Raw genomic sequence first — 112,116 nt, forward strand, 5'->3', positions numbered from 1 at the left:
CCAGCCGCCCGTGCCGGCTGTTCTCCTCGCCCTGCTCGCCGAGCTGCTTGCCGATGATGGTGGTCGAGGACTGCGCGAACACCGCGCCGAGGATGAAGGCGTCGGTCGGCGGCAGCCCGCCCAGCCAGGCCAGCATCCCCACCAGCAGCGTGGTGAAGGCCACCTGGCCCGTGCCCAGGCCGAGCACCTGATGACGCAGGGCATGCAGCTGCGGCAGGGAGAAATTCAGGCCGATCGTGAACAGCAGGAAGACGATGCCGAATTCCGCGATCGACTTGATCTGCGGCAGATCCACCACCGGACCGACGGTGTGCGGCCCCAGGATGATGCCCACCAGCAGATAGCCGAGGCTGGAGGGGATGTGCAGCCGCTGGAAGGCCACCACCACCGTGACCGTGGTGCCCAGCAGCAGGAGAACCTGAGCGAAATTGTCCATGCCGATAACAGCTTGTATCTGGAGATGCGTGGCTGCCCGGTGCCTGGCCGGACCCGCGCCGGCGACGATCGCCACCCGCTTGCCGGCTTGTCCCGGTGCTCCGGCCGCCGTCCGCACTGTAGCACGACCGCTTCGCTGGCCGCCGGGACGGAATCCCGCGCACGGCCCGCTGTCCGAGCGGCATGGCCGGTTTTTCCGCGGTCGGCCGGCGGCTTGTGTAACAATCTTGCCGAACTCACGCGCTATCCTGTCTTCGCCCCGGTCCGGCGGAGGTCGCACGGCTGCATTCATCCATGCAAAGGAGTCCCGATGAACATCCTCACCACCCTGGCTTACGAAATCCTCTCGGAACACGGTTATCCGGTCATCCAGAACGAGGAGCGCGACGGATCGGTGCAGAGCCTGATCAACCTCGACAGCGGCACCTTCCGCTTCGAGCTGATCACCGGCGGCAAGGAGCATGACTTCATGCTGTTCCTGCGCATGCCCGAGGACATCCCCGAACTCCACCGCTATGCCGTCATGGAGCTCATCACCCGCATCAATTACCGGCTGGCGGTCGGCCACTTCGAGATGGACCTCGACGATGGCGAGGTGCGGTTCGTGCACCGGCAGCTGCTGGAAGGCAATCCGCCCGGCGCGGAATTGCTGCTGACCCTGATGCGCGTCAGCCTGGACGTGGTTGATACCTGGTACCCGGCCATGCGCCGCATCGTCGACGACGGCCTGCACCCCCAGGCCGCCATCGCCGAAATCGACGAGCTCAGCGGTTACCAGGGCCGCTATGCCGGCCGCTATCCCAGCCATCGCCTGAATTGAGGCCCGGCCCCGCCGGGGACCGGGTGGGGGCTTGCCGCTCCCCCGCGCCCCGCGTCAGGCCGGCGCGGAGCTGCCCACGGCGAAAACCCGCTCCAGCGTCGCGGGCAGCAGTGCCTCGACCACGGCAGGCGGGAAATCGCGATGGTAGTACAGCAGGTAGTCGGCGGCGGGTCTTGCTTCCCCCGTGGCGCAGGCCGCGCTTTTCCGCAGGCGCCTTTGAACGCCCTTGTTTGAGATGATGGGGCCATGAGCATCTTTCCATCCGCTAGCCGCGAACCCGGCACGGTGGCCTCCCCGGCGAATCCCAGTCCATGCAGCCCGGCTTCAACCTGATTTTCTCCAACCGCCTGGAGGTGCTGAGCGCCTGGCTGCTGGCGGATCTCGGCGACGGATCCGGCGATCCCCTGGCGGCGGAGACGGTGATCGTGCCGGGCACGGCGATCCGGCGGCGGCTGGAGATGGACTGGGCCCGGTGCCATGGCGTCTGCGCGAATGTTGCCTTCGGCTTTCTGGCCCAGTGGGTGTGGGAACTGCTGCGGCAGGCGACGCCGGTCGCCAGCCAGTCGCCCTTCGCTCCGGATCTCCTGGCCTGGCGGCTCTACGGGCTGTTCGAGGACGGTGCCCTGGCGGCCGCGCATCCGCGCCTGGCCCGCTATCTGGCCCGGGCCGATCACGATCCCCTCATGCGCTATGAGCTGGCGCAGCGGGTGGCGCGGCTGTTCGACCAGTACATCACCTACCGGCAGGACTGGGTGCGGGCCTGGGCGGACGGCCAGACGCTGCCGCCGATGGCGCAGCCCATGGTGTTGACCGAGGGCCAGGCCGAGGATCTGGCCTGGCAGGCGGACGTCTGGCGCCGTCTGCTGGCCGGCATGGGGGTGGCGGCGGAGCATCCCGCCGAGGCGTTCTTCCGCCAGCTGCAGGCCGCGGGCCGCGACGGCCTGCCGGTTTCCCTGCCGCCACGCGTGTCGCTGTTCGCGCTGGCCGACGTGCCGCCGCTCTACCTGGACATCCTGGCCCGGCTGTCGGCGTGGATGACGGTCAATCTCTACGTGGTGAACCCCTGCCGGGAATATTGGGATCTGCTCGCCACGCCCCGGCAAATGGCGCAGCTCAGGGTCAGCGGGCAGCTCGATTACCATGAGGTCGGCAATCGCCTGCTGGCCGGCTGGGGCCGCCAGACGCAGGCGTTCCTGGCACTGCTGAACGACAGGCAGGCCATGCGCCGGGACGATCGGGAGCTGTTCGTGCCGGCGGCCGGCGACAGTCTCCTGGCCCGGCTCCAGAACGACATCCTGCGCGCCGAAGAGGGGCCGGCCGCCACGTCCGCCAGCGGCTGGACGACCGGCGATCGCAGCCTCGAGATTCATGTCTGCCATTCGCTGGCCCGCGAGCTGGAGGTGCTGCACGACCAGCTGCTGGATGCCTTCACCCGCCAGCCGGACCTGACGCCTGCCGATGTACTGGTGGTGCTGCCGAACCTGGACGAGGCGGCGCCCCTGATCGAGGCCGTGTTCGGCAGCGTGCCGCGCGCGCGGTCCATTCCTTACACGGTCACCGGGCTGCCGCGCCGGCTGGCCAATCCGGTGGCGGTCGGCTTCGGGGCGCTGCTGGAGCTGCTGCCCTCGCGCTGCCGGGCTAGCGAGGTGTTTGCCTTCCTGCGCCGGCCGGAGGTTCGCGCCCGTTTCGGCCTGGACGAGGCCGAGCTCGCCGCCGTGCATGACTGGATGCGCCAGGCTGGCATGCACTGGGGGCTGGATGGCGCACACCGCGCCCGGCTCGGATTGCCGGACGCGCCCGAGTTCACCCTCGGCGAAGGGCTGGACCGGCTGTTTCTCGGCTACGCCGTGCCAGGGCTCGACGAGCCCTTGCAGGGCCGCCTGCCGGCGGGCGGCATCGAGGGCTCGATCGCGCAGGCGCTGGGCGCCCTCGACCGCTTCGTCGAGGTGCTGGCAGCGGCCGCCGCCAGCGCCGGCCAGCCGGCCCCGGGCGAGGTCTGGCACCGGCGCCTGCTCGGCTGGCTGGACGATTTCTTCGTCGACGACCGCGACCGCCTGGATGCACGCGCCGAGGTCCGGCGCGCGATCCTGGGCCTGGGCGACCGGCTGGCGGAAACCGGCGTCACCGGCGACCTGCCGCTGCCGGTGGTGCAGGCAGCGCTGCGGGAGAACCTGGAAGCCGCCGCGCCCGGCGCGGTGCCGAGCGGGTCGGTGAGCTTCGCCGGGCTGGGGCCGATGCGCCATCTGCCCTACCGTTTCGTCGCCGCGCTGGGGCTGGGCGATGGCGTGTTCCCCGCCAGCCGGGCACCCGACGAGTTCGATCTGATCGCCGCCGCTCCCCGGCTGGGCGACCGGCAGCGGCGGCTGGACGACCGCAATGTCTTCCTCGACCTGCTGCTGGCGGCGCGCGAGCGGCTGCACCTCAGCTACACCGGTTGCAGCATCCGCGACAACAGCGCGCTGACGCCGTCGATCCTGCTGGCCGAGCTGGGCGACTATCTCGAGCGCCTGACCGGGGCGACGGATAGGCCCTGGGAGATCCGGCACCCGCTGCAAGCCTTTTCCCGCCGCTACTTCACGGCCGACGCGGTCCCGGGCGCGCTGTTCAGCCATGCCGTGGAGCTGGCCGAGGCGCTCAATCAGCCGCCGCCGGTGGCCGTCCCCGTGCCGGCACCGTCGCCAGCGGATGCGCCTGCGGATGAGGATGCCGATACGGGCGAGGAGGCTGGCCACGCGGCCACGGACCCGCCCGCCGGGCGGTTTTTCCCCGCCCCGCTGGGCTGGCGCGACGACGATCCGCGCGAACTGGCCCTGGCCGACGTGCAGCGTTTCTTCGGCAATCCCTGCCGCTACCTGCTGGAGCGGCGCCTGCGGCTGGTCCTGCCGCAGGCGGACGAGGAACTGGCCGACGATGAACCTTTCCTGCCGGACCGCGCCAGCCGCATCCTCCTGGCCGAACGCCTGCTGCCACAGGCATCGGCGGCATCGCCGGACGCGCTGATGGCGCTGGCCCGCGCCGCGCTGGACTATCCCCCCGGCGTTTTCGGCGCATTGCTGCTGGAGGAGGAGGTGACCACCATCGCCGGCTTCGCCGGCCGGCTGCGCGACAGCCTGACCGGGCCGACCCTGCCGCCGGTGACCGACACGCTGACGCTGACGGTGGACGGCGAAACCTGGCGGCTGAGCGGGGCGCTCAACGCCCTGTGTCCGGCCGGGCTGGTCCGCGCCCGCTACGACGACCTGCGACCGGGCGATCGTCTGGCCGGCTGGATCGAGCACCTGTTCCTGAATGCCCTCCGGCCGTCCGGCGTGCGGCCGGAGACCCGCTGGATCGCGCGCGATGGCGGTTACCGGCTGCCGCCCTGCGAGGATGCACGCGAGTGGCTGACGGTGCTGCTGCGGCTCTATCGCGACGGCTGGACCCGGCCGCTGCATTTCTATCCCCGCGCGGCCTGGGCCTATGTCGACCGGCATGCCAGCGATCCCGACCAGGCCCTGGCGGCAGCCCGGAGGGTCTGGGAGGTCAATGCCCAGGGTTATGGCGAAAGCCTGCAACCGGCCTACCGGCTGGCGCTGCGCGGCGTGGAACAGCCGCTGGATCGCGACTTCGAGGACACCGCCCTGGCGGTGCTGCGGCCGTTCCGGGCGCTGGCGCTGCCGGAGGCTGCGGATGACTGAGTTCCGCGAGCTGGAGGTCTTCGACTGCCCGCTGTCGGGCGTGAACCTGATCGAGGCGTCGGCCGGCACCGGCAAGACCTGGAACATCTGCTGGCTCTACCTGCGGCTGTTGCTGGAGCAGGGCCTGCAGGTCCGCGAGATCCTGGTGGTCACCTTCACCACGGCGGCGACCGCGGAACTGCGCGACCGCATCCGCGGCCGCATCGGCGATACCCTCGGCGGGCTGGCGCGCCGGGAGGCCGGCATGCCGCTCGACGATGACGACCCTGTGCAGGGCCTCCTGGCGCGCCTGATCGTCCGGGGCCGCACGCCCGCCGAGCTGCGCGACCGGCTGGCGCTGGCCCTGGCATGCTTCGACGAGGCCGCCATCTACACCATTCACGGATTCTGCCAGCGCGCCCTGGCGGATGCGCCATTCTCCGCCGCGCAGCCGTTCGAGCTCGACGCGGTGCAGGACGACCAGGAACGCCTGCAGCAGGCGGTTTACGACTTCTGGCGCCGGCGCGTCGCCCATGCGCCGCCGGGCAGCCTGTCGCCCCTGCTGGCGCGCTACCTGCGCGATGTCGGGGATACGCCGGAAAAGCTGGCGGCCCTGCTGCGGCCGGTGGTGGCCAAGCCCCTGGCGCGTCTGCACTGGCCACCGGATCTGGACGCCGTCGCCGCGCCGGACGAGGCGCCCGTGCAGCAGGCCTTCGCGGCGGCGCAACGCCACTGGGGCAGTGACGGCGCTGCGCCCAGCGCCTGTCTGCTGGCGGCGCTGGCGGAAGGGCGGCTCAAGGCCAACAGTTACAAGCCCGACAGCGTGGCGGCCGGGCGTCTGGCCTGGACCGGCTGGTTCGCCTCGGGTGTGCCCGCCGGCGGACAGCACCGCGCCGACGGCAAGCGGCTGGGGCTGTTCGCCGCCGAGCGCCTGGCGGCGGGGAAGGGTACGAAAAAGGGGTGCCAGCCACCGCAGCACCCCTTCTTCGCCGCCGCCGAAACCCTGCTGGCGGCCTGCGACACGCTAGATCAGGCGCTCCGGTATGCCCGCCTGCGCTGGCTGCGGGAGCTGGTCGAGACGGTCCCGGCCGCGCTGCGGCAGGGCAAGCGGCAGCAGCGCGTGGTCAGCTTCGACGACATGCTGCGCAACCTCCACGAGGCCCTGTCCAGCGATGGGGGCGACACGCTGGCGATGGCCCTGCGCCGACGCTTCCCGGCGGCGCTGATCGACGAATTCCAGGATACCGACCCCCTGCAGCTCGGTATCTTCGACCGCCTGTACGGACAGGACGCCGGTCCCCTGTTCATGGTCGGTGATCCCAAGCAGGCTATCTACCGCTTCCGCAACGCCGACCTGCATACCTATCTGGCCGCGCAGCAGCGGGCCGGCCAGCGCTATTCGCTGCCGCGCAACCAGCGTTCGGTCGCCGGCCTGATCGCGGGCGGCAACGCGCTGTTCGGCGTCCATGAGCGCGCCTTCCTGCAGGAAGGCATCGCCTATCGTCCGGTTTCCCTGGGTGACAAGCAGCGCCAGCCGGGTTTTCCGGCACTCGTCGATCATGGGGCGGCCGCGCGCGCGCCGTTGCAGGTCTGGTTGCTGCCCCGCGCGCCGGATGGCCAGCGGCGGCTGCGGGCCGAAGCCTTCCCGCTCGCCGCCGCGACCGTGGCGGCGGAAATCGCGCGGCTGCTGGGCGAGGCCCGGGCGGGGCGTGTCACCCTGGGCCAACGGCCACTGCGGGCGCGCGATATCGCCGTGCTGGTGCGCAGCCACGCGCAGGGCCGGCGGATGCGCGACGCGCTGGCCGTGCGCGGCATCGCCAGCGTCGAGCTATCGCAGGCCAGTGTCTTCACCACCGTCGAGGCCGAGGAGCTGGCCTGCATCCTCCTGGCCGTGGCCGAGAAGCGCGACGCGTCGATCCGCGCCGCCCTCGCCACCGGCCTGCTCGGCCATGATGCCGTCACCCTCGACGGCTATGTGCGGGACGAGGCTGCCTTCTTCCGGCATGTGCAGGCGTTCGCCGGCTACCGCGAGCAATGGGAGCAGCGTGGGTTCGCCGTCATGTTCCGGTATCTGCTGCGCGAGCAGGGGATCGAGGCGCGTCTTCTGCGCGAGCCGCACGGCGAGCGCCGGCTGACCAACCTGCTGCACCTGGGCGAGCTGCTGGCCCAGGCTGCCCGCGAGCACGCCGGTATCGACGCGCAGCTGCGCTGGTTGCAGGCCCAGCGCCTGGATGTCACCGTCGGCGACAGCGCCCAGCTGCGCCTGGAATCCGACAGCGAGCGCGTCCAGATCGTCACCATCCACAAGTCCAAGGGCCTCGAGTACGCCGTGGTGTTCTGTCCCTTCCTCTGGGATGGCTACCGCAACAGCCGCAGCGATGCGCCCGATCTGCGGCAATATCACCGGGCCGGCACGACCGTGCTCGATTTCGATCCCGCCGCGCGGGACGATCTGTCGCTCAAGGCGGCCATCCGCGACGAGGATGCCGCCGAGACGCTGCGCCTCATCTATGTCGCCCTGACCCGCGCGGTGCACCGCGTCTACCTCATCGCCGGCTGCTACGAGCGCTGCTACCAGGGCAGTCGCAATGCTGGCGAAAGCACCCGCAGCCTGTTGAACTGGCTGATCGCGGGCGGCGGCATGACGACCGACGACTGGTTCGACAACCGGAAGGTGCGGGCGCCCGACGCCATCGAGGACGCCTGGCGCGCGCTGGCCGAGCGGGTGCCAGGCGGTCTGGCGGTGGCGGAACTGCCGGCGCTGGAGACGGCAACGGCGGCCGCGCCCGAGACGTCGCCACCCTGCCGGGCGCGGCCCTTCCGGCGGGTGCTGGTCGAAGGCTGGAACCGGGGCAGCTTCACCGGCATGACCCGCCAGCGCGCCGAGGGCGAGTCCGCGGCCGACCATGATGCCGACGCGCCACCAATGCCCGGCGAGCGGAGCGTGGCGCCGGCCGACCTGGCGGCCGACGACATCCTGCGCTTTCCCGCCGGCCCCGGGGCCGGCAGCTGTATCCATCGGCTCTTCGAACTGGCCGACCTGGCCCGGCCGGCTGCGGCGGAGCAGGCCATCCGGCAGGCGCTGGGCGAATATCCGCAACAGCCGGTGGATGGGCTGGGGCAGCCGCTGGCGCCGGAACCGATGCTTGGCCGGCTCCTGCGGGACGTGCTGGCCACGCCCCTGCCGGCCGGCGCCGGCAGCCAGCTGTGGCTGTCCCGGCTGAAGCCTGGCGATGTTTTGCGGGAAATGGCCTTTACCCTGGCGGCGGACACGCTCACGCCGGAGCGGCTCAATGCCTTTCTCCGCCAGCAGGGCTACGCGCTGGCGCCGCTGTCGTTCCGGACGCTCAGGGGTTACCTCACCGGCGCCATCGATCTGGTGTTCCGTAGCGGTGGCCGCTATTACCTGCTCGACTGGAAATCCAACCACCTGGGCTATGCGCCCGCCGACTATGATCCCGTCCGGCTGCACCAGGCCATGCGGGAACACGCCTATCCTCTCCAGTACCTGCTATACACGCTCGCCCTGCACCGGCAGCTGGCCCGGCGCCTGCCGGGCTACGACTACGACAGGCATTTCGGCGGCGTTCTTTATCTGTTCGTGCGTGCCGTGCGTCCGGACTGGGGCGATGCCGGCATCTTCTTCGACCGGCCGTCGGCCGGCACCGTCGCGGCGCTGGACACCCTGATCGGCCGCGCCGGGGCGGCATCGCCGTGACCCCCATCCGGGCCGAAACCGCCATGTCGCGCGCCCAGTGGCTGGCCGAGGGCTTCGCCCGCCACCTGGTCCGCTGGGCGCGGGCGTGCGATCCCGAGCGTACCGATGCCGACCTGCTGGCGGCGGCGGCCCGGCTCGCCAGCCTGGCCACCGCCGAGGGGCATGTCTGTGCCGATCTGGGCGACTGGCCGGAGGCCGATCGCCGGCGCCTGCTGGCCTCCGGGCTGGTCGGCGCGCCCGCGGCGCCGCAGCGCCTGCCGCTGCTGCTGGACGACGCCGGCCGTCTCTATCTGCGTCGCTACTTCGATTACGAGCGCGAGCTGGCCACCGCCCTGCAGGGCATGGCGGCCAGCATCCCCCGGCCACCGTCGGTGGTGGCGGCGGAGCGCTTGCGGGATCTGTTCGAGGGCGGGGCGGCGGCAACGCCGGACTGGCAGCAGCTGGCGGCGGCGATGGCCCTGCTGGGACGGCTGACCGTCGTCAGCGGCGGTCCGGGCACGGGCAAGACCACCACCGTGCTCAAGCTGCTGGCCTGCCTTCTGGCCGACGATCCCGACTGCCGCATTGCCCTGGCGGCGCCGACCGGCAAGGCCGCGGCCCGCATGGTCGAGGCGCTGCGCGGCCAGGCCGAACGGCTGGGCCGCGCCGGACAGTTGCCGCCCGAGACCGCTGCGCGCCTGCCGCACCAGGCCGCGACCCTGCACCGGCTGCTGGGCGTACTGCCCGACGGCGGTTTCCGTCACCATGCCGGCAATCCCCTGCCCGTCGACGTGCTGGTGGTGGACGAGGCGTCCATGCTCGACCTGGCGCTGGCCGCCAGGCTGGTCGCCGCCGTGCCGCCGGCGGCACGGCTGATCCTGCTGGGCGACAAGGACCAGCTGGCGGCGGTGGAGGCCGGGGCGGTGTTTTCCGAGATCGCCGGCGACCCGGGGCTGTCGGTGGCGCGCCGCGCGGCGCTGGCGGCGTTGACCTGTTGCCCGGCCGCGGCGATCGAGCCACCCGCGCCCCTGCGACCGACACCGCTGGCCGACGCGGTGATCTGGTTCGCGCGCAACTACCGCTTCCACGAGGCGCCGGGTATCGGCGAGCTGGCCCGCCGGGTCAACGGCGGTCAGGTGGAGGCGGCGTTGCAGCTGCTGGGCGCGAACGCGTCGCCTGACCTGGTCTGGGTGGCGGATGCCGGCGGAGGCCTGTCCCGGGCGCTGCAGGCGCAGCTGATCGAGGGGTATGACGAGTACCTGGCCGCGTTGCCCGACGGGTTGCCGGGGCCGGAACAGCTGGCCGCGGTGTTCGCCGCCTTCAACCGCTTCCGCGTTCTCTGCGCCATCCGCGACACCGCGCGCGGCGTGCAGGCGATCAACCGGCTGCTGGTCGAGGCGCTGCGCCGCCGGCTCGGTCTGCCGCCCGCCCTGGGCCAGGATGATGTCTGGTTTGCCGGCAGGCCGGTGCTGGTGCTGCGCAACGATTACACCAGCCGGCTGTTCAATGGCGATATCGGCATTGTCCTGCCGGGCCCGGCGCCGGACGAGCTGCTGGTCTATTTCCCCGAGGGCGAGAGCGGCTTCCGTCCGGTGCCGCGGTTGCGCTTGTCCGAGCACGACACGGCGTTCGCCATGACCGTGCACAAGTCGCAGGGATCGGAATTCGAGCGGGTGGCCCTGATCCTGCCGGAGGTTCCCGGCCGGGTCGTCACCCGCGAGCTGATCTACACCGGCATCACCCGCGCCCGGCGTCAGGTCCTGGTGGCCGGCAGCGCGGCGGTGCTGGCGGCGGGCATCCGCACGCCCACGCAGAGGCGTTCCGGTCTCCTCGCCCGGCTGGACGAGGCCCGCGCCGAGGGCGGCTGAGTTCGGGCCGCTGGACGGCCGCGGGGTCTCGCCGGTCCCGGCGGGTGACCTTCAGGGGTTGCAGCTGTAGGCCTTGCCCTCGGCCTCGCCGTTGAAGCTGCCCACCGGCCGATAGTGGGTGAACACGATGTGGGTGGCGCCCAGCTTGCCGGCCTTGATTTCCGCACTGGCCTTGGCCAGGGGTTTCCAGCCCATGTTCTTGCCATAGCCCGAGTTGCCCGCCACGGTGCCGAGAAAGTGGCACTTCGAAACCGTAGCCGCGCTGGCCTCATCGGGATTGGCCATGGCGGTTTCCGCTGCGAAACCGATGGCGAGGACCAGACTCACCGTTGTTCTTGCAAAAGCGCTAACCGTCATCTTCGGCTCCCGGAAATTGTTCTTCTACACCAATCTGGTGCGTAATCGCACTATGTTGGGGAGCAAAGGATAAAGCGTTTCGCGCCGACAGGGAACCGTTGCGCGTCAATATTGTCGCCCGGCCGGCATGGGGCTGCGCGTGCCCGGTGGAAAACATCAATCAATTCCGTGGCTTGCGCTGAAACGGGCGGGTGGTGCCCGGTTTTTTCGGAGTGTCCGGCAGCCATCGTCAATGCACCATTATGGTGTGCCGGCGATGGCTGGCGGGTGGCCGGTATCGTGCCCGCTGGCCGGGGTGCAGGAATGTCGCTTCGCCTGCGGGGCCGCCGCGGACGTTCAGGGCGCGCAGAGGGATTTGGCCGCGTCGCTGATGGGGGTGATGTGGGCGTCATGGTCGACCTGCCAGCGATAGCGGGCCTCCATGCTCTTGGAGATGCGGAAGGCGCGTTCGACGGTCAGGCTGTCGCCTTCGGGAAAGAAGCGCCAGCCCAGGTCGCGGCGGCTGTGGGTGCGGGACTCTTCCTCCAGTCTCGCGCCCAGCGTGCCGTTGCCGCACGGCATGGCCTCGATGTTCAGCCGCGCCTGATCCTCGTGCATGTCGGCCAGTGCGGCGAGGCTGCTCAGCGCCATCAGCATGACGCCCGCGCGCAGAGCCCTGCGCCCGCCCGCGGATGGCTGGCCGGGCGGCGGTGCGTGCGTCACAGGTGGTACCCCTTGCCGTTGTGCGAGCTCAGGTCGAGCCCCTCGGTTTCGTCGTCAGCTCCGACCCGCAGGCCGTTGAACCGGTCGACGAGCGTGAGGATCGCCAGGCTCGCCGCACCACTCCAGCCCAGCGCCACCAGTACGCCGATGCCCTGCACTCCCACCTGCTGCAGGACGTCCAGCCCGGTCGGCAGGCCCGAGCCGCCCAGCGCCTTGACCGCCAGCGGAGCGGTCAGCAGCGAGCCGATCATGCCACTGACGCCATGCACCGGGAAGACGTCCAGGGCATCGTCGATGGCCAGTTTCCGCTTGACCCAGTGAATGGCAAAGAAGCAGATGCCCCCGGCCAGGATGCCCATCGCCAGCGCGCCCAGCGGGCCGACGAAGCCCGCTGCCGGGGAAATGATGCCCAGGCCGGCGATCATGCCTGTCGCCAGTCCCAGCAGGGTTGGCCGGCCGAAGCGCGACCATTCCACCGCCATCCAGACCAGCGCCCCGGCCGTGGCGGCGATATGGGTGGTCAGCATGGCCACGCCGGCGGCGCCATTCGCCATCAGTGCGCTGCCGGCGCTGAAGCCATGCCAGCCGACCCACAGGATGCCGGCGCCCGCCGCCGTCAGGGTCAGGTTGTGCGGCGGCATCAGGGTGCCGGGGAATCCGCGTCTGGGGCCCACCCGCCAGGCCGCCGTCAGGGCGCCGATGCCGGCCGTGGTATGCACCACGATGCCGCCGGCAAAATCGACCACGCCCAGCTGGGCCAGCCACCCGCCGCCCCAGATCCAGTGGCATACCGGCACGTAGACCAGCAGGGTCCATCCCAGCGTGAACCAGAGCGTGGCGGAGAAGCGCATGCGCTCGACAAAGCTGCCGATCATCAGCGCGGGCGCGAAAACCGCGAAGGTCAGGTGATATATGCAGAAGACCGACTCCGGAAGATTGCCGGTCAGGGCGTCGGCATCCAGGCCCAGCAGGAACAGCCGGGAAAAGCCGCCCAGGACCGCCGGCCAGGGTCCGGTATCGGTCAGTGCCAGGCTGTAACCAGCGACCATCCACAGGATCGAGACCAGCGAGGTTACCGCGAAGCATTGCACCAGGACGGACAGGACATTCTTGGTCCGCACCAGCCCGCCGTAGAACAGGGCCAGTCCCGGTACGGTCATGAACAGCACGAGGCCGGTTGAGGTCAGGATCCAGGCCGTGTCGGCGGAGTTCAGTTCCTCGCATGGCGCCGGGCTGCTGGCCAGCAGCATCAGGCACGCCGCCAGGAGGCGGGGGAAGGGGGTTCGGCTCATTGGCTCCTCCGGGTGGCAACCGGCCAGGCGTGGCGGAATCGCCCCTGGCGGGTTGTGTTGCAATGCGGCGCTCGCTCGTGGTGCGCAAATGCACCATTGGCGGGCGTCACTATAGTTGCTTTGCGGCTGGATGGGCAGGGAGCGCGTCAGTCTGGGCGAAATGGGTGCCTTCCGGGTGGCCTATATAGTGCATGACGCACCGAAAAGGAACCTTCACCCGTCATACCGGCTTGTTTGCTGCCCAACACAAGGTCTTCCCCGTCTGCCTGACCGCCATCGTCCTCTCGATCCTGTCGGTCCGGGGTCTGGCCGGGGAGCCGCATCCCGATCCAGGGGCTTGGACCGGGGCGTCCGGGCTTTTCGCGATGCTGCCCGCTGGCGGCCCGAATGCCTCCCGCTGGCTGCGGGACCTGCGTCTGGCTGTTGGCGGCTGGGTGGATGTGGGCGGTACCTACAATCCGGCGATGCCGGGCGATCGCTTCAACGGCACGGTGACATTCGGTGACCGCTCGGGGACCCTGCAACTGAACCAGGCCTATCTTTACCTGGAGCGGCCGGTCGACATTCAGGGAGACAGCTGGGACCTGGGCGGGCGCGTCGACCTGATGTTCGGTACCGATGCCGCGTTTGCCCAGGCCAGCGGCGATCCCGAGTCGCATTGGGACCAGAATCTGCTGGGCAACGACCTGCGCTTTTACCAGCTGGCCATACCCCAGCTTTACCTTGAAGGTGTCATGCCGGTCGGCAATGGCCTGCTGACCAAGCTTGGCCATTTCTACACCATCGTCGGCAACGAGTCGGTGATGGCCCCGGACAACTTCTTCTACTCCCATACCTATCTGATGCAGTACGGGGAGCCGTTCACGCAGACGGGGGTGCTGAGCAGCTACGCCATCACCGAGAACCTGACCGTCAGCGCCGGCGCCGTGACCGGCAGCATCATCGGCGGATGGGATGGCGGCTTCGATCACAACCTGGAGCAATGGGGGTTTCTCGGCGGCCTCACCTGGGCGGATGGCGAAACCAGTTTCACGGGCAACGCTTCGCACGGCGTCCAGGCGCAGAATGCGGGGGACTGGAATCTGGTCAGCCTGGTTCTGCACCACGATGTGACGGCGCTCACCCACTTCACGCTCCAGCACGATTACGGCTGGGCAGAGAAGGCTGTCGCCGGGCAGACCGCCGAGTGGTACGGGCTTGCGTCCTACCTGACCTACGACCTGACATCGACCCTGTCGGCCGGACTGCGGGGCGAGTGGTTCCGCGATGACGAGGGCTTCCGGGTACGGTCGCGGCCACGGATTTCGGCCCACGCCGAGGCTGGCGGCACGGGGCGTCTGGAGGCCATCCCCTCGCGGGATGCCTCCGGCCAGCTGACCGGCAACACCTATTATGCGATCACGGCCGGGCTCAACTGGAAGCCGCTGCCATGGGTGACCTTGAGGCCGAATCTGCGCTATGACTGGGCGGACAAGGTCAGTCTGTTCGACTGCACGGGCGGCATGGCGTCCAGCCGTTGCGCGGATGGCAGCCAGTGGCTGCTGTCCGCCGATGTGATCCTCATGTTCTAGTGTGGTGCCGCCTCCTCCGGCCGGCCCGCTTCGCGACCCGCCGCCCGCCTTCCGCGGCGCCGGGGACTGCAAGCGGTGCACTTTGCCCATGGTTGGCGCGCCATCGCCGGTGTTGCGGTCTAAATGCACCGTTGCGGTGGTCAAAAAAACCTTTTTCCTTGCGCCAGCGGACGAATCTTGGTGTAATCGTTTCGAGGGGCAACCTTCTGGGCGGTTGGACACGCTGGCGTGCCCGTCGCGCTTCCGGGGTTGTCTGCGTCCGGATAGTGTCCAAGGTTGGCGACCGCCCTGCAGCACCAGCCATTTTCCTCACCAAGCACGATGCCAAGAACCTCATCCGTCGCGGCGATTTCCCGTCCCGCTGCCGAGCCGACGCCCGGTCCGGGCGAATTGGTGTGGATCCTCGATGCCGACGCATCCATCCCGGTCAACCTGGTCAAGGCGCTGCGCGGCCTGGATATCGAGACCCGGATGTTTGCCACAGGCCGTGATCTGCTGGCCCAGGAACGGCCCGCCCGTCTGTCGGCGATCGTCGCGGACATGCAGGTGCCGGACATGGAATATCACGAACTGCTCGACCGCCTGCAGGCCCGCTATCCGGACATGCCCGTGATCGTCATCACGCCCTGCCCCGATCTCGAACATGCCGTCAGGGTCTTTCGGGAAGGGGCGTTCGAATACTTGCCCGAGCCGTTCGAGCTTGCCGAGGCCATCGCCCTCATCCGGCGGGCCTGCCAGCAGGGCCGCCGGGTCCAGGCCATGGAGCCCGCTCCGGCACACACCGGCTCCGACCTGATCGGCAGCGCACCGGCCATGCATGATGTGTTCCGCACCATCGCCCGCCTCTCGCGCTCGCACGCGACCGTTCTGGTGCAGGGGGAGTCGGGCACCGGCAAGGAGCGGGTTGCCAGGGCCCTGCACCAGCATGGTCCACGCGCCGACCGGCCGTTCATCGCGCTCAACATGGCGGCAATGCCGCCCGAGCTGATGGAGGCGGAGCTGTTCGGCCACGAGGCGGGCGCCCTGCCTGCCGCCCCGGCCCGGAGGGTGGGGCGTTTCGAACAGGCCAACGGCGGTACGCTGTTTCTCGACGAGATCGGGGATCTGCCGCCGGTCATCCAGCAACGGTTGCTGAGGGTGCTGGCCGAGGGCGAGTTCTTTCCGGTCGGCGCGCTGAACCCGGTCAAGGTCGACGTCCGCATCGTCGCGGCCACGCATCAGAACCTGGAGGCCCAGACCAGTGCCGGCCGGTTCCGCGAAGACCTCTACCACCGGCTGAGTGCCGTCCGCATCCAGTTGCCCCCCTTGCGCGAGCGGCGCCAGGACATACCCTTGCTGCTGCGGCATTTTCTCAGGGAGGCGGCGCGCGAGCTCAAGCTCGAAACCCGCTGGCTCAGGCCCGAGGTCGAGGATTTCCTCTGTGGACTGGACTGGCCCGGCAATGTCCGCCAGCTGGAAAACGCCTGCCGATGGATCACGGCCACAGGGGTCGGGCGCGAGGTCTTCATGCAGGATTTGCCCCCGGAGCTGCTGCAGTCGGGCGAGCCGGAGCGTTTCTCCCCGGCGATGGCGGACCAGTGGACACACCTGCTGCGCAGCTGGGTGCTGCAACGCCTCCGCAGCGGCGAACAGCATGTCGCCAGGGAAACGGTCGACCTTGCCGAGGCCATTCTCATTCGTACCGCCCTGGAGCTGACCCATGGACGCCGCGAGGAAGCCGCCAGGCTGCTCGGCTACGGTCGCAACACGGTCAGCCGCAAAATCGCCGAACTCAACCTGGATGCGAACGCCAGCGGCGCGCTCCCGGTGACCACGTCCTCCTGAGCCACCCTGGCCCCGCCCGCGGCGGGCGGGGTATCCCGCGCGGCCAGCCGCGCAGCTCGTCGGTCTTCTTGTGCATCCGCGCGCTCCCGTCTCCCGGGATTGCCGCCCCGGCCCCGGCTAGGGTTGCCGCTCGGAGAGGCTTTGTTGCAGCGCAACCAGGCTTTCCTGGCTGATGCCGATCAGCCCGCGCCGGGTCGCGCTGAAATCCGCCAGCACGGTGATGACCGCCGCGATCAGCACGGGAACGATGGTCAGGGCGAAGGCCGTCCGCCTGCCGGTGGCGCCGGCGCCATACCCGGTGGCCCAGCAGCCGCAGCCGGCGACGCCCAGCAGCAGCACCCAGACCGTGAGCGGGATGCGGTTGCGCATGGCCGCCAGGCGGGTGGTGTCGAGATCGATGATCCTGCTCAGGGAGTTCACGAAGTTCGCGGTCAGGGGCGAGTCCGACAGTTTCCCCGCCGCAACGGCATGGTTCCAGAGCTGCTGCTGGATGGCCGTGGCCGCCTGTTCCGCGGACGCGATCCTGTCCGAATCGTAGCCGGCCCCATAGAAGCCCAGGCGCACGTCCACATAACGCCGCAGCAGCTGCTCCGACGCGCCGCGGTGCGGCTCGGGCAGGAAGGCCGCCAGGAGGTAGGTGGAGCCGATCGCATTGGCCTCCTGCACCACCAGGTCCCGCCGCACCTCGTAGCGCTGCATGGCCATGGCGAAGGTGAAGCCCAGCAGCAGGGCCAGCAGGCCAAGCACGGATCCTTGCAGGGTGCCGAGCTGGTTCAGGCAGGCCTCGTCGCTGGTCTCATGCACGCGCAGCCCCCGGCGGAAACCGAACTCGGCCACGGCCAGCAGCACGACCGTGAAGAAGAACAGCACGCGCCACTGGCTGGAGAAAACGTGGGTCAACAGGTCTTGCATGGTCGTGAATCCAGGCGGGGGACGCTCGTCGGGAAGGCTCTGCGCCGGGGCCGGGGCTATCCGCTCCGGCTGCCGGATGGGATGGTGGCGCTCATGCGGCGGGCTTGCGCAGGTTCCTGTACACCGCCAGCGTCTGCCGCACGACCGCGTCCTCGCCGAATTCCTGCTCCGCCCGCTGGCGGCCGCGCCGTCCCATGTGTCGCCGCCGTTCGGGGTCGTCCAGCAGCGTGCGCAGGGCTTCGGCCAGGGCGCCGGCATCGCGGGGCGGAACCAGAAGCCCGTTGTCGCCGTCGGCGACGGCTTCGCGACAGCCCGGCATGTCGGTGGTGACGATGGCCCGGCCTGCCGCGGCGGCCTCCAGCAGTACCTTGGGCACGCCCTCGCCGTAATAGGACGGCAGGCAGGCGAGGTGACTCTGCGCCAGCACCGCCGGCATGTCGGTCCGCTTGCCCCACCACTCGACGACGCCGGCAGCGCGCCAGGCGTCGAGTTGCGCGACCGGGATGGCGGCATGGTTTTCCGCGTCCGGTTCGCCCACCAGCACGAAGCGCGCCCGGACCCCGGCGGCCTGCAGACGCTCCGCCGCCGCCACGAATTCGCCCACGCCCTTGTCCCACAGCAGCCGTGCCGCCAGGGTGACGACGGGCACGCCGTCGACCTCGGGCGTCGGCCGGAAGCGGTCGAGGTCGACGCCGGAGCCGCGGATCAGGGTGGCCTGCTCCGGGCGGATGGCCCGGGTCTCCAGCAGCAGGCGCAGGTCGTCGGGATTCTGGACGATGACCTGGCCGTGGTCCCGCAGCAGCCAGCGGAACGCCAGCTTGACCAGCTGGCGCAGCCGGCCGGCCCGCCGCTCGTCGGCGAAGATGTGGCCGAGGCCGGCCAGCGCGTTGACGACGCCCGCCTGGCCGGTCAGCCGGGCCGCGAGGCTGCCGTACAGTACCGGCTTCAGGGCGACGTTGTGCAGGATGTCCGGCCGCTCCTGGCGCAGCACCCGGGCGATGGCCAGCACGGTGCGCCATTCGGCCAGCGGGTTCCTGCCGCCGCGGGAAAGCTCCAGCGGGATCAGGCGCAGGCCGGCGTCGCGGATCGCGTCCGCATGCCGGTTGACGCGGGTGGCGACGGCCACGTCGAAGCCGGCCGCGCGCGCTCCGATGCCCAGCGGCAGGCGGTGCGAGCAGAAATACCAGTCCTCGGTGACGAAGAACAGCAGCTTGGGTCGGGACATGGCGGGATGGCTCTCAGTCGCGGGCGGACTGCGCTTCCAGCCAGGCCTGGAACATCAGCACGTCCCACAGGTGGTAGGACCAGTTGCGCCGGCCGGACTGGTGCTGCACCCATTTTTCCTGCACCAGCACGGGATTCAGGTAGCCCTCCGCCTTGAGCCGCCGCGGCTCGATCAGGGCCTCGGCCCAGGGTTTCAGGGGGCCGCGCAGCCAGTGGTCGATGGGAACGCCGAAGCCCATCTTGGGGCGGTCGACCAGGGCGGGCGGCACATGGCGGTAGAGCACCTGGCGCAGCAGCCATTTGCTCTGTCCCTGGCGGATCTTCAGGTCCAGGGGCAGGCGCCAGGCGAATTCGACCACCCGCTGATCGAGCAGGGGGACGCGGGTTTCCAGGCTGACGCCCATGGCGGCGCGGTCCACCTTGACCAGGATGTCGTCCGGCAGGTAGCTGACCGTGTCGAGGTACATCATCCGCTGCTCGAAATCGCGCAGCTGCGGCCACTGGCCGCGGTCGTTGAGCACGGTCTGGGGCTCCCGGCCGCCGCGCACCAGCCGCGCGGGTTCCCGCCAGTGCGAGATGAGGTCGAAATAGATGTCCTCGGGTGTCCTGGAGCCGAGGATGATGGCGAGCTTGTGCAGCTTGTCGCCCAGGCCGGCGTAGCGGAGCCTGGCCGGCAGCAGAAAGCCCAGGTGCCGGAAGATCGCGTTCCAGGCATGCGGCGGCACCACGGTCAGCAGGCCCGCCAGCCCATGCCGCAGGCCGCGCGGCAGGTAGCGCAGCTTGCGCCAGAAGTTCACCGCCCAGAAGTAGCGGTTGTAACCGCCGAACAGCTCGTCGCCGCCGTCGCCCGAGAGGCTGACCGTGACCTGCTGGCGGGCGAGCTGCGAAACCAGGAACGTCGGTATCTGCGAGGCGTCGGCGAGGGGCTCGTCGTACAGCGTGGGCAGCCGCGGGATGACCGCCATGGCTTCCTCCGGCGTCACGTACAGCTCGGTGTGGTCGGTGCCCAGGTGGCGGGCCACCGCCTTGGCGTGCTCGGCCTCGTTGTACTCGGCTTCGGCGAAACCGATGGTGAAGGTCTTCACCGGCTGCGACGACTGCGCCTGCATCAGCGCCACCACCAGGCTGGAATCGAGACCGCCGGACAGGAAGGCGCCCAGCGGCACGTCGGCCACCATCTGCCCGGCGATGGCCTCGCGCAGGAGGCCCTCCAGCGCGTCGGTGGCCTCCGCTTCCGTGCCGGTGAAGGGCTGCATCTGCCCGCGCAGGACGGTATCCCGGACGCTCCAGTAGGCGACCGGCTGCGGTTCCTGGCGATGCTGGCCGAATACCAGGTAGGTGCCGGGCGGCAGCTGCCGGATGTTCTGGTAGATGGTGTAGGGCGAGGGGATGTAGTCGTGGCGCAGCAGCTGCGTGAGCGCATCGCGATCGATGTCGCCGCGAAAGTCCGGGTGCTGGCGCAACGCCTTGAGTTCCGACCCGAACACCAGGGCATCGCCCTGCCAGCCGTAGTAGACGGGTTTCTCGCCCAGCCGGTCGCGGGCCAGATACAGCAGCCGGTCGTGCCGGTCCCAGAGGGCGAAGGCGAACATGCCGATGCAGCGCGTCAAGGCCTCGCCGACGCCCCAGGCCTCGATCGCGGCCAGCAGGGTTTCGGTGTCGGAATGGCCGCGCCAGCCGGACGGCGCGGCCGGCGATGTGGCCTCGATGCGGTCGAACAGCGGATGCTCGGGCGCCGCCGGCCCGCTTTCCAGCGCCCGGCGCAGGGCCAGGTGATTGTAGATTTCCCCGTTGAAGGCGATCACGTAGCGCCCGCTGCGGGAGTGCATCGGCTGGTGGCCGGCGGCGCTGAGGTCCAGGATCGACAGGCGCCGGTGGCCGAGGGCGATCCCGGTTGCGCTGTCGGACCACAGGCCGTCGTCGTCCGGGCCGCGATGGCGCAGGGTGGCCGTCATGCGGCCGACGATGTCATGCAGCTGCTCGGCAGAGGTGCCGGCCGAGCGGTCAAAGAATCCGGTGAATCCACACATGCTTCAGGTTCCAGGGTTATCGTGAGTCGTGTCGCGGTTCATGCCCGGCCGCTTGGCGTCAAGGCAGCGCCGGGCCCAGGCGCCGGTACAGCCGCTCGTACTCGCCGGTGATGCTCGCCAGCGAGTAGCGCTCCCGCACGCGCTCCAGGGCCTCCCTCGCCAGCGTCTGTCTCAGCGGCGCATCGGCGAGCAGCCGGTCAAGGCCCCGGTACAGAGCCTCGGCATCTCCCGGCGGCACGACGATGCCGGTCCCGCCGAGGATTTCCCCGGCATCGCCCACATCCGTGGCCACGCAGGGAATGCCGCAGGCCATGGCCTCGCCCAGGACGTTCGGAAAGCCCTCGCCCCAGGCCGAGCTCAGCACGGCGACGTCCAGCGACTGGAAAAAGGCCGGCATGTCGGACACTTCGTCGAGCAGGTGCACCCGCTCCCTCAGGCCGGCGGCTTCGATGCGCTCTGCCAGCCCGGCATTGCCGGGGTTCAGGCCATGGCCGGCCAGCACGAAGCGGGCCGTCGGCTGCGCGGCCGCTATCCGGCTTGCGGCGCGGAAAAAGTTCGCATGGTCCTTCATGGGATGGAAGCGCGCCGCCATGCCGACCAGCAGGGCGTCGGCCGGCAGCCCCAGCCGTCGGCGGCGTTCGCGCGATTCCGCCAGGGTTGCCGGCGCGTAACGGCGGGTGTCGAAGCCATTGGGAATGAACACCCGCCGGTCGCGCCGGTAACCCAGCCGTTCATGCTGTTGCGCACTGGTCAGGGAGTTGTAGATGATCCCGCGTGGCTGCGCCGAGACGCGTGCCGAGAGCCGGATCAGGCCACGGGTCAGGGGCTTCTCGCGGGCCAGGTCGCCAAGGCTCTGGCGGACATTCCAGACGACCGGAACGCCGCGGGCGACGGTGCCGGCCGCCAGACTGGCCGCGAGGTTGCCGTGATACATCCAGCCCTGCAGCAGGTCGGGCCGTGCCGCCCCGACCTGCTGCAGGAGCTTCGACAGGCCGCCGAGCGTGGGCCTGCCCCTTGGCAGATCCACGGTCAGGACGGGGACGCCGAGGGCTTCGATAGCGGCACCGACCGCACCCCGGTCCATCAGCGAAACCACCGTGTTCGCGTAGCGGGAACGGTCCATCGCCGACAGTAGCTTGAGGAGCATGCGCTCCGCTCCATGAGCGTAGAGCCCGGTGATGATGTGGCAGATGCGCATCAGCCGAGGCTCGCGAAAGCGGCCAGGGTGCCCTCGGCCAGGGCCTGTTCGCCGAGACGGGTCTCGATGTGCTGCCGCACGGCGCGCCCCAGCGTGTCGCCCTGCTGCTGTGCCCGGCGCGTCAGGTCGGCGATTCCCCCGGCCAGCGCCGCCGCGTCGCCGGGCGGCACGACGATGCCGCAGTCCTCGACCAGCCAGGCGGCGTCGCCGACATCGGTGGTGACGCAGGGGATGCCGCAGGCCATGGCCTCGGCCAGCGTGTTGGACATGCCCTCGCCGTACAGCGAGGCCGATACCGCCATGTCCAGGGCGTTGTAGACAGCCGGCATGTCGGTTTGCGGCCCGGCCCAGATCAGTCTGTCGTCCAGTCCCAGATCGGTCGCCTGCCGCCGCAGCGACGCATCCAGCGCAGCCGGTCCTCCGCCGACGCAGACGAAGCGCAGGCCGGGATCGGTGGTGCGCAGGCGGGCGGCGGCCTGCAGGAAGATCGGGTGCCCCTTCATCGGATCGAGGCGGCCGATCAGGCCGACCAGCCGCTGTTCCGGCGCGATGCCCCAGGCGGCGCGGAAGGCCGCGCCGCAGCGGCGGTCGGGCAGGAAGCGGCGGGTATCGATGCCGTTGCGCACCACGCGCAGCCTGGCCGCCGGAAAGCCGGCGGCCAGGGCCGCCTGCCGGCCACGCTCCGAGTTGGCGATGACGAGATCGGCCTGGCCCGCCAGGCGGGTTTCCAGGTGGCTGGTCAAACGGCTCAGTCCGTCATAGCGGGACAGGTCCATGTTCGAGGCGCGCAGGCCGATGACGCGCCGGGTGCCCGGCAAGCAGGGGCCCAGCAGGCTGTTCAGCAGATTCGCGACGGTCAGGAAGGAGTAGACGATGTCCGGTCGCTCGCACCGGAGGGTGCGGAGCAGTCGCCAGACAAAACCCGCGTTGTCCCAGCGGCCCCGCTTGCCAAGGTCGATCAGCGGGATGCCGGCGCCGGCCAGCTCGGCTTCCAGCGCGCCGCCGCCATAGAACACCGCGACCTTGATCTCATGGCCGCGTTGCCTGAGGGCGGTGGCCAGCAGGCAGACCTGGCGTTCGGCGCCGCCGACGCTCAGCTGGCGGATCAGCAGCAGGATGCGCATCAGGTACCCCTGACCCGCGGGCGCAACAGGGCGTCCCAGCGGGACAGCACCTGGGGCAGGCCGAACCGCTGGAGGATCTCCGGCGCCCGGCGGGCCAGCCGGGCCCGCAGGTCGGCCTGGGTCATCAGCTGCTCCAGCGCGGCGGCCAGCGCGGCCGGGTCCTCCGCCGGCACCAGGCAGCCGTCCAGCCCGTCGCGGATGATTTCCCGGGGTCCGGTCGGGCAGTCGGCGGCAACGACCGCGAGGCCCAGGGCCATGGCCTCGCAGAGTGCCATCGGGAAACCCTCGAAGCGGGACGGCAGCACGAACAGGTCCGCCTGTCGCAGGAACGCCTCGGGGGCATCCACCTGCCCGGTCAGCCAGACCCGCCCTTGCAGTCCCAGGTGCTCGATCCGGGCTTCCAGATCCTGGCGCAAGGGGCCCTCGCCGAGGATGGCCAGACGCCAGCCGGGCTGGCGGCCGGCGAGTGTGGCAAAGGCGTCCAGCAGCAAGTCGAAACCCTTCTGTTCCGTCAGCCGGCCCATGGCGGCCAGCCAGGGGCCGGGTGGCAGCACCGGCGGACGGGCCGCGCCCTCTGGCGGCAGGACCACCGGATTGGGGATGACGGCGAGCTTCCCCTGCAGACGCCGGGGAAAGAAGGCCCGCACGCGCTCGGTCAGCACTACCACCCGGTCCGCCATGGGATAGACCGCCCGGCGCAGCAGTCTCCAGGCCGGCTTGATGTGGTACTGCGAGGGGTCGATGTGCTCGGACACGATGACCGGCAGGCCCAGCCCGCGGGTTGCCAGCAGGGTCAGCACATTGGTGCTGTCCAGGAAGCTGATGACGGCGTCGGGATTCGCGGCCCGGATGGCCCGCCGCAGGGCCAGCAGGCGTTTGCCATTGTTCAGCAGGGCCGCCGGCAGGTTGCGGGATTGCCGGAGCTGTCCCAGCCGCTGGTGGCGGATGCGCCCGTCCAGCGGGAAGAAGGGTGGCAGCGATCCGTCATCCAGGGTGATGAGGTCGATCTCCCGGCCCTGCGCGGCCCAGGCGTTGGCCAGGATGGACATGACCCGCTCCGCGCCCCCGGCCGTGAGCGCGTGAATGATCAGTGCCAGTTTCATGTGGGGGGCGCCACCGCGAGGCGGGGGATGTCCTTCCGCAGCAGGCAGCGCAGCAGCAGCTTTGCCTGCCAGTTCGGCGCGGCGGCGCGGCCGATGGGGGACTGGCGGAACAGCCGCCAGGTGCGCAGGCCTTCATGGGCGAAGTTGCCCAGGGCGCCGTACCAATAGCGCACCAGATGCGGATGGGCGAGGCTGGCCGGGATGCCGCAGCGGGCGCAGCCAAGATCAAGCAGCTTTTCCAGCCAGCGGCGGATGTTTTCCGGCCTGTCGTCCCCGGCCGGCGGCTGGAATTTCGCCAGCCGGTTGTGCAGACGCAGCTCCGCTTCACTGGCGCCGATGCCGAGGTTGTGCAACTGCCGGCCCCGGACCTGGTCGGCGGTGCCGCCCTGGGCGGCCTGGTGCCGGTGGCTGACGTTGTCGGGGTGGGCGCGGTAGCGCACCAGCGCCTGCGGCAGGTTCGCCGTCGCGGTCAGTTCGGCGCAGCGGCTCCAGAGTTCGTAGTCCTCCGCGTGGACGTGGGCGAGGCTGAAGTGCAGCGCATGGGCTTGCAGGAACGCGCGCCGGATCAGCATGGTGCTGTGCTGGAAGGGATTGTCGAACAGCATGAAGAACCGTATGGCACCGTGTGCCGTCGGCAGTTCGACGGTCGACACGCGGTCGTTTTCCAGTTTCTCGTACCACGTTCCGCAGATGCCGATTGCCGGGTGCTGTTCCATGAACGCGATCTGCCGGTCGAGCCGTTCGGGCAGGCTGATGTCGTCGCCGTCCATGCGGGCGATGTAGTCCCCGCGCGCCAGCTCCAGGCCCTTGTTCAGGGTGCGTATCAGCCCCAGGTTCGCGCCGTTCTCCACCCGCCGGATGCGGGGGTCGTCGAAGGCGCGGCTGATCTCCCGGCTGTCGTCGGTGGAGCCGTCGTCGATGATCAGCAGTTCGAAATCCCGGTAGGTTTGGCGCAGGATGCTGTCGATCGCCGGATGCAGATATTTCCCGGCGTTGTAGACCGGCATCAGCACGGTTGCCTTTGGTGGATGGTGGGCGCTTGCTTTAATAGCGGGTGGTCCTCGGCGGTGGGAGATTGACGGCTGTCAGGTACGGGATTGTCCGATTCCGAATCCGCAAAGCGATCGCAGGAACAGCTTTGCCCGCCATTCCAGGCCGGCATGGGTGCCCATGGGGTATGCGTTGAACAAGCGCCAGACCGTGCGGCCATTCCCGGCGGCCTGTCCACAGGCCGAATACCAGTAGCGGCCTAACACACCGTAGACCAGGGAGGACGGGAGAGTCGTCCTGTCCAGCACGGCATCAGCCAGGGACGAAAGCCATTCACCGGCACGCCGAAGCCGATCGAAATCGCCTTCGAAGCGGAAGTTCAGCAGGTCCAGGTGCAGTTGCAAGTCCGCGTCGTCAGGATGGATGCCAAAGCTTTCCAGGTGAAGCGGTCTGACCCTGTCGGCATGCCGCACCATGTCCTCGCGGAAGCGGTTGCTGGAATTCCCGGGATGGAACCGATAGGTGACATGCGCTGCCGGGAGATTCGCGAGGCGCATGTGTCTGGCGCATCTGACCCAGAACTCGTAATCCTCGGCAAAGGCAAAGTCGTTGTCATAGCGCAGGTGCTGCTGCTCGATGAAGGATCGCCGCAGCATGACAGTGTTTTGACCAAAGCAGTTGTCGAAAAGCAGCATGAAAAGGATGTCCTCGTGCCGCTGTGGAAACCTGACGGCTTCCGTCTTTGTCCCGGTCACTTTCCGGTACCAGGTTCCGCAGACGCCTACATCCTGATGCCGGTCAAGGAAGGCCACCTGGGCAGCAAGCCTGTCCGGACCGGCAATGTCGTCCGCGTCCATGAGCGCCAGGTAGTCGCCCTGTGCCAGCTCCAGCCCATGATTGCGCGTCCGCGGAATGCCCAGGTTGCCGCTGTGGCTGACCAGACGCAGGCGAGGGTCGCGGTATTCTCGTATGGCGCTCTCGGTATCATCGGTAGAGCCGTCATTGATGATGAGCAGGCTGAAGTCCCGGTAGGTCTGGTTCAGGATGCTGGAAATGGCCTCGCCGATAAAGTCCTGGCCATTGTATACGGGTATGAAAACCGTTACCCGAGGTGCAGGCGGCATGGTGTCGAGGCCTCCGTGACGGTACGGGATGAGGTCAGCCGGCGGGTGGCTGGTTACGAATGGCAACACATCCGGAAAGCCTCGGACGCCAGAAAATCATCAAAGGCCGCCTTGTAGCCCGGGAAGTCGAAGGTGACGGACCATTGCCCCTGGCGCGCAATGGCTTTCTCGATGAAGGTCTTGTCCATCTGTCCCGGGCGATGCAGGAGCGGATTGACGTCGTAGCGCCCGACGGAGCGCATGTAGTCGACAAACTTGAAGGCCCCGCCGTCAAGCTTATCGCTCATCTTGGTCCATGTGTTGGGAATGCCGAGCGCGTCGGCAACGATGAGGCCATGAAGGCTGGACGATGCTATGAAGGCGCAGTCGCACATTTGCTGGAGGATGTGCTCGCAGCTTCCGTTTTGCACGTCGATGATGCTGACCCTGAGGCCATCAAAAGATAGCTCGCCTTCGATGCGGGTTCTTTCATGGCTTTTCCGGATCCTCCGCTTCAGGGTTTTGAGCGGCGTCAGCCACGGCGCCGGCGAGAGTGCGTCCTGGTCGGCGTAGTGGGGGATCAGGCCAATATCGTACGTGGGGTTGGCCTTCGGTCTGCAGGGTGACAGGAGCGACAGGAGCAAGGCCGGATCGCCGAGGGTAACGTCCTGGTTTGGCGGCAGCAGGCCTTGATGCCGCAGCCGCTGCCTGGTCAGCGGGCCGCGAACGCAGCCAATCCCCAGGGGAGGCCTTGGCGGCAATCTGGATTCATCGATCAGGCCTGCTCCCCATATCCAGGTGTTCGGGGTTGCTGTTCTAATCATCGAGCCGATGAACATGAGGTGTGGCGCCTCATCCCAGGGTTCGGCGACGGCTTTGACGGGTATTCCGAGGAGGCACTCGAAAATATAGCGGTTTAGCTCGTCGCCGAAGTTTGGAGTACCCGTGTAATACTTGATGTTTAGCATATGGGCGTGACCGGTGGGGCGGTGGCGGCGCGGGTTGACGGAGCCATGCTTCAGCAGCCCGCGCGCTTGCTCTTGTGGGGCGCGGGACTTGGTGCTGCCCGTCCGCCCGCAGCAGCGGGTGGCCGAGCCGGTTGGCTACTCTGGCAGTTCATGGCCGTAGCCGAAGTGCTCGAAGTCAGGTCGATAGCGCTCGTAAACCCTGGCTTGCAGGGCGGGGGTGTAGACATTCCGGCAGCCCTCGCTCGTGCCGGACTTGGTGCGGCAGAGGTGAGGCAACGCCGGGATCGCCGTGTCGTCGATGCCGATGGCCTGGAACGCCTTGGTGAAATCGCTCTGGTAATGCTCGAAACGGCCAACAAAGGTGTAAGGCAGCAGGCCATGCAGTATCTGGGTGCTTTGCACGCGCCAATGCGGATCCATGTCGTGATCCGATTGTCCGGCCACGGCTGTCACGAACGCCTCAAAGTCCACCGGGTGCGACAGGTCGCTGGTATCGTGGCCCAGCAGGCGCAGTATCTTGGCCTTTTGCGGTTTGCCCTTGACGATCTTGTCGCGGTAGCAGGACAGCAATCGGCTGTAGGGGTTGCGCACGAAGGTGATGAATCGGTAACCCTGCCTCTGAAGGGCGCTGAGCGAGGTGGGGTGCCGAAAGTCGTTCAGGCAGGTCAGTGGGCACTGTGATCTGTCGTGGTATGTGCGCCAGTCGTCCTGATCCATCCCGGCCTGTCGGTGCTCCAGTTCAAGCTGCACCAGGGCCGACTTGAGCGACGTGCAGCCAGTCTTGGGGTTGTCCATGTAGACATACCGATAGCGCCGGGAGATAAAGACGGCGTACAGCAGGTCGTCACGCGGCAGGTTCTTTAGCGCTTGCTGGATGATCGGGCAGTTTCTCTGGTAGGGGTGCCAGCGCAGGGCTCTGAGACGCTCGATGAGGGCTGCCCCACAGGCGCTCTTGACGGATTTGAGGGTGTTGATCATGGGGGGTCGATGCGGGCGGCGATGGAAGGGACGTCATGCCGGATATCCGGTCAGGCGGTTGTTGCCTCGATCTCGATGGGGCAGAAGCAGCCGAAGCGGTCCTTTCCGCGGGTCAGAAAGGGGGTGAGCAAGGGATCCTCGATCTCGTCGGTTACCAGTTCGAGAGCGATCACCTGCTCCTGCGTGAAGAGGACCTCCGCGCGGTGCCGGATGGTCAGCGAGATCAGATAGGTTCCGGGGATCAGGCGGTGGTCGGCGATCTTCAACAGGAGGCCGTGGACGCCCGGGGAGAGGCTGGGCAGCACCGCGCGGGCGGTGACGATGCGGGCGCCGATGCTGTTGATGATGGGCAGGACGATCTCCGTTTCCCCGAGATGCCGATCCGTCGCGAGTTCTAGGCGCAGGCGAAGCGGCTTGTTGAAACCCACCTCCATGCGGGTTTGCTCGAAAGCCAGACTGGCAATCTGGAACCAGGGTACCCGCGCCGCCAGGTTGCGTGCCTGGGACGCCTCCTCGTTGAGGCGCAGATAGCCCCTGACCCCGGATTCGCTGTCCCCGTCCTGGATGATCCTGCCAGCCTGCAACAGCAGGATCCGGTCGGTAAATTGCAGGACCGCACTCATGTTGTGGCTGACGAACAGCACCGTCCGTCCGGTATTGCCGATCTCCTGGAGCTTGCCCAGGCATTTTTTCTGGAATCTGACGTCGCCCACGGCCAGCACCTCATCGACGATGAGGATTTCCGGCTCCAGGTGGGCGGCCACGGCGAAGCCGAGTCGCACGTACATGCCCGATGAATAATGCTTGACAGGCGTGTCCAGGAACTTTTCGACCTCGGCGAAGGCGACGATGTCGTCGAAGCGCGCGCGAATCTCGGCCTTCGTCATGCCGAGGATGGCGCCGTTGAAATAGATGTTCTCGCGTCCGGTCAGCTCGGGGTGGAAGCCGGTGCCTACCTCGAGCAGGCTCGCTACCCGTCCGCGGATGCGGATCTCGCCGCGGGTCGGCTCGATGATGCGCGAGAGGATCTTCAGCAGCGTCGACTTGCCGGCGCCGTTGCGGCCGATGATGCCGACCTTCTCGCCGCTGCGGATCGAGAAGCCGATATCCTGCAAGGCCCAGAATTCCTCGATGGCTTCGCCCGCCGCGGGTGCCGGCCGGCGCAGCAGGGCGCGCGAGGCCCGGTTGAGGCCGGTGGCCACGGCATCGCGGAAGGTGCTGTAGTTCTCGCCGCTGCCAAGGTGGCGCAGGGCGAACTTTTTCGCGAGCCCCTCGACCTGGATGACCTGCGACATCAGAGCAACTCCGCCAGGTTGCGCTCCACCCGCCGGAAATACAGGAGTCCGGTCGACAGCAGCAGCAGCCCCATGACCAGGGCCATGCCCATATGGCGCGTCAGGCCATCGGGCGCGAGTCCCAGCAGCGACCAGCGGAAGCCCTCGATCACGCCGACCATCGGATTCAGCGCGAAGAGATCGCGCCAGGCGTCCGGCACGACGCTGCTGGAAAAGCCGACCGGCGAAAGGTAGAGCCCCAGCTGCACCATGAATGGCGTCAGGTAGCGAAAATCCTTGTACTGCGCGGTCAGGGCGCAGATCCACAGGCCCGCGCCCAGGGCGACCAGGAACACCAGCGCCATGCAGCCCGGCAAGGCCAGCAGGCGCCAGTCGGGCAGCCGCTGGTACCACGCGAACAGGGCGACGAGCACCGCCAGGGCGCAGATCAGGTCGGCGAGACTCACCATGATGGCGCTGGCCGGGACGATCAGGCGGGGGAAATAGACCTTGGTGATGATGGTTTCCTTGTTGCTGAGGCTGTTGCCGGCGTCGGCAAAGGCGGAGGCGAAGAACTGCCAGGGCAGCATGGCGGCGAACACCAGCAGCGGGTAGGGCACGCCATCGGACGGCAGCCGCGCCACGCGGCTGAACACCAGCGTGAAGACCAGCATGGTCAGCAGCGGTCGCAGCACCGCCCAGGCCACGCCGATGCTCATGCGCTTGTAGCGCAGCAGGATGTCGCGCCAGGCCATGAACCAGAACAGCTCGCGATAGCGCCAGATGTCGCGCCAGTAGTTGCCGACGATGCGATTCGGCGTGATGAGGATTTCTTGGTGAGCGGACATCGTCAGCGGGGCGGGGGCTGGTGATTCACGGGCAAACGTCGGATGCGGGATTGCGGGCCTATCGTGCGCCAGGCGCGGGTTCGCTTGTCCAGGGGCCGGGAGCGACGGCGTTGGCGGACGGCGCAAGGTTCACTGGAGCAACCCGCCGGCCGGGTCATGCACGGCGAAACCCCCTGTCCATGGCGCCGCCCGCGGCAGGCTCGTCCACGGGCGGCTGGCGGACCGGGACAATCGCCGGTCCGCCCTCGGCAAGCCCCGGTGAAAGGCGAATCATGGTAAGGGGATCGCGGCAAGGCGGCAAGGGATGCCTTTTTGCACTCCACCCGGGGATTCGCTAACCTAGCCGCCCGCCGATCATTTACGCCTTGAATGGACGTTCTCTTATTGACAGGCCTGTTCATCCTCAACGGCCTGTTTGCGATGTCAGAAATCGCGATTCTCTCCGCCCGCAAAATTCGCCTCCAGCAAGCGGTCGACGAAGGGGTTACCCGGGCCCGGGCGGCCCTGGAACTGGCCAATGCACCGAGTCATTTCCTCTCCACCATCCAGGTCGGCATCACGCTGATCGGCATCATGAGCGGCGCGCTGGGCGAAGCGGCGCTGTCCGGCCGGCTCGACACCTACTTGCGGCAGTTCCCGCTGCTCGCCCCCTACAGCGAGGGGCTGGCGCTGGCCATCGTGGTGGTCGGCATTACCTATTTTTCCCTCATCATCGGCGAGCTGGTGCCGAAACGCCTGGCCCTCCTGAAACCCGAGAAGATCGCCATGATCATGGCGGGGCCGATGCGCGGACTGTCCCTGCTGGCCTATCCGCTGGTGAAGGTGCTGAGCTGGTCCACCGACGGTGTGCTGTGGCTGCTGCGCGCGCAGAAGTCGGAGGAGCCCCTGGTGTCGGAAAAGGAGATCCGGCTGATGATCGACCAGGGCATGGAGGCCGGCGTCTTTCACAAGGGCGAAAAGGAGCTGGTGTCGAATGTCATGCGCCTGGACGCCCTCAAGGTCGGCGCCATCATGACCCCGCGCATGGACATGTACTACCTGGACGTGGCCAACCCCATCGAGGAAAACCGCCGCCGGCTGATCGAGAGCCCGCATTCCATCATCCCGGTCTGCCGCAACGGTCTCGACAACGTGCTGGGCGTGATCGAGGCGAAGGACCTGCTGCGGCGCGCCCTGTCCGGCGAGGCGCTGAAGCTGACGGCGGCGGTGCGACCGGCCAACTACATCCCCAAGTCCCTGAGTTCGGTGCAGCTGCTGGAGGAATTCAAGCGCTCCAAGATCGCCCTGGCCCTGGTGGTCGACGAGTATGGCGAGGTGGCGGGCCTGGCGACGCTCAAGGACGTGATGGAGGCCATCGTCGGCGATATCCCCTCGGACGAGGCCGGGGACGATGAGCCCGAGGCGATCCGGCGCGATGACGGCAGCTGGCTGCTGGATGGCACCCTGACCATCGAGAAGTTCAAGCAGCTGTTCTCGCTGGAAGCGATGCCGGACGAGGCCGGTGGTGGTTACAACACCGTGGGCGGATTCGTCATGATGCAGCTGGGCCATGTACCGCGCGCCAGCGACCATTTCGACTGGAGCGGTCTGACCTTCGAGGTGGTCGACATGGACCGCAACCGGGTCGACAAGATTCTGGTATCGTCACGCCCCAAGGCCGAGGGTTAGACCGCCCCGGCGATCGGCGGCGGTCGGGGCCGCCGCAAACGCATGATGTGGGGAGGACCATGAATATCACGACGGAGACCCGCGACGGTCGTACCATCGTCTCGCTGCGGGAAGAGCGCCTGGATGCGCAGAACTCGGGGGAACTGCGGGATTACATCCTCGGGCTCCTGGAGGCCGGCGGCCAGCGCCTGATCGTGGATCTCTCCGGCGTCAGTTTCATCGACAGTTCCGGCCTGGGCGCCCTGCTGTCGGGTTACAAGAATGCCAATCTGCGCTCGGGTTCCTTCGCCCTGGCGGGCCTGCAGCCACGGGTCCAGTCGATGTTCGAGCTGACCCGCCTGCATCGGGTGTTCGAAATCTTTCCCACGGTCGAGGCCGCGCTGGTTTAGGCTCGGGGGGCCGGCATGAACGACAGAGATGATATCCACGTCGATATCGTGGTGCCCAACAAGAAGCGCTATCTGAGCCTCATCGGCAATATCGCCGAGGAGGTGGCCCGCGCGCTGGATCACTATGGCGGCGACCGCGAGGCGCTGGCCTACCATCTCAACCTGGTGCTGACCGAGGCCATGGTCAACGCCATCGAGCACTCCACGCCGGTGGATTCCGACCATACCGTCCGGGTCTGCATCTTCATCGAGGAAGACGACCTCTGCATCCGGGTCTACGACCACGGCCAGGGTTTCGACCTCGACCTCATCCCCTCCCCGGACCTGGACATCCTCAGCGAGCGGGGCCGCGGGATCTTCCTGATCCGGACCCTGATGGACAACGTCAGCTACAGCAAGACCGCGTCCGGCAACGTGCTGGAGATGCACAAGGCGCTGGCCTGAGCGCCCGCCTTCATGCGGCCGGGGATGCCGGCGCGAACACCGCGATCAGATTGTTGGCGGGCATGGGCACGACCTCGATGAGGACCAGCCCCGCTTCCCGGGCGGCTGCCGCCACCGTTTCCAGGTTCCGCACGCCCCATGCCGGATTCCGCGCCCGAAGGCTGTGGTCGAAAGCCGCGTTGCCGGGGGCCGTATGCTCGCCGTGGCGCCGGAAGGGACCATACAGCACCAGCCGGCCTGCCGCCGGCAGCAAGCGGCCGGCGCCGGCCAGAAGCCCCAGGCAGGCCGACCAGGGCGCGATGTGGATCAGGTTGATGCAGACGATGGCCGTGATGGCGGGCCGTGTGCCTGCCAGCCGCTGTGGCCAGCCCGGGTCGGTGGCATCCAGCGTTATCGGCGGCAGCAGGTTGTCCGCGGGGTGCCGTGCCAGCCAGGCCGCGATGCTGGCCAGCGCCGCTGGCGCGGTGTCCGAGGGCTGCCAGTGGCGGGGGTGCAGGCGGGGCGCAAAGTGGATGGCATGCTGGCCGGTACCGCTCGCGATTTCCAGGACGGTTCCGGCAGGCGGCAGCACGCGGTGCAGTACGGCCAGGATGGGGTCGCGGTTGCGTTCGGTGGCCGGGGCGTGCCGGCGGGCGGAGTCGTCGTGCATGGCGGTGGTGTCCGGTTTCCATCCGGTACCCGGCGCAGCGGGCTGGACGAACATTTTGCGTGACCTTGCGGTCGTATGATGCTGTTTTTTGACCTTCTCAAGGAATTTCGACGATGAACAATCCGTTGCTGGAAGACCATACCCTGCCGCCTTTCTCCCGGATCAAGCCGGAACACGTCATGCCCGCCATGCGCCAGCTCATCGACGATAGCCGGCGCCTGATCGAGGAACGGCTGGTGGCCGCCGGCCCGTTCACCTGGGACAACCTGGTCGAGCCGCTGGAGGACATCGACGACCGCATCAACCGGGCCTGGTCGCCGGTCGGGCACCTCAACGCGGTGGCCAACAGCGAGGCCCTGCGGGAAGCCTACAACACCTGCCTGCCGCTGCTCAGCGAGTACGCGACCGAGGTTGGCCAGAACGATCGGCTCTACGCCGCCTACCGCAGCATCGCCGACAGTCCGGCCTTCGCCGGGCTGGATCAGGCCCAGCGCAGGATCGTCGAGAACGCCCTCAGGGATTTCCGCCTGTCCGGAGTGGACCTGCCGCCGGCGCAGAAGCAGCGCTTCAAGGACATCGCCCAGGAGCTGTCGCGGCTCGGCAGCCAGTTCCAGGATCATGTGCTGGACGCCACGCAGGGCTGGTCGAAACACATCGAGGACGAATCCCTGCTGGCCGGTCTGCCGGATTCGGCGCGCGCCATGGCGGCCCAGGCCGCGGCTGCCAAGGGGCTGCCGGGCTGGCTGTTCACGCTCGAGTTTCCGTCCTACATCGCCATCATGACCTATGCCGACAACCGCGAGCTGCGCCGCGAGTGCTACACCGCCTATGCGACCCGCGCTTCCGACCAGGGGCCCGACGCCGGCCGGTGGGACAACACCGAGGTCATGGAACGCCTGTTGGCGCTGCGGCACGAGGAAGCCCAACTGCTCGGCTTCCGCAATTTCGCCGAACTGTCCCTGGCCACCAAGATGGCACCCTCCACCGATGCCGTCGTGCGCTTCCTGGAGGATCTCGCCGACCGCTCGTTGCCGCCCGCCCGCCGCGATCTGGCCGAGCTGAAGGCGTTCGCGGAGCAGGCGCTGGAGATCGATACGCCGGGCGCTTGGGACTGGACCTATGCCTCGGAGAAGCTGCGCCAGTGCAAGTACGATCTGTCCGAGGAAGAGGTCCGCGCCTATTTTCCGGCGCACCGGGCCGTGTCGGGACTGTTCGCCGTGGTGGAACGGCTCTATGGCGTCACCATCCAGGAAAGGACCGGCGTCGACACCTGGCATCCCGATGTCCGCTACTACGAGATCCGCGATCCGTCCGGCGACCTGCGCGGCGGATTCTATCTCGATCTCTATGCCCGCCCGCACAAGCGCGGTGGCGCCTGGATGGACGAGTGCGTCACCCGCCGCCGGCGCGGCGGGCATGTGCAGCATCCGGTGGCCTACCTGACCTGCAATTTCACGCCGCCGACCGGCGATGCGCCGGCCCTGCTGCGGCATGACGAGGTGCAGACCCTGTTCCACGAGTTCGGCCACGGATTGCAGCACATGCTGACGCGGGTCGATCACCTGGGGGTCTCCGGCATCCATGGCGTCGAATGGGATGCGGTCGAACTGCCCAGCCAGTTCATGGAGAACTTCTGCTGGGAGCCGGAGGCCCTGGCGCTGATCTCCGGCCATCATGAGACCGGCGAGCCCCTGCCGCAGGCGCTGCTGGACAAGATGATCGCCGCCCGCAACTTCCAGTCCGGCATGCAGATGGTCCGGCAGCTGGAATTTGCCCTGTTCGATTTCCGCATGCACCGCGATTACGATCCGGCGCGGGGCGGGCGCGTCTACCCGATCCTCGAGGAGGTGCGCCAGCGCGTTGCCGTGGTCACCCCGCCGCCGTTCAACCGCTTCCCCCACAGTTTCTCGCACATCTTCGGCGGTGGTTATGCGGCCGGCTACTACAGCTACAAATGGGCCGAGGTCCTGTCCAGCGATGCCTTCTCGCTGTTCGAGGAGCGCGGCATCTTCGACCCGGAGGTCGGCCGCGCCTTCCTGGAGAACATTCTCGAAAAGGGGGGCAGCGCGGGCGCCATGGACTTGTTCGTGGCGTTCCGCGGGCGCGAGCCCCGGGTCGATGCGCTGCTTCGCCACAGCGGTCTTGCCGAGGCCGCCTGAACACGCCCGCCGGGGTGCCCTGTGCCGCTGACCGGGCGCCCCGGGCCTGGAAAAAATCCTTAAAGCCGACATGCGCTTGTGCTAAATTACGCGGCTGTTTTTTGCAGGGGGTGCCCCGATGAAAGCGCGCGTCAAGTGGGTTGAAAATGCCATGTTCCTCGGCGAGTCCGGCAGCGGGCATGCCGTGGTCATGGATGGCCCGCCGGAGTCCGGTGGCCGGAACCTCGGCCTGCGGCCGATGGAGATGCTGCTGATCGGCATGGGCGGCTGCGCATCCTTCGATGTCGTCCACATCCTCCGCAAGGGCCGCCACGACATCCGTGCCTGCGAGGCCCTGCTCGAGGCCGAGCGCGCGGAGACCGACCCCAAGGTTTTCACCCGTATCCATCTGCATTTCGTGGTTGCCGGCAGGGGGTTGAGCGAGGCCGCCGTCGAACGCGCCGTCAAGCTGTCCGCCGAGAAGTACTGCTCCGCTTCGATCATGCTCGGCAAGACCGCGACGGTCACGCACAGTTTCGCGCTCGTCGAGGCCGATGCCTGAGTCCGCCGCGACCGGGCCAGCCTTGCGCCACCGGCTTGTTCCTGGCGTTTCATCCCTGCCCGCGCAGGGTTCACTCATGACGGGGTATCGTTAATTCGATGGACATCGACAAACTTCAGCTGCACGGTTTCAACAACCTGACCAAGTCGCTGAGCTTCAACATCTACGACATCTGCTACGCCAAGACCGAGTTGCAGCAGCGCCGCTACATCGAGTACATCGACGAGATGTACAACGCCAAGCGGCTGACCCAGATACTGACCGACGTGAACGCCATCATCGGTGCCCAGATCCTCAACGTGGCCCGGCAGGACTATGAACCGCAGGGCGCCAGCGTCACCATGCTGATCTCCGAGGGCCACGATGCGCCGTCGCTGGTCGGCAACATGGAGGAGCCGGGTCCCCTGCCTGATTCCGTGGTTGCGCACCTCAACAAGAGCCACATCACCGTCCACACCTATCCGGAAAGCCACCCCTACGGTGGCATCAGCACGTTCCGCGCGGATATCGATGTGTCCACCTGCGGCCGCATCTCGCCCCTGAAAGCGTTGAACTACCTGATCCACAGCTTCGAGTCCGATATCGTCATCATGGACTACCGGGTGCGTGGCTTCACCCGCGACATCAGCGGCCAGAAGCATTACATCGACCATGAGATCACCTCGATCCAGAACTACATCTCCGACGTGACCGCCGAGCGCTACCAGATGATCGACGTCAACGTGTATCAGGAGAACATCTTTCATACCAAGATGATCCTGAAGGATTTCGTGCTCGACAATTACCTGTTCGACACCGACAAGGATGCCCTGACCCCGGAAGAGCGGATCGGCATCCAGCGCCAGCTCAAGCAGGAGATGGCGGAAATCTTCTATGGCCGGAACTACAAGCTGCGCCGCTGAAGCCTGTCCCGACCGCCCATGAAAAACCGGCCTTGCGCCGGTTTTTTCGTCGCTGGCGGGCGTCTGCCGTCGTTTCAGAGCTGCCGCGGCGGCAGCGTCGGGTCGAGCGCCTTGTCGGCACTTTCCGCGCCGCACACCGGCAGCCCGGTCGGGTCCAGCAGGCCGAGCTGCACCAGCACCGTGGCCTGATCCCAGTAGATGCGCTCGCTGACCAGGCGATCGCCCTCGAAGCTGACGCTGGCGACCAGCGCCACCTTGACGTGCCGGCCGGTGGGCGGAACACCCGGCAGCAGCCACGGCATGGCCAGCGTGTGGGTAAACTCGAAAACCATCTCGTCGACCAGGCGATCATGGCCGACGGTACGGCCGATCAGGGTCATCCGGGTGTCCGGCGGCATCTGCGGGATGAAGCTGTCGCCATAGAACCGGCGCAGCTCCTCCCGGCCCCGTCCGCCGGTCATCACCGGAATATGATTGACATAGGCATGCGGCACCATGGTGTCCAGCGTGGACTCGGTATTCCGGGTTTCGAATTCGTAGCCGATGTGTTGCTCCCACAGGGCGATCAGGCGCTGCTGGCGGGGCGTCAGGTTGTCCGGTGTCATGTTCTTTCTCCCAGTCTCTTGCCGATGGGCAGTTTGTTGGTCTGTTGTGACGCGGCCCACAACCACCGCGAGCTATCGCGGTGGGGCAGCCTATCCCAGCTGCCGGGCCAGCAGCGTCACCGGATGCAGGACTTCGATGTCGGCCAGGCCACGTTCACGCAAACCGGCGCGCAGGTGCATGGCGCAGCCGGGGTTGGAGGTCAGCAGCAGGGCGGGCCGGGTGGCGGCGATGGCGTCGAGTATGTCCTCGCGCAGGGCGTTGGCCATGCCGGGGTGGTCGATCAGGTAACTGCCGGCGGCGCCGCAGCAGCGGGTCTGGGCGGGGAGGGGGACGACCTTCAGCTCGGGAATGCGACCGAGCAGCGTGAGGGCATGGCGGTCGGCGCGCAGCACGTGTCGCAGGCTGCATGGCGCATGCAGGCAGACGGTGTGCGGCAGCGGCTTGACGGCCAGCCCTTCCGGCCAGGCCTGCCCGGCGAGGAACTCGCTGATGTCGAGCACACGCCGGCTGAAGGCGCGGGCAGCATCCGAGGCGTCGTCCCGGTCGTATTCGCGCAGCATGGCGCCGCAGCCACTGGCGAAGCTGACGATGGGGGGGGCATCCTGGTCGGCGGCGAAGGCATGCAGGTTCTCGCGGATGCGCTCGCTCGCGGCGGCCGGTTCGCCGGCATGCTGCTCCAGTGCCCCGCAGCAGGTCTGCCCGGCGGGAATGTCGACCGCCAGCCCGAACCGGTGCAGCACGGTCATGGCCGCCTGCACGGTGGCGCGATCGGCCAGCCCGGCCGTGCAGCCCAGGAACAGCTCGACGCGGCCACGCACCGGCCCCTGCGGCGGGCGATGGAGCCCCGGCGCCGGCAGCGGCGCCGCGTCGGTGGGCGGGAGGCCGGCGGTCATTTCCCCCGCGCCGGCCAGGCGCGCCAGGGCGGTGGTCACGCCCCGGGCCGAGCCGGACAGCAGCCGGTCGCTGATCGTGGCCAGGGGGGTGCGGGTCAGCGCCGCCCGGATGACGGCCTTTTTCAGGCGCGGCGCCAGTGCCTGCCCGCGCGCCGCCGCGCCGGTCTCGCCGCGGAAGCGGTCGACGATGCGCCCGTAGGGAACGTAGGCGGGACAGGCCGATTCGCAGGCCCGGCACAGCAGGCAGTTGTCGATGTGCTCCAGCAGGGCTGGCGTGGGCGGAAGTTCGTCCCGTGCCCAGCCCTGGATCAGGGACAGGCGCCCGCGCGGCGACTCGTTCTCGTCCTGGGTCTTGAGATAGGTCGGGCAGTGCGGCAGGCACAGGCCGCACTTGACGCAGATATCGGTTTCCGCGGCGAGCTGCGGGTCGCGCATGGGGCGGGCGTCGGCCGGGCGAGGGGCGTGCCTGGCCGGCCTCAGTGCCGGAAATGGCGCATGCCGGTGAAGACCATGGCCATGCCATGCGCGTCGGCGGCGGCGATCACTTCCTCGTCACGCACCGAGCCACCGGGCTGGATGATGGCGGCCACGCCCTCGGTGGCCGCCGAGTCGACGTTGTCCCGGAACGGGAAGAAGGCGTCCGACGCCATGACCGAGCCGGCTACCGGCAGCCCGGCGTCGGCGGCCTTGATCGCGGCGATGCGGACGGAGTAGACCCGGCTCATCTGGCCGGCGCCGACGCCGACGGTCTGGCCGTCCCTGGCGTAGACGATGGCATTGGACTTGACGAATTTCGCCACCCGCCAGGCGAACAGCAGGTCGGTGATTTCCCGCTCGCTGGGCGCGCGCCGGGTCACGACCCTGAGGTCGGTGCGCAGGATGCGGCCATTGTCGCGCGCCTGCACCAGCAACCCGCCGGTGACCCGCTTGTAGTCCCAGCCCTCGGCGGCATCGGTGTCCCAGTGGCCGGTTTCCAGCACGCGGATATTGGGTTTGCCCGCCAGAACGGGCAGGGCGGCCGCGGCGATGCGCGGTGCCAGGATCACTTCGACGAATTGCCGCTCGACGATGGCGCGGGCGGTTTCGGCATCGAGTTCGGCGTTGAAGGCGATGATGCCGCCGAAAGCCGAGGTCGCGTCGGTGGCGTAGGCACGTTCGTAGGCGGCCGTCAGCGTTGCGCCCAGGGCCACGCCGCAGGGATTGGCATGCTTGACGATGACGCAGGCGGGGCCGTCGGTGAAGGACTTGACGCACTCCAGCGCGGCATCGGCGTCGGCGATGTTGTTGTAGGACAGTTCCTTGCCCTGCAGCTGGCGGGCGCTGGCCACGCAGCCGCGCGGCGGGTGCGGCTCGACATAGAAGGCGCCCTGCTGGTGGGGGTTCTCGCCATAGCGCATGCCCTGGGCATGCCGGAAGCGCAGCACCAGCGGATCGGGGAAGCGCTCGCTGCCCTCGACCCCGCCGAGGTAGGCGGCGATGGCCGCATCGTAGGCTGCCGTGTGGCGGAAGCTCTTGATGGCCAGCCGGAAACGGGTGGCGTCGGTCAGGACGCCGTCCCGGCTGCCGAGTTCGTCCAGCACGGCCGTGTAGTCGGCCGGGTCGACCACCACGGCGACGGCGGCATGGTTCTTGGCCGCGGCCCGGATCATCGCCGGGCCGCCGATGTCGATATTCTCGATCGCATCCTCCAGTGAACAGCCGGGCCGGGCCACCGTGGCTTCGAACGGGTACAGGTTGACGACCACGAGATCGATGGAGCCGATGCCGTGCTCCGCCATGACCGCCTCGTCGGTGCCTCGCCGGCCGAGGATGCCGCCATGGATTTTCGGATGCAGGGTCTTGATGCGGCCGCCCATCATCTCCGGGAAGCCGGTATAGCGCGAGACTTCGATCGCCGCGATGCCGGCCTCCGTCAGCGCCTTGTAGGTGCCGCCGGAGGAGAGGATTTCGACGCCGAGCGACGCCAGCCCCTGGGCCAGTTCGACCAGACCGGTCTTGTCGGAAACGCTGAGCAGGGCACGGGTGACGCGAGGATTCATGGCGGTCTTGCCTGGAAGTGGAAGGGAATGGCGGAGTCAGTCGATGCCGTACAGGCTCATCTTCTTGCGCAGCGTGCTGCGGCTGACGCCCAGCACCTGGGCGGCGCGGGTCTGGTTGTGGCCGCACTGCTCCAGCACCGTGCGGATCAGCGGCTGCTCGACCTCGGCGATGACCAGATCATAGAGGTTGGTGACACCGTGACCATCCATGCGCGCGAAGTAGTCGTCCAGTGCCTGGCGGACATGGTGACTGAGGATGCCATCCTGGCCGGAGTCGGCCAGGAGCCCGTCGAGCCTGCCGTCGGCGCCATTGGGCGTGCCGCTCATGCGGCCCGGGCCTCAATCAGCTGTGCGAAGGCGTTGGTCATGACGGCCAGCTGGCCGCGCGCGGTGTGTTCGGTGTTGAAACGGGCTTTGAGATTCATGGGGCAGGCAAGATGATCCAGGTACCAGCCGACATGCTTGCGGGCGATGCGCAACCCCTGGTGTTCGCCATAGAAGGCATGGAGCTCGTGTACATGTTCGAGAATCAGGTTGCAAATCTCGGTTGTGCCCGGCGGATCGGCCGGTTGTTCCCGATTCAGTGTTCTGGCCAGGGAGGTGAACAGCCAGGGTCGGCCCAGGGCCGCGCGTCCGATCATGACGGCATCGGCGCCGGTCTGTTCCAGTACGGCCAGCGCTTTGGCCGGGCTGTCGATGTCCCCGTTGGCGATCACGGGAATCCTGACGGACCGCTTGACGTGCCGGATTGTACGGTATTCGGCAGACCCGGAAAACCCGCAGGCGCGGGTGCGGCCGTGCACGGCGAGCGCCTGGATGCCGCTGTCTTCGGCAACCTTGGCGATGCGCACGGCGTTGCGGTTGGCGGGGTCCCAGCCGGTGCGGATCTTCAGGGTGACCGGGGTGTCGACCGCCTCGACCACCGCCGCCAGGATGCGTCCCACCAGTCTTTCGTCCTGCAGCAGCGCCGAACCGGCGGCCTTGTTGCAGACCTTCTTGGCCGGGCAGCCCATGTTGATGTCGATGATCTGCGCGCCCCGGTCGACGTTGATGCGTGCCGCCTCGGCCATGTCGGCCGGTTCGTTGCCGAGGATCTGCACGGCGCGCAGGCCCGTTTCGCCGCGGTGGTCGGTGCGCAGCAGGGTCTTGCGGTCGTGCCGCAGGGCCGGGTTGGCCGAGATCATCTCGCTGACCGCCAGTGCCGCGCCATAGCGCCGGCACAGGCTGCGGAACGGTCGGTCCGTGATGCCGGCCATGGGGGCCAGGATCAGTCGGTTGGCCAGGATGTGGGGGCCGATCTGCATGGGGGCTTGGGCCGGAAAAAAGCGCGCAAGTGTAGCCAGCATCCCGCCCGCATGCAAAGCGCCGCCGGCTTGGCGGCCCGGCCGCTCAGCCCGGCCGGGCCGCCAGCACCGTGTCCGCTGCCGCCAGCACCCGATCGACCGAGTGCGCGCCCATGCAGTCGAAGCGCCCGCCGCAGCTCGGCCGGCGATGGCAGGGGGAGCAATCGCGCGGCTGGTAGAGCACGCATCCATCCGCCCGCCCGGTGTCGAGATAGGGCGAGGTGGAGCCGAACAGCGCGACGGTCGGCGTCCGCATGGCGGTGCCGAGGTGGGTGAGGCCGGTATCGACCCCGATCAGCAGCCGCGCCGATCCGATCAGCGCGGCGCATTCCGCCAGGCTGGTCCGGCCGGTCAGGTTGACTAGCGGGCCGCTGGCCCGGGCCGCGATGCCGGCGGCCCGCTCGACATCCCCGCGGCCGCCCAGCATGACCGGCGTGAGGTGCGCCGGCAGCCGCCCGGCCAGCTCCGCCCAGCGCTCGTCGAACCAGTGTTTCTGCGGGCGGGTGGTGAACGGCGCCAGCACCGCGTAGTCCCCGGCAATGCCGTTGCTGGCGCGCAGTGCGGCCGCCGAATCCCAGGCCGAATCGGGCACGGCGATGTCCGGGACGAAATGATCGGGCCGCGCGCCCAAGTGGACCGCCAGGTCGCGGTACTCCTTGCCCAGGCGCGGGTCGTCATCCAGCGTCGGCAGCGGCACCACCTCGCTCATCAGCCACTGGCTGCCCTCGCGCGAGCCCAGGCCGATCCGCTGCGGTGCGCCGCTGGCCCGGGCCCAGACCCCGCTCTTCAGCAGACCTTGCAGATCCAGCGCCAGGTCATAGCGTGCGCTCCGCAGCCGGCCGGCCATGGCGGCCATTTCCCGCGCCAGTTCGCCGAGGCGACCGGCCTGGCGCAGCGTTTTCCAGCGTCCGCGGGGCAGGGCGATGACCTGGTCCAGCCGGGGATTGTGTCGCAGCAGTTCCGTTTGCGCCGTCTCGGCGAGCCAGTCGATCCGCGCCTCGGGCCAGAGGCTGCGGAGGGCCGGTATCAGGCCCGAGGCCATGATGATGTCGCCGATCGCGCTCAGGCGGATGATGAGGATGCGCTGCGGCGACATGCGGGAGCGGCCGTCAGCTGCCCAGACTGGAGGCCAGCGGCGCGTCGAAACGGTAGCCGAAGCGCTCGATGTCGGGCCGGTAATGCCGGGCGACCAGTTCCGCCGTGGTGTCGTTGTAGTAGGCGCGATAATCGTGCTGGCGGTCCTTGGCCTTGCGCGCGTGCGGCAGGGCCGGACAGGCGATGCCGATGCGCCGGCAGGCTTCCGCAAAGTCGTCGTGCAGGAATTCGTAGCGGCCGGTGAAGTCGATCAGGTTGTTGCCGTGCAGGTCGACCAGATAATCGCTTTGCAGCTCCACCGACATGTCGGCGTGGTATTGCGGCGGCCGCTCGGGATCGAATTTCCAGCGCAGGAAGGCTTCGAAGCCGTCGATGTGGGTGATGACGTCGGGTCGTTCGCGGCGGATGTGGTGATAGGAACTGACCTGGAGATCCCAGGGGTTGCGCACGAAGGCGAACTTGAACAGTTTCTCGAACACCTCGCGCGGCAGCATCTCCTTGGCGGCGATGAGCTTGGCGTGACGGGGGAACTTGGCGCCGATCCGGTGTCCCGTCAGCGCGCTGATGCGGCTGCACAGGAATTGCGGCAGCCGATAGGGGTCGTTCCACTTGTAGCGCCACAGCGAGTCACGGATGCTGGTGCCGCCGGTCTTGGCGATATGGACGAAGAGGAAGTTGTAGCGCAGGGACAGCAGCATGGCGGACGTGACGGCTCGGCGGCGTGGAAATCGGTGCAGGATAGCAGCGATCGCCGGAGGCCGAGAAACGCGGCCCGCCGGAACAGCGCTGGCCAGACCTTGATCGCGAGCGAAACATCCCAACATCGTGGCCATCGTCAACTCAACTTCATGGGATGCTGAACCACCATGCGTATGGATAAATTGACCGGCAAGTTTCAATCGGCCCTGGCCGACGCGCAGAGTCTGGCCCTCGGCAAGGACCAGCAATTCATCGAACCCGTGCACGTCATGATCGCCCTGCTGGATCAGGACGGCGGCACCGTGCGCCCGCTGCTGACCCAGTGCGGCGTCAACGCGGCGGGCCTCAGGAGCACCCTGGGCCAGATTCTCGATCGCCTGCCCCGGGTCGAGGGCACCGGCGGCGACGTGCAGATTTCCAGCGACCTGCTCCGGCTGCTCAATCTTACCGACAAGCTGGCGCAGAAGCGTGGCGACCAGTTCATCACCAGCGAAATGTTCGTGCTGGCGGCGCTGGAGGACAAGGGTGCCGTTGGCGAGGCGCTGAAAAAGGCCGGACTCAGGTCCGAGCAACTGCTGCAGGCCATCGAGAAAGTGCGCGGCGGCCAGAAAGTGGATGACCCCAACGTCGAGGAGCAGCGCGGCGCCCTGCAGAAGTACACGATCGATCTGACTGCCCGCGCCGAGCAGGGCAAGCTGGACCCGGTGATCGGTCGCGACGACGAGATCCGCCGCACCATCCAGGTGCTGCAGCGCCGCACCAAGAACAACCCGGTGCTGATCGGCGAGCCCGGCGTCGGCAAGACCGCCATCGTCGAGGGGCTGGCGCTGCGCATCATCAACGGCGAGGTGCCCGAGGGCGTCAAGTCCAAGCGGCTGCTGGCGCTGGACATGGCCGCGCTGATCGCCGGCACCAAGTTCCGCGGCGAGTTCGAGGAGCGCATGAAGGCGCTGCTCAACGACATCGCCAAGCAGGAAGGTCAGGTCATCCTCTTCATCGACGAACTGCATACCCTGGTCGGCGCCGGCAAGGCCGACGGCGCCATGGATGCCGGCAACATGCTCAAGCCGGCGCTGGCGCGTGGCGAGTTGCACTGCATCGGTGCCACTACGCTGGACGAATATCGCCAGTACATCGAGAAGGACGCCGCGCTGGAACGCCGTTTCCAGAAGGTGCTGGTCGACGAACCCAGCGTCGAGGACACCATCGCCATCCTGCGCGGGCTGAAGGAAAAGTACGAGGTGCATCACGGCATTACCATCACCGACCCGGCCATCGTCGCGGCGGCGACCCTGTCGCACCGCTACATTACCGACCGCAACCTGCCGGACAAGGCCATCGACCTGGTTGACGAGGCCAGCAGCCGCATTCGCATGGAAATCGACTCCAAGCCCGAGGAGATGGACCGGCTCGATCGCCGCCTGATCCAGTACAAGATCGAGCGCGAGGCCCTGAAGAAGGAGACCGACGAGGCGTCCCGCCGCCGTCTCAGCGAGCTACAGGAGCGCATCGACGAGATGGAACGCGAATACGCCGAACTGGAGGAAGTCTGGAAGGCCGAGAAGGCCGCCCTGCAGGGCAACACCGCCATCAAGGAGAAGTTGGAAAAGGCTAGGCTCGACCTCGAGGCTGCCCGCCGCGCCGGTGATCTGGCGCGCATGTCGCAGCTCCAGTACGGCGAGATTCCCGAGCTGCAGAAGCAGCTGGAGGCCGCCGATGCCGCCGAGGCGCAGGAGGCGACCCTGGTGCGCAACAAGGTCACCGACGAGGAAATCGCCGAGGTCGTCTCCAAGTGGACCGGCATCCCGGTGGCCAAGATGCTGGAGGGCGAGCGCGAGAAGCTGTTGCAGATGGAGGCCGAGCTGGGCCGGCGCGTGGTCGGCCAGCAGGAAGCCATCCGCGCCGTGTCCGACGCCATCCGCCGCTCGCGGGCTGGCTTGTCCGACCCGCGCCGGCCGAACGGCTCGTTCCTGTTCCTGGGTCCCACCGGCGTCGGCAAGACCGAGCTGTGCAAGGCGCTGGCCTCGTTCCTGTTCGATACCGAGGAGGCCATGATCCGCATCGACATGTCCGAGTTCATGGAGAAGCACTCCGTGGCCCGGCTGATCGGCGCGCCGCCCGGCTACGTCGGCTACGAGGAGGGCGGCTACCTGACCGAAGCGGTGCGCCGCCGGCCCTACGCCGTGATCCTGCTGGACGAGGTCGAGAAGGCCCACCCGGACGTGTTCAACATCCTGCTGCAGGTGCTGGACGACGGCCGCCTGACCGATGGCCATGGCCGTACGGTGGATTTCCGCAACGCGGTCATCATCATGACCTCCAACCTGGGTTCCGACCGCATCCAGGAACTGGCCGGCGAGGAGAACTACGCCCTGATGAAGGAGGCCGTCATGGCCGTGGTGCGACTGCACTTCCGCCCGGAATTCATCAACCGGGTGGATGAGGTGGTGGTCTTCCATCCCTTGCAGAGGGACCAGATCCGCGCCATCTGCAAGATCCAGATCGGCTATCTGGAGCAGCGGCTGGCCGAGCGCGACATCGCGCTGGTGGTTGCCGACGCTGCCCTGGACCATCTGGGCGCGGCCGGCTTCGATCCGATCTACGGCGCCCGTCCGCTCAAGCGCGCCATCCAGCAGGAGCTGGAAAATGCCCTGGCGCAGGACATCCTGGCCGGCCGCATCGGTTCCGGTGATACCGTCACCGCCGATGCCGAGGCGGGCAGGATCGTGTTCTCGGTGACGGCGGCGGCGTGATGCCGGGCTGAGGCGGAGGCTCCGGCCGGGCAAGCCGCCGTGGTCCCGCCCCGGGCGGGAGCTGCGACCGGTCGGCCGATCGGTCGCAGCCTGACGGCGCCAGCCGGGCGGGACGGCTTTGCCGGGCCACCGGTTCGTGCTTGGGCGGTCGTGTAGAATGCCGCCCGGGTGTCGACCGCGCCGGGCCCGCGACGGTGGCGGTTGACGGCGACCGGCTGGAACTGAACTGCTTCGAGGCCACTCCCCTCGCCTTCCAGAGCCCGTGCCGGCCGGCGTTCGCGCACGCCTCAACCTGCAACACGATGGCCCGATCGCGCCCCGGGCTGCAACCGGAGATGGAATCAGGCACACGCTGTCATGGATGCACGCAATTGCCTCTTGTATGACCCTCACGCGAGCAGTGGGCAAATCCTTGCCCTGATCAACGACGCCGGTTGGCGGGTAACCCGCATCGACGCCGCGCAGCCGGCCTATCTGCATGAGACCGAGGACGGCAGGGGCGTCGGCCTGGCCGTCATCGGCGCGCGCGCGCTGGCCGATGGCTTGCCCGTCCAGCGGCTGATCGCCCAGAGCCCCTGCCGGCCCTGGGTGGCGCTGCTGGAGCCGGAGGTGACCCTGACCCAGGATCTGCTGCACCTGCTCGGCACCTATTTCGAGGACTATCAGGTCCTGCCGGTGAGTCCGGAGCGACTGGGCTTCACGCTGTACCGGGCCGGTGTTCGCCATGCCCATCCGCCCGGCGCCGGACAAGCCCGGGTGCTCTGGCCCGAGCTGATCCTGCAGGGCAGCAGTCCGCCGGCCCTGCGCTTGCAGGCCGATGTCGAGCGGGCCGCCGAGTCCGATGCCCCGGTCTGGATCGAGGGCCCCCCGGGGTCGGGCAAGGCCATGACGGCGCGCGCCATCCATCGCAGATCCTGGCGCAGTCTCGCGCCTTTCGTGCCGTTCACCTGCCTTGCCGGTGCGGCAGCGGACGACATCCGGGCCGAGCTGTTCGGTGTCGGGGAAACCCGTGCCGCCGGCGGTTCGGCCATGCGCCGGGGCCGTATCGACAGCGCCCAGGTGGGCGTGCTGTTCCTCGACGGCGTCGATGTCCTGCCGCTGGCGGTGCAGCAGGATCTCCTGCAGCTCTTGCAGAAACGCGTGTTCCGGCGCCGTGGCGGCGAGGACTTCATCCCGGTCGATGTGCGGATCATGGTGGCCTCCGGCGGCGATCTCGACCGGGCCGTTGCCGACGGGGACTTTCTGCCGGCCTTGCGGGATGAATTTGCCCGGCTGCGGATCGGCGTTCCGGGCCTCAGCGCGCGGGCCGAGGACGTCGAGAGCCTGGCGCGGGCGTCCCTGCGTCAGCAGTTTCCCGGTACGGCCTTTGCCTTTGCGCCCGCAACGCTGGCCTTGCTGCCCCGGCATGACTGGCCGGGCAACCTGCGCGAACTGATCAACCGCATCGCGCGGGCGGTCCTGGTCGCCGATGGCGCCACTCTGCTGCCTGAGCACCTGGGACTGGGCGAGGCCAGCGCCGCCCCGCCGCGCCGGCCCGGTGTCATGCGTCTGGGCGCGGCCAAGGCGCAGGCCGAGCGGGCGGTGGTCGTGTCGGCACTGGTCGAGGCCGGACACAACATCTCCCAGGCTGCGCGCCTGCTGGGGGTCTCGCGCATGACGCTGTACCGGCTGATGGACAAGCACGGCATCCGCGAGGATACCCGCACGCTTGCCGAATGACGGCCGGCGGCGCTGCCGCTACAGCCAGCGCCAGTGCCCGAAGCTGGCGGCCTGGCCGCGATAAATGCCGCGGGCATCGACGAGATTCCAGACGGTTGCCGCCTCGATGACGAAACGGCGCCCGTGCCGGCCGATGCGGATACCGCGGTAACCGTCCGAGTAGCCCCGCTCGGCGACATCCCTCAGCAAGGCGGCGCGCTCCTCGCGCCGGTCCGCCTCCGCCGACAGGCGTGACGGGCAGCGGGTCATCTCGTCCCAGGTCATGGCGAAAACACCCATTGCCGTCTGGTTGGCGTAGTTGAACAGCGGATCGGGCTGCGTGTCGTGCGACAGCAGTGCCCAGGGTGCCGTGTAGAGGTAGCGCGCGGCTTCGGCATCGCTCATCCGCGCCGGGGTCAGGTCGCGTCCGGTCCAGTGCCGGAAGCTGCGGCGGATGAGGCCGACATGCTCGGCCAGGAACTGGTTGGCTTCGGAGGGCGGTGGCGGCGCGGTCATGCGTGGCGTGGTGTGGCTCTGATGAGAGGGGGATTCTAGCCCGGGCAGGCCCCGCCGGGCAGCTTGTCGTCCGCCGCCGGGCCCGATAGCATCGGTCCGATGCCAAGGGAGACAGCATGACCAAGTATGGGGGCAGGGTACTGCACAGCCGTCGCGATGACATGGGGCTCATCGAGGTGGTGGAGACCCATGGCATCCGCTCCCTGCATTTCGGGACGCCGGCCCGGCAGAGCTGTCTCTGTCTCGCCACTCCGGAGCGGCTGGAACTGCCGTACCTGCGGGCCATGCTGATCGGCCTTGCCTTCGTCGCCACGCCGCGCCGCATTCTGCTGCTGGGCCTGGGAGGTGGCTCGCTGGCCGGCTTCCTGCTGGCCCACTGCCGGGGGGCCAGCATCGAGGCGGTCGAGTTGCGACCGGCCATGATCGAGATCGCGCGGGAGTACTTCGGCCTGCCGGAATCATCGCGGCTGCGCATTCGCATCGCCGACGCGGGCGAGTACATCAATGTCCTGGCTGCGCGGGGCGAGCGCGATTTCGACCTGATCCTGGTCGATGCCTTCGATGATCAGGGCGTGGCACCCTTTGTCATGCAGCACGACTTCTTCTCCGCTGCCGCCACCTGCCTGGCGCCGGGCGGCGTGTTCAGCGTCAACCTCTGGAGCGCCCATGCCGAATCCTTCCGTGCCGTGATGCGCCTGGTAAAGCTCTATTTTCCATGCGCCGCCCATGCCTTGCCGGTCAAGGGGCGCGGCAACGTCATCGGTGTCGGTCTCCGGTCCGGCGGCGCGCCGATCCGCTTTCGCGAGGCCCTGGCGGCGGCGCAGCGCTTGCAGCCGTCGCTGGGCATCGAGTTCACCCGGCTGCTGCAACGCCTCGCGCCGCCCTGGCCGCGCTGAGGCGGCTAGTTCGCCCGGCTGAGACTGATGGGCAGGACCAGCGTGTCGACCACCACGTCCAGCGGCAGGCTCAGCATCATCAGCGGCGACAGGTAACGGGTAGAGGTCTGGTACAGCGTGTCCTGCGCCGCCTTCGGATAATAGAGGGCCAGGCAGGGATCGGCGGGTCTGGGGTCGGCGGCAAATGCCCAGTCCAGTGCCGCGACATCGAGGCGGGTCATCGCGTACACCACCGGGCAGACGCTGGCATGCTCGGCCTTGGGTTTGCCCTGTTTCTCCAGCATCATCGTGGTGCAGCCGGTCCCGCTCGCCACCAGCAGCGAAGTGGCCAGGGCGGCGAGCCGGCGGTTCATGCGGCCTCCGTGGCGGGAGAATGGCACAGCGCCAGGAAGCCGGCTTCGTCCAGGATCGGCACGCCCAGCGCCTGTGCCCTGGTCAGCTTGGCGCCCGGTTCGGCGCCGGCGACCAGATAGTCGGTCCTGGCCGAGACGCTGCCGGTCGCCTTGCCGCCCAGGGACAGCACCAGCGCCTTGGCGTCCTCGCGCGACAGGCCTGCCAGCGTACCGGTGATGACGAAGGTCTTGCCGGCCAGTGGCAGGGCGGCGGGCTTGGGCCGTTCCGGCAGCCTTTCCCACGCGACCCCGGCGGCTCTGAGGTCCTGGATGACGGCCAGATTGTGCGGCTGCCGGAAGAAGGTGTGAAGGTGGTGCGCCACCGCTGGACCGACGTCGGGAACCGCCTGAAGCTCGGCCTCGCTGGCACGCATCAGCGGATCGAGGTCGCGGAAATGCTCGGCCAGCGTGCGGGCCTTGACTTCGCCGACCTTGCGGATGCCGAGGGCATAGAGGAAGCGCGGCAGGGTGGTCCGCCGGCTGGCGGCGATGGCGGCGACCAGGTTGGCGGCGGATTTCTCGCCCAGGCGTTCGAGCCGGGCCAGCGGTTCGGTTTCCAGCCGGTAAAGATCCGCCACCGTCGCGATCAGGCCCTTCTCCAGCAATTGGTCGACCAGCCTGTCGCCGAGGCCGTCGATGTTCATGGCCTTGCGGGAGGCGAAATGCTTGACGGCCTCCTTGTGCTGGGCAGGGCAGTAGAGGCCGCCGCTGCAGCGGGCAATGGCCTCGTCCTCCACCTGCTCGATCTCCGAGCCGCACTTCGGGCAGCGGTCCGGCATCGCGAATGGCGGGGCGTCCGCCGGCCGCATGTCCACTAGGCTCCTGACGATTTCCGGGATCACGTCGCCGGCCCGCCGGACAACGACGCTATCGCCGACGCGGATGTCCTTGCGGTGCACCTCGTCGGCGTTGTGCAGGGTGGCGTTGGTGACGGTGACGCCGCCGACGAAGACCGGTTCCAGCCGGGCCACCGGGGTCAGGGCGCCGGTACGGCCGACTTGGACGTCGATGGCCGTCACGCGGGTGGTGGCCTCCTCGGCCGGGAACTTGTGGGCGATGGCCCAGCGGGGATGGTGAGCGGTCGAATCTCGAATCCGCTGCAGTTCCAGCAGGTCGATTTTGTATACCACGCCATCGATTTCATAATCCAGCGAATGCCTGCGGGAAAGGATTTCTTCGTAGTAGACAAGGCATCCCTCCGAACCCTCGACCAACCGGGCTTCGGGGTTAACCGGGAGGCCCCATGTCTTCAGCAGCGCCATGAGCTGGCTCTGGCTGTCTGGCAAAAGGTCATTCGGAAAGTAGCCAATGCCATAGCAGAAAAAAGCCAGTGGCCGGGTCGCGGTAACTTCTGGATTGAGTTGCCTTAGACTACCCGCAGCGGCGTTTCTGGGATTGATGAAGGTTTTTTCACCTCTTGTCCTGGCTATTTCGTTGAGTTGCCTGAAGCCCGCAACAGGCATGAAGACCTCGCCTCTTACCTCAAAAAGCTGGGGCCAGCCTTCACCAAGGAGTTGATCGGGAATACTGCTGATGGTGCGAGCGTTGGCGGTAATGTCTTCCCCAATGATGCCGTCGCCGCGGGTGGCGCCGGACTTGAGCCGCCCATTTTCGTAGGTCAGGTTAACGGCCAAACCGTCCAGTTTGGGCTCGACCCAGTAGAAAACCTTTTGCGGTGGGATTTTGTTGCTTTCGGATTCGCGGCCAGAGTTCGTTCCGCGCCCCTGTCGGGGACTGGCAAAGTGGTCTTGATGGAACTTTTGTACTTGTTCCGCGTTGAAGGCATTGTCGAGCGAGCGCATCGGTATCCGATGTTGCACCTCGGCGAATGCCTCGACGGGCGGGGCGCCGACCCGCTGGGTCGGGGAGTCGGCGGTCCGGAGTTCCGGGTAGGCCTGCTCCAGCCGCAGCAGTTCCTGTATCAGCTGGTCGTACTCGGCGTCGGCGATCAGCGGGTCGTCGAGCTGGTGGTAGCGGCGGTTGTGGAAATTGATGGTCTCGCGCAGTTCGGCAACCTGCCGGCGGACGGGTTCGGGAACGTTCACGCGGTCGGCGACGGGGCGATGGGTTGCTTGAGCAGGTTGCGCATGTGGGCAACCTTGCTGGCGCTCAGCGGCTGGCGGGCCTCGTCCCACTGGATGCCATGCAGGCGCTGGGCCAGCTCGCGGCTGGTGTTGACCAGGTCGTCGTAGATGCCGAGCGGATCGGACACCCGCGCGGTCTGGAAGAACAGCACGATGCCGGGGCAGTCGAAATGCTCCATGGCGTCGATGGGGAAGGTGCCGGGCTCGACCAGGCTGGCGACGCTGAACTGGGTCTGGGTCAGGTCGCGGTCGTAGCGATGGAAGATGCCCATCTCGCCGTACAGCAGGTCGGCGTCCAGCAGCGCCTGCCTGAGCTCGGCGCCGTGGAAGAAACGCCCGGGACCGGCCACCACGCTGACCTGGATCAGGAACGGGGCGCCACCCTCGCCCGCCTGGGCCGCTGCCGGCGCGCCGTTGTCGGCGCGCGTCTCCTCCTCGACGATCGACTCCAGCTCGTATTCCTCCATGTCGGCGAAGTCGAGCCCGTCGAGCTGGGGTTCCTTGCGGGTACCGGCGCCGGGCGTAATGATGCGGACGGTCTCCTCGAAATCGTCGTCCGGGGCTTCGGCCTCGTCCCCCGCGCCCTGGTCTGGCTGGTCCGCTCCGGATCCGCGCGACAGCCGGCTCAGCAAGGGCTGCCGGAAGCGGTGCCAGAGATAGATGCCCGCCAGCACGACCAGGCCAGTGGCGATCAATAACAGGCGAACGGTATCTCTATCCATCGCTGATTCTCGGTGTTCAAACAGCCGCCAGTTCGACCGCCGCGTCGATGTCGACGGCGACGATGCGGGACACGCCGGGCTCTTTCATGGTGACCCCGGCCAGATGCTGGGCGATTTCCATGGTGGCCTTGTTATGGGAAATGAACAAAAATTGTACCCTTTCGGACATTTCCTTGACCAACTCGCCGAAGCGGCCGACGTTGGCGTCGTCCAGCGGCGCGTCCACCTCGTCCAGCAGGCAGAACGGCGCCGGATTCAGCTCGAAGATCGCGAACACCAGGGCCGCCGCCGTCAGCGCCTTTTCCCCGCCCGACAGCAGGTGGATGGAGCTGTTGCGCTTGCCCGGCGGGCGGGCGATGACGGTGACGCCGGTTTCCAGCAGATCGCGGTCGGTGAGTTCCAGGCTGGCCTGGCCGCCGCCGAACAGCTTCGGGAACATACGCTGCAGGCCGGCATTGATGCGCTCGAAGGTGTCCTTGAAACGCGTGCGGCATTCCCGGTCGATTTTTTCGATGGCCTCCCGCAGGGTGGCGAGCGAGTCGCCCAGATCCCGGTGCTGCTGGTCGAGAAAGGCCAGCCGCTCCTCCTGGGCGAGGTACTCCTCCCGCGCCGTCAGGTTGACGGCGCCGAGGCGGGCGATTTCCTCGCCCAGTTCGGCGACGCGCTGCTGCCAGCGTTTCTCGTCGGCCTCTTCGGGCAGGCCGGCCATGACGGCGGCCGGTTCGGCGCCGAGTTCCTCGAACTGTTCCTGGACCGTCTGCCGGCGGACCTCGTTGGCGGACAGTTCCCGCCGGATTGTCTCCAGTCGCTCCTTGGTCTCGGCGCGCGCGCGCTCATTGCGGAGCCGGGCCTCGCTGCTGGCGCGCAGCGCCTTCTCCAGTTCATCCGCCCGTTGCCGGAGGCCCGCCAGCGCCTGTTCCGAGCGGGATTTTTCCTGCTGCAGGGCGGCCAGCTCGGTTTCGCTGTCCTCGCTCGGCGAGCCGGTTTCCTGCAGGCGGGCGCGCAGGGCATCCAGCCGCTGCGAGGCCTGGTCGTAGAGCTGCTGCGCACGCTGCAGGTGGCGACCGGTGAGCGCCTCGCTGGCGCGCAGGCCTTCGGCGCGGCTTGCGAGTCCCGCGACCTGGTCCCGCGCCAGCCGCAGGGCGGCGTCGGCCTCGCCAAGGCGGTCTTCGAGGCGATGGCGGCCGTCGGCGTATTCGGCGGCGTCCAGCTCCAGCCCGGCCAGCCGTTCCCCGGCTTCGAGGCGCTGCAGGCGGCTCTCCTCCAGCGTCTCGGTGTGTTCGGCGAGCTGCTCGGCCAGGTCGGCAAGCTCGGCCTGAACCTGCCGCAGCCGCTTCGAGGCCTGCTCGCAGCGTGCCCGCGCCGCGCTCAGCTCGGCTTTGGCGCGACCATGTTCGGCACCCAGACGGCGCTCTTCGGCCTGCCGCTGCTCGCGCTCGTGTTCGGCTGCCCGCGTGGCCGCCTCGGTGGCGTGCAGCGCCTCTTCGAGCCGGGCCACGGTCTCGCACAGCCGCGCGTGATCGGCCTTGAGGGCCTTGAGTTCGCGCTCGCGCTTGATGACGCCGGCCTGGCTGGCCGCGGGGCGCTGCAGCGACAGCCAGCCGGTGCCGAGGCGTGTGCCGTCGGGGGTAACCACCGATTCATGCGGCGCCAGGTCACCGCTCAGGGCGAGGGCACCGGGCAGATCGTCGGCGCAGTGGATCGCGCCGAGCAGGGGTTCGAGATTCCAGGGGCAGCCGACGCGCGCCAGCAGGCGTTGCGGCGCGCCATCCGGGCGAGCGGCCGGCACGCGGGTCTCGAGCAGTGTCAGCGATTCGCCGGACAGCGTCGACAGGCGCGGCGCCAGGACCTCGGCGCGCTCCGCGATGCAGAGTGCCTGGAGATGGCCGCCCAGGACCGTTTCCACCGCCGTTTCCCAGCCCGGCTGGACCTCCAGATGTTCGGCCAGGCGGGGCGTCTCGGCCAAACCCTGCTCGGCGAGCCAGCGTTGCAGCGGCGCCCGGTCCTTGCCCATGGCGTGTTCCTGCAGGGTTTCCAGCGAACTGATCTTGCCGGCCACGGCGTGCTGTTCCGCCCGCTGGCCATTCAGGTCCTGCTGGAGCTGTTTCAGCCGCTCGCGCCCGTCCTGGATACGCTCGTGCAGTCCGGCCAGCGTCGCCTGAAGTTCACCGCGCTCGGCTTCCAGTTCGGCCACGGCCTGCTCCAGTTCGTCCAGCGCTTCGGCGTTCACGGCGGCTTCAACCTCCTGGCGCTCCCGGTCCAGCCGCTCGCGGCGGCTTTCCAGCTGCCGCGCGTGCTGTTCCAGCTGGGCGATGCGGGCCTGCTGGATGTCGCGCTGGCTGCGCCAGTGGCCGATGGCGGCGCTCAGCTGCTCGAATGACTGGCGCGCCGACCGGAGCTCGCCATCGGCCGCCTCGCGCCGGTCGCTGGCCTCGATCTCCGCCATGCGGGCTTCCTCCAGCCCGCTTTCGACATCGGCCAGGCTCTCGCGCAGGGTGTCGAGCTGCAAGCGGTCCTGCTCCAGATCCTGCGCGGCCTGGTGCTGTTCCTGGCACAGCCGCGTTTCCTCCTGCACCAGGTTTTCGTGCGTCTCGCGGGCATGGCGCAGGGATTGCGCCAGCCGGCTGATGTCCGCGCCCAGTTCGTAGAACCGCGCCTGTTCCTGGTTCAGGGTCTTCTGCAGGGCGTCCTGCAAGGCCTGCTGTGTCGCCTGGGTGGCCGTCAGGCCGTGATCCTCCTCCGCGAGGACGCGGAAGCGCGACTCGCACTCGGCCAGCCGTACCTGCTGGGCCTGGAATTCGGCCTCGTACTTGCGCCAGCGCAGGCCCAGCAACTGCTCGCGATAGCGGCGCTCCTCGTCCTTCAGCGCGGTGTATTTCTCCGCCTTGCGGGCCTGGCGCTTGAGGCTTTCCAGCTGCTTCTCGACCTCCTCGCGCAGGTCCAGCAGCCGGTCCAGGTTTTCCTGGGTGTGGCCCATGCGCAGCTCGGTCTCGTGGCGGCGCTCCTTGTACCTGGAGATGCCGGCGGCTTCCTCGATGAGTTCGCGCAGCTCGGCTGGCCTGGCCTCGATCAGCCGGGAAATCGTGCCCTGTTCGATGATGGCGTAGCTGCGCGAGCCCAGGCCGGTGCCGAGGAACAGATCGGTGATGTCCTTGCGCCGGCAGCGCGTGCCATTGAGCAGGTAGGTCGAGGTGCCGTCGCGCGTCACCTGGCGCTTGATGGAAATCTCGGGGTAGCGGGCGAATTCGCCAGGCGCCTTGCCCTCGCCGTTGTCGAACACCAGCTCGACCGAGGCCATGCCGACCGGCTTGCGACTGCTGGAGCCGTTGAAGATGACGTCCGCCATGCTCTCGCCGCGCAGGTGCTTGGCGGAGCTTTCGCCCATCACCCAGCGTACGGCATCGATGATGTTGGACTTGCCGCAGCCATTCGGCCCGACGATGCCGATCAGGTTGCCGGGCGTCGGGATCGTCGTCGGATCGACGAAGGACTTGAACCCCGCAAGTTTGATTCGGTCGAGGCGCACGGTGGTGGCGGGAACGTCGGCAGGCGGGTGCTGGTTGGGCGGCAGGGAGACCGGCTATTATAGCCGACTCGACTTTTCGCCCGGGCCGCTTCTCCCGAAGCGCTGTCCCGGCCGCCTGCCGGGCCTTTGCCCCGGCTCTTCCCCAACCCGGAGCGCCACGTCCGCCATGACCACCCAGCCCAGCAAGCAACTGGAAACCTTCGACAATCCGCAGCCCGAGCGGGATTTCACCATCCGCATCGACATGCCGGAGTTCACCTGCCTGTGTCCCAAGACCGGCCAGCCGGATTTCGCCACCCTGCACCTGGAATACGTTCCCGACCGGCATTGCGTGGAGCTGAAATCGCTCAAGCTCTACATCTGGTCGTACCGCGACGAGGGCGCCTTCCACGAGGCGGTGACCAACCGCATCCTCGACGATCTGGTCGCCGCCACCCAGCCGCGCTTCATGCGCCTGACCGCCCGTTTCAATGTGCGTGGCGGCGTCTATACCCATGTGGTCGCCGAACACCGCAAGCCCGGCTGGCAGGCGCCCGCCGTTGTCCAGTTGCCCTGAATACCGTTGGGAGGACCCATGACATCACCCGTTTGTCCGGCCTGCAAGGGCGAGCATGTCTACAGCGACGGCGAGAACCACGTCTGCCCCGACTGTTTCCACGAGTGGCCGCTGTCGGCTACAGGCGATGAGGTTGGCGCCACCGATGCCGTGGTGCGCGATGCCAACGGCACGCCACTGGCCGATGGCGATTCGGTGCTGCTGATCAAGGATCTCAAGGTCAAGGGCAGCTCGACCACCCTCAAGAAGGGTGCCAAGGCCAAGAATATCCGCCTTCGCGACGGCGACCACGAGGTCGATTGCAAGATCGACGGCATCAGCTACATGCTGAAGGCGTGTTTCCTGAAGAAAGCCTGATTCCGGCGGCTGCCCGCGACCGGGGAGATGGCCCGTGACGGTCGCGGGAAACGACGGGTCGCCGGCCGCGCTGCCACCCGGCGCGGCCATCTACAGCCGGACCCTGCTGGCGGTCTATGACGCCTATGTGCTGGGGTTCTCCAATCGCTGCGCCTGGCGCTGCCCCTCGCGGCACATCCTGGCGCTTTACGACCGCCGTGTGTCCGCGTGTCACCTGGAGGTGGGTGCCGGCACGGGGTACTTTCCCGATCATTGCCGTTTTCCCGTCGCCGATCCCCGGATCGACCTGCTCGATATTCACCCTGAGACGCTGGCGAAGGCCGCACGGCGGCTGGCATGTTATCGACCCCGCAGCTATCGGGCCAATGTGCTGGAGCCGCTGGGTCTGCCCAGGCCGGGTTCGGGTTACGGCTCCATTGCCGCGAACTATTTGCTGCACTGCCTCCCGGGGCCGATCCGGGACAAGGGCCGCGTGCTGTTCGACCATCTGCTTCCGTTGCTGGACCCCGCCGGCGGATGCCTGTTCGGGAGCACGATTCTTGGCTTGGGTGTGGCGCACAACGCGCTGGGCCGACGCCTGATGGCGCTCTACAACCGCAAGGGCATCTTCGGCAATTCAGCCGACGACGAGGCGGATCTCCGCCGTCTGCTCGAAGGCTATTTTCCGTATTCCCACGTCACGGTTCGGGGATGCGTGGCGCTTTTCTCGGGATCGACGCGGCCGATGGTGGAACCGTAGGCCGGGGCAGGGGGGGGCGGAGCAACCCCGCGACGGTGTGAGGGACTTTGTCGCCTCAGGTGGTTTGGGGCTGTGCCGACATCGCTCGCCGGTCAATCCGGTTATGGTGGGCGGCTAGCCACTCGAGGTGCTGTAGCTGTCAGATCGGCATTCGGCGAATCCCGCATTGATTATGCGGCGTAAGCCCTAGGCCGGTTACCCCGTGGGCGGGTTAAGCGAGGGCGCGTTGACAGAGGTCAGTTTGGCCGAGTTGGACTGACGGATGGTGGGCGAGGTCGATTCAGCCTGATTCGCTGGTCTCGCGCCCGGCTGCGTGGTCTCGCCATCGGTCGCCGTCCGCACCAGGTCCCGTATCCAACGGCGCATAGCCGCCCCCTAAAGTATTTCTGAGGGTCGTTGACGAAATGCCCGGTGTCCGTTCGATGTAGACAACGTCACACCATGGCGTCAGGAACTCGTATTCTCCCTCCCAATCCTGCCCCATTGCTACGAGGGTGATCTGGTGTCTGCGCACCATGTCGATCTTTTGGCGAATGATCTTCACCCGCCCTGTACCGTCGATTGGACCATCGAGCGTAAGCACTGCATCGACATGGCGCGTGTGGAGCAACATCTCGCGACGGATGGCATGCGAGTAGTAGGGCTTCGGTTTTCCCCCGGCCATGATGATGTCGTCCGTCGCCAGCCCGACAATCAGGTGTTCCCCCATGGCTCTGACGCGAGCGAGCAGCCGCAGGTGGCCATAGTGCAGGAGATCGAATGCACCGAACGTCAGGATTCTAGTCATGCGGATGTTGTACCCGGCGCGCTTCCCCGAAGTGTGTCCAGCGCCGCGCCGGTTCCAGGGGCTTCATGTAATCGGCACCGTAGCGGAGCGTGAGGAATCGATTCAGGTCATTCGGCACCAACACCTCCACGCCGGCTAGCCGATCTCGCTGCAGTGGATATACGGTACTCCACGGATATTTGCCGACCCATGGCCGCCCGATGGCTCCGGATATGATGCCAATCCTGCCGAGCCGGCAGCGGAGGTCCATCCGCTCGAACATGGCCTGAAGACCCATACGGTAAACCAGCGGCACTAGCCGATACAGTGCGGTCGCGCTGACCGCGCGCTTCACCAGTTGTTTCCACCAATCCGCCGAGTACGGATGCTCCTTGAAAGCCGTGATGCGCGCGAGCAGATTATCCAGGCGTTTCCAGCCGAGAGACTGCCAGTGCATCATCGGAATGACATCGATGAAAATGCCGCAAGGGTCGTCGAAGCCGGTTTGTCCATCGACCTGGGTGCGAGTATCCGACACCTTGTAGGCCGGGTACTGGGGTCGCTTCTCCGGGAGCAGTCTGAATCTCGCTGGCAAGTGCCGCATGGCGGCGAGGAAGTTGGGCATGTCTCCAGCCCATACGGCGATATCGAGGTCGTCATCCCAAGGAATCAGCGCGCGGTTATGCCGGGCGATGCCGAGACATCCACCCCCAATCAGAACGTATTCGACACCGTGCCGGTCGCACAGGGTCGTTACGACATGCAGGATCTCACACAGTGAGGACTGTACCTCCCCCGCAGTCATGATGTCAGGCGCAACCATGCGATGGAACGATAATTAACAAGCTCGCACCCCCTTCGGCGACAACGACCGGGGTGAACACGCACATGTGATATCGGCCGATGCTATCGTGGCGACCCTGCCACCCCAGCGTTGCAGGAACTGGGTAGGATGGCGATTTGCGTGTCGAAGTTGTAGCCGCAGAGGTAAATCTTGACCGTACTTGGCGACGCAGGTAACTGCCCGTCAGCCAGGGTCGGCGACTCGGCCGACGGGGCGTGGGGATGGGCAGTGCGCTACATGGCTTCCAGAATCGCGCCCTTGACGGCCTCCAGCGTGGCGGGAACCTTGCTGGGCTGGATGTCGCACTGGCCGATGGCGGTGTCGGGGTCCTTGAGGCCATTGCCGGTGAGGGTGCAGACGATGGTTCTGCCCTCGGGAATCCTGCCGGATTTGAGGTCGCGCAGGACGCCGGCCACGGATGTGGCGGAGGCGGGTTCGCAGAAGATGCCTTCCTTTTCCGACAGCAGCTTCTGTGTGGCGAGGATTTCGGCATCGGTCAGTTCGTCGAACCAGCCGCCGGATTCGCGGCTGGCGGTCCAGGCCTGCTCCCAGGATTGCGGGTGGCCGATGCGGATGGCGGTGGCGACGGTTTCCGGTTCGTCGACCATGTGGCCGCGCAGGAAGGGCGCGGCGCCGGCGGCCTGGTAGCCGACCATGACCGGGCGGTTCTCGCAGAGCTTGCCGATGCCGGTATACCGGCAATCGCCGTGGCAGAAGGCGCAGGCATCGGTGGGCTTGTGGCCCGGCGCGCAGGTCGCCTCGGTGTAGCCGATCCAGTGCGCGGTGATATTGCCGGCGTTGCCGACCGGCAGGCAATGGTAGTCCGGCGCGCGGCCCAGCGCCTCGATGATCTCGAAGGCGGCGGTTTTCTGCCCCTGTAGCCGGAATGGGTTGATCGAGTTGACGATGGTGACCGGCGCGTGATCGGCGATTTCCTTCACCAGTCGCATGCCGTCGTCGAAGTTGCCCTGGATTTGCAGCACCCTGGCACCGTGGATCATGGCCTGGGCCAGCTTGCCGAGGGCGATCTTGCCGTCGGGAATCAGCACGAAACAGGTGATGCCGGCACGGGCCGCGTAGGCCGCCGCCGCCGCCGAGGTATTGCCGGTGGAGGCGCAGACGATGGCGCGGCTGCCGGCCTCGACCGCCTTGGTCACGGCCATGGTCATGCCGCGATCCTTGAATGAGCCGGTCGGGTTCAGGCCCTCGAACTTCACGAACAGGTCGACATGCTTGCCGATCAGCCGGGGGATGTTGACCAGCTGGATCAGCGGCGTGTTGCCTTCGTTGAGGCTGACGGCCCTGGTTTCCGGCGCAACCGGCAGGCGGTTGCGGTATTTGTCGATCAGGCCGGTATAGCGGGTGGGAGAGGTCATGGAAGGTGCTTGCTTTCTGATGGCGAGGTTCGTAGGCGGGTGGGGCGGCTAACCTAGCGTCTCCACCCGGATGCGCTTGACCGGCCCGCCGATCGTGGGCAGCGCCTCGATCTGGGCCAGGGCGTCGTTCAGTTTCCGTTCGCGAACCCGGTGGGTGAGCATGATGACCGGCAGCTGGCTCTCGCCCTCCGGCGGCTCCTTCTGCAGGATGGCCTCGATGCTGATGCCATGGTTGGCCAGGATGCGGGTGACATCGGCGAGCACACCGGGCTGGTCGCTGGCGCTGAGGCGCAGGTAGTAGGCCGTTTCCACCTCGCCAATGGCCAGGATCGGCAGATCGGCGATGGCGCCGGGCTGGAAGGCCAGGTGCGGCACCCGGTTGTGCGGATCGGCGGTCAGGGTGCGCACCACGTCGACGAGGTCGGCCACTACCGAGGAAGCCGTCGGTTCGGCGCCGGCGCCGGCGCCGTAGTAAAGCGTCGGGCCGACTGCGTCGCCCTTGACCAGCACCGCGTTCATGACGCCGTTGACGTTGGCGATCAGCCGCCGTTCGGGAATCAGCGTCGGATGCACGCGCAGCTCGATGCCCGCCGGCGCGCGGCGGGCGATGCCGAGCAGCTTGATGCGATAGCCCAGCGCCTCGGCATAGGCGACATCCAGCGCGGTGATGCCGCTGATGCCCTCGACATGGACCTTGTCGAACTGCAGCGGGATGCCGAAGGCGATGGAGGCGAGGATGGTCAGCTTGTGCGCGGCGTCGATGCCCTCGACGTCGAAGGTCGGGTCGGCCTCGGCATAGCCCAGCGCCTGGGCCTCGGCCAGCACGTCGGCGAAGTCCCGGCCCTTGTCGCGCATCTCGGTCAGGATGAAGTTGCATGTGCCGTTGATGATGCCGGCCAGCCACTCCACGGTGTTGCCGGCCAGGCCTTCGCGGATGGCCTTGATGACGGGGATGCCTCCGGCGACCGCGGCCTCGAAGGCGACCATCAGCCCCTTCTCGCGGGCCTTGGCGAAGATTTCGTTGCCGTGCAGGGCGATCAGCGCCTTGTTGGCGGTGACGACGTGCTTGCCGTTTTCCAGCGCCGCCAGCACCAGTTCGCGCGCGGGACTGATGCCGCCGATCAGCTCGACGACGATGTCGATGGCGGGATCGTTGACGATGGCGAAGGCGTCGGTGGTCAGCTGGATGCCGGCGGTGTCGCAGATGCGGGCGCGGCCGAGATCGCGGGCCGAGGCGGCGCGGATCTGGATCTCGCGGCCGGCGCGGCGGGTGATTTCCGTGGCGTTGCGCCGGAGAACGCTGACCGTGCCGCCGCCGACGGTGCCGAGTCCGAGTATGCCGATAGTGACGGGTTTCAAAGCAGGATCCTCCTGGTAGGCGACAGGCGCGATGGGGGCGGGCTCAGGCGGCGCTGTCCTTGCGCATCATGGCCTTGATGCCGCGCACGGCCTGGCGCGTGCGATGCTCGTTTTCGATCAGGCTGAAGCGGACGTGGTCGTCGCCGTATTCGCCGAAGCCGATGCCGGGCGAGACGGCGACCTGGGCTTCCAGCAGCATCTTCTTGGCGAACTCCAGCGATCCCAGGTGGCGGTAGGGTTCGGGAATCGGCGCCCACATGAACATGGTCGCCCTGGGCTTCTCGATCTCCCAGCCGATGCTGCTCAGGCTGGACCAGAGCACGTCGCGGCGGCTGCGGTAGGTGTCGCAGATTTCCTGCACGCAGTCCTGCGGACCTTCCAGCGCGGTGATGGCGGCCACCTGGATGGGCGCGAAGGTGCCGTAGTCGAGATAGGACTTGATGCGTCCCAGCGCGGCGACCAGTTCCCGGTTGCCGCACATGAAGCCGACCCGCCAGCCGGGCATGTTGTAGCTCTTGGAGAGGGTGAAGAACTCCACCGCGACATCGGTTGCCCCGGGGACCTGCAGGATCGAGGGGGCGACATAGCCGTCGAAGACGATATCGGCATAGGCTATGTCATGCACGACCCAGATCTTGTACTCGCGGGCCAGGGCCACGACCTTCTCGAAGAACTCCAGTTCCACGCACTGGGTGGTCGGGTTGCCGGGGAAGTTGAGCACCAGCATCTTCGGCTTCGGCCAGGAGGTCTTGATGGCCTTTTCCAGCTCCTCGAAGAAGTCCATGCCCGGCACCAGCGGCACATGACGCACGTCGGCGCCAGCCAGCACGAAACCGTAGGGATGGATCGGATAGGCGGGATTGGGCACCAGGGCGGCATCGCCGGGGCCCATGGTGGCCATGGCCAGATGCGCCAGGCCTTCCTTGGAGCCGATGGTGACGATGGCCTGGGAATCCGGGTCCAGTTCCACGCCGAAGCGGCGTTCGTACCAGCCGCAGATGGCCTTGCGCAGGCGGATGATGCCCTTGGAGACGGAATAGCGGTGGGCGGCGCCCTTCTGCGAGACCTCGATCAGCTTGTCGACGATGTGCCGGGGCGTGGCGCGATCCGGGTTACCCATGCCGAAATCGATGATGTCGACTCCCGCCGCGCGCTGCTTTGCCTTGAGTTCGTTGACGATGTTGAAGACATAGGGGGGCAATCGTTTGATGCGTTGGAATTCTTCCATCGAGGCTGCTGCAGGGCTGGAGGGCTGAGGCGCGGGAACCGCGGGCAAGCGTGTAAAAGTACCGAGGCCCCCGGAGACTGTCAACGGCAGGGGATGGCGGGCGGTCAGGCGGTTTGTCCGCGCCTTGGGGAACGGCCCCGGATTGTGGGAAACTGCCGCCATGACACCCCCTGTAACCGCCAGCGCTCCGGAACTGCCGCCAGTGGTGCTCTGCCTGTCCGGGCACGATCCGACCGGTGGTGCCGGCATCCAGGCCGACATCGAAATCCTGCGCCGGCTGGGTTGCCATCCCTGTACGGTGGTAACGGCCCTGACCGCCCAGGATACGGTGGATGTCGCCGAGGTGTACCCGCAGGATCCCGAGCACTTCCTGACGCAGGCGCGGCGGTTGCTCGCCGATATCGGGATTCGTGCCATCAAGATCGGTCTTTTGGGCAGTGCCGCGATGGCCGCCGCCACGGCGCGGCTGATAGACGAGGCGCCGGCGGTGCCGGTGATCCTGGACCCTGTTCTGGCGGCGGGCGGCGGCCACCCGCTGGCCGGCGAGGATCTGCGGCACGTCATGCTCCGGGAGCTCATGCCCCGCGCGACGGTGGTCACGCCCAACACGCCGGAGGCCCGGCGGCTGACGGGTGAGGTTGGCGCTGATGCCTGCGCGGCGGCGCTGCTGGCGCTGGGGGCCGCGCATGTATTGCTGACCGGCACCCATGCGGCGGGGCCGACGGTGATCAACCGCTGGTATGGACCCGATGGCGCTGTCGCCAGCCACTGGCCACGCCTGCCCGGCAGTTACCATGGCTCCGGCTGCACACTGGCGTCGGCCCTGGCCGGCGGGCTGGCGCGGGACCTGCCGATGGCGGTCGCGATCGCCGAGGCCCAGCAGGTCACCTGGACCACCCTGAGCGAGGCCCGCCGAATCGGTCGCGGGCAGTGGCTGCCGCGCCGCTGATGGCCGCTCGGGGATACGCCGGCGTTTTTGCCGGGCAACAGGATCGAGTCTGACCCATTGGCGGCCACATGAGCACGACCCGGGACGAACTGGCCGAGTTTCTGGACAACTTGCTGAATCCCGCCGCGTTCGCCGATTACGGGCCCAACGGCTTGCAGATCGAGGGGGCGGAGGTGATCGAGCGGGTGGCCTTCGCGGTTTCCGCCACGCGGCATTCGGCGACCTTGGCCGCCGAATGGCAGGCCCAGGCTCTGGTCGTGCATCACGGGCTGTTCTGGTCCTTTCACGGCAGCCGGCCGCTGACCGGTCCCTTCGCCCGGCGGGTCTTCCCCCTGGTGCGGCAGGCCATCAACCTGTTCGCCTACCATCTGCCGCTGGATGCCCATCCCGAGGTGGGCAATGCCGCGACCCTGGCACAGCGGCTCGGCATGCGTGACCTCGCGCCCTTCGGCGATCACCAGGGGTGCCCGACCGGCATCAGCGGCCTCCTCGCCGCACCGCTCACCGCCGCGGCCTTGCGGACGCGCCTGGCGGAAGTGCTGGCGCATCCCGTCATGATGGCCTCGCCCGATCCGGAGCGGCGGGTGGGTTCGGCCGGCATCATCACCGGCGGCGCCAACCGGGACTGGGTGCGTGCGGTGCGGGCCGGCCTGGACGCCTATGTCACCGGCGAAATGAGCGAGCACGACTGGCACGAGAGCCAGGAGGCGGGTCTGCACATGTATGCCGGCGGTCATCACGCCACCGAGCAATTCGGTATCCAGGCGCTGATGGCGCGGGTGCAGGACCGGTTCGATGTGGCGTGCTGCTATATCGACAGCCCCAACCCGGCCTGATGTCGCCGTCCGCCGTCGCGGTACAGTTTCAGCCCGCCCTGCCGTCCCAGGCCGAGGCCATCTCGACCCTGTCGCTTGCCATCTGGGAGGCCAGTTACCGGCCGGACCTGCTCAGCGAAGGCGAATTCGCCTGTTTCTGGAATCGTGCCTACACGCCGGAACGCCTCAGGGCGGACATGGCGCGGGGCGCCTGCTACGAATGGATCTGCGTGGCGGGGCGGCGGGCAGGGTTTCTGGCCTACCGGCATGAGCCGGATAGCCGGCGCCTGCTGCTCGGCAAGCTCTATCTGGCCACGGAGTGGCACGGGCAGGGGATCGGCGCCCGGGCATTGGCGCGGGTGCTCGATGCCGGTCGTCGCCTTGACGTGGCGGAGGTCTACCTTTACGTGTTTCGCCGCAACCTGAAGGCGATCCGGGCCTATCGGCGGGCGGGCTTCGTCATCGACCGGCCCGAGGTGACGCCATGCGACGGTGGTTACCGTTACGATGACTATGTGATGGTCCACCGTTTTGCCGGCACGCGGGCTGCGTGACGGTGCCAGGGCGGTCCGGCCGCCCTGGCGTGGGGGCGGGTGGGCTCAGTGTGCCGGCGCGGCGGGAGTCGCCGGTGTGGCGCCATGCTGCATGTTGCCCATGCCGCCGCTGGCGCCGCCATGTTGCATGCCCGGCATGCCGCCCTTGTTTTTCATCATTTCCTGCATGTGCTGCTGCATCATCATGTGATGCTGCTTTTCGTGCTCCTTCATCAACTGCAGCTGTTCGGCCTTGAGCTTTTCCTTTTCTGCAGGATCGGTGGTGGCCAGAATCTTGCTGGACAGTTCGTGCATCTTCAGCAGGTGTTCCTGCTTGGCCTTGAGCCGTTCATCGCTCATCATCATGCCGCCCATGTTGCCCATACCACCCATGCCGCCCATCTGGTGACCACCGGGGGCCGGGGCTTGCGGGGCCGCTTCTCCGGCCTGTGCTGCGGGCAGGGTGAACAGGGCGCAGAGGCAGGTCGCGATGCAAAGAGGTTTCAGTGTCATGTTGTGTCTCCTTAGGCGTGCTGGCGCGGGTTCGCGCTGCCAATCCAGCTTAGCAGAACTGGCCCTGCCGGGGCTCAGGGGCCGGGGTTGCCGATGTTCATGTTGGCGGGGCCCGGGTCGTACAGCCCGGTCAGCTTGCGGCGGAATTCGTTGGAGATTTCCCTGCCCTTGACCTGGTTGTCGACGATTCTCGGCGTCAGCAGCACGACCAGCTCGGTCCGTTCCGATTTCATGTCCGTGGCCCCGAACAGGTCGCCGAGAATCGGCAGTTCGTAAAGCAGGGGGATGCCGGAGCGGGTACTGGAGGTGTTCTCGCGGATCAGACCGCCGAGCACCAGCGTTTCGCCATCCTGCACGGCCACCTGGCTCTTGATCTGGCGCTGGGCGATGGTGGGCGACTGGATCTGATCCTTGTCGCCCGAGGCTTTCGGGGCGACGTTGCTGACCGTCTGGATGATGTCCATGTTGACCAGGCCACCCGCATTGACGCGCGGGCGGACATTGAGCAGCACGCCCGTGTCGCGGTACTGGATGGACTGGACCACGTTGTTGGTGTTGATGGTGTTGGACACGGAGCCGGTCAGGATGGGCACCTGGTCGCCCACCCGCATCGAGGCTTCCTGGTTGTTCAGCACCATGACCGAGGGCGAGGAGAGCATGTTGATCTTGCCCTTGTCGGCCTGGGCTTGCAGCAACAGGCGGACATCCTTGCCCATGGCCGTCAGGGAGTAGGTGAAGGCATAGGCGGAGGCGGCCTCCAGGACTTCATTCTTGATGAGGTCGGTCGGGTTCAAGCCCGCACGGTTCGAGCCGGACTGGAAATACCACTTGATGCCGTACTTCAGGTTGTCGGAGAGGATGACCTCGGCGATGGTGGCGTCGATCAGTACCTGCAAGGGCAGGACATCCAGCTCCTTGATGACGGCCTCGATTTCCTTGTACTCCTGCTCCCTGGCTGTGATGACCAGGGCGTTGTTGGGCGGATCGGCAACGATGCGGATGTTGCCCAGGTTGACAGCCGTGCTGCCCTGATTGCGGTTGCCGGAAGTGCCGCGGCCGATGCCGCCGCCAAAGCCGCCACCGCTCATGGAACCACCGCCAAAGCCAGACGAGCCGCCGCCGAGACCACCGGAGGCGCCGCCACCCATCCCCCCGGCCGAGCCGCTGCCAAAGCCGCTGGTCGAGACGCCGCTCAGGTCGCCCATCCCGCCCGACGAGCCACCGCTGTAGTTGGGGCCCATGGTGGAGCCGAGGCTGCCGCCGGAGGAGCCCGCGCCGAGGTCGCCCGAGGTGCTGGAGCCCATATCGCCGCTGGAGCTGCTGAAGCCGCTGCCGCCGCTGCCCGGGGTGCTGCTGCTGCTGGCGCCGATGGAGCTGTCCTGGAAGCCGGGTCGCAGCGAGGCCCGGCTGCCGCTGCCGGACCCGCCGCCGAAGATGTTGCTGAGGGTCTTGGCCAGCTCCACGGCATCGACATTCTGCAGCCGGTAGACGTGGATGCCGCCCATGCGCTTGGGGCTGTAGCGGTCCAACCGGCCGACCCAGCTGGCGATCTCTTCCAGATAGCGCGGCTGCGGCGTGATCGCCATGATGGCGTTGAGGCGGTCGATGGGCATGACCCGCACCAGACCCGCCAGCGGTCCCTTGGCGGTATCGCCGAGGATTTTCTCGATCTCGGTCGCGATCAGCGCCGGCTCCACGTTGGCCAGCGGGAAGATGCCGACCGACATGCCGCGCATGAAGTCGACGTCGAACAGCTGGATGGTGTCGAGAACGCTGGCCAGCTCGTCGGAGCTGCCGGCCAGCCAGAGCATGTTGCGCGTGCTGTCCACTCGCACGATCGATTTGGGTGGCATCAGGGGTTCCAGGATCTTCTGCATTTCCTGCACGCCGACATAGCGCAGCGGCACGACTCGCAGCTGGTAACCGGTCGGCAGGCGCTGCCCGGGCAGGCCCAGGCGGGCGCCCGGTGCGCCGACCACGCCCGAGGTGTCGGGCTCGATCCTGTAGATGCCGTTTTCCTTGATCAGCACGGCGCCGTTCAGCCGCAGCAGGGTCTCCAGGGTCGGGATCAGCTCGTCGTCGCTAAGGGCGCGGGTCGTCTGCAGGGTGACGCGGCCCGAGACCTTGGGGCTGATCACGTAGTTCAGCTTGAGCGTCTCGTCGAGGATGGTTTTCGCCACTTCGTTGATGTCGGCATCGTCGAAGTTGAGGGTGTACTTGCCTTCCGTGCGGTTGCGGATGGCCGAAGTCGGCGCGCCGCCGACCGTCGTGCCGCCCTTGCCCAGCAGATTGCCGCTGGCCGGGTAGTACTCTGGCGGCTGTGCCGGCTTGGCGCCCAGCGGCTCGCTCTGGACCGGTCTGGAATCCAGCGGCTTTTGGACGGGCTCCACCCGCAGGTTGGGGGGGATCGGCGTCCGCTTGACGGCCTCGGGCCCCAGCGACTCGCAGCCGTTCAGGGCCAGGCCGATCGACAGCGCCAGCATGGCCTGGCGCCGGGATGGCAGCGAGGAGGAGAGAACTTTCTTAACAAACGACATGTGGCATGACCTGATGGCAGAAATTCGCCGGGGCGAAGGTCGGGTAGAAGGTAGGCATGATTCCGGTTGAATGCTGGCTACAGAGGGCCTGTCCGCTTACTGGTCCGGCTGCTCGGCGTCTTCGTCCTGCTCGCCGCCGGGATCGATGGCCTCGGCGCCGCCCGGCAGCATGCCGCCCATGTTGGGGACCATGGCCTGGCCCTGGGCTGGCAGCGGCAGGGGTTGCGGAGGTTGTCGCATCACGGGCCGGTTGGCCCCCGGCTTGCGCTGGGGGGGCTGCTCGCCGGGCGCGGCGGCCGGTGTCGGCGTGGGCGCGGCGCCCGGCGGACGCTTCTTCAGCAGGGCCAGGTCCTCCCGGTTACCGCCATGGTCGAGCAGCACCCGGTCGGGCTTGATGTCCACGATTTGCCAGCCGTCCAGGGCGTCCCTGACCTTCAGGCGCTTGTATTTGCCCTTGGCGTCGGCGACCAGCGCCATCTTGCCTTGCGGTGTGGCGAGGATGCCCATCAGCTTGAAGGATATCGGCGGCGGGGGTTCCAGCTTGGGCGGCGCGGGCGGTTCCGGCGGTGCGGGCTGGCTGGGGCGGCGCGATTCCATGAACAGCGGACGCTCCACCATCTGCTGGTACTGGCTGATGTCGGGCAGGGCGAAATCGTCGGCAGCCAGTTCGGGCTCGGCCGGCGTCGCGGCCGGCGCCGACGGGTTCTGCCCGCCGTGGAGGCGCTGCTGGCGCAGGTGCAGCCATTCCCCGGTCAGCAGCGCGCCGAGAAAGGAGGTGACGATCAGGAGCAGGCCGCTCAGGAAATAGGGGCGCAGGCGTTTGCTCATGATTCAGGGCGCCTGCATGTAGCCGATGACGTCGAAATCGACGCTGAGGCGGTCCTCGATTACCGGATTCTTGTCGCGCGGGTTGCGCGGCATGCGGATCGGCCGGATATTGAGGTTTTCGATGAACAGGGAAGGTTTGCCGGCTTCGAAACGGTGCAGCACCTGCCGCAGCACGGCGGTGCTGCCGGTCATGCGCAGCTTGATGCCGATGCGCACGGCATTTTCCTCGGCCCGTTCGGGGATGACCTGGGTGCTGGACAGCTCGCCGCCCGCCTCGCTGACGATCTGCTTGATGCGGGTTTGCAGGTCTGCCGACGCCAGTGCGGCCGTGTTGGTCGGCAGGAAGGCGTCATTCTTCCGCGCCATAGCCTGGATGCGTTCCAGGCGCTGCGTCAGCGCTTCGCGGGTATCGGCAACCTGTTGCAGGCGGTTGAGGCGGAAGCGCAGATCCTCCGCCTTTTCGCGGTATTCGCGTCCTAGGTTGAGCAGGGGATAGATCGCCCCCAGGAACACCACGGTCAACAGCAGCAGCAACAGGCCGACGGCCGCCAGGCGCGAGTTGTTGAATTCGATCGGCTGGTTGAGCCGTTTAGCGAGATTTTTCAGAGAACCTCCCATTGACCGCGTCACCGGCAATCTGGAAGCGCTCCAGCCCGTTGGAGGTGTCCTTGGTGACGGGGGAGACAAAGCTGACGTTGCGGAAGAAGGCCGATGTCTCGATGCGCTGCAACAGGCTGGACGCCGAGGGCGACTGCCCCTGGACGATGAGCCGGCGATTGGCGTACTGGAGCCCGTTCAGCCAGGTGCCGTCCGGGATGACCCGGGTCAGTTCCTCGAGCATGTCCAGCAGCACGGGCTCGACGTGTTTCCTGTCCTGGAGGAAACGCGCCTGGTGTTGCAGCTTCTCGGCCTGCTCGCGCATGGATTCGACCTCCTGGGCGATGCGGGCGGTTTTCTTGACCTGATCCTGCAGGCGCTTGACCTCGTTGTTGGCGGACCAGAGCGGCACTATCGCCACCAGCGTCAGCAGGGTGACAATCAGGCCGGCCAGGATGCCATTGAGGATGCCCGGGAGCCTGCGGCGGGGTGGCCGGAATTTTTCCGGCAGCAGGTCGTAGCTGCCGATGCGGGTTTCGCCATCCAGGTAAACCCGCTCGGGGCGCCAGCCGGCGGCGGTCAGGTCTTCCAGGATGCTGTCCAGCTTGGTCTTGGGCGTCAGCACCAGGTCGACCACGATCTGGCGGGTGGCCTTGAGTCGACTCGCGACCAGGGCGCTGAAATAGACCTGGTCGCTCTTGAAGGGCGTCATCCGGTCCATCTCGAAGGCGATGACCTGCTGCAGGTTCTCGGCAGCGGCCATGGGCAGCTTGATCTGCTTGCGCAAGCCCTGATGGTTTTCCAGTTTCAGGACGATGGCGAGATCATCCAGTTTCGGATGCTCTTGCAGGAAGCGCAGGCGCGCGGTTTCGCCTGTGTCGTCCAGGGGCAGGCTGGCCAGCCGGGTTTCGCCGTCCGCTCGTCTGTGCCAGAGCGCCACGCCCTGGCCGTCGCGGCTGAGTACCAGGTATTCGCCGCCGCTGCCGAGCAGCTGGCGCAGGCCGGCGGGAACCAGGGCGAGCAGCTCGCCGCTCCACCACTGCCAGAACTCGCGCAGTTGTGTCTCCAGGGGCATGTCGAACTTGAGCATGAGCTACAGCGGTTTCCGCCACCAATGGTGGTTTACTGGGTTGCTTCCTGTTGGGGGGTGCCCGGCTTGCGGGGAATCGCGTAGGGCTTCCAGCGCAGAATGGTAAAGGGCGATCCGTCGGCGGCGGGGCCCCGGCGTATCGTCGCCAGGACGCCGGCGCCTTGCTGATCGTCGATTTCGGCGATGGCCGATACCGTGTAGGCCATGTCGGTACCGCCGCCCGCCGGCAGCCCGGGTATGGGCGGGAGCACCCCGGGCGTACCCTGGCTGCGCTGCTGGATGAAATTGTCGACGGCGCCGGCATCTCCCCCCAGCAGCACCATCAGTATCTCCCGCGACGCGACGGCGGGATTCAACCCGTCGGTGCCCGTATATAGGGTAAACCAGCTCTCCAGTTTTCGATACAGCTCCGGGGTGATGCCCATGACTCCGCGCAGCTCGTCGAGGATGAGGAAGTTGCGGTTCTGCGGCGGTGCCTGGAGTCGCCGGGCGATGTAGTCCTCGGCTTCCGCACCGTTGTTGCGGCGGATGTCGTCGGGGTCGCGCCAGTCCATGACCGCATCGGCCAGCCGGGTGGCCAGCTCCTCGTTGCGGGCCACGAGCTTGAAGACGGTCTGCAGGGTTTGCTCCTGGGCCGCGTTGAGGTCCACCTTGCCGCCCTCGTCCATGATGCGGATGCGCACGCGAGCGCCATCCACGTTCCAGACATAGGGCGTCCCGTCCGCCCGCCAGCGCAGCTTGGGGTCCGGCAGGGTGAGCATGAGCATGGCGTAGTTGACGCCGCCCTCGGCCAGCGCCAGGGCCTTGGCGCGTTCGTGGGCATGGGCGAGGATACCGGCCTCGCGCTGGGTCGACAGGGCGAAGCTGCCGGCCATGATGGTCATCAGGCTGATGATCCACAGCACCATGATGAGCGCGACGCCGCCCTGGCGGATGCCGGGGACGCCCGGTGTGGGTATGGTCTTCGCCATCAGCGCAGCATCAGGGTTCTGGGCGCGATCAGCAGGCTGGGCCAGGGATCCTCGCCGGCGCGGGTGATTTCGATCCGGATCAGCGTCGGCAACTGGTATTCCCGCCACTCGTTCACCCATTTGCCGGTCGGTGCGTTCGGCTGGCGCAGGTTGCCGTCCTCGTTCTGCGGGCCGAAGTAGGCGAACCTGAGATTGACCACATCCTCGACGATGGCGATGTCGTCGATGGGCTGGGGCGGGCGTTTGGTCTGATCCGGGGTCGACTGGTACGGTACGATGGCGACGCGCAGTTCCTTGTGAGCGTCCTGGCCGGCGAGATACAGCTCGAAGCGGTAGAGGCCGCCGCCCTCCAGCTGGTCGGGCAGCGGCGCCACATAGGTCAGGCTGCTGGCGGTGCCCTTGAAGGAGGGTTCCATCTCGCCGTTGCTGTTGACGCCCGAAACCGGCAGCAGGCTGCCGATGTGCTTGCGCAGGAAGCTCTCGACGATGAACAGCCGGCTGGCCTTGGCCATGCGCTCCTCGCCGGCTTCCCAGCTGCCGGCGCCGATGCGCAGGCTGCCGGTGAGCAGCAGCATCATGATGCCCAGCAGCACCGAGGCGATCAGCACCTCGATGAGGGTAAAGCCGGATTGCCGGCCGCGGCGAAGGGCGGACGTCCTCAATTCAGGCCTCCGCCGGGGTTGTCGGGTATCAGCCGCAGGCTGGTCAGGTTGAAGGCACGCGGGTCGCTTTCATCGCCCCACTCCACCGTCAGTTCCACCCAGTAGGGCTTGAAGCCCAGATTCTGTCCGCCCAGCAGCGCGGGATCGAAGGGATAGGGGGTCACGTTCAGGTCCCAACGGTAGCCGTCCGCCAGCTCACCCGACTGGACACCCGGTCGCAGCGGCAGGTCGACGCCGACCGAGGCCATCATCGACTCGGCGGTGAGGATGGCCCGCGAGTATTCGTCGGCGGTTGCCGCGATGTGTCCGCCGCCCGCGAAGATGCGCAGCAGGACCCCGAGCGACAGCGCCATGATCGCGAAGGCGACCAGGATCTCGATCAGCGAGAAGCCGCCTTGCCGAGGCACGCCGCTAGTCCTCACTTTCCTGCTCGCCGATGCGGACCTCGCCGGTCAGCCAGTTGATGTCCACCACGCGCGTCTGTCCCTGGCCGATCAGGGTGACCCGGCCGCCGGTCGAGGAGCCGTCCGGGAAGAAGCGGATGCGGCCGGCGCCCTCGTCCAGGGTCTCGGTCGACGTGGTGTACAGCCCCAGCGCGATGTCGGCCGGCAGCCGGAACAGCTTGCTGCGTCCGCTCACGCGGTAGCGATGGTGTTCGACATCCAGTTCGAAAAGGGCATCCTGGCCCTGTATCAGCGCCTGGCCACGGGCATGCCGGAGGGCCGAGGCGACATCCCGCGTGGCCGAATACAACTGCGTGCGGGCGATGGCGGGGCCGAAACTGGGCACCACCGTGCCGATCAGGATGCCGGCAATCACCAGCACGACCATGATTTCCAGCAGGGTGAAGCCGCCCTGCCGCCGATGGCGCGAGGGACTCGCCGGCAGCCGGCCGCAGCCGGCCCGGGGCATGGGCATCACGACGCAGCCCCGCGCATGGCGATCTGCCGCAGCCGCCGGGGCACGTTGCCGGGCGGGAGCTCCCCCCCGGCGTGATGGTTCGCGCTGGTCAGGGGGGCTTGCCGGTTCAGTCCCAGCTCTTCACGTCCTGGTCCTCGCCCTCGCCGCCCTCGGCGTTGTCGGCGCCCAGGCTGAAGATGTCGAACTTGCCGTGCTGGCCGGGCATGGCGTAGTGATAGGGATTGTTCCAGGGGTCGGCCGGCATCTTGCGCTTGCGCAGGTAGGGGCCGTTCCAGAATTTCGCGCTGGCCGGTTGCTCGATCAGGGCCGCGAGGCCCTCTTCGGTGCCCGGATAGCGGCCGACATCGAGGCGGTACATGTCCAGGGCCGAGGAGAGTTCCTCGATCTGGAGTTTCGCGGTCTTGGTCTTGGATTCGCCCAGGTGCTTGATGACCTGCGGGCCGACCAGGCCGGCGAGCAGGCCGATGATGGCGAGCACGACCAACAGCTCGATCAGGGTGAAACCGGTCTGGCGGCGCAGCGGCGTGCGTCGGGATAGCAGGGCGATGTTTTTCATATCAGGCTCTTGCGGTTGGTAAAACGACAGGCGGGGACCGCGCGGGTCGGCCGCGCGATCCGTTGGCCAGCGCGGCGATTTTCGCATTATCCGGCTGGCTCCGGGGAGACGCGGTGGGTTGCGGACATGGCGTCGGCGCGCTGCGGCCCGGGCTCAGAAGGCAAGATCGTTGACGCTGAGGATGGCCATCAGGATCGAGATGATGATGCCGCCGATCATGATGCCCAGGCCGACGATCAGCACCGGCTCCAGCAACGCCAGCAGGCGCTGGATGGAAATCTTGATTTCCTTGTCGTAGGTGGTCGCCACCCGGTCCAGCATCTCCGGCAGCTGGGCCGATTCCTCGCCGAGCTTGATCATCTGCATGGCCAGCGAGGGGAAGATGTCCGCCTCCATCAGCGGCGCTGTCAGCCCGCCGCCCTCCTTGAGGCTGTTCACGGCCAGGTCGAGCTTCTGCGCCACCAGGCGGTTGTCCAGGGTGTCCTTGACGATGGACAGGCCGGCCAGCAGGGGCACGCCGTTCGTCAGCAGGGTGGCCAGGGTGCGGCTGAAACTGGCCACCTGGAACTTGAGGATCAGGTCGCCGAACAGCGGCAGCCTGAGCATCCAGCCATCCCAGCTCAGCCGTCGCACCGGGTCCGAGCGCTGATAGCGAATCCAGGCGGAACCCAGGGCGATCAGCAGGAAGGCGACCCACCAGTAGTCGCGGATGGCATCGGCCGCGCCCACCACGATCTGGGTCGGTACCGGCAGTTCCTTGCCCGCGCTCTCGAACATCTCGGTGAATTGCGGCACCACGAAGGTCAGCAGCAACAGCAGCGAGCCGATGGCCATGACGACCAGGATGATCGGATAGATCATCGCCGTGGTCACCGTGTCCTTCAGTTCCTTGGAGCTGTCGAGATACTGGGTCAGGCGTTCCAGCACCACTTCCAGGGCACCGCCTGCCTCGCCGGCACGGATCAGGTTCAGGTAGAAACGCGAGAACACCGGGCCCTGCGCCTCCAGTGCGTCGGAGAGCTGGGCGCCCCCCTTGATCCGCTCCAGGATCTTGCCGACCATGGCGTTGAACGCCGGCTCCTGGGTCGTGAGTTCGAGCAGCACCGTCAGGGCGCGATCCAGCGGTAGGCCGGCTTCCAGCAGGGTCATCAGTTCGCGGGTGAAGAGGGTCAGCTGCTTGTGGGTGATTTTCGCGCCACGCCGGCCGAAGCGCAGGAAGCCGAACGGCGTGGAGCCGGCGGCGGTGACCCGGATCGGCAGCAGCCCTTCCTCCTGGAGCGCCAGGATCAGCGCCGCCTCGCTCGGCGATTCGCGATCCTCCTCGATGGTCTCGCCGTCGCGGTTGACGGCCTTGACATGAAACAGGGGCATGGCGGTGCGGTCAGCTGTCCGAGGTGACGCGCAGGACTTCCTCGACCGTGGTCAGTCCCATCACGGATTTGCGGATGCCGTCGTCGTACATGGTGTGCATGCCTTCCAGCAGGGCCTGCTCCTCGATCTTGCGGGCCGGCGCGTTGGCCATCACCAGTCGGCGGATGTCGTCGCTCATGACCAGGAGTTCGGTGATCGCCAGCCGGCCCTTGTAGCCGTTGCCGTCGCAGGCCTCGCAGCCGACCGGCCGGTACAGGTGAATGGTGCGCTCGTCGCTGAAGTTCCAGAGCTTCAGCTCCGCCGCCACCTCGGGCATGGGCTCGTAGGCTTCCCGGCAGTGCGAGCACAGCCGGCGCACCAGACGCTGGCCGAGGATGCCGTTCACGGTCGAGGTGATCAGGTAGTCCTCGAGGCCCATGTCCAGCAGGCGGGTGACGCCGCCGGCGGCGTCGTTGGTGTGCAGGGTCGACAGCACCAGGTGGCCGGTCAGCGCCGACTGCACGGCGATGCGGGCGGTCTCGATGTCGCGCATCTCGCCGATCATGATGACGTCGGGGTCCTGGCGGACGATGGAACGCAGCGCCGAGGCGAACGTGAGGCCGATCTGCGGCTTGGTCTGGATCTGGTTGACCCCCTCCAGCTGGTATTCGACCGGATCCTCGACCGTGATGATCTTGCGGTCGGGCGTATTGATCTTGTGCAGCGCGGTATACAGCGTGGTGCTCTTGCCGCTGCCGGTCGGGCCGGTGATGAGGATGATGCCGTGGGGCTGTTCCAGCACGTCGAGGAAGCGCCGCAGCGCCTCGCCCTCGAAGCCCAGGGTGGCGAAGTCGAACTTGATGCTTTCCTTGTGCAGCAGGCGGATGACCACGCTCTCGCCATACAGGGTCGGCACGGTCGAAACGCGCAGGTCCAGTTCCTTGCCCTGTACCTGCAACTTGATGCGGCCGTCCTGTGGCAGCCGGCGCTCGGCGATGTTGAGCTTGGCCATGATCTTGATGCGCGAGATCACGGCGGCGGTGGAGCGCACCGGCGGCGACTCGACTTCCTTGAGCACGCCATCGATGCGGAAGCGCACCTTCAGGGTTTGCTCGAACGGTTCGACATGGATGTCCGAGGCGCGCATTTCCACCGCCCGCTGCATGATCAGGTTGACCATGCGGATGACCGGCGCCTCCGATGCCAGATCCTTGAGGTGCTCGACGTCGGCTTCGTTGATGTCCTCGTCGCTGCCGAAGGTATCGACGATCTCGCCCATCAGCGACTTGCCGGGGCCGAGCTGGGTTTCCAGCGCCCGGTCGATTTCGGTGCCGAGGCCGACGCGGGCGCTCACCGGCCGGTCGCAGGCAAGGGCAATCGCATCGAGCAGTTCCTGGTCGAAAGGATCGGTGACGGCCACCACGACCTGATCGTCGTTGGCAGCCAGCCCTACCATGTGGTTTTCCTTGAGAAAGCGGACGGAGATGGTTTCCGGCAGGGGCGAGGTGTCCGGGTAGTCGTCCGGTGTGACCAGGGGGCAGCCGCTGACATCCGCGAGAATCTCGGCCGTGTCGCGCTCGGAAACCACGCCCAGCTTGACCAGCAGCGCGGGAATGCGCGATTCGTCGGTCTGGGTCGCGAGCCGCTGGGCACGGATGATCTCGGTTTCCCTGAGCTTCCCGCGCGCGACCAGCTCCCGGGCAAAGCGCTGGTAGCGCGGGGCCTGCGGTTCCGCTTCCGGCGGGGTTTCGGGTAAGGCGGTGTCCTGGAGTTCGGCAGCCAAGGCGGAGTCGTCGTCTTCGTGGAAAGCTGGCGCCCTCGGGTATCGAGGGGAGGGCCTGATCGTGGGTCTCAGAGTGTACACGAAAGCCCTGTTCCGGCGGTTGCGCCCGCGCGAATGCGCGGGCGGGGCCGGACAGCTCTGCGCCGCGGGCTTGCGGCTTCGGCTATCATGGCCAACCCTGAAATTCCCGTGTGACCTCGGTATGAATGTGCTTCCCTCCGAAATGCTGGAACGTTTTGCCGGGCGTGGCCTGTTGCTGGACCGCTCGGGGCCGGACCTGGCCTGCTGCCGCATCGCGCCCATCGAGGATTGCGGTCCCGGCGATCTGGTCTTCATCGACCACGCCAAGTATCTGGAGCCGGTGCGCCGGTGTCGGCCGGCAGGCGTGGTGACCACCGAGGCGCTGGCCCGGGAACTCGCGGACGAGCCGGATATGGCGGTGCTCATCGCGCCCAATGTGCGCCTGGCCATGGCGATCCTCAAGCAGACCTACGCCGATCGCGACGTGCGTGCCAGCGAGTGGCCGCGCATCCATCCCGCCGCCGTCATCCACGAAAGCGTTGCCGTGCCCGGGGATGTGCTGGTCGGGCCGGGTGCCGTCATCGGCCGGAATGTGCTGCTGGGGCCTGGCGTGGTGGTGATGGCGAACGCGGTGATCGAGCATGGGGCGATGATCGGCGCCCGTTCGGTGCTGCACCCGGGTTGCGTCGTCGGCTACGACTGCGAGATCGGTGCCGATGTCATCCTCAAGGCCGGCTGTGTCATCGGCTCCGAGGGGTTCGGCTTCGCCCAGGACGAGCGCCGGCGCAATTACCGCATTCCCCATACCGGCAAGGTCATCATCGAGGATCGCGTCGTCATCGGCGCGAACACCAACATCGATCGCGGCACCTATGGCGCCACCCTCGTGCGTGCGGGTGCCGTGATCGACGCCATGTGCCATCTCGGCCACAACGTCGAGATCGGCGAGGACAGCATCCTCTGTGCCCACACGGGGCTGTCCGGTTCCACCAGGTTTGGCCGGCGCGTGATCGCCTCGGGTCAGACCGGTACCCTGGATCACGTGACGGTGCCGGACGACGTGGTCCTCCTGCACCGGGCCGGTCTCAACAGCAGCATCAAGGCCCCCGGCATGTACGCCGGCGGCCCGGTGCAGCCGTTGCAGCAATACCTCAAGAACATGGCGATCATGCCCCGGCTGCATGAGATGTGGACACGGCTCAAGGCAGTCGAGAAGCGTCTGGCCGAACTCGCGGCCGCATCCTCCAGGGAGAGTTGACCGATGCGGCGCATCGGCAGGGCCATGGCGGGCCTGAAGGCGGGCATCAGCGACGTCAAGTGGCTGGGGCTGTTCCTGGGGCTGTTCGTCCTGCCCTGGATCGTGCTGTTCGTCTGGTTCGGCCTGGTGCCCTGGGTTGCGGATCTGTTCGGCAGCCGCGCGCCGCAGAACCTGGGGGTGAAATATGCCGCCGCCGACCTGAAACGCTTCGAGGCCAAGTCGGGCGTCAAGCTGGGCGCGCCGCCCCCCGCTCTGCCGGTTGCGCCGGCATCCCCGGGCCAGCCGCCCCGTCCCGCGCCGCAACCACCCGCCGCGCCCAAGCCGGTGGACATGACCCTGTCGCAGGAGGAACTGTCCGCGGCGCTCAACTCCCTGGGGGCCAGGCTGCTGCCGCTGCGTGACGTTCAGGTCAGGCTGGGTCCGGGAGCCATGGAGCTTTCCGGCGCGCTGGATGGCTCAAGGCTCGGCGACTTCCTCAAGACCGTCGGGGTGCGCGAGAAGGATGCCGAAAGCATCACCCGCTGGGTGGGCGCGCTGGGCGACAATCTGCCCGTCTACGCCAAGGCTGCCGGCGGCGTCGAGAATGGCGAGCTGAGCGCCCAGTTGCAGCGCCTGCAGGTCGGCGGCCTCGACATTCCGCGCGAGCAGCTCGACCGCATCGCCAAAAACGGCTTCCACGCCAGCTTGGGCGCCAGGGAAGGCTATGCCGTGCAGACGCTCACCCTGCAGGCCGGAGCCCTGCGGTTCATCGGCGCGCTGCCGCCGAATCTCGGCGCGAGCAGGGCACCCTGACGGCAGGTGCTGATGGCGGGACCTGAGCCTGTGCTTGAATGGCGGGCATGGTGAGGCGAACCCCGCTCCCGCTGGGTTGCCGGACGGACTGAGCCGCCTGCGCAGCCCTACATCCAGGCGATGGGCGCCATGTGGTCGGTGCCCCGGGGGCGTGTGCGGCGATCGGGCCGCATGACGCCACTCAGGCCAGCGTATCGCCTCGGTACGAGATGGCTGCTTGATGCCCATGTTGATGCCCATGCCTTCGCGGCTCGCCCGCATCGTCCATCCGGCATCTGCCTCTGCTGCTGTTCACCTCTCCTCCCGGCCGTATGCCGAATGTTCGCTGCGGTTGCCCGCCAAGGATCGGCATGCTCTGCTGCGAACGGGTCGACCGCAATCCTCTCATGATGTCCTGGTGACCTGAGACCTGACCGGGTACCCTCGCTTTGTCCCGGGCGCCCATGCTGTCGAGGCCAATTGTGACCGGCGGGTCTCGAATTGTCGGTATCCCTTCTCATCGCTCAACGTAGCGTCGGGGCGATGTCTCGCCCGTTTACGTTCCTGTCGCGCGCCAATATTGGGGTCATGGCCGGATGCACGAAGCGATTGTCGCTCAGAGTCAAGTGGTTCGCGGTAACGGCCGACTGGAACTTCGCGTCGCTTGCATCCGCGTGGTTGGCCGCGAGTGTTTATCGGGAGGACCCAGACGGCGTCGATGACGCAGGGTGTCTGTGGCCATGTTGATCAGTGTTTTCTGATTATTGTGGCGAGACCTCCATGGATTCGGTTCCATAGCTATGGATTCGGGTCCACATTTTTGTTATTCTGACGAATGACTTTTTTTATCAGTCCGTAATGAATCAATGCCTTGCGAGATTGGCATGCATGATGCGAGATATTCGGCGCGAAGCAATCTGCTGTTCGCATTTCATGCCACCCTGAAGGGTGATATTCGCTTAACTGATCAAGAGGAATTGCAACAATGGCAAAGATTCAGAAATCCACGGATTCTTCCAGCCTGGCCGAAGTTGTCGACCGCATTCTGGATAAAGGCATCGTAATTGATGCATGGGTTAAAGTTTCGCTGGTCGGCATCGAGTTGCTCTCTGTTGAGGCTCGCGTGGTCGTGGCTTCCGTAGAAACCTATCTGAAGTACGCTGAGGCGATTGGTCTGACTGCAAGCGCAGCAGCCCCGGCCTGAGCCTATATAACTAGGTATTGACGCTGTTTCGTGAGCGGTTCGTTTCCCCTGGAACTGCTCACGGAATGGTATCTCACATGCAGAATTTGGTTCCAAAGTTCTTATTGGGAGAAAATCATGGGGCGCTTAACTGAAGACATGACGCGCTTGCGTCAGGAGATCGAAAGCGGTCGGGATAGTCGTGCCGATAAGCGGCGTGTGCTGGGTTTGGATATTGAGGAGCAGCGCGGAGCAACACAGCTATTTCTGCGGGATGTCAAATCGCGTCGGCTGGTGGCTGCCAGGCGTGATGCGCTTGCTCGGGCTGATTTCATCTCAAGTAATGCCACCTCCGTGTCCAGATTCCTGGCCGATACGGCAGCAAACCAGGCTGCCAGCGCACGCGAGGCCGCGCGGACCCGCAGGGAATTTGTAACCCGCATAGCAAACGAAACAGTGGCGCACCTTGGCGGTTTTCGGCGGAGTTTTGAAGCGGCATCCGCAAGAGCAGCCCAGGAGCGCAATGACTTTGTCAATGCGCTGGGTTCTTCCGTGGCGAAGGAGTTGGACGGAGTCAGAGCTCGGCGCAAGAAAAATGCGGATATCGACGCGCTTGAGCGCCAGAGGTTCGTGAATGATGTAGGGAAGTCCGTGGCCAACCTTTTGCAGGAAAACGCAGAGAGCCGTGCGGAATCCTCAGCGAAAACGGCTGCTGGCCTGGGGGCCTTCGTGCGTGACCTGGCAGGGACGGTAAGCAACTTGCTCAATGACTATTCCGATGACCGGTCGGGTGCTCGTGAGGGTTTCTTTGGAAGGCGTGCCGCCACCAGGCATCCGGCAGTGCCGGCGTCGACGTCACCCTCTCAGTCTGTTACGGAATCAATACCTCAGCCCAAGGCTGCACCGACTGTTGCGGAGGATAGTGACGAATCGCGCCTTCAGGGACTCGAGGCTTCGAAAAGCGAGGTCATGGCAGCGGATGTCGTCGAGGAGATGAAGGAGGTTCCGGCGGATGTGGGTAAATTTAGCCTTCCTGGCTCTGGTAAGGGCAAGGGTAAGAAGTAAGTTGCATGGATTGCTTGCCCAAGGCAGGTTGCTTCCGGCGATAGATCTCCGTTGTAGAGGAACGTTGGTATCTTGAGGCGCTCTCGCCGCGGGCATAAGCCGGGTGTGGTCGCTGGCCGCGCCGGAGTTGGGCGCCTCTCGACATGAACAGGTCTAGGGTATTGCGGCTGTCAGCCGTGAGATTTCGTGCTCCCTGGCAGGCGTATTGAATGGCGGTAGATTGGAGATTCTTAATGGAACATTCGAATATGGCTTTGGTGGATGACTCATCAAGCGACAGGGTTGTCCCGGTGGCCAGTGATACCTTTGTTTTGTCTCCTTATGTGAAAGGTATTGTCGATCGTGCAATCTCGTACTTGGAAGCCGGCTATCCAGTGCATTTCGCAGGCCCCTCAGGTACAGGAAAGACAACGCTTGCTTTTCATCTTGCCTCTCGCTGGGGAAGGCCCGTTACCCTGATGCAGGGAAATGAGGAATTTGTCAGCTCTGATCTGACGGGAAAGGATGTCGGCTATCGTAAGAGCAAGCTAGTCGACAACTTCATCAGTTCTGTTCTCAAGACAGAAGAGGAGATGCGGCGAGTCTGGGTGGACAATCGCCTGACAACGGCTTGCCGAAATGGCGACATGCTGATTTATGACGAGTTCAACAGGTCAAGGCCGGAAACCAATAACGTATTATTGTCGGTGCTTGCCGAGGGGGTCTTGAACTTGCCGGGGCTTCGAGGAAGTGCCGAGGGCTTTATGGAGGTTTCCGGAGACTTTCGTGCCGTGTTCACCTCGAATCCGGAAGAGTATGCCGGTACCCATAAGACCCAGGATGCCCTGCTGGATAGAATGATTACGATCAAGCTGGATCATCCGGACAGGGAGACGGAGATCCAGATTGTGCATAGCCATTCCGGGATGCCAGCTACAGAAGCCGCCTACATCGTTGATATTGTCAGAGAGCTTCGTGGCGATGAGAATAAATCCAGGCCATCGTTGAGGTCAGGCATCGCAATCGCTCGTGTCCTCAAGATGAAAGGCATAGTGCCACGCTATGGAGAACCGCTTTTCCATGCGATTTGCTACGATGGTCTCAGCATGGATACGGCAAAGATAAGCAATGGTGGTCGATCCATGTATCAGGCCATGATCGATCAAGTCATCTCGAAGGTTTGTCCGCCGGCGGAAACCATGCGGCATCTGAACAGGAAGGACCTGCGGTCTGTCATGGAAATCGTGGAGTGATGATATGGGGACCCGTACCCGTCCTCCCAAATCCCTGTCCGATATCAAAACGCATTCCGGACGGGTAAGTCGTGGCGATCAGAGCTACCGTGACTATTTCCAGGCAGGTGCACTGGAGCTTGAGAAGTGGCGTAGAGAGCGCGAGCGCGAGGCCTCTCTGCGGCGGCTGAGTGTCATCAATGATCGGATTGCTCAGATCAATCATGAAAAATCCATCTTGCTGGGAGGGGTCTTGGCTGAGGACCTTCGCAAGTCTGAAACCGGCTCGAGCTTGGTTGAAAAACCTCCCAGAGGAGTGCGTATAAAATATTAATTAAGGAGGTATGCCATGATTCCCGTGCGCACCAGCCAGAGTATTCGAACCCATCGGCATGCCCGTAATTATCGTTTCTTGAAAACGATGACGGGACCCCATCAATTGTTTGAGGCCATAGGGCTGCAAGTCCATGAGCTGTGTCGGCTGGCTCAGCGGCTGGATAACCAGTTTCGCGATGCCCTGCGCAGAGGAAGTTTATAGTGAGTATTCATAAGAGATCGTCTCATTTGCCCAAAATCCTTTACGCTATCTGCCAGGTTGACGTGGATCCACTGAGATTTGGAGCGTCCCAGGGGTTGGAGGGGGCGCAGGTTTATTGTGTCGAGGATAACGGTCTTGTTGCAGTGGTTTCGGATGTGGCGACGGGTAAGGTTCGTCCTGACCGGAGAAGCCTTACGGCATATCAGGCTGTTTTGCACGACTTGGTCGAGAAAACCACTGTTTTGCCGTTAAGATTTGGAACTATATCAAAAAATCAAATCTGCGTACAAAACCTCTTGGCAAGGAATAGGAAGGCTATTCTTGATCAGCTCAAGAAAGTGAATGGTTGTGTGGAGATGGGGCTGCGTGTCTCCTGGGACGTGGCCAATATATATGATTTCTTTATCGGCACCCATGCGGCTCTCAGGGATGCGCGTGACGAACTGGTAAACGACGAGACAGCGGGTAGGGATGAGCGCATTCAGCTTGGTCGTTTGTACGAATCATTTCTCAATGCGGATAGAAGATATCACACGGACCGCGTGAAAAATCTGCTGGTTGAATATTGTGAAGACATTGTTGTCGGTGAGCTGAAGCGCGAAAAAGATGTGATGAACCTCGCCTGTCTTGTGAGGCGTACCCGGATGGATGAATTCGTTAAAGGGGTTTTCGAGGTATCAAAGCTTTTTGATAACGACTATCTTTTTGATTACTCGGGGCCTTGGGCTCCGCATAATTTTGCGCGGATTGATCTCAAGGTTGCCTCGCCTGCCAATGATGTCGCCTGACCTGAAGTAAGATAACGCCCTTTGTCAGGGTTTTAGGTATGCTGCGTCTTTTTTATGGATGACGGCTTGACCAGCATGCAAGCAAGGGTGCTGGTCGATTTGGTCAGAGTTGGCTTTGGCTGTCTGGCTCCATGATAAAGGTCTCCCGCCGCGAAATCATTCATGCTCATCGTTGACGATATTCTTCTGTTTCCGTTTCGTGGCATTCGCTGGATATTCGAGCAAATTCATGATATTGCGACAGAGGAGCTTGAAGGGGAGGCTGATCGAATCCGTGAGGCACTAACCGATCTCTACATGATGTTAGAAACTGGGCAGATCACTGATGAAGAGTTTGATGAAAAAGAGCGGGAATATCTGGATCGGCTTGAAGTCCTTGAGCGTGATATGTCATCGCAAGATGAGGAGGGTGAGGTGGCTGATTCCGCTGAGGACTAGTACGGGATGGGCAGGGTCAGTCCCTGCAGGTGCGTACGGTATACCATTGAGCTAGTTCCGTGTCACACAGGGTGAGCTTGGCTAGGCAAGACGGTGTTGGTGGGGTTGGCTTACCTCTGTTTCTGAGCGCGGAATCAATTAGGCTTGTCTTCTTTTGCGGCAAAGGCGGTGTCGGCAAGACGACTTGCGCCACAAGTGCAGCGTTGCGGTTTGCCATCCAGAATCCAACTAAATCAGTACTGATATTGTCCACTGACCCGGCTCATTCGCTGAAGATGGTGCTCGACGAAGGCGGGCATCCTGAAAACTTATCGATGCTTGAGCTGGATGCTGCATCGGCATTGCATGCCTTCAAGGAAGACAATGAATCCTTGTTGAAAGAAATCGCGGATCGTGGCACTTTCCTGGATAAGGAGGATATTGAGAAGTTGATGAGCCTTTCCATGCCCGGCATGGATGAGGTTGCCGCATATCTTGCTCTGTCCGATCTGGTCAATCAAGATGTCTATGACCGGATCTTTATCGATACTGCACCTACTGGGCATACTCTCAGACTCGTCCAGATGCCTGAATTGGCTAAGCGCTGGCTTGATGCCCTGGACGCGTTGCTGGCGAAGCATCGCTTCATGCGGCGGCGATTCGCAAAAAATGATGTTCTAGATCACCTCGACCAGTTTTTGCTTCGGATGAATGGCTCAATCGAGAAGTTTGTGTCGAGCCTTAAAAATCCGTCACTCTGCAATTTTGTCGTTGTTCTTCTGGCAGAGTGGATGAGTATTGCAGAATCGCGAGATTTGATCAAGGCGCTCCATGAGGCGGGAATGCCGGTCCGTGAGGTGATTATCAATCGGCGGGTTCCCATCAACCATTGTATGAGTTGTCAGGATGCCAAGCATCGTCAGGATAGTGCGTTGAGGAGCGATTGGGGCAGTCTAAAGGCTTTCTCTCTGTGGGAGCTCCCGTTATTTGCCGATGAACCAGCTCTTGAGCGTCTTTCAGGCGTATGGAACTCGGTCTCGCGAGTGACGGGCCCACCCAGGCTCAGCGTGATGGCCGCGCACTTACCGCCCCACGTAGATCGTCCTTGCGCCATCTCATCTCTCAAACGTCAGATTCTCATTTTTGCGGGAAAAGGGGGGGTTGGCAAGACAACAATGGCTTGCGCGACTGCTCTGCGCATGGCCGCCGAGCTTGATGGGAGAGTGCTGTTGATGTCTGTTGATCCCGCTCATTCGCTGAGTGATTGTCTGGGCGTCAAGATTGGTCAGAAGCCAACCGTGGTGGGTGAGAATCTTGATGCTCAAGAGCTCAACGCCGATCATCTTTTCCGCATGGTAAGGGACAACTACAGGAAGGAGATCGAGTCCTTTTTGACCGGTGTGCTGCCACATATGGATGTCACCTTTGATCGGGAGGCAATTGAAAGTCTACTGGATCTCGCACCGTCAGGCCTTGATGAGGTGATGGCGCTCAGTACGTTAAGCGATCATGCTCGGGAAGATAAGTATGCGATGATCGTGCTTGATAGTGCGCCCAGCGGTCATATGCTGCGCCTTTTCGAGTTGCCAGATATTCTCGAATCCTGGTTGAAGCAGTTTTTCCTGCTCTTATTGAAGTATAGGCAGGTAGTGCGGCTGCCTAAAGTGTCGCAGCAGCTGGTCAAGTTCTCGCGTGACCTGAAATTTCTGCGAGAGCTTGCCGGGGATCCCGGCAGGACCGCCGTGGTGACAGTGACTCATCCCACGGACCTGTCTGTTGCCAAGACGCTGGATATGTTGGAGCAGTTGAGGGTGCTGAAAATGGCTGTCGAACTTATTATCGTAAACCAGCTGACGCCCCGATCGAATTGCGATTTATGCAACAGTCTCCGCAGGCGCGAGGAAAATGCCATTCGGCGTCTCGATGATCACGTTGATGTCGATCTCTTGCGTGTTGCCAGGCAGAGCGATCCTAAGGGGATTGCTGGGCTTTTGGCACTGGGACACCGTCTCTATCAATGACAGGGCTGCGCATGAGACAGGTTGGGCATGGGTATCAAAAGAATGGTCGGAGGTATGACAAATACCCCCGTATATGCATCCCTGCCTTGCACTTCTGTCAAGGCAATGGATTATGGAATTTCCTTATTTCAATATATCTGGTGGAAGGAGTTTTTTGATGAGTCGTTCAGTCGCAGTGGGCGAGAACCAACACGTTAGTCTTTGCGAAGCGCTAGACCGGATCCTGAACAAGGGAGCGGTAATCGTGGCCGATGTGACGTTGTCAGTGGCGAATGTGGATTTGTTATACCTGAGTCTTCAGGCATTGGTGACTTCCATAGAGTCGGGAAGCGCGCCACCTTCGGGGAGGGAGCATGGCCGAACCCTCTGAATCCGGCGGCTTGCTGCCTGGCGAAGGCCTCTCGCTCAGTCAAAGTCTTCCCGCGCGTTTGGACATCGATGCGGAGAGTGTCAGGAATGGGCTGGCGCAACTCGCCATGACGATCATAATGTTGATTCATGAGCTTCTGGAAAGGCAGGCGATACGGCGAATGGACGCTGGCAATCTATCCGACGAGGAGATTGAGCGGCTTGGGTTGACCCTGATGCGTCAGGCAGAAGAGATTGAGCGCATGTGTCAGGTTTTTGGTCTTGACAAGAAAGATTTGAATATCGATCTCGGCCCGCTGGGGAGGCTTTTGTGATACGCAAGCGACGGGGCTAACAATGAATAACAGAAAACTATCTCACTCGACCGACTCCACAACGGTGGCCGATCTTTTGGAGCGGCTGCTCGACAAAGGTGTGGTCATCAGTGGTGACATTCGCATCAAACTGGTTGAGGTTGAGTTGCTCTCCATCGAAATACGTCTTCTCATCTGCTCGGTTGACAAGGCGCTGGAGATGGGATTGGACTGGTGGCGAGGCAATCCAGCCTTCGACGCGAAGGCCAGAGCCAACCAGGTTATATCCGATGAGGGTGCTATCGATGCGATTGAACAGCGCTTGGCAAGGATCGAGGAGGCGCTCTTGACATCGCGCAGTTGAGCCAAAAGGCAAACATTTCGATGAGTGTCGAGCAGAAAACCTCTCTACGACAGCGGGTGTTGCTGGTGGTACCGGTTGTGCATTCTGCTGTTGATCTGGGGTCGCATGGGGAGTCGACTGATACTGCTGCACAAGAGTTCTGGCTTACGGTTGTCAAAGGGATTGAAAGTTCTGGCCTGCGTGCGCTTCCCATGAAGGTCTATCAAGATGGCTTGCCAATTTGTAACTATGTGGATCGAATCGTCGATGATCTCGCGGGTGCGGGGAGCCTTAATTTTCGCATTATCCAATACTTGAGAGACGCGGGTGCGGAAATTGTTGGTACGGAACCCGGCGATCTTCTTGTTGAGGAATACCAATTGCAGCAGCAGCTCAGGGGCAGTGGCCGTGTCGGGGATGAGAGTATAAGGAGTCTCGGTGAGCATCTCCTTCGCTGTCGGGATGAGGCGATCGCCACAAGGATTGGCGAAACTCTGGATGCCAATGAGATTGGCTTGTTGTTCATTGGTGTTATGCACCACGTCGAGAAATATCTTCCTGATGATATAGCCTTACGCTATCCCTTTGGCCGTCCAGGCCGTCGCGAAGGGGGTATCTAGTGGCCGTAAAAGGCAGCCCCATCGTTCTTGTCGTCGACGATGAAAGGGAGCTGTGCGGGCTGATACAGATGCTTCTCGAGTCTCAGGGCTATCGAGTCGTTGTTGCGCACGATGGCGCAACAGCTATGCGGCTAGTCAATGATATCAAGCCGGATGCGATGTTGCTTGACTCCGTGATGCCGGAGCCAAATGGTATGGCGGTTCTTGGATATGTTCGCGACCAGTCACCTGGCCTGCCCGTTATCATGATGTCGGCATATCCTGGCATGAACAGCGCAATATGCGCGATCAAGGCTGGGGCGTGGGAGTACCTGCCGAAACCTTTTCAGAACGAGAATCTCGTCGAGCTGGTTAACCGAGCAGTTGCTTCGCGGATGGCGCCGCAATCTGCCGAGGCAATGGGGACAAAAGCTGCTGCTTACGCAAGCCTGATGAAGTCAATGGGGTCAAGCTCCCTGATTCAGGAGCTGGCTGAGAACATTGTTAGGGTGGCCAGAACCGACTATTCGGTGCTTATCCAGGGTGAAACCGGTACCGGGAAAGAGCTGGTGGCCAGACATATTCATATGGCCAGCAAGCGCGCGGCAGGCCCCTTTGTTGCCGTGGATTGTGGCGCACTTCAGGATACTTTGGTTGAAAACGAGCTGTTTGGTCATGACAAGGGCTCCTATACGGGGGCATATGCTGCCGTAAAGGGCAAGTTTGAGCAGGCATACGGTGGCACATTGTTTCTGGATGAGCTGGGTAACCTGTCGCTGGTGGCGCAGGGCAAGCTGCTCCGGGCTTTGCAGGAGAGAGTGGTATACAGGGTTGGTGGCTGCATGCCGGTCAGGGTCGATATACGATTGGTGGCGGCCACGAACGAGAATCTGATGGAAGAAATTGTACGAGGGCGATTCCGAGAAGACCTCTATTACAGGCCGAACGAGTTCAATTTGCATCTTCCGCCGCTTCGCAGTCGGCCAGCCGATATACCTTATCTCGTTGACAGATTTTTAAGGGAGGCTTGTGCTGAACTGCATCGTTCGCTGCCACAGGTCGATGAGCGAGCCATGGCAAAATTGGTGGAGTATTCCTGGCCAGGTAATGTTCGTCAGTTAAGAACCAAAATTCGGAGAGCGCTTATCTCCTGTGGGGAAAGGATCGAGGAATCCAGTCTGGGGCAGGCTTCCCAGTTGCTGGAGGATGGCTTGTTGTCACCGGTCAATTACGAATCTGGTGCGGGTCTTGGGAATGCTGCTGCCATACAGGCTATGTTGGCCGATGGTCTCACATTCAAGGAAATAGTCCAAAGGATTGTGGCAAAGACGGAGGTCGAGGTCATAGAGGTTTGCCTGAAATCCAGTAAGGGTAACAAGGCAGAAGTGGCTCGAAAACTCAAGATTGATTACAAAACTCTCTTCAACAAGCTTAAGCGATACAAGCTGGAGGCGTGATATGGCGAAAGATTATGGTGATAAGGGGTCAGGGAATGTAGAGGGTATTTTCAAGGGGCTTGGTGAGTTGCTGGACAAGCTGGGTCAGCTTGCGGAAAAAGGTGAGCAGCTCAAGCGGTCAGGCGAATTCGATTTTACTTCAGGCGGCAGGCCTGGCAAGGGTGTTTTCGGGTTTACTGTGAAGACCGGCATCCGTGGAGATGATGAGGTTTCGGTGGAGCCGTTTGGCAATATAAAGCAGGATCCCAAGACGGGCGAAGCAGTGGTTCAGGAAGTCTCTGATCCTCTGGTCGATATCCTCGATGAGGATGACCATATCCTGCTTCTGGCAGAGATGCCAGGGGTTGGGCAAGAAGACATCAAGCTTGAGTTGAATGGCGATGTTATTACTATTGATGCCGCCAAGGGGGTGAAGAAATACTATAAGGAAATTGTCCTGCCGATGGCATTCGGCATGGATGACATGAGTCATGCTTCCCGCAATGGAATTCTTGAAATAAAGCTCAGGAAGCAACCGCATGTCTGATACGAGCATCAAGCTGAAGGTGTTTGAGGCACTGCCTAAGGATGCGGGGCGTGCCTATGCGCGTATCGATCCCGTGATCATTAAGCAACTGGGTCTTCAGGTAGGAGACATTGTATCTGTTGTTGGCAAGACAAGTACCGTCGCCAAGCTCATGCCTTCCTATCCTGACATGCGGGGGAGGGATGCCGTCCAGCTGGACGGCGTGACCCGGAGAAATGCTACGATAAGCCTTGATGAGAAGGCAAGTATAGTGCCGGCCAAATGCATGCCGGCGCAGCGGGTTGTTTTGAGCAATGGTTCCATCAATCCGGGCGAGCGTGATCTGGCTTATATTGGCAGCCTTATTGATGGCCTCCCGGTCATCAAGGGCGACCTGGTCCAGGTGCGATTATTCGGGAGCCGAACCGCCGAGTTCAGGGTTGAAGAGACGCAGCCTCAAGGTCCGGTGCTCATAAACCCAACGACCAGTCTTCTTGTCAAGGAGGCGCGGGGCAAACAAGAAGAACTCGCGAGCCAGTCTCTGTCATATGAAGACGTTGGCGGATTGCGCGGGCAGGTTCAGCGAATTCGTGAAATGATCGAATTGCCTCTGAAATACCCTGAAATATTTCAGCGTCTCGGCATAGACCCTCCGAAAGGAGTGCTTCTGAGCGGTCCTCCTGGGTGTGGGAAGACATTGATAGCTGTTGCGTCCCGCGAGATTATATTCCTTTAAGGAGTTATGCTTTGTTTGAGGCTCGAAGCATTCTTCGGGAGGTGTTTGGTTGTGACGTACAGGGGAAAACCGCATGAACATCCGTCTTCATCAGCAGGCTCGTACGACACCTGCGATTCGTCGGGAGATTCAATCTTCCTCTCTGAGTGAACGGGCGCTGGCCCGCCTTTACAACACCACCCGCTCGACCATCCGCAAGTGGAGGAAACGTGACGACGTGGCGGACGCATCGCACCGTCCTCACCAGCTGCAAACCACTTTGACACTGGCCCAGGAAAGCATTGTGGTGTATCTGAGAACCGCCTTGCAGTTGCCTCTGGATGATTTGTTGACAGTGACGCGAGAGTTCCTCAATCCAGCGGTGTCCCGCTCCGGCCTGGACCGGTGTTTACGTCGTCATGGTGTGTCCAACCTGAAGGCCCTGCAACCCCGGGCATCGCGACCTGTCGTAAAACCGTTCAAGGCCTACGAACCGGGCTTTGTGCACATCGATGTCAAATACCTGCCGGCCATTGAGGGTGACCCTCGACGCTATCTCTTCGTTGCCATTGATCGGGCGACGCGCTGGGTCTTCATTGCGGTGAAGAAAGACCGCACCGCACTGTCAGCCAAAGCCTTCTTGAAAGCCTTGATTCAGGCCGCACCCTTCCGTATTCAGAAATGCCTGACCGACAATGGCTCCGAATTCACCGATCGCTGTCTGCGCCGCGAACAGGGCCCCTCAGGGGAGCACACCTTTGATCGCGCCTGCGCCGAACAGGACATCGAGCATCGCCTGATACCGCCACGCCACCCCCAAACCAACGGCATGGTCGAGCGCTTCAATGGCAGGATTGCCGAGGTACTGCAAACCCACCATTTCGAATCCACAGAGGACCTCGAAGCCACATTGCATCGATACACGCACCTTTACAACCACCACATCCCGCAAAAAGCCTTGAACCATCGATCACCGGTGCAGAGCATGAAAGAATGGCAGTCTTCACACCCTCATCTCTTTCGAAAAAAGGTTTATCAGCTCACGGGACTCGACAGATAGCCCGTATTATCGCTCAAGAGACTGATGCAAGATTCTTTACGATCAGCGGGCCTGAGGTTGTCCATAAGTTCTATGGCGAAAGCGAGGCGCATCTCCGCAGGATATTTGAGGAGGCGTCCAAGCGAGGGCCGAGCATTATCTTCCTTGATGAGATTGATGCGATCGCGCCCCGGCGGGACAAGGTCACAGGAGATGTCGAGAAGCGCATCGTTGCGCAACTTCTGGCCTTGATGGATGGGTTGAAGCGTCGTGGCAATTTGATTGTCATTGCCGCCACCAACCTACCCAATGCAATTGATCCCGCGCTGCGCCGGCCGGGAAGATTCGATCGGGAAATTAATATCCCGATTCCGGATCGTACGGGTCGTCTTGAAATACTCGATATCCATAGTCGTGGCATGCCGCTGGCCGATGATGTCGATGTGGCTGAGATCGCCGAGATCACGCACGGTTATGTCGGTGCAGATCTTGAAGCCCTTTGTCGTGAAGCGGCAATGAGTGCGCTGCGTAGGTTATTGCCGGCGATTGATCTTGCCATGGCTGAAATTCCCTATGATCAACTCGCGAGTCTCCATGTGACCATGGACGACTTTCAAGGTGCCTTGCATGAAGTAACACCATCGGCCATTCGCGAGGTTTTTGTCGATATTCCAGATGTCCGCTGGGCTGATGTGGGAGGGTTGGCTGATGTGCGGCAGATGCTTGCTGAGGCTGTCTTGTGGCCAATCAACTATCCAGAGCGATACGAAGCTGCTGGTATAAAGCCACCAAAAGGGCTCTTGCTCGTGGGGCCGCCAGGTGTGGGTAAGACTTTGATCGCCAAGGCCGCTGCGAATGAAAGCGGTGTCAATGTTATCTCGGTCAAAGGACCGGCCCTGATGTCCAAGTTCATCGGCGAGTCAGAACAGGGGGTTCGCGAACTGTTTGCGAAGGCTCGGCAGGCAGCGCCATGCATCATTTTTCTGGACGAAGTCGATGCCTTGATTCCTGCCAGGGGGGAGTCAGGTACCGATTCGCATGTTGCCGAGCGGGTCCTGAGTCAATTTCTTGCGGAAATGGATGGGCTTGAGGAGTTGAAAGGGGTGTTCGTTCTCGGAGCCACCAATCGTGTGGATTTGATTGATCCTGCCATGCTTCGCCCGGGAAGGTTCGATGACGTCATTCATATTCCTCTTCCAAGTCAAAGCGCTCGTGAGGAGATACTGAAGATTCATTTGCGCAACAAGCCGCTCAAACATGACGTCGATATCCAGCTCCTGGCCAGCAGATGTGCCGGTGCAAGTGGTGCCGAACTGGCTGCAATCTGCAATCGTGCGGCACTGAGTGCCTTGAGGCGCAATGTTGAGGTCAGCCAGGCTGGTCCTGAGGAAAAGCATCCCATCGAAGTGACGCCTGAAGATTTGGAAAGCGCTCTTCTTGAAGTCATTCAGGTCCGGGAATGATGCATCTTCGTGACGGTCAGGCGATTTATGTCTATGGATTCTGTCATCTGAACACCCGGTTACCCGAGGCGGAATTCGGCGGCCAGCCTGGCCAACCGCGGGTGGAGGCCATCAAGGTTGGACGGATTTGTGTCATAGCAAGCTTCGTGAGCCGTCAGGACTTTGAAGGCGAACAAGCCGAAGCAAACCTGAAAGACCCGCTTTGGTTAACGCCACGTCTTTATAATCATGCCTTGGTGCTGGAGAAAGCCATTGACGCTGGAGGTGCGGTATATCCGGTAGGATTTGGGACGCTTTTTTCCTCTGTGGACGCCCTCAAGGATGCACTGATTAAACTTGAGCCTACCATTCGTGCCCAGCTGGATCGGATTGAAGGATGCGAGGAATGGGCCTTGGACATAGAGATGGACGAGGATCAAGCGCTTGATATGATGCTGCAGGAGGGCGTCAGTCGCGGTGATCTGATTCTGTCGCCATCGCTAGGGCGCAGGCATCTCGAAATGCAGCGCTACCGGAGCGAACTCAGGCAACGACTGCCAATATGGCTGGCGCAGCATTTGAGGGCTCTCAGGGAAGCCTTGGGGGATGGCGCGGAGATGTGGTCCGAGCGACAGGTCAAGCCAGGCAAGGTTGCCAATTGGGCATTCTTGGTTCGCAAAGAAAACATAGCACGCTTCAAGATTCAGATTGATGCCACGCAACCTGGCGAGAGGGTCTGGGGGCTCAGCTTGCGCCTCACCGGCCCATGGCCTGCCTATTCCTTTTGTGATGCACGGTAATTCGGTGTTGGAGATTCTGGCAGTGGCGGGTCACGCCTACCGGCTGACGGAGGATATCGGGGTATCTTGCTATCGATCCGGAGCGCTCTGTGGAATTGCACGCGAAGTCGTTGCGGCAAAGGATTTTACCGATGTCGCCGAGGCTTTGGCCTACGGGAAACTCGTTGATCGTTTGCATGGCCTTGGAACCATCATTCCGATGCGATTTGGCTCCGTGGCGGCGAGTCACGCAGATCTGCTGGTGTTACTGAAGAGACGAAAAACTGAATTCCTTGAGCGGCTATCGAGTCTCGATGGCTGTGTCGAAATGTCGATAAGGCTTGCCTTCCTGAACGACCAAGCACAGGCGAATCAGGGGGCCGAGACCCCATCATCACCGTCACTGCCTGGAACATCCTATCTGTTGCGGCTGCGTGAAAAGCACAAACCATACGGTGATCTCCAGCATGATCTTGATCGCGTCGAATTCGCTGTCCGAGACCTCATCAGGGAGGCATGGCGAGAGATTCGCAACGCTCCCGGAGAGCATATCGCCCATGGCTATTATCTGGTTCCTAGATGCTCTGTGGACGTTTTTCTTGACAGGGTCGAGCGTTTGGGTATCAGCGGTGCTGCATGCGTGACGGGGCCGTGGACCCCCTGGAACTTCGCTTGTCGAAGGAATGCTGTCTGACCGCCTTTTGAGTGCTCGTCGGTCTTGAACATGCACGAAAACTCCTCATTGGCTGAAGCGCTTCTGGATGTGATTCCGTCGTCGGTCCTGTTGATCGATGACCGCCTCAAGATCACATATGCGAACAGAAATTTTATCGTCAAGTCCCTGCGAAGCGAGAGGGAAACCATCGGCCACCATATTTCAAAAGCATTTCCGCAGATCATGCTTGAAAACACCGATTTTCAGGAGCGGATCTGCGAGGTTTTTGTTACCCGCGCTCCAGTCAAGGGGCAGCGCATGACGTATCGGGCGCCAGGCGTGCCTATTCGGATTTACTATTATTCCATTTTGCCGTTACAGGATTATTTGGTCATGCTGGTGATGGAGGATGTCACCGAACAGGTAAGGCTTTCCAGTGAGGTACGGCGTATTGAGGGGCATCTCGCCTCGGTGGTGGAGTCGGCCCATGATATTGTGCTGTCCACGGATGTCGATGGGAATATCCTGACGTGGAATGCTGCTGCCGAGAGGTTTTCCGGCCTTTCGGCGGCCGAGGTGACTGGCGAGCCTTTTTGCAAGTACTTTACTGAAGAGTATCAGCGGACGGTCAAGCGGGTGTTCGGGCAGGTTGTCATGATGGGGGACTCCAAGACGCAGGAGGCGGAGTTCTATACATCATCCGGCGATAAGGCTCTCGTCTCGTGGGTATTCTCACCAATGATTGATGATTATAACCAGACAACGGGATTCGTGGTTGTCGGGCGGGATCTGACGGAGCCAAGAAAGCTTGAGAGGCTGCTTCTTCAGTCGCAAAAGCTTGCAGCCCTCGGCGTCATGGCTGGAGGGATTGCCCATGAGATAAGGAACCCACTCGCAATATGCTATTCCGCAGCGCAGTTTCTGGTGGACGACAGCCTCTCTCCGGAACTCAGGAAGCAATGCTCCTTGAAGATCCAGGCGGGTATAAAGAAAGCATCCGATATTATTGAAAACCTATTGCGGTTTGCTCGCCCATCCCAGTCAAACGAAATGGTCGAGACGGACCTGCTGGCTGTGCTTCGGGATACCATCGAATTGGTGTCGCATCAGGCGCTGGTCCAGAAGATTCAAGTCAAAAAAGACTTCAAGGACGTCCATGTAACCATCCGTGGCGTGGCTGGACTCTTGCAGCAGGTTTTCATGAACATCATGCTGAATGCCATCAATGCGATGGGTGATGGTGGCGCGATGATCGTCCGCCAGTGGTCCACGGTCAATTGGGTTGAGGTCGCGATAGAGGATACGGGGATAGGGATATCGCCAGAGGATCTTGATCGCATATTTGATCCCTTTATATCGCTGAATCCGAAAGTGAAGGGGACAGGTCTGGGGCTTTCGATATCCCATGCGATCATTCAGCAGCACCTCGGCACCATAGAGGCCGAGAGCGCGATTGGCAAGGGCACAAAAATCAGGGTGCGTCTGCCGATAATATGATGGACAGGTTGGGTGGGCGTATTCTGATAGTCGACGATGACCCTGACTTGTGCTGGGCCTTGGGATGGTTGGTGGTATCGAGGGGGTTGGACAGTCGTGTCGTTCACCGCGGTGAGGATGCTATTGCCGCCATCCTCTCGGAGGCATTCGACCTTGTGTTCCTGGACGCCAAACTGCCGGATTTGGATGGTCTCGACGTGGTCAAGCGGCTACGGTCGGGCGGATATTATTACCCTCCCGTTGTGATGGTCACGGGATATCATTATTGCGATGATCCGGTCATTCGGGAGGCTCTGATGACAGGCATGATTAGAGGCTTTGTCGCCAAGCCTTTCGATCATGATGATATTCTTGGCATGATTGAGCGGTTTTGCGGTTGCTGAGCATGACCATCATTGCTGGGCAGAGCACTGCTCGGCGCCCATGGCGGATCTTGCGTATTGATTCACGCACTGAAAAGGGCCTGCCGCCGGCTAGTGTGGTGAGGAATGCCATATTTGCCGGCCTCGAATCCGGTGGTACAGGCCCGAGCCGTTACAGTGTCGTGCAGCGGCTGTTTTTCAGGTCCTCGTTTGTGCGGGGGATGACCACACAGTCGTGATGGCCGCCGAAATTGGGCAGGAATCCCAAGGGTTCCAGCGTATCCTGGCGGAAGATGAATACGCCGGCGGACAGCCGCTGGAACCCGCTGAAGATCTGGAACACGTATTTGCCGTCATAACTGACCGACATGGTCTGGCAATCCGGTCCGATGTTGACGAATTTCTTGATGATCTTCCAGGTCCGGGTGTCGACCACCACGCAGGCACTGTCGTGGGGTCTCGGATACAGCACCGAGACGAACATCTTGCTGCCGTCGACCGAGAAACAGAGGTGGAACGGGCTGGGGAATTCGCCCACCCAGGCTGGGTCCTTCACATAGGTGATTTTCTTCCAGTTCAGCGGATCCGGATCGGAGGTGTCGAACACCGCCATGTTGTTCTGCTGGATGTTGTTCATCATGGTGTAGTGCCTGCCATCGGGGGAGAATCCCGCTTCATGGCCGACGCACTTGACGTCATCGAAATGACACTCCCAGACATCCGGGCTGGAGGAGACCCGGGTAATCTTCAGCATGCCCGGCGAGCCTTCCGGGTTGTGCAGTACGCAAACCGGCTCCCATGTGGTGCGGTCGATGATGATCGACGAGGACAGCATGCGGATGACCAGGGCGGAGTAACGGTTGCCGGGATGATGCACCACGGCGTCCAGGCCGGTGAGGCTGCGCGGATCGGCGCCGGGCAGTTCGCCCTTTTCGACCAGGTTCTCGGCCATCGGCACCATTTCCCAGTCGATCTTGTTGCCGCGCGTGCCTTCCAGGTCGAATTTGCCGGTTTCCTTGGGCTTGACCAGGCGCGTGAGGCGCAGGGTGCCGCCCTTGGTCCAGTTTTCCTCTAGGGTGCCCTCCCTGACCTTGCCGATCCAGTCGGCGCGAAAGGCCTGGATGACGCTGGTTTTCCGGTTCAGCGGCGGACGATCGAAGAATGCGCCGATGTCTTTCTGGCCATCGGCGGAGGCAAAACCGGTAGCGTCGGGGTAGACGGTGATATGGACGCCGAGACCGATGCCGGTGGATTCGGCGATGTCCTCGACCAGATTCATCGACTGCCCGTCGAAATGGACCCGGTAGAGATGATTGCCCTGTCCAAAGCGGTCAAGCAGGCCGCGTTCCTTGATCCTGGTGTCGAGGCCGTAAATCATGACGTTGTCGCCGCCCTGTGTGGAGTTGACGAACTCGAACCCCTGGTATGGATCGGGCGATGGGTAGGCGGCCAGATGGTGGGAGATCGGGCAGGTGTCGCCGTAGTTCCAGTAGGATATCCAGGCTAGGGTTTTGCCACTGCCCAGATCGACCGCATGGCTGCCGCCGCCCAGTTTTTCGGGCGCCAGGTAGATGTAGTTGCCAAGATCCTCCTTGCAGAGCCGCAATCTGGAGGCGTCCACCACCGGAATCCCATCCTTGCCCGACAGATCGGGTGGAGCTACCGGAGCTTTGCTGCTGCCCGGTGAATCGGCCTGGGCTGTCCGGGACAGGCTTGCCAGCACGCCGCCGCCCAGCAGGGCGGTCCCAAATCCGCCGGCCAGACCCAGGATATCTCGCCGAGTCATGCCGTTTTGCGGGAGCAGGTGGTCGGTTTCTTCACTCATCAGATATCTCCAGGTAGGCGGGACGTCACGAAGCGTCCCCTGTCGGTCGTGTCGGCGTGAGGCTTTCCGGATGCCCCGCGAACCGGTTGTGGGCGGGGGTGGTCTGCGCTGTTTGCCATCAGGTTGCCGTTGCCCGTCTTGCCCGAGGCATCTGGTCGACGGCGGTACGATTGCCAGTGATGGCGCGCCCATGCCGAGAACTGGCGCCGGGGTTTCCGGTGATGTTTCCAATCTCTGGCAATCAATGCCTCGGTCGCGGCAATCGCGTGGTGAGTTCCCCGCCGTGGGTTCCGGGCCACGAAATCGATCACCTGCCTTCATCGGGCAGGCAGCTTGCCCGCCGCGCCGAGTATAGCCGACCGCCCGGTTTGCAGTCGCGCGGGGCGGGGTGCGTGATACCGGCGAAAGCGATAGGCTACCGGCGACCCGATATGAGCACGTCGCCGGCGGGCGGGCGTTCATCCTCGTGGTGCGCCCGATACGAATGCCGGGTCCTGACGACGGCTGGCCACCGGGTTGCCTTCTTCATATACGTCAAGGGATTGTATTGCCGATGAAAATTGCTACCTGGAATGTCAACTCGCTGAAGGTGCGCTTGCCGCAGGTGCTGGACTGGCTGGCGCGCGAGTCGCCGGATGTGCTGGCCTTGCAGGAAACCAAAACCGAGGACCAAACGTTTCCGCTGGCCGACCTGGAGGCGGCAGGTTACTCAGTACGGTATAGCGGGCAGAAGACCTATAACGGCGTCGCGGTGCTCAGCCGGGCGGCCTCGTCGGAACCGGTAATGGACATGCCCGGCCTGGATGATCCCCAGCGCCGCATTCTGGCGGTTACCGTGAGCGATACGCGGATCGTCGATCTCTACGTGCCGAATGGCAGCGACGTCGGCTCCGACAAGTACGCCTACAAGCTGGACTGGTTGGCACGCATGCGGGACTGGCTGGCGGAAGAGTCCACGCGTTACCGGAATCTGGTGGTGCTCGGCGATTTCAATATCGCGCCGGAAGACCGCGACGTTCACGATCCCGCGGCCTGGCGGGAAAAGATACTCTGTAGCACGCCCGAGCGACAGGCTTTCCAGGCCTGGCTCGACCTCGGGCTGGTCGATGCCTTTCGCCGCTTCGAGCAGCCCGAGAAGTCCTTCAGCTGGTGGGATTACCGCATGAACGGCTTTCGCCGCAACCTGGGCTTGCGCATCGACCATATCCTGGTCAGCCCGGTGCTGGCTGAGCGATGTGAGTCGTGCTGGATCGACGTCGAACCGCGCCGGCTGGAACGGCCTTCCGACCATGCGCCGGTGGTTGCGGTTTTCAGGACATAGCGGGCCTGGCCTGGCCGTCGCGATGGGGTGCGACCGGCACCATCCGCGGACCGGGCGGCCGCCGGGCGCCGCCGTGATGGCAGACGCTGCCACCTGGCGGGGGCAGCCATGCGTCGGGATTCCCGTGCCGTGGGGCCGCGCTCATGGCCGGCGGCTTGTTACCGGTGCTCGGGTGGCACACCCTTGAGCCGGATCCGCTTGCCGACCGGCGCGGCCTCCTGCCTGCCGGGCTGGGCATGGTCGCCGCGCTTCTGCCCCCAATGACTGGTGGGGCCGACGATGATCAGGGTCTTGTAGGACAGCGCCTTGCGCCCCGTCTTCCGGCCCGAGTGACGGTCGATGACATCGACCGGCCCATAGCCGCTGTGGCCGACCAGATGGAACAGTTCCTCGGCGCGGTAATCCTCCACGTGCACGCAGCCGTGCGACGCCGCCGCGTGCCCGAGTTCGCGCAGCGACTCGCGGTCCAGCGAGGAATGCAGGGCCATGCCACCGTGGAAGAACACCGCCCACAGCATGGGCGCGTCGTATTTGCTGGACCAGTGGCGCGAGGAAAAATGCTGCGGCCGGAAATAACCCGCGGCGGTTTCATAGCCCTTGGCGCCGGATGAGATCAGCCAGTAGTAGTGCAGGCCGATATCGCGCTTGTAGAGGCGCAGGGTTTGTGCCCTGCCCCAGTAGGGATCGTCGCGCTTGTTGACGATGACGATCAGGTTGTAACTGTCGAAGTCCGGGTTCGCGAGCGGATCCGGCAGGGTATCGGCCTCGGCGCGGTCCGGATCCCGATACGGCGCGAAGGCCTTGGTGACGCCGAACGCGTAATCGGATTTCGCGCCGACATCGGCCTCGTAGCGCGTGGTCGGCTGGCTCCTGGGAAAACCTTCCCAAGGGCCGGGTGGCTCGGGGTAGTCGGTGGCGCCGAGCGTGGCGGACGCAAAGCCCAGGAGCAGGGTGCCGAACCAGAGCGCGACCGGACGCCGGTTGGCAGATGGGCGGACGATTGGCATGGCGTGGCTCCCGGGGTTGGCCTGTCGACAATATACAGGACCGGTCCGGCTTTGCATCAGCCCGGGGGCAGGGCGCGGGCGCAACTCCAGACCTCGATCCGGCTGACGCCCGCCTGGCGCAGCGCGCGGGCGAATTCACCGACGGTCGCGCCGGTGGTGACGACATCGTCAACGATGGCGACATGCCGGCAGGACAGGGGTGCCGCAAGCCGAAAGGCCTGACGGATGTTGCGCCGGCGCTCCCCGGCGCGCAGTTGCGCCTGCGGGTCCGTGGCGCGGACGCGCCGGGCGCAGCGCGTGTCCAGCGGGATGCCGCTCCTGGCGGAGACGATGCGGGCGATTTCCTCGGCCTGGTTGAGGCCGCGCCGGATGAAGCGGCTGCGGTGCAGCGGCACCGGTATCAGCCGCTCGGGAGGCTCGGCCAGTTCTCCCAGGCGCAGGGCCAGCAGTTCGCCCAGCAGACGGGCATAGGCCAGCTGGTTCCGGAATTTGAGCCCCTGGATCAGATGCCGGACGGGCTCCTCGTAACGAAGCGCGGCCCGCAGCCGGTCAAAGGGAGGCGGTCGGCGCTGGCAGGCGCCGCAGGGGCTGGTTGTCGCCGCGGATTGCGGCAGGCCGCACACCGGGCAGGCCGGCGTCAGCCAGGGCAGGGCCGCGAGGCAGGCCGGGCAGATATCCAGTTGCTCCAGACCGCGGTCGCCGCAGAGCAGGCAGGTGGGTGGAAACAGCAGGTTCTGTATAATTCGCGACCAGCTGTCGACGGGCAGCCACATTCCGGGTTGACGGATGTGGCGTGCGCCGGCCGATGTTCTGTCCTGATGCCAATTTCCGGAGCCTTTCTGCATGTCCGCCCAAGCTGCTTCCGTCGCTGCCCCCGAAGCCAACCGCCAGTCCCTCATCGGCGAGCTGCGCCATGACTGGACCGTTCCGGAGGCGCGCGCGCTGTTCGAGCAGCCCTTCAACAATCTGGTCTTCCAGGCCCAGAGCATTCACCGGCGTCATTTCGACCCCAACGAGGTGCAGGTTTCCAGTCTGCTCAGCATCAAGACCGGCTCCTGTTCGGAGGACTGCGCCTATTGTCCGCAGAGCGCCCATTATGACACCGGGGTCGGCAGGGACGGCCTGATGACGGTGGCGGACGTGCTGCAGGCGGCGCGGCAGGCCAAGGCGCAGGGCGCGGCGCGTTTCTGCATGGGCGCCGCCTGGCGCAGTCCCAGCGACCGCGATGTCGAGCGGGTGTGCGAGATGGTCGCGGGGGTGAAATCGCTGGGCATGGAGACCTGCGCCACCCTCGGCATGCTGACCGAGGCGCAGACGCACCGCCTCAAGGCCGCGGGCCTCGACTATTACAACCACAACCTGGATACCTCTGAGGCCTACTACTCGGAGATCATCACGACCCGCACCTACCAGGACCGGCTGGAGACGCTGGAGCGGGTCCGCGAGGCGGGGCTCAACGTTTGCTGTGGCGGCATCGTCGGCATGGGCGAGAGGATCGAGGATCGCGCCGCCCTGCTGGTGCAGCTGGCCAATCTGCCCCGGCACCCCGAGAGCGTGCCGATCAACCTGCTGGTCCAAGTCGAGGGCACCCCGCTCGCCAGCGTGGACACGCTCGATCCGCTGGATTTCGTCCGCACGATCGCCGTGGCCCGCATCCTGATGCCGGCCTCGCGGGTGCGGCTCTCGGCCGGACGCACCGGGATGAGCGACGAGATGCAGGCCCTGTGCTTCCTGGCGGGTGCCAACTCCATCTTCTACGGCGAGCGCCTGCTGACCACCGACAACCCCGTGGCGGACAGCGACCGGCAGCTCTTCCGACGCCTGGGGCTGCGCATGGCGGGTTACTACGCCCAGGCCTGAGGGGCCGGGGCCATCCAGCAGATGTCGTCGGGTTCTCCGAGCGGCCCCGCCATGTTGCGCGACAGATTGGCCGAAATCGAGCGGCGGGGGCTCTATCGCCGCCGCCAGCCGCTGGAGTCGCCGCAGGGCGCCGAAATCCAGGTGGGCGGGCGCCGGCTGGTCAATTTTTGCAGCAACGACTATCTGGGGCTTGCCAATCATCCGGAGGTGGTGGCGGCCATGTGCCGGGGGGCGGCCGAGTATGGCGTCGGCGCCGGCGCGGCACACCTGGTCTGCGGTCACTCTCGTGCCCACCACGCGCTGGAGGAGGCGCTGGCCGATTTCACCGGACGCGAGCGGGCGCTGCTGTTTTCGACGGGCTACATGGCCAACCTTGGGGTCGTGTCCGCGCTGGTCGGGCGCGGTGACCGGGTGTACGAGGATCGCCTGAATCATGCCTCCCTGATCGATGGCGCCCGTCTGTCGGGTGCGCGGCTCAGGCGTTACCCGCACGGCGATGCCGGGGCACTGCGGTCGGTCCTGGAGCATGCCGGGGGCGGCCATGCCCTGATCGCCAGCGATGGTGTCTTCAGCATGGATGGCGATACCGCCCCGGTCGCGGCGCTGGCGACGGCGGCCCGCGCCACCGGAGCCTGGCTGATGATCGACGACGCGCACGGTGTGGGCGTGCTGGGCGAGCGGGGCGGCGGTCTCCTGGACGCCGTTGGCGCAACGCCGGATGATGTTCCCATCCTGGTCGGAACCCTGGGCAAGGCGCTGGGGAGCTTCGGCGCCTTTGTGGCTGGCGCCAGCGAGCTGATCGAATATCTCATCCAGCAGGCGAGAACCTATCTCTACACGACCGCCCTGCCGCCTGCCGTCGCAACGGCCACTCTGGCGGCGCTGGCGCTGGTGCGCCGGGAAAGCTGGCGCCGCGCGCTGCTGGACGAGCGGATTCGCCGTTTCCGGGCAGGCGCCCGCCAGCTGGGGCTGCCGCTGGCGGAATCGGCCACGCCCATTCAGCCCATCCTGGTCGGTGACAATCGGCTGGCCCTGGAGGTCAGCGCGCGCCTGCGCGCGGCCGGTTTCTGGGTCGGCGCCATCCGGCCGCCGACGGTGCCCGTGGGGACGGCCCGTTTGCGGGTGACGCTGACGGCGGCGCATGGCGATGTTCAGGTCGACGGTTTGCTGGAGGCTCTGGCGCGGCTGCCTGGGACCTGCTTTCAAGGCGATGCGATAGCGGTGCGCGGGCCGCGGATGGAGGGGAGTGCGGCGTGAGCGAACGGCTTGCCCATGGCGTTCATGTCGACACCTGCGGTTCCGGCCCGGAGTTGGTGCTGCTGCACGGCTGGGCCATGCACGGCGCCATCTGGCAGGACTTCCTGGAACTGCTGGCATCGCGCTGGCGGATCACGGTGATCGACCTGCCGGGGCATGGCTACAGCGCGCCCCTGGAAGACTATTCGCTGCCGGCCGTGGTCGATGCAGTCGTGGCCGTGGCGCCGCCTTCGGCATACTGGCTGGGCTGGTCGCTGGGCGCCCTGATCGCACTGGGGGTGGCGGCGCGGGACCCCGGGCGGGTGCGGGGACTCGTTCAGCTGGCCGGCACGCCGCGTTTCACGGCCGCGCCCGGCTGGCCCGGCGTGGCGAGCGAGTTGCTGGAGCAGATGGCGGCCAGCCTGGCGGGGGACATCCAGGCCACGCTGCGGCGTTTCATTGGCCTGCAGACCCACGGCATGGATAACCCGAGGGGGGTGGCCAGGCGTCTGGAGGCCCAGCTTACGGCGCGGCCACACGCGGAGGCCGGCGCCCTGCAGGGTGGGCTGAGGCTGTTGCTGGAAGAGGATTTGCGCAGGGTTCAGGCCGACTTTGACGGGCCGCTGGTCAGCCTGCTCGGTGGCCGCGACCGACTGGTGCCGGTGGCGCTGGCCGATGTCCTGCGGGTGCTCAATCCCGGCGCGCGGGTCGAGGTCATCCCGGCCGCGGCGCACCTGCCGTTCCTGACGCATCCCGGGGCATGCCGGCAGGCGCTGGACATGCTGCCGCCATGAGGGCTCTCGACCGTCCGGCCAAGCGGCTGGTGGCACGTTCCTTCGGCATGGCGGCCACGACCTACGATGCCGTCGCAGGCTTGCAGCGGTCGGTGGGAAACGGGTTGCTGGCCAAGCTTGCGCCGTCGGTGCGACCGCGCCGCGTGCTTGATGTCGGTGCCGGCACCGGGTACTTCTCCCTTGCCCTGGCGCACCGCTTTCCGGAGGCGCAGGTGCTGGCGCTGGATATCGCCGAAGGCATGCTGCGGCAGGCCCGTCAGCGCTTCCCGGGCGCCTGCATTGTCGCCGATGCCGAAGCGTTGCCGCTGGCCTCGGCTTCCGTGGATATCCTGTTCTGCAACCTGGCCATCCAGTGGTCTTCCTGCCTGCGCACGACGTTCGCCGAATTCCGCCGGGTGCTGCGTCCCGGTGGGCAGCTGCTGTTCTCCACCTTGGGTTCCGGCACCCTCAGGGAACTGCGTGAAGCCTGGGCCGAGGTCGACGGGCACACCCATGTCAACGAGTTCGCGGATATCGCAATGGTAGCGTCCTGTCTCGAGGCCGCCGGGTGGCCATGCGCCGACCTGCATGGCGAATGCCGCCGTCTGGATTACCCGGACGTGATGTCGCTGATGCGCGAACTCAAGCGCCTGGGGGCCCGCAACCTGACGCCGGATCGGCCGCGGCATCTGACCGGCAAGTCCACGCTGGCACGGATGGTGGCGGCCTATCCCGTAAGTCAGGCGGGCGACAGGGCCGAGGTGGTCGCGAGCTTCGAGGTCATCGCGGGCAGTATCTGGCTCAGGGAGGCGATCCCGGCATGATGCATCGCGGATTCTTCATTACCGGCACCGATACCGGCATCGGCAAGACGCATGTCACGGTCCGCCTGATGCGTCTCTTGCAGGCGCAGGGCTTGCGGGTGGTCGGGATGAAGCCGGTGGCCTCGGGTGCCGAGTGGCGGGCGGGTGGCTGGGTCAACGAGGATGCCCTGGCGCTGCTGCGGGCCGCGTCGGTCCCGCTGCCCTATGACTGGGTCAACCCCTGCGTCTTCGAGGACCCGGTGTCGCCCCATCTGGCGGCCGCAGCCGCCGGCTGCCGGGTCGAGCCGGGGGTGATCGAGGCGGCTCTGGGTCGGCTGTCGGGGCTGGCCGACTGCGTCCTCGTGGAAGGCGTGGGTGGCTGGCTGGTGCCGCTGAACGAGGTGACCGATGTCGCGGGCCTGGCATGCCGCCTGGATCTGCCGGTGATACAGGTCGTCGGGCTGAGGCTGGGCTGTATCAACCATGCGCGCCTGACCCAGGCAGCCCTGCTGGCTTCAGGCGCGCGGATCGCCGGCTGGATCGCCAATCACCTGGAGCCGGAGCTGCCGCATGGCGCCGGTGTCCTGGCGACCCTGACGGACTGCCTGGCGTCCTCGCCGCTGGGCGAGTTGCCGTTTGTGGGGCAATCCGGACACACTGCATCTACCGAGAATGCCCACTGGAAAATTGGTGAAATCTTGCGCCTGCTGGTGCCTTGAGCTAGCATTCCAAAACTTGTATCCAGCCCAAGCTTGGCCATTTGCGGCGTGCATTCGGATGTTTCGCCATTTGTCCAGGGTAGGTCGCACCGCTGGCATGGCGCAGTTTTCGGGTTGTTTCCATGGTTGAATCCGCGCGGGACGAGGCTGATGGCGTCATCCGCTATGTGCTGAGCGCCAACCGCTCGCTGAGCGGTCGGGAAGCCTTCTGGGTGCTGGCTGTCGCTGGCTTGATGGTGATCGGTATCGGCGCCGGTTTTGCGGTCGTCGGGTTGTGGTTGGTCCTGCCTTTCTCGGGGCTGGAGTGGCTGCTGCTGATCTACGCCTTCAGGGCCAGTCTCGATGGCGGGCGCACCCGTGAGGTCCTGACGATCGGGGCGTCGCAGGTGGTTCTGGAGCGGGGGCGCGAGGCACCCGAGACGGTATACCAGTTCCAGCGGGCCTGGCTGACCCTCGAGTGGATCCAGCCGCGGTTCAGAGGTTATCCCGGCCGGCTGGCGTTCCGTTCCCATGGCCGGCAGGTCGATGTCGGCGGTTTCCTGCCCGAGGAGGAGCGGATGACGTTGTTCCGCGAACTCCAACAGATTTTACGATCCTAGTGTCGATCGGATGAATCCTGGCTTTAGATTGTTGAGAGAGGGTTACGTGAAGAACTTGAGAACTTTGCTGGCGGTTGCGGGATCCATGGGCGTCGGCGAAGCCTGTGCCGATTACACGCTCAACCTGACCGAGGGTGTGACAGAACTCAGCCGAGACATCCATGACCTGCACATGCTGATCTTCTGGATCTGTGTTGGCATCGGCGTTCTGGTCTACGGCCTGCTGGTCTATTCGCTGATCCATCACCGCAAGTCCAAGGGTATGGTGCCGGCAACTTTCCACGAGAACACCAGGCTGGAAATTGTCTGGACGGTGATTCCCTTCCTGATCCTGCTCGGCATGGCTGTTCCGGCCACCAAGGTCATGATCAAGACCTACGATACCGCCGGCGCCGATCTGACCGTCAAGGTCACCGGTTACCAGTGGAAGTGGAAGTACGAGTATCTGGACGAGGGGGTCAGCTTCTTCAGCACCCTGGACGCCAAGAGCAATCAGGCCCGGCAGCTGGGTTCCGGCGTCAGCCCGGCATCCGTCGAGAATTACCTGCTTGAGGTCGACCACCCGCTGGTGATCCCGGTCGGCAGGAAAATACGCTTCCTCTTCACCGGCGGCGACGTCATCCACTCCTGGTGGGTGCCGGATCTCGGCTGGAAGAAGGATACGATTCCCGGCTTCATCACCGATGGCTGGGTCAAGGTTGAGAAGCCGGGCACCTACCGCGGTCAGTGCGCCGAACTCTGCGGTCGCGACCATGGCTTCATGCCGATTGTGGTGATCGCCAAGCCGGAGGCCGAGTATCAGCAGTGGCTGGCCGAGCAGAAACGTGGCCATGTGGGTCCGATCAAGTCGGCGGCAGCCGAGGAGGCCACGCCAGCCGAGCCGTCGGCACCTGCCGCCAGTGTGGCGGCGGAAGCCCCGCTTGCCGACGACAAGCGCGCGGTGCTGGCAACTGGCAAGGCCGTATACGAGGCGCACTGCCTGAGCTGCCATCAGGCGAACGGTGAGGGCATCGCCGGCCTGTTCCCGGCCATCAATGGTAGCGCCGTGGCCAGTGGGCCCGTCGAAGCCCATGTCGACCTGGTGTTGAACGGCAAGCCTCCGCTCATGGCTTCTTTCCGCAATATCCTGAAACCCGAGGAGATCGCGGCGGTCATTACCTATCAGCGCAACGCACTGGGCAACAGCACGGGCGATGTTGTCACCGCTGGCGATGTCGCGGCGCGTCCCTAATCCGAACCCATTCCCGAAGAGGTGAATCCTATGTCCGTCACGGCAATTCATGACGATCACCACGACCATGGCCCCGGCAAGGGCCTGATGCGATGGGTGACGACCACCAATCACAAGGATATCGGCACGCTTTACCTGATCACGTCGCTGGTCATGTTCATGGTTGGCGGTGCCATGGCGCTGGTCATCAGGGCCGAGCTGTTCGAGCCGGGCATGCAGTTCGTCGATCCCCAGTTCTTCAACTCGATGACCACCCTGCATGCGCTGATCATGGTCTTCGGCGCCGTGATGCCGGCCTTCGCCGGTCTCGCCAACTGGATGATCCCGATGATGATCGGGGCCCCTGACATGGCCCTGCCGCGCCTGAACAACTGGAGCTTCTGGCTGCTGCCGTTCGCGGCGCTCATGCTGGTCAGCACGCTGTTCATGGAGGGTGGTGCCGCCGCCGCTGGCTGGACCCTGTATCCGCCGCTGGTCCTGCAGACCGGCGCGGCCTTCCCGTTCACGATCTTCACAATCCACATTCTCGGCATCTCGTCGATCCTGGCGGCCATCAACATCATCGTCACCATCCTCAACATGCGCGCACCGGGCATGACGCTGATGAAGATGCCCTTGTTCGTGTGGACCTGGCTGATCACGGCATTCCTGCTGGTTGCCATCATGCCGGTCTTCGCCGGTGCCGTGACCATGCTGCTGACCGACAAATTCTTCGGCACCAGTTTCTTCAATGCGGCGGGTGGCGGTGACCCGGTGCTGTACCAGCATCTATTCTGGTTCTTCGGCCATCCCGAGGTCTACGTGCTGATCCTGCCGTCGTTCGGCATCATTTCCCAGATCATCCCGACCTTTGCCCGCAAGCCGCTGTTTGGCTATAGCTCGATGGTCTACGCGACGGCGTCGATCGGTTTCCTGTCGTTCATCGTCTGGGCTCACCACCAGTACACGGTCGGCATGCCGGTCGAGGGCGAGCTGTATTTCACCTATGCCACCATGCTGATCGCCGTACCGACCGGTGTGAAGGTCTTCAATTGGCTTTCGACCATGTGGCAGGGCGCGATGACCTTCGAGGCGCCAATGCTGTGGGCCATCGCCTTCGTCGTGCTGTTCACCATGGGTGGCTTCACCGGCCTGATGATGGCGATCTCGCCGGCCGACCTGCAGTACCATGATACCTACTTCATCGTCGCGCACTTCCACTATGTGCTGGTGTCCGGGGCTGTCTTTGCCATCATTGCCGCTGTCTACTACTGGCTGCCCAAGTGGACGGGCGTCATGTACGACGAGCGCTTGGCTAAGCTGCACTTCTGGCTGACGACCATTTCCGTCAACGTCTGCTTCTTCCCGCAGCACTTCCTGGGCCTGGCCGGCATGCCGCGGCGGATTCCCGACTATGCCCTGCAGTTTGCCGAGTTCAATGCCTGGTCCAGTGTTGGCGCCTTCGTGTTCGGGTTCTCCCAGTTGATCCTGTGCTATGTCGTCATCAAGAGCATCCGTGGTGTAGGCGAGCCTGTGACCAACGAGGTGTGGGAGGATGCCCGGGAACATGGGCTGGAGTGGAATCTGCCCTCGCCCGCGCCCTACCATACCTGGGAGACGGCACCGGATATTCGCTAGAGCATCGGTTCTGCGTTTGCGGGCTGCCTGAACCACCGGGCGGCCCCTTTCCCGGGATCACCTCACGATGGACCGTCGTAAGAAAAACATAGTACTCGCTGTGCTCATCGGCATCGTTGCCATAGGGCTGTATGTCTATGCGATCTACCGCGTGATGACGGAAGCAGGGGCTGCGCCGTGATCCCGGACCGGAAGAGACCCAGGCATGGACGGGTGATCTGGCCAGTGGTGCTGGTCGTGATCGCCATGTTCGGCTTCGGCTTTGCGCTGGTGCCGCTGTACGATGTCTTTTGCGAGCTGACGGGTCTGAACGGCAAGGTGAAGACCGAGGCGCAGGCTGAGGCGGCGGGCAAGGTCGACACCTCACGGTGGGTGACGGTCGAGTTCGTCACGACCGTGAATGGCAGCATGCCGCTCAAGTTCCGTGCGGAGACCACCAAGCTCAAGGTTCATCCCGGGGAATATCAGACGGTCAGGTTCTACGGAATCAACGAGTCCGGCAGGCGACTGGTGGGCCGGGCCATCCCCAGCATCGCGCCAGGCTGGGCTACCCGGTTTCTGAAGAAATCGGAGTGTTTCTGTTTCAGCGAGCAGGTTTTCGAGCCGCATGAGGAGCGGGCGATGCCGGTGAGATTCGTCATTGATCCGGAGTTGCCGGAGTCGGTGGCCGATCTGTCCTTGTCCTACACCTTTTTCGATATTACCGAATCCCAATCACCGCCCACGAAGAACTAGAGACGAGCAGGGGAAATCATCATGGCTTTACACGGTTCCTACTATCTACCACACAAGGCGACGCAGCCCATTCTCGGGTCCATTGGCCTGTTTGTTTTGCTGGCCGGCTTCTCGAACTACCTCAACGGTTCCGATCTGGGGCCGATGATGATGTGGGCGGGCGGCGGTATCGTTGCCTACATGATGTTCATCTGGTTCGGCTCGGTGATACGTGAGAGCGTCGCCGGCATGTACAACCATCAGGTGGACGTTTCCTTCCGGATGGGGATGATCTGGTTCATCACCTCGGAAGTCTTCTTTTTCGCCGCCTTCTTCGGCGCCCTGTTCTACAGTCGCGTCTACGCATTGCCGTGGATGGCGGGCGAGGGGGCCAACCTTGGCATGGCCACGCATCAGTATCTCTGGGATACCTTCCAGAATGTCTGGCCGACCAACGGCCCGGAGCGTCTGGGTGGCAAGGAGGGCGGCGAGTTCGAGCCGATGGCGGCCTGGGGTATCCCCGCCATCAATACCCTGATCCTGCTCACCAGCGGCGCCACCGTGACCTGGGCGCACTGGGGGCTGCTCAAGGACAACCGTCGCCAGCTGATCATCGGCCTGGCGCTGACCGTCGCGCTGGGCTTCCTGTTCGTGTTCCTGCAGGGCGTGGAGTACCACGAGGCCTATACCGAGATGGGCCTGACCTTGGGCACCGGCATTTATGGCTCCACCTTCTTCATGCTGACCGGCTTCCATGGCCTGCACGTCACCATCGGTGCCATCATGCTGACGGTCGTGCTGTTGCGGAGTCTGCGCGGTCACTTCAGTAGCCACAACCATTTCGCCTTCGAGGCGGCCGCTTGGTATTGGCACTTCGTCGATGTCGTCTGGCTGGGGCTGTTCATTTTCGTTTACTGGCTCTAGGGCTGTTTTCGGCTTGACAAAAAAATCGCGCCTCGGCGCGATTTTTTTGTCTCAGTGCCGGGTTGACATGGGTTTTATGGCCGGCGCGTTTCGAAACAGCGCGCTGACATCCACGCGATCGAAGCGGTAGTGGCGGTTGCAGAATTCGCAGTCAACGGCGATTTCCCCTTCGGTGTCCAGGATGGCCCCGGCTTCGCCGGATCCCATCGCCAGCAGAACGCTCTCGATGCGCGCGCGGGAGCAACTGCAGCGAAAGACCACCGGTTCCGGCTCCAGCAGCCGGACGTGCTCTTCATGGAACAGCCGGTAGAGCAAGGCTTCGTCTGGCAGGGACAGCAGTTCCTGGCGGGTCAGGGTGTCGGCAAGACAGTTGATGCGCGTCCAGTCCTCTTCCCGGGACTCGCCGCCGGGCAGTTTCTGTAGCAACATTCCCGCAGCTCGCCGGCCGTCCGCAAACAGCCACAGGCGGGTCGGCAACTGTTCGGACTGACGGAAGTAATTTTCCAGGGAGTGCGCCAGTGAGCAGCCCTCCAGCGCGACGATACCCTGGTAAGGATCGCGGCCGTCCTGCTGGATGGTCAGAATCAGCCGGCCATCACCGAAACTGCTTGCCAGGGTGCTGCCGGCGGGAATCCCCCGCCAGTGGGCCAGCCCGCGGACAGCCAGCTGATGGGTCGTCTGCGCGACCAGGGTGGTGACGGGCCCGGGGCCCTGAATCTGCAGGATCAGCGATCCCTGAAATTTTATGGTGCCGCCGAGCAATACGACCGCGGCGAGAGCCTGGCCCAGCAGGTTCGCGACAGGCTCCGGATAATCGGTTGTGCCCCTGACAGCCTCGAAC

Annotated in this window: 103 protein-coding genes (2 of these 103 running past the window's edge); 53 read left to right on the top strand and 50 right to left on the bottom strand. The window is 65.1% G+C overall.

The window, feature by feature from the left end; genetic code table 11:
- On the bottom strand, positions 1 to 436 hold the 5' end (the start) of the coding sequence (locus ACH5N8_RS01565) for a monovalent cation:proton antiporter family protein (protein WP_483282232.1). 1,532 nt of this gene lie to the left of the window's left edge; the window shows 436 of its 1,968 coding nt (coding positions 1-436); it begins with the start codon at positions 434 to 436; its stop codon lies beyond the left edge, outside the window.
- A gap of 309 nt (positions 437 to 745) precedes the next feature.
- On the opposite strand from ACH5N8_RS01565, the gene ACH5N8_RS01570 reads away from it, so the two are divergent.
- The 4 genes from ACH5N8_RS01570 to recD all read left to right on the top strand — a co-directional run bounded on the left by ACH5N8_RS01570 (position 746) and on the right by recD (position 10,476).
- Positions 746 to 1,255 (top strand): YbjN domain-containing protein, encoded by a 510-nt coding sequence (locus ACH5N8_RS01570; protein WP_483282233.1) that lies wholly within the window; start codon positions 746 to 748, stop codon positions 1,253 to 1,255.
- Positions 1,256 to 1,566: 311 nt separating this feature from the next.
- Complete coding sequence (gene recC / locus ACH5N8_RS01575; protein WP_483282234.1) at positions 1,567 to 4,932, top strand: exodeoxyribonuclease V subunit gamma; 3,366 nt, start codon at positions 1,567 to 1,569, stop codon at positions 4,930 to 4,932.
- Positions 4,925 to 8,629, top strand: coding sequence for an exodeoxyribonuclease V subunit beta (gene recB, locus ACH5N8_RS01580; RefSeq protein WP_483282235.1), 3,705 nt, complete (start codon positions 4,925 to 4,927; stop codon positions 8,627 to 8,629). The genes recC and recB overlap by 8 nt, the downstream gene beginning before the upstream one ends.
- Positions 8,630 to 8,652: 23 nt before the next feature.
- Positions 8,653 to 10,476 (top strand): exodeoxyribonuclease V subunit alpha, encoded by a 1,824-nt coding sequence (gene recD, locus ACH5N8_RS01585; RefSeq protein WP_483282236.1) that lies wholly within the window; start codon positions 8,653 to 8,655, stop codon positions 10,474 to 10,476.
- A 51-nt stretch (positions 10,477 to 10,527) separates the two neighbouring features.
- On the opposite strand, the gene ACH5N8_RS01590 is transcribed toward recD, so the two are convergent.
- The 3 genes from ACH5N8_RS01590 to ACH5N8_RS01600 form a co-directional block, all read right to left on the bottom strand.
- A complete protein-coding gene (locus ACH5N8_RS01590; protein ID WP_483282237.1) occupies positions 10,528 to 10,803 on the bottom strand; it encodes a hypothetical protein in 276 nt (91 codons plus the stop codon).
- 366 nt (positions 10,804 to 11,169) lie between these two features.
- The gene (locus ACH5N8_RS01595; RefSeq protein WP_460027022.1) at positions 11,170 to 11,535 is read right to left on the bottom strand and encodes a hypothetical protein; all 366 of its coding nucleotides are present in this window, start codon (positions 11,533 to 11,535) and stop codon (positions 11,170 to 11,172) included.
- The gene (locus tag ACH5N8_RS01600; RefSeq protein WP_483282238.1) at positions 11,532 to 12,827 is read right to left on the bottom strand and encodes an ammonium transporter; all 1,296 of its coding nucleotides are present in this window, start codon (positions 12,825 to 12,827) and stop codon (positions 11,532 to 11,534) included. Before ACH5N8_RS01600 ends, ACH5N8_RS01595 begins: the two co-directional genes overlap by 4 nt.
- Positions 12,828 to 13,018: 191 nt before the next feature.
- Between ACH5N8_RS01600 and ACH5N8_RS01605 the strand changes: the two genes are divergently transcribed.
- Both ACH5N8_RS01605 and ntrC read left to right on the top strand, forming a co-directional pair.
- Positions 13,019 to 14,398 (top strand): porin, encoded by a 1,380-nt coding sequence (locus ACH5N8_RS01605; RefSeq protein ID WP_483282239.1) that lies wholly within the window; start codon positions 13,019 to 13,021, stop codon positions 14,396 to 14,398.
- A gap of 321 nt (positions 14,399 to 14,719) precedes the next feature.
- Positions 14,720 to 16,222, top strand: a complete 1,503-nt coding sequence (ntrC, locus tag ACH5N8_RS01610) for a nitrogen regulation protein NR(I) (protein WP_483282240.1) — start codon at positions 14,720 to 14,722, stop codon at positions 16,220 to 16,222.
- A 117-nt stretch (positions 16,223 to 16,339) separates the two neighbouring features.
- On the opposite strand, the gene ACH5N8_RS01615 is transcribed toward ntrC, so the two are convergent.
- The 12 genes from ACH5N8_RS01615 to ACH5N8_RS01670 all read right to left on the bottom strand — a co-directional run bounded on the left by ACH5N8_RS01615 (position 16,340) and on the right by ACH5N8_RS01670 (position 29,974).
- Positions 16,340 to 17,134, bottom strand: coding sequence for a bestrophin-like domain (locus ACH5N8_RS01615; RefSeq protein WP_483282241.1), 795 nt, complete (start codon positions 17,132 to 17,134; stop codon positions 16,340 to 16,342).
- Between the two features lie 91 nt (positions 17,135 to 17,225).
- Positions 17,226 to 18,359, bottom strand: a complete 1,134-nt coding sequence (locus ACH5N8_RS01620) for a glycosyltransferase family 4 protein (protein WP_460027027.1) — start codon at positions 18,357 to 18,359, stop codon at positions 17,226 to 17,228.
- A 13-nt stretch (positions 18,360 to 18,372) separates the two neighbouring features.
- Entirely contained in the window at positions 18,373 to 20,388 is a 2,016-nt protein-coding gene (gene asnB / locus ACH5N8_RS01625) for an asparagine synthase (glutamine-hydrolyzing) (RefSeq protein ID WP_483282242.1), read from the bottom strand.
- A 58-nt stretch (positions 20,389 to 20,446) separates the two neighbouring features.
- Complete coding sequence (locus ACH5N8_RS01630; protein ID WP_483282243.1) at positions 20,447 to 21,586, bottom strand: glycosyltransferase family 4 protein; 1,140 nt, start codon at positions 21,584 to 21,586, stop codon at positions 20,447 to 20,449.
- A complete protein-coding gene (locus tag ACH5N8_RS01635) occupies positions 21,586 to 22,710 on the bottom strand; it encodes a glycosyltransferase (protein ID WP_483282244.1) in 1,125 nt (374 codons plus the stop codon). Before ACH5N8_RS01635 ends, ACH5N8_RS01630 begins: the two co-directional genes overlap by 1 nt.
- A complete protein-coding gene (locus ACH5N8_RS01640) occupies positions 22,710 to 23,813 on the bottom strand; it encodes a glycosyltransferase family 4 protein (protein WP_483282245.1) in 1,104 nt (367 codons plus the stop codon). Before ACH5N8_RS01640 ends, ACH5N8_RS01635 begins: the two co-directional genes overlap by 1 nt.
- Positions 23,810 to 24,826, bottom strand: a complete 1,017-nt coding sequence (locus ACH5N8_RS01645) for a glycosyltransferase family 2 protein (protein ID WP_483282246.1) — start codon at positions 24,824 to 24,826, stop codon at positions 23,810 to 23,812. Before ACH5N8_RS01645 ends, ACH5N8_RS01640 begins: the two co-directional genes overlap by 4 nt.
- 72 nt (positions 24,827 to 24,898) lie before the next feature.
- The gene (locus ACH5N8_RS01650; RefSeq protein ID WP_483282247.1) at positions 24,899 to 25,927 is read right to left on the bottom strand and encodes a glycosyltransferase family 2 protein; all 1,029 of its coding nucleotides are present in this window, start codon (positions 25,925 to 25,927) and stop codon (positions 24,899 to 24,901) included.
- 53 nt (positions 25,928 to 25,980) lie between these two features.
- On the bottom strand, positions 25,981 to 26,874 hold the full coding sequence (locus tag ACH5N8_RS01655) for a polysaccharide pyruvyl transferase family protein (protein WP_483282248.1): 894 nt from the start codon (positions 26,872 to 26,874) through the stop codon (positions 25,981 to 25,983).
- A gap of 135 nt (positions 26,875 to 27,009) precedes the next feature.
- Entirely contained in the window at positions 27,010 to 27,852 is an 843-nt protein-coding gene (locus ACH5N8_RS01660; RefSeq protein ID WP_483282249.1) for a sulfotransferase family protein, read from the bottom strand.
- A 50-nt stretch (positions 27,853 to 27,902) separates the two neighbouring features.
- Positions 27,903 to 29,147: an ABC transporter ATP-binding protein gene (locus ACH5N8_RS01665; protein WP_483282250.1), complete on the bottom strand. Its 1,245-nt coding sequence runs from the start codon at positions 29,145 to 29,147 to the stop codon at positions 27,903 to 27,905.
- The gene (locus ACH5N8_RS01670; protein ID WP_483282251.1) at positions 29,147 to 29,974 is read right to left on the bottom strand and encodes an ABC transporter permease; all 828 of its coding nucleotides are present in this window, start codon (positions 29,972 to 29,974) and stop codon (positions 29,147 to 29,149) included. Before ACH5N8_RS01670 ends, ACH5N8_RS01665 begins: the two co-directional genes overlap by 1 nt.
- A 369-nt stretch (positions 29,975 to 30,343) precedes the next feature.
- Between ACH5N8_RS01670 and ACH5N8_RS01675 the strand changes: the two genes are divergently transcribed.
- From ACH5N8_RS01675 to ACH5N8_RS01685, 3 genes are read left to right on the top strand one after another with little or no spacing between them, the layout of a single operon-like run.
- Positions 30,344 to 31,642: a hemolysin family protein gene (locus ACH5N8_RS01675; protein ID WP_483282252.1), complete on the top strand. Its 1,299-nt coding sequence runs from the start codon at positions 30,344 to 30,346 to the stop codon at positions 31,640 to 31,642.
- 59 nt (positions 31,643 to 31,701) lie between these two features.
- Positions 31,702 to 32,031 (top strand): STAS domain-containing protein, encoded by a 330-nt coding sequence (locus tag ACH5N8_RS01680; protein ID WP_460027038.1) that lies wholly within the window; start codon positions 31,702 to 31,704, stop codon positions 32,029 to 32,031.
- Between the two features lie 15 nt (positions 32,032 to 32,046).
- Positions 32,047 to 32,475 (top strand): ATP-binding protein, encoded by a 429-nt coding sequence (locus ACH5N8_RS01685; protein WP_460027039.1) that lies wholly within the window; start codon positions 32,047 to 32,049, stop codon positions 32,473 to 32,475.
- 10 nt (positions 32,476 to 32,485) lie between these two features.
- On the opposite strand, the gene ACH5N8_RS01690 is transcribed toward ACH5N8_RS01685, so the two are convergent.
- Complete coding sequence (locus ACH5N8_RS01690) at positions 32,486 to 33,124, bottom strand: DUF938 domain-containing protein (protein WP_483282253.1); 639 nt, start codon at positions 33,122 to 33,124, stop codon at positions 32,486 to 32,488.
- Between the two features lie 113 nt (positions 33,125 to 33,237).
- Here ACH5N8_RS01690 and prlC point away from each other — a divergent pair, with 113 nt between their 5' ends.
- From prlC to speD, 3 genes are all read left to right on the top strand, one after another.
- Positions 33,238 to 35,283 (top strand): oligopeptidase A, encoded by a 2,046-nt coding sequence (prlC, locus tag ACH5N8_RS01695; RefSeq protein WP_483282254.1) that lies wholly within the window; start codon positions 33,238 to 33,240, stop codon positions 35,281 to 35,283.
- 118 nt (positions 35,284 to 35,401) lie between these two features.
- Positions 35,402 to 35,824, top strand: coding sequence for an OsmC family protein (locus ACH5N8_RS01700; protein WP_460027042.1), 423 nt, complete (start codon positions 35,402 to 35,404; stop codon positions 35,822 to 35,824).
- 104 nt (positions 35,825 to 35,928) lie between these two features.
- Complete coding sequence (gene speD / locus ACH5N8_RS01705) at positions 35,929 to 36,726, top strand: adenosylmethionine decarboxylase (protein ID WP_460027086.1); 798 nt, start codon at positions 35,929 to 35,931, stop codon at positions 36,724 to 36,726.
- 74 nt (positions 36,727 to 36,800) lie between these two features.
- On the opposite strand, the gene ACH5N8_RS01710 is transcribed toward speD, so the two are convergent.
- The 7 genes from ACH5N8_RS01710 to ACH5N8_RS01740 all read right to left on the bottom strand — a co-directional run bounded on the left by ACH5N8_RS01710 (position 36,801) and on the right by ACH5N8_RS01740 (position 43,400).
- Complete coding sequence (locus tag ACH5N8_RS01710; protein ID WP_483282255.1) at positions 36,801 to 37,331, bottom strand: ester cyclase; 531 nt, start codon at positions 37,329 to 37,331, stop codon at positions 36,801 to 36,803.
- A 90-nt stretch (positions 37,332 to 37,421) separates the two neighbouring features.
- Positions 37,422 to 38,660: a (Fe-S)-binding protein gene (locus ACH5N8_RS01715; RefSeq protein WP_483282256.1), complete on the bottom strand. Its 1,239-nt coding sequence runs from the start codon at positions 38,658 to 38,660 to the stop codon at positions 37,422 to 37,424.
- A 41-nt stretch (positions 38,661 to 38,701) separates the two neighbouring features.
- Complete coding sequence (gene purH, locus ACH5N8_RS01720) at positions 38,702 to 40,264, bottom strand: bifunctional phosphoribosylaminoimidazolecarboxamide formyltransferase/IMP cyclohydrolase (RefSeq protein ID WP_483282257.1); 1,563 nt, start codon at positions 40,262 to 40,264, stop codon at positions 38,702 to 38,704.
- 36 nt (positions 40,265 to 40,300) lie between these two features.
- Positions 40,301 to 40,591: a helix-turn-helix domain-containing protein gene (locus tag ACH5N8_RS01725; protein ID WP_483282258.1), complete on the bottom strand. Its 291-nt coding sequence runs from the start codon at positions 40,589 to 40,591 to the stop codon at positions 40,301 to 40,303.
- Complete coding sequence (gene dusB / locus ACH5N8_RS01730) at positions 40,588 to 41,568, bottom strand: tRNA dihydrouridine synthase DusB (RefSeq protein WP_483282259.1); 981 nt, start codon at positions 41,566 to 41,568, stop codon at positions 40,588 to 40,590. The genes ACH5N8_RS01725 and dusB overlap by 4 nt, the downstream gene beginning before the upstream one ends.
- Positions 41,569 to 41,653: 85 nt before the next feature.
- The gene (locus ACH5N8_RS01735; protein ID WP_483282260.1) at positions 41,654 to 42,703 is read right to left on the bottom strand and encodes a glycosyltransferase family 9 protein; all 1,050 of its coding nucleotides are present in this window, start codon (positions 42,701 to 42,703) and stop codon (positions 41,654 to 41,656) included.
- A gap of 13 nt (positions 42,704 to 42,716) precedes the next feature.
- On the bottom strand, positions 42,717 to 43,400 hold the full coding sequence (locus tag ACH5N8_RS01740) for a sulfotransferase family 2 domain-containing protein (RefSeq protein ID WP_483282261.1): 684 nt from the start codon (positions 43,398 to 43,400) through the stop codon (positions 42,717 to 42,719).
- 168 nt (positions 43,401 to 43,568) lie between these two features.
- On the opposite strand from ACH5N8_RS01740, the gene clpB reads away from it, so the two are divergent.
- Positions 43,569 to 46,154, top strand: coding sequence for an ATP-dependent chaperone ClpB (gene clpB, locus ACH5N8_RS01745; RefSeq protein WP_483282262.1), 2,586 nt, complete (start codon positions 43,569 to 43,571; stop codon positions 46,152 to 46,154).
- Positions 46,155 to 46,511: 357 nt separating this feature from the next.
- On the top strand, positions 46,512 to 47,873 hold the full coding sequence (locus tag ACH5N8_RS01750) for a sigma-54-dependent transcriptional regulator (protein WP_483282263.1): 1,362 nt from the start codon (positions 46,512 to 46,514) through the stop codon (positions 47,871 to 47,873).
- An 18-nt stretch (positions 47,874 to 47,891) separates the two neighbouring features.
- Here ACH5N8_RS01750 and ACH5N8_RS01755 read toward each other — a convergent pair whose 3' ends face one another.
- Positions 47,892 to 48,368, bottom strand: coding sequence for an MEKHLA domain-containing protein (locus ACH5N8_RS01755; RefSeq protein WP_483282264.1), 477 nt, complete (start codon positions 48,366 to 48,368; stop codon positions 47,892 to 47,894).
- 116 nt (positions 48,369 to 48,484) lie between these two features.
- On the opposite strand from ACH5N8_RS01755, the gene ACH5N8_RS01760 reads away from it, so the two are divergent.
- Positions 48,485 to 49,264: a fused MFS/spermidine synthase gene (locus ACH5N8_RS01760; protein ID WP_483282265.1), complete on the top strand. Its 780-nt coding sequence runs from the start codon at positions 48,485 to 48,487 to the stop codon at positions 49,262 to 49,264.
- A 5-nt stretch (positions 49,265 to 49,269) separates the two neighbouring features.
- On the opposite strand, the gene ACH5N8_RS01765 is transcribed toward ACH5N8_RS01760, so the two are convergent.
- From ACH5N8_RS01765 to smc, 4 genes are read right to left on the bottom strand one after another with little or no spacing between them, the layout of a single operon-like run.
- Positions 49,270 to 49,617: a YceK/YidQ family lipoprotein gene (locus ACH5N8_RS01765; RefSeq protein ID WP_483282266.1), complete on the bottom strand. Its 348-nt coding sequence runs from the start codon at positions 49,615 to 49,617 to the stop codon at positions 49,270 to 49,272.
- Complete coding sequence (ligA, locus tag ACH5N8_RS01770) at positions 49,614 to 51,701, bottom strand: NAD-dependent DNA ligase LigA (RefSeq protein ID WP_483282267.1); 2,088 nt, start codon at positions 51,699 to 51,701, stop codon at positions 49,614 to 49,616. The genes ACH5N8_RS01765 and ligA overlap by 4 nt, the downstream gene beginning before the upstream one ends.
- Entirely contained in the window at positions 51,698 to 52,462 is a 765-nt protein-coding gene (locus tag ACH5N8_RS01775; RefSeq protein ID WP_483282268.1) for a cell division protein ZipA, read from the bottom strand. Before ACH5N8_RS01775 ends, ligA begins: the two co-directional genes overlap by 4 nt.
- Positions 52,463 to 52,478: 16 nt before the next feature.
- Complete coding sequence (smc, locus tag ACH5N8_RS01780; protein ID WP_483282269.1) at positions 52,479 to 55,988, bottom strand: chromosome segregation protein SMC; 3,510 nt, start codon at positions 55,986 to 55,988, stop codon at positions 52,479 to 52,481.
- A gap of 166 nt (positions 55,989 to 56,154) precedes the next feature.
- On the opposite strand from smc, the gene queF reads away from it, so the two are divergent.
- Genes queF through ACH5N8_RS01795 form a run of 3 tightly spaced genes read left to right on the top strand, consistent with a single transcriptional unit; the run spans position 56,155 to position 57,640 of the window.
- On the top strand, positions 56,155 to 56,544 hold the full coding sequence (gene queF / locus ACH5N8_RS01785; protein WP_460027057.1) for a preQ(1) synthase: 390 nt from the start codon (positions 56,155 to 56,157) through the stop codon (positions 56,542 to 56,544).
- Positions 56,545 to 56,562: 18 nt separating this feature from the next.
- A complete protein-coding gene (locus tag ACH5N8_RS01790; RefSeq protein ID WP_460027058.1) occupies positions 56,563 to 56,901 on the top strand; it encodes a zinc ribbon domain-containing protein YjdM in 339 nt (112 codons plus the stop codon).
- 34 nt (positions 56,902 to 56,935) lie between these two features.
- Positions 56,936 to 57,640 carry a class I SAM-dependent methyltransferase gene (locus ACH5N8_RS01795; protein ID WP_483282270.1) on the top strand — a complete coding sequence of 235 codons (705 nt, stop codon included), beginning with the start codon at positions 56,936 to 56,938 and terminating at the stop codon, positions 57,638 to 57,640.
- A 280-nt stretch (positions 57,641 to 57,920) separates the two neighbouring features.
- Here the strand turns inward: ACH5N8_RS01795 and ACH5N8_RS01800 are convergent, their stop codons facing one another.
- The 5 genes from ACH5N8_RS01800 to alaC all read right to left on the bottom strand — a co-directional run bounded on the left by ACH5N8_RS01800 (position 57,921) and on the right by alaC (position 63,213).
- Positions 57,921 to 58,427: an adenylyltransferase/cytidyltransferase family protein gene (locus ACH5N8_RS01800; protein ID WP_483282271.1), complete on the bottom strand. Its 507-nt coding sequence runs from the start codon at positions 58,425 to 58,427 to the stop codon at positions 57,921 to 57,923.
- A complete protein-coding gene (locus ACH5N8_RS01805) occupies positions 58,420 to 59,229 on the bottom strand; it encodes a LicD family protein (RefSeq protein WP_483282272.1) in 810 nt (269 codons plus the stop codon). The genes ACH5N8_RS01800 and ACH5N8_RS01805 overlap by 8 nt, the downstream gene beginning before the upstream one ends.
- A 254-nt stretch (positions 59,230 to 59,483) precedes the next feature.
- Positions 59,484 to 60,626, bottom strand: a complete 1,143-nt coding sequence (gene thrC / locus ACH5N8_RS01810; protein WP_483282273.1) for a threonine synthase — start codon at positions 60,624 to 60,626, stop codon at positions 59,484 to 59,486.
- Between the two features lie 48 nt (positions 60,627 to 60,674).
- Positions 60,675 to 61,985 carry a homoserine dehydrogenase gene (locus tag ACH5N8_RS01815; RefSeq protein ID WP_483282274.1) on the bottom strand — a complete coding sequence of 437 codons (1,311 nt, stop codon included), beginning with the start codon at positions 61,983 to 61,985 and terminating at the stop codon, positions 60,675 to 60,677.
- A gap of 43 nt (positions 61,986 to 62,028) precedes the next feature.
- A complete protein-coding gene (alaC, locus tag ACH5N8_RS01820) occupies positions 62,029 to 63,213 on the bottom strand; it encodes an alanine transaminase (RefSeq protein ID WP_460027064.1) in 1,185 nt (394 codons plus the stop codon).
- A gap of 160 nt (positions 63,214 to 63,373) precedes the next feature.
- On the opposite strand from alaC, the gene thiD reads away from it, so the two are divergent.
- The 3 genes from thiD to ACH5N8_RS01835 all read left to right on the top strand — a co-directional run bounded on the left by thiD (position 63,374) and on the right by ACH5N8_RS01835 (position 65,531).
- On the top strand, positions 63,374 to 64,162 hold the full coding sequence (gene thiD / locus ACH5N8_RS01825; protein ID WP_483282275.1) for a bifunctional hydroxymethylpyrimidine kinase/phosphomethylpyrimidine kinase: 789 nt from the start codon (positions 63,374 to 63,376) through the stop codon (positions 64,160 to 64,162).
- A gap of 68 nt (positions 64,163 to 64,230) precedes the next feature.
- Complete coding sequence (locus tag ACH5N8_RS01830) at positions 64,231 to 64,998, top strand: Nif3-like dinuclear metal center hexameric protein (protein ID WP_483282276.1); 768 nt, start codon at positions 64,231 to 64,233, stop codon at positions 64,996 to 64,998.
- Positions 64,998 to 65,531 carry a GNAT family N-acetyltransferase gene (locus tag ACH5N8_RS01835; protein ID WP_483282277.1) on the top strand — a complete coding sequence of 178 codons (534 nt, stop codon included), beginning with the start codon at positions 64,998 to 65,000 and terminating at the stop codon, positions 65,529 to 65,531. Before ACH5N8_RS01830 ends, ACH5N8_RS01835 begins: the two co-directional genes overlap by 1 nt.
- Before the next feature lie 45 nt (positions 65,532 to 65,576).
- Here ACH5N8_RS01835 and ACH5N8_RS01840 read toward each other — a convergent pair whose 3' ends face one another.
- The 12 genes from ACH5N8_RS01840 to gspE all read right to left on the bottom strand — a co-directional run bounded on the left by ACH5N8_RS01840 (position 65,577) and on the right by gspE (position 77,228).
- Complete coding sequence (locus ACH5N8_RS01840; RefSeq protein WP_483282278.1) at positions 65,577 to 66,023, bottom strand: hypothetical protein; 447 nt, start codon at positions 66,021 to 66,023, stop codon at positions 65,577 to 65,579.
- Between the two features lie 74 nt (positions 66,024 to 66,097).
- Entirely contained in the window at positions 66,098 to 68,560 is a 2,463-nt protein-coding gene (gene gspD / locus ACH5N8_RS01845) for a type II secretion system secretin GspD (protein WP_483282279.1), read from the bottom strand.
- 96 nt (positions 68,561 to 68,656) lie between these two features.
- Positions 68,657 to 69,388, bottom strand: coding sequence for a type II secretion system protein N (locus ACH5N8_RS01850; RefSeq protein ID WP_460027070.1), 732 nt, complete (start codon positions 69,386 to 69,388; stop codon positions 68,657 to 68,659).
- Between the two features lie 3 nt (positions 69,389 to 69,391).
- The gene (gspM, locus tag ACH5N8_RS01855; RefSeq protein ID WP_483282280.1) at positions 69,392 to 70,006 is read right to left on the bottom strand and encodes a type II secretion system protein GspM; all 615 of its coding nucleotides are present in this window, start codon (positions 70,004 to 70,006) and stop codon (positions 69,392 to 69,394) included.
- A complete protein-coding gene (locus tag ACH5N8_RS01860) occupies positions 69,978 to 71,075 on the bottom strand; it encodes a PilN domain-containing protein (protein ID WP_483282281.1) in 1,098 nt (365 codons plus the stop codon). The genes gspM and ACH5N8_RS01860 overlap by 29 nt, the downstream gene beginning before the upstream one ends.
- A gap of 32 nt (positions 71,076 to 71,107) precedes the next feature.
- Positions 71,108 to 72,046, bottom strand: a complete 939-nt coding sequence (locus tag ACH5N8_RS01865; RefSeq protein WP_483282282.1) for a type II secretion system minor pseudopilin — start codon at positions 72,044 to 72,046, stop codon at positions 71,108 to 71,110.
- Complete coding sequence (locus ACH5N8_RS01870; protein ID WP_483282283.1) at positions 72,046 to 72,708, bottom strand: prepilin-type N-terminal cleavage/methylation domain-containing protein; 663 nt, start codon at positions 72,706 to 72,708, stop codon at positions 72,046 to 72,048. Before ACH5N8_RS01870 ends, ACH5N8_RS01865 begins: the two co-directional genes overlap by 1 nt.
- Complete coding sequence (locus ACH5N8_RS01875; RefSeq protein ID WP_460027075.1) at positions 72,705 to 73,115, bottom strand: type IV pilus modification PilV family protein; 411 nt, start codon at positions 73,113 to 73,115, stop codon at positions 72,705 to 72,707. The genes ACH5N8_RS01870 and ACH5N8_RS01875 overlap by 4 nt, the downstream gene beginning before the upstream one ends.
- Before the next feature lie 4 nt (positions 73,116 to 73,119).
- Complete coding sequence (locus tag ACH5N8_RS01880; RefSeq protein ID WP_483282284.1) at positions 73,120 to 73,620, bottom strand: GspH/FimT family pseudopilin; 501 nt, start codon at positions 73,618 to 73,620, stop codon at positions 73,120 to 73,122.
- Positions 73,621 to 73,735: 115 nt separating this feature from the next.
- The gene (gene gspG / locus ACH5N8_RS01885; protein ID WP_460027076.1) at positions 73,736 to 74,185 is read right to left on the bottom strand and encodes a type II secretion system major pseudopilin GspG; all 450 of its coding nucleotides are present in this window, start codon (positions 74,183 to 74,185) and stop codon (positions 73,736 to 73,738) included.
- A gap of 153 nt (positions 74,186 to 74,338) precedes the next feature.
- The gene (locus tag ACH5N8_RS01890; protein ID WP_460027077.1) at positions 74,339 to 75,556 is read right to left on the bottom strand and encodes a type II secretion system F family protein; all 1,218 of its coding nucleotides are present in this window, start codon (positions 75,554 to 75,556) and stop codon (positions 74,339 to 74,341) included.
- 10 nt (positions 75,557 to 75,566) lie between these two features.
- Positions 75,567 to 77,228 carry a type II secretion system ATPase GspE gene (gene gspE / locus ACH5N8_RS01895; protein WP_483283161.1) on the bottom strand — a complete coding sequence of 554 codons (1,662 nt, stop codon included), beginning with the start codon at positions 77,226 to 77,228 and terminating at the stop codon, positions 75,567 to 75,569.
- Between the two features lie 292 nt (positions 77,229 to 77,520).
- Here gspE and lpxD point away from each other — a divergent pair, with 292 nt between their 5' ends.
- From lpxD to ACH5N8_RS02000, 21 genes are all read left to right on the top strand, one after another.
- Positions 77,521 to 78,597, top strand: a complete 1,077-nt coding sequence (gene lpxD / locus ACH5N8_RS01900) for a UDP-3-O-(3-hydroxymyristoyl)glucosamine N-acyltransferase (RefSeq protein WP_460027078.1) — start codon at positions 77,521 to 77,523, stop codon at positions 78,595 to 78,597.
- A gap of 3 nt (positions 78,598 to 78,600) precedes the next feature.
- Complete coding sequence (locus tag ACH5N8_RS01905; protein ID WP_483282285.1) at positions 78,601 to 79,389, top strand: hypothetical protein; 789 nt, start codon at positions 78,601 to 78,603, stop codon at positions 79,387 to 79,389.
- Positions 79,390 to 80,353: 964 nt separating this feature from the next.
- The gene (gene gvpA, locus ACH5N8_RS01910; RefSeq protein ID WP_460027080.1) at positions 80,354 to 80,572 is read left to right on the top strand and encodes a gas vesicle structural protein GvpA; all 219 of its coding nucleotides are present in this window, start codon (positions 80,354 to 80,356) and stop codon (positions 80,570 to 80,572) included.
- Between the two features lie 30 nt (positions 80,573 to 80,602).
- Positions 80,603 to 81,616, top strand: coding sequence for a hypothetical protein (locus ACH5N8_RS01915; protein WP_483282286.1), 1,014 nt, complete (start codon positions 80,603 to 80,605; stop codon positions 81,614 to 81,616).
- A 233-nt stretch (positions 81,617 to 81,849) separates the two neighbouring features.
- Positions 81,850 to 82,848, top strand: a complete 999-nt coding sequence (gene gvpN, locus ACH5N8_RS01920; RefSeq protein ID WP_483282287.1) for a gas vesicle protein GvpN — start codon at positions 81,850 to 81,852, stop codon at positions 82,846 to 82,848.
- 516 nt (positions 82,849 to 83,364) lie between these two features.
- The gene (locus tag ACH5N8_RS01925; RefSeq protein ID WP_483282288.1) at positions 83,365 to 84,153 is read left to right on the top strand and encodes a GvpL/GvpF family gas vesicle protein; all 789 of its coding nucleotides are present in this window, start codon (positions 83,365 to 83,367) and stop codon (positions 84,151 to 84,153) included.
- A gap of 162 nt (positions 84,154 to 84,315) precedes the next feature.
- Entirely contained in the window at positions 84,316 to 84,591 is a 276-nt protein-coding gene (locus tag ACH5N8_RS01930; RefSeq protein ID WP_460027085.1) for a gas vesicle protein GvpG, read from the top strand.
- 77 nt (positions 84,592 to 84,668) lie between these two features.
- Positions 84,669 to 86,591 carry an ArsA family ATPase gene (locus ACH5N8_RS01935; RefSeq protein ID WP_483282289.1) on the top strand — a complete coding sequence of 641 codons (1,923 nt, stop codon included), beginning with the start codon at positions 84,669 to 84,671 and terminating at the stop codon, positions 86,589 to 86,591.
- Between the two features lie 157 nt (positions 86,592 to 86,748).
- Positions 86,749 to 86,961, top strand: coding sequence for a gas vesicle protein (locus ACH5N8_RS01940; RefSeq protein WP_483282290.1), 213 nt, complete (start codon positions 86,749 to 86,751; stop codon positions 86,959 to 86,961).
- A complete protein-coding gene (locus ACH5N8_RS01945) occupies positions 86,945 to 87,274 on the top strand; it encodes a gas vesicle protein K (protein WP_483282291.1) in 330 nt (109 codons plus the stop codon). The genes ACH5N8_RS01940 and ACH5N8_RS01945 overlap by 17 nt, the downstream gene beginning before the upstream one ends.
- A gap of 22 nt (positions 87,275 to 87,296) precedes the next feature.
- A complete protein-coding gene (locus ACH5N8_RS01950; protein WP_483282292.1) occupies positions 87,297 to 87,617 on the top strand; it encodes a gas vesicle protein in 321 nt (106 codons plus the stop codon).
- A 20-nt stretch (positions 87,618 to 87,637) separates the two neighbouring features.
- Entirely contained in the window at positions 87,638 to 88,216 is a 579-nt protein-coding gene (locus ACH5N8_RS01955; RefSeq protein WP_483282293.1) for a hypothetical protein, read from the top strand.
- A complete protein-coding gene (locus ACH5N8_RS01960) occupies positions 88,216 to 89,652 on the top strand; it encodes a sigma-54-dependent transcriptional regulator (RefSeq protein ID WP_483282294.1) in 1,437 nt (478 codons plus the stop codon). The genes ACH5N8_RS01955 and ACH5N8_RS01960 overlap by 1 nt, the downstream gene beginning before the upstream one ends.
- Before the next feature lies 1 nt (position 89,653).
- The gene (locus ACH5N8_RS01965) at positions 89,654 to 90,178 is read left to right on the top strand and encodes an Hsp20/alpha crystallin family protein (protein ID WP_483282295.1); all 525 of its coding nucleotides are present in this window, start codon (positions 89,654 to 89,656) and stop codon (positions 90,176 to 90,178) included.
- Positions 90,171 to 90,893, top strand: coding sequence for a hypothetical protein (locus ACH5N8_RS01970; RefSeq protein WP_483282296.1), 723 nt, complete (start codon positions 90,171 to 90,173; stop codon positions 90,891 to 90,893). Before ACH5N8_RS01965 ends, ACH5N8_RS01970 begins: the two co-directional genes overlap by 8 nt.
- Positions 90,894 to 90,966: 73 nt before the next feature.
- Positions 90,967 to 91,932, top strand: coding sequence for an IS481 family transposase (locus ACH5N8_RS01975; RefSeq protein WP_483282297.1), 966 nt, complete (start codon positions 90,967 to 90,969; stop codon positions 91,930 to 91,932).
- Entirely contained in the window at positions 91,866 to 93,374 is a 1,509-nt protein-coding gene (locus tag ACH5N8_RS01980; RefSeq protein WP_483282298.1) for an AAA family ATPase, read from the top strand. The genes ACH5N8_RS01975 and ACH5N8_RS01980 overlap by 67 nt, the downstream gene beginning before the upstream one ends.
- Positions 93,371 to 94,153, top strand: a complete 783-nt coding sequence (locus ACH5N8_RS01985; protein WP_483282299.1) for a GvpL/GvpF family gas vesicle protein — start codon at positions 93,371 to 93,373, stop codon at positions 94,151 to 94,153. Before ACH5N8_RS01980 ends, ACH5N8_RS01985 begins: the two co-directional genes overlap by 4 nt.
- A gap of 4 nt (positions 94,154 to 94,157) precedes the next feature.
- Complete coding sequence (locus tag ACH5N8_RS01990) at positions 94,158 to 94,826, top strand: GvpL/GvpF family gas vesicle protein (RefSeq protein WP_483282300.1); 669 nt, start codon at positions 94,158 to 94,160, stop codon at positions 94,824 to 94,826.
- Between the two features lie 30 nt (positions 94,827 to 94,856).
- On the top strand, positions 94,857 to 96,284 hold the full coding sequence (locus tag ACH5N8_RS01995; protein ID WP_483282301.1) for a two-component system sensor histidine kinase NtrB: 1,428 nt from the start codon (positions 94,857 to 94,859) through the stop codon (positions 96,282 to 96,284).
- Entirely contained in the window at positions 96,284 to 96,667 is a 384-nt protein-coding gene (locus tag ACH5N8_RS02000; protein ID WP_483283162.1) for a response regulator, read from the top strand. Before ACH5N8_RS01995 ends, ACH5N8_RS02000 begins: the two co-directional genes overlap by 1 nt.
- Positions 96,668 to 96,818: 151 nt before the next feature.
- Here the strand turns inward: ACH5N8_RS02000 and ACH5N8_RS02005 are convergent, their stop codons facing one another.
- Positions 96,819 to 98,471 carry a hypothetical protein gene (locus tag ACH5N8_RS02005; RefSeq protein WP_483282302.1) on the bottom strand — a complete coding sequence of 551 codons (1,653 nt, stop codon included), beginning with the start codon at positions 98,469 to 98,471 and terminating at the stop codon, positions 96,819 to 96,821.
- A 553-nt stretch (positions 98,472 to 99,024) separates the two neighbouring features.
- On the opposite strand from ACH5N8_RS02005, the gene xth reads away from it, so the two are divergent.
- Positions 99,025 to 99,792, top strand: coding sequence for an exodeoxyribonuclease III (xth, locus tag ACH5N8_RS02010; RefSeq protein WP_460027967.1), 768 nt, complete (start codon positions 99,025 to 99,027; stop codon positions 99,790 to 99,792).
- Positions 99,793 to 99,950: 158 nt separating this feature from the next.
- Here the strand turns inward: xth and ACH5N8_RS02015 are convergent, their stop codons facing one another.
- Entirely contained in the window at positions 99,951 to 100,799 is an 849-nt protein-coding gene (locus ACH5N8_RS02015; RefSeq protein WP_460027966.1) for a L,D-transpeptidase, read from the bottom strand.
- A gap of 56 nt (positions 100,800 to 100,855) precedes the next feature.
- On the bottom strand, positions 100,856 to 101,572 hold the full coding sequence (locus ACH5N8_RS02020) for a ComF family protein (protein WP_483282303.1): 717 nt from the start codon (positions 101,570 to 101,572) through the stop codon (positions 100,856 to 100,858).
- 70 nt (positions 101,573 to 101,642) lie between these two features.
- Here ACH5N8_RS02020 and bioB point away from each other — a divergent pair, with 70 nt between their 5' ends.
- The 10 genes from bioB (at position 101,643) to ACH5N8_RS02070 (ending at position 111,275) form a co-directional block, all read left to right on the top strand.
- Positions 101,643 to 102,659 (top strand): biotin synthase BioB, encoded by a 1,017-nt coding sequence (gene bioB, locus ACH5N8_RS02025; protein WP_483282304.1) that lies wholly within the window; start codon positions 101,643 to 101,645, stop codon positions 102,657 to 102,659.
- Between the two features lie 51 nt (positions 102,660 to 102,710).
- Complete coding sequence (gene bioF / locus ACH5N8_RS02030; RefSeq protein WP_483282305.1) at positions 102,711 to 103,916, top strand: 8-amino-7-oxononanoate synthase; 1,206 nt, start codon at positions 102,711 to 102,713, stop codon at positions 103,914 to 103,916.
- Positions 103,913 to 104,689 (top strand): pimeloyl-ACP methyl ester esterase BioH, encoded by a 777-nt coding sequence (bioH, locus tag ACH5N8_RS02035; RefSeq protein ID WP_483282306.1) that lies wholly within the window; start codon positions 103,913 to 103,915, stop codon positions 104,687 to 104,689. Before bioF ends, bioH begins: the two co-directional genes overlap by 4 nt.
- Positions 104,686 to 105,492 carry a malonyl-ACP O-methyltransferase BioC gene (gene bioC / locus ACH5N8_RS02040; protein ID WP_483282307.1) on the top strand — a complete coding sequence of 269 codons (807 nt, stop codon included), beginning with the start codon at positions 104,686 to 104,688 and terminating at the stop codon, positions 105,490 to 105,492. The genes bioH and bioC overlap by 4 nt, the downstream gene beginning before the upstream one ends.
- Positions 105,489 to 106,190, top strand: coding sequence for a dethiobiotin synthase (gene bioD / locus ACH5N8_RS02045; protein ID WP_483282308.1), 702 nt, complete (start codon positions 105,489 to 105,491; stop codon positions 106,188 to 106,190). The genes bioC and bioD overlap by 4 nt, the downstream gene beginning before the upstream one ends.
- Positions 106,191 to 106,312: 122 nt before the next feature.
- Complete coding sequence (locus tag ACH5N8_RS02050; RefSeq protein WP_483282309.1) at positions 106,313 to 106,789, top strand: DUF2244 domain-containing protein; 477 nt, start codon at positions 106,313 to 106,315, stop codon at positions 106,787 to 106,789.
- A gap of 46 nt (positions 106,790 to 106,835) precedes the next feature.
- Positions 106,836 to 108,020: a cytochrome c oxidase subunit II gene (coxB, locus tag ACH5N8_RS02055; RefSeq protein WP_483282310.1), complete on the top strand. Its 1,185-nt coding sequence runs from the start codon at positions 106,836 to 106,838 to the stop codon at positions 108,018 to 108,020.
- Between the two features lie 30 nt (positions 108,021 to 108,050).
- On the top strand, positions 108,051 to 109,637 hold the full coding sequence (ctaD, locus tag ACH5N8_RS02060) for a cytochrome c oxidase subunit I (RefSeq protein WP_460027957.1): 1,587 nt from the start codon (positions 108,051 to 108,053) through the stop codon (positions 109,635 to 109,637).
- Between the two features lie 177 nt (positions 109,638 to 109,814).
- Positions 109,815 to 110,372, top strand: a complete 558-nt coding sequence (locus ACH5N8_RS02065) for a cytochrome c oxidase assembly protein (RefSeq protein WP_460027956.1) — start codon at positions 109,815 to 109,817, stop codon at positions 110,370 to 110,372.
- A 21-nt stretch (positions 110,373 to 110,393) separates the two neighbouring features.
- Entirely contained in the window at positions 110,394 to 111,275 is an 882-nt protein-coding gene (locus tag ACH5N8_RS02070; protein WP_460027955.1) for a cytochrome c oxidase subunit 3, read from the top strand.
- Between the two features lie 51 nt (positions 111,276 to 111,326).
- Here the strand turns inward: ACH5N8_RS02070 and hslO are convergent, their stop codons facing one another.
- On the bottom strand, positions 111,327 to 112,116 hold the 3' portion of the coding sequence (gene hslO / locus ACH5N8_RS02075; protein WP_483282311.1) for an Hsp33 family molecular chaperone HslO. It continues 80 nt past the right edge of the window; the window shows 790 of its 870 coding nt (coding positions 81-870); its start codon lies beyond the right edge, outside the window; the stop codon is at positions 111,327 to 111,329.

The organism is Methyloparacoccus sp. NF-16 (genome assembly GCF_056880625.1).

What these genes read in the sequence shown, in the direction of transcription:
- ACH5N8_RS01570 (WP_483282233.1), top strand. Translation starts at nt 746, where the DNA reads ATGAACATCCTCACCACCCTGGCTTACGAAATCCTCTCGGAACACGGT.
- recC (WP_483282234.1), top strand. Translation starts at nt 1,567, where the DNA reads ATGCAGCCCGGCTTCAACCTGATTTTCTCCAACCGCCTGGAGGTGCTG.
- recB (WP_483282235.1), top strand. Translation starts at nt 4,925, where the DNA reads ATGACTGAGTTCCGCGAGCTGGAGGTCTTCGACTGCCCGCTGTCGGGC.
- recD (WP_483282236.1), top strand. Translation starts at nt 8,653, where the DNA reads ATGTCGCGCGCCCAGTGGCTGGCCGAGGGCTTCGCCCGCCACCTGGTC.
- ACH5N8_RS01600 (WP_483282238.1), bottom strand. Translation starts at nt 12,827, where the DNA reads ATGAGCCGAACCCCCTTCCCCCGCCTCCTGGCGGCGTGCCTGATGCTG.
- ACH5N8_RS01605 (WP_483282239.1), top strand. Translation starts at nt 13,019, where the DNA reads ATGACGCACCGAAAAGGAACCTTCACCCGTCATACCGGCTTGTTTGCT.
- ntrC (WP_483282240.1), top strand. Translation starts at nt 14,720, where the DNA reads ATGCCAAGAACCTCATCCGTCGCGGCGATTTCCCGTCCCGCTGCCGAG.
- ACH5N8_RS01615 (WP_483282241.1), bottom strand. Translation starts at nt 17,134, where the DNA reads ATGCAAGACCTGTTGACCCACGTTTTCTCCAGCCAGTGGCGCGTGCTG.
- ACH5N8_RS01620 (WP_460027027.1), bottom strand. Translation starts at nt 18,359, where the DNA reads ATGTCCCGACCCAAGCTGCTGTTCTTCGTCACCGAGGACTGGTATTTC.
- asnB (WP_483282242.1), bottom strand. Translation starts at nt 20,388, where the DNA reads ATGTGTGGATTCACCGGATTCTTTGACCGCTCGGCCGGCACCTCTGCC.
- ACH5N8_RS01630 (WP_483282243.1), bottom strand. Translation starts at nt 21,586, where the DNA reads ATGCGCATCTGCCACATCATCACCGGGCTCTACGCTCATGGAGCGGAG.
- ACH5N8_RS01635 (WP_483282244.1), bottom strand. Translation starts at nt 22,710, where the DNA reads ATGCGCATCCTGCTGCTGATCCGCCAGCTGAGCGTCGGCGGCGCCGAA.
- ACH5N8_RS01640 (WP_483282245.1), bottom strand. Translation starts at nt 23,813, where the DNA reads ATGAAACTGGCACTGATCATTCACGCGCTCACGGCCGGGGGCGCGGAG.
- ACH5N8_RS01650 (WP_483282247.1), bottom strand. Translation starts at nt 25,927, where the DNA reads ATGCCGCCTGCACCTCGGGTAACGGTTTTCATACCCGTATACAATGGC.
- ACH5N8_RS01655 (WP_483282248.1), bottom strand. Translation starts at nt 26,874, where the DNA reads ATGCTAAACATCAAGTATTACACGGGTACTCCAAACTTCGGCGACGAG.
- ACH5N8_RS01660 (WP_483282249.1), bottom strand. Translation starts at nt 27,852, where the DNA reads ATGATCAACACCCTCAAATCCGTCAAGAGCGCCTGTGGGGCAGCCCTC.
- ACH5N8_RS01665 (WP_483282250.1), bottom strand. Translation starts at nt 29,147, where the DNA reads ATGTCGCAGGTCATCCAGGTCGAGGGGCTCGCGAAAAAGTTCGCCCTG.
- ACH5N8_RS01670 (WP_483282251.1), bottom strand. Translation starts at nt 29,974, where the DNA reads ATGTCCGCTCACCAAGAAATCCTCATCACGCCGAATCGCATCGTCGGC.
- ACH5N8_RS01675 (WP_483282252.1), top strand. Translation starts at nt 30,344, where the DNA reads ATGGACGTTCTCTTATTGACAGGCCTGTTCATCCTCAACGGCCTGTTT.
- ACH5N8_RS01680 (WP_460027038.1), top strand. Translation starts at nt 31,702, where the DNA reads ATGAATATCACGACGGAGACCCGCGACGGTCGTACCATCGTCTCGCTG.
- ACH5N8_RS01685 (WP_460027039.1), top strand. Translation starts at nt 32,047, where the DNA reads ATGAACGACAGAGATGATATCCACGTCGATATCGTGGTGCCCAACAAG.
- ACH5N8_RS01690 (WP_483282253.1), bottom strand. Translation starts at nt 33,124, where the DNA reads ATGCACGACGACTCCGCCCGCCGGCACGCCCCGGCCACCGAACGCAAC.
- prlC (WP_483282254.1), top strand. Translation starts at nt 33,238, where the DNA reads ATGAACAATCCGTTGCTGGAAGACCATACCCTGCCGCCTTTCTCCCGG.
- ACH5N8_RS01700 (WP_460027042.1), top strand. Translation starts at nt 35,402, where the DNA reads ATGAAAGCGCGCGTCAAGTGGGTTGAAAATGCCATGTTCCTCGGCGAG.
- ACH5N8_RS01710 (WP_483282255.1), bottom strand. Translation starts at nt 37,331, where the DNA reads ATGACACCGGACAACCTGACGCCCCGCCAGCAGCGCCTGATCGCCCTG.
- ACH5N8_RS01715 (WP_483282256.1), bottom strand. Translation starts at nt 38,660, where the DNA reads ATGCGCGACCCGCAGCTCGCCGCGGAAACCGATATCTGCGTCAAGTGC.
- purH (WP_483282257.1), bottom strand. Translation starts at nt 40,264, where the DNA reads ATGAATCCTCGCGTCACCCGTGCCCTGCTCAGCGTTTCCGACAAGACC.
- ACH5N8_RS01725 (WP_483282258.1), bottom strand. Translation starts at nt 40,591, where the DNA reads ATGAGCGGCACGCCCAATGGCGCCGACGGCAGGCTCGACGGGCTCCTG.
- dusB (WP_483282259.1), bottom strand. Translation starts at nt 41,568, where the DNA reads ATGCAGATCGGCCCCCACATCCTGGCCAACCGACTGATCCTGGCCCCC.
- ACH5N8_RS01735 (WP_483282260.1), bottom strand. Translation starts at nt 42,703, where the DNA reads ATGTCGCCGCAGCGCATCCTCATCATCCGCCTGAGCGCGATCGGCGAC.
- ACH5N8_RS01740 (WP_483282261.1), bottom strand. Translation starts at nt 43,400, where the DNA reads ATGCTGCTGTCCCTGCGCTACAACTTCCTCTTCGTCCATATCGCCAAG.
- clpB (WP_483282262.1), top strand. Translation starts at nt 43,569, where the DNA reads ATGCGTATGGATAAATTGACCGGCAAGTTTCAATCGGCCCTGGCCGAC.
- ACH5N8_RS01750 (WP_483282263.1), top strand. Translation starts at nt 46,512, where the DNA reads ATGGATGCACGCAATTGCCTCTTGTATGACCCTCACGCGAGCAGTGGG.
- ACH5N8_RS01755 (WP_483282264.1), bottom strand. Translation starts at nt 48,368, where the DNA reads ATGACCGCGCCGCCACCGCCCTCCGAAGCCAACCAGTTCCTGGCCGAG.
- ACH5N8_RS01760 (WP_483282265.1), top strand. Translation starts at nt 48,485, where the DNA reads ATGACCAAGTATGGGGGCAGGGTACTGCACAGCCGTCGCGATGACATG.
- ACH5N8_RS01765 (WP_483282266.1), bottom strand. Translation starts at nt 49,617, where the DNA reads ATGAACCGCCGGCTCGCCGCCCTGGCCACTTCGCTGCTGGTGGCGAGC.
- ACH5N8_RS01775 (WP_483282268.1), bottom strand. Translation starts at nt 52,462, where the DNA reads ATGGATAGAGATACCGTTCGCCTGTTATTGATCGCCACTGGCCTGGTC.
- queF (WP_460027057.1), top strand. Translation starts at nt 56,155, where the DNA reads ATGACCACCCAGCCCAGCAAGCAACTGGAAACCTTCGACAATCCGCAG.
- ACH5N8_RS01790 (WP_460027058.1), top strand. Translation starts at nt 56,563, where the DNA reads ATGACATCACCCGTTTGTCCGGCCTGCAAGGGCGAGCATGTCTACAGC.
- ACH5N8_RS01800 (WP_483282271.1), bottom strand. Translation starts at nt 58,427, where the DNA reads ATGACTAGAATCCTGACGTTCGGTGCATTCGATCTCCTGCACTATGGC.
- ACH5N8_RS01805 (WP_483282272.1), bottom strand. Translation starts at nt 59,229, where the DNA reads ATGGTTGCGCCTGACATCATGACTGCGGGGGAGGTACAGTCCTCACTG.
- thrC (WP_483282273.1), bottom strand. Translation starts at nt 60,626, where the DNA reads ATGACCTCTCCCACCCGCTATACCGGCCTGATCGACAAATACCGCAAC.
- alaC (WP_460027064.1), bottom strand. Translation starts at nt 63,213, where the DNA reads ATGGAAGAATTCCAACGCATCAAACGATTGCCCCCCTATGTCTTCAAC.
- thiD (WP_483282275.1), top strand. Translation starts at nt 63,374, where the DNA reads ATGACACCCCCTGTAACCGCCAGCGCTCCGGAACTGCCGCCAGTGGTG.
- ACH5N8_RS01830 (WP_483282276.1), top strand. Translation starts at nt 64,231, where the DNA reads ATGAGCACGACCCGGGACGAACTGGCCGAGTTTCTGGACAACTTGCTG.
- ACH5N8_RS01835 (WP_483282277.1), top strand. Translation starts at nt 64,998, where the DNA reads ATGTCGCCGTCCGCCGTCGCGGTACAGTTTCAGCCCGCCCTGCCGTCC.
- ACH5N8_RS01840 (WP_483282278.1), bottom strand. Translation starts at nt 66,023, where the DNA reads ATGACACTGAAACCTCTTTGCATCGCGACCTGCCTCTGCGCCCTGTTC.
- gspD (WP_483282279.1), bottom strand. Translation starts at nt 68,560, where the DNA reads ATGTCGTTTGTTAAGAAAGTTCTCTCCTCCTCGCTGCCATCCCGGCGC.
- ACH5N8_RS01850 (WP_460027070.1), bottom strand. Translation starts at nt 69,388, where the DNA reads ATGAGCAAACGCCTGCGCCCCTATTTCCTGAGCGGCCTGCTCCTGATC.
- gspM (WP_483282280.1), bottom strand. Translation starts at nt 70,006, where the DNA reads ATGGGAGGTTCTCTGAAAAATCTCGCTAAACGGCTCAACCAGCCGATC.
- ACH5N8_RS01860 (WP_483282281.1), bottom strand. Translation starts at nt 71,075, where the DNA reads ATGCTCAAGTTCGACATGCCCCTGGAGACACAACTGCGCGAGTTCTGG.
- ACH5N8_RS01865 (WP_483282282.1), bottom strand. Translation starts at nt 72,046, where the DNA reads ATGGCGAAGACCATACCCACACCGGGCGTCCCCGGCATCCGCCAGGGC.
- ACH5N8_RS01880 (WP_483282284.1), bottom strand. Translation starts at nt 73,620, where the DNA reads ATGCCCCGGGCCGGCTGCGGCCGGCTGCCGGCGAGTCCCTCGCGCCAT.
- gspG (WP_460027076.1), bottom strand. Translation starts at nt 74,185, where the DNA reads ATGAAAAACATCGCCCTGCTATCCCGACGCACGCCGCTGCGCCGCCAG.
- ACH5N8_RS01890 (WP_460027077.1), bottom strand. Translation starts at nt 75,556, where the DNA reads ATGCCCCTGTTTCATGTCAAGGCCGTCAACCGCGACGGCGAGACCATC.
- lpxD (WP_460027078.1), top strand. Translation starts at nt 77,521, where the DNA reads ATGAATGTGCTTCCCTCCGAAATGCTGGAACGTTTTGCCGGGCGTGGC.
- ACH5N8_RS01905 (WP_483282285.1), top strand. Translation starts at nt 78,601, where the DNA reads ATGCGGCGCATCGGCAGGGCCATGGCGGGCCTGAAGGCGGGCATCAGC.
- gvpA (WP_460027080.1), top strand. Translation starts at nt 80,354, where the DNA reads ATGGCAAAGATTCAGAAATCCACGGATTCTTCCAGCCTGGCCGAAGTT.
- gvpN (WP_483282287.1), top strand. Translation starts at nt 81,850, where the DNA reads ATGGAACATTCGAATATGGCTTTGGTGGATGACTCATCAAGCGACAGG.
- ACH5N8_RS01930 (WP_460027085.1), top strand. Translation starts at nt 84,316, where the DNA reads ATGCTCATCGTTGACGATATTCTTCTGTTTCCGTTTCGTGGCATTCGC.
- ACH5N8_RS01940 (WP_483282290.1), top strand. Translation starts at nt 86,749, where the DNA reads ATGAGTCGTTCAGTCGCAGTGGGCGAGAACCAACACGTTAGTCTTTGC.
- ACH5N8_RS01945 (WP_483282291.1), top strand. Translation starts at nt 86,945, where the DNA reads ATGGCCGAACCCTCTGAATCCGGCGGCTTGCTGCCTGGCGAAGGCCTC.
- ACH5N8_RS01950 (WP_483282292.1), top strand. Translation starts at nt 87,297, where the DNA reads ATGAATAACAGAAAACTATCTCACTCGACCGACTCCACAACGGTGGCC.
- ACH5N8_RS01955 (WP_483282293.1), top strand. Translation starts at nt 87,638, where the DNA reads ATGAGTGTCGAGCAGAAAACCTCTCTACGACAGCGGGTGTTGCTGGTG.
- ACH5N8_RS01965 (WP_483282295.1), top strand. Translation starts at nt 89,654, where the DNA reads ATGGCGAAAGATTATGGTGATAAGGGGTCAGGGAATGTAGAGGGTATT.
- ACH5N8_RS01970 (WP_483282296.1), top strand. Translation starts at nt 90,171, where the DNA reads ATGTCTGATACGAGCATCAAGCTGAAGGTGTTTGAGGCACTGCCTAAG.
- ACH5N8_RS01975 (WP_483282297.1), top strand. Translation starts at nt 90,967, where the DNA reads ATGAACATCCGTCTTCATCAGCAGGCTCGTACGACACCTGCGATTCGT.
- ACH5N8_RS01980 (WP_483282298.1), top strand. Translation starts at nt 91,866, where the DNA reads ATGGCAGTCTTCACACCCTCATCTCTTTCGAAAAAAGGTTTATCAGCT.
- ACH5N8_RS01985 (WP_483282299.1), top strand. Translation starts at nt 93,371, where the DNA reads ATGATGCATCTTCGTGACGGTCAGGCGATTTATGTCTATGGATTCTGT.
- ACH5N8_RS01995 (WP_483282301.1), top strand. Translation starts at nt 94,857, where the DNA reads ATGCACGAAAACTCCTCATTGGCTGAAGCGCTTCTGGATGTGATTCCG.
- ACH5N8_RS02000 (WP_483283162.1), top strand. Translation starts at nt 96,284, where the DNA reads ATGGACAGGTTGGGTGGGCGTATTCTGATAGTCGACGATGACCCTGAC.
- ACH5N8_RS02005 (WP_483282302.1), bottom strand. Translation starts at nt 98,471, where the DNA reads ATGAGTGAAGAAACCGACCACCTGCTCCCGCAAAACGGCATGACTCGG.
- xth (WP_460027967.1), top strand. Translation starts at nt 99,025, where the DNA reads ATGAAAATTGCTACCTGGAATGTCAACTCGCTGAAGGTGCGCTTGCCG.
- ACH5N8_RS02015 (WP_460027966.1), bottom strand. Translation starts at nt 100,799, where the DNA reads ATGCCAATCGTCCGCCCATCTGCCAACCGGCGTCCGGTCGCGCTCTGG.
- ACH5N8_RS02020 (WP_483282303.1), bottom strand. Translation starts at nt 101,572, where the DNA reads ATGTGGCTGCCCGTCGACAGCTGGTCGCGAATTATACAGAACCTGCTG.
- bioB (WP_483282304.1), top strand. Translation starts at nt 101,643, where the DNA reads ATGTCCGCCCAAGCTGCTTCCGTCGCTGCCCCCGAAGCCAACCGCCAG.
- bioF (WP_483282305.1), top strand. Translation starts at nt 102,711, where the DNA reads ATGTTGCGCGACAGATTGGCCGAAATCGAGCGGCGGGGGCTCTATCGC.
- bioC (WP_483282307.1), top strand. Translation starts at nt 104,686, where the DNA reads ATGAGGGCTCTCGACCGTCCGGCCAAGCGGCTGGTGGCACGTTCCTTC.
- bioD (WP_483282308.1), top strand. Translation starts at nt 105,489, where the DNA reads ATGATGCATCGCGGATTCTTCATTACCGGCACCGATACCGGCATCGGC.
- ACH5N8_RS02050 (WP_483282309.1), top strand. Translation starts at nt 106,313, where the DNA reads ATGGTTGAATCCGCGCGGGACGAGGCTGATGGCGTCATCCGCTATGTG.
- ctaD (WP_460027957.1), top strand. Translation starts at nt 108,051, where the DNA reads ATGTCCGTCACGGCAATTCATGACGATCACCACGACCATGGCCCCGGC.
- ACH5N8_RS02070 (WP_460027955.1), top strand. Translation starts at nt 110,394, where the DNA reads ATGGCTTTACACGGTTCCTACTATCTACCACACAAGGCGACGCAGCCC.